This is a genomic window from Mesorhizobium loti CJ3sym (assembly GCF_000472785.1).
Classification (GTDB): Bacteria; Pseudomonadota; Alphaproteobacteria; order Rhizobiales; family Rhizobiaceae; genus Mesorhizobium; species Mesorhizobium loti_E.
This window is the reverse complement of sequence record NZ_AXAL01000012.1, coordinates 114,873-230,215: the sequence shown is the minus strand read 5'-3', so window position 1 is coordinate 230,215 and position 115,343 is coordinate 114,873. Positions and strand designations below refer to the sequence as shown.

Genomic DNA, 115,343 nt, shown 5'->3' with positions numbered 1-115,343 from the left:
GCACCGGCCATATCGTCACCGTCAAGGCGCAGATATGGCGCAACAGCCCGGAGAAGGTGATTGGCGCGCGCAAGGCCTGGGCTAACGAAAACCCAGAGGCACTGGCGGCACTGCTGCGCGCGCTGCATCATTCGGCGCGCTGGTGCCAGGATCCCGCCAACCGCGGCGAATTGGCAGCGGTGATGGCGCAGCCCGGCTTTCTCGGCCTGCCGCCGGCCGTGCAGATGCCGATCCTGACCGGCCATCTCCAGCTGGGCGGCGGGGCGGAACGGACCATCGACGACTTCTTCCTGCCCTTCGACAAGGCGGCCAACTTTCCGTGGAAGAGCCATGCGCTGTGGTTCTACACGCAGATGGTGCGCTGGGGGCATGTAGCGCACACACCAGAGAATCTCGCCGTCGCCCGGGATTGCTACCGTCCCGACCTCTACCGCTCAGCACTTAGGCCGCTCGGTGTGGCGCTTCCCGGCGCCAATTCGAAGGTCGAGGGCGCTCTCAAGACCGCAACTCCGGTCGGCGCGACGGGCGCCGGCCTCGTGCTCGGCCCAGATGGTTTCTTCGACGGCCAGATTTTCGACCCCGACGAGGTCGATACCTATATCGCAGGCCAGAAATCTGCCGAAATCCAGGGTTGATTATTTCCGCGCCATTCTTGTGCATTGCACAAAAATTATGCGCACGATTGCTTCCGTGAACAATCTTTGGCCTGCTCGCCCTATAGCCCGGCGCGGCCGTGACTGCCCCATACCGATGATTCCATTTATTTTTTTCGTCGTTCCCAAAACTGGCACGGTTCCTGCTTTGCAATAGGCAGGCCCTTCGTGGGTCACGGAACAGGCGTCCAATGGCGGGCGCCACAGGCAAAGCTGCCGCTCAGGTCGACACGCGATCCCGGATGTACGGACGCGCGACGACCTGGCCGGCGGCTTTTTTGTTTTGGCCAACAATCGACGGCGCGGATCGCGTTCAACCGGAGACGACGATGAAGAAGACGATGAAGAAATGGATCGGGACGGGAACATCGTTCGGAGATATGACGCGCCGCGATTTTCTGGTCAGCAGTGCTATGACAGCAGGCCTGTTCGTGGCGGCCCGCAAGCTCTTCCCCTCCGGCGCCTATGCTGCCACCGCCGCTCCTGAAGTCACCGGCGCCAAGCTCGGCTTCATCGCGCTGACCGATGCCGCGCCACTGATGATCGCCAAGGAGAAGGGGCTGTTCGCCAAGTTCGGCATGCCCGATGTCGAGGTGCTCAAGCAGGCATCCTGGGGCGCGACGCGCGACAATCTGATGCTCGGCGGCGCGGCCAACGGCATTGACGGCGCCCACATACTGACGCCACTGCCCTACCTCATGCACACTGGCAAGGTGACGCAGAACAACCAGCCGATGCCGATGGCGATCGTGGCGCGGCTCAACTACGACTGCCAGGGCATTTCGGTGGCGCAGGAATATGCCGGCACCGGTGTCGGCCTCGACGCCTCGAAGCTGAAGGACGTCTTCGCCGCCAAGAGGGCGGCGGGCAAGGACATCAAGGCCGCCATGACTTTCCCAGGCGGCACGCATGATCTCTGGCTGCGCTACTGGCTGGCCGCCGGCGGCATCGATCCCGATAAGGACGTCTCGACCATCGTCGTGCCGCCGCCGCAGATGGTGGCCAACATGAAGGTCGGCAACATGGATGTGTTCTGCGTCGGCGAGCCATGGAACGAGCAGCTCGTCCACCAGGGCGTCGGCTTCACCGCCGCCACGACAGGCGAATTGTGGAAGGGGCATCCAGAAAAAGCGCTCGGCCTGCGCGCCGAATTTATCGACAAATACCCTAACGCCACCAAGGCGATCCTGATGGCCGTCATGGAAGCCCAGCAATGGTGCGAGGCCAAGGAGAACAAGGACGAGATGGCCGCCATCATCGGCAAGCGGCAATGGATGAACGTGCCGGCCGCCGACATCATCGGTCGCCTCAAGGGCGACATCAACTACGGCAATGGCCGCGTCGCCACTGGCACCGATCTCTACATGAAGTTCTGGAAGGGCGGCGTCTCCTACCCGTTCAAGAGCCACGACAGTTGGTTCCTCGCCGAAAACATCCGCTGGGGCAAATTCGCGCCGACCACCGACATCAAGGCGCTGGTCGATCAGGTCAACCGCGAGGATCTGTGGCGCGAGGCGGCCAAGGATCTTGGTGTTGCGGCCGCCGATATACCGGCTTCTTCGTCGCGCGGCACGGAAACCTTCTTCGACGGCAAGGTCTTCGATCCGGCCAACCCATCCGCCTATCTCGACAGCCTGAAGATCAAGGCATCGGCGTAGCCCAGGCGCAAGCGGTGCCCTGTGCCGCTTGCCATCACTACCTGCCCTCACGGAGTTTTCCCCAGACATGTCGATCCAGACTATCGAGGACACAAAAGTGAAGGCGTTTCCTACGCCGGCCAAACCGGCTGAAGTGATCGCCTTCACCGCCAGGGCGCGGCGCCGCTTCGATCCGCTCGTGATCGCCGGCAGACTGGCGAGCGCACTGGTGCCGCCAGTTATCGTTATCACCCTGATGCTCATCGTCTGGCAGGTCGCCTGCTCGTCGCCCACATCAAGCCTGCCGCCGCCCAGCCAGGTGTGGAACGAGGCCTATGATTTGATCGCGCATCCGTTCTTCAACAATGGCCCGCAGGATATTGGCCTCGCCTGGCGGGTGCTGATCTCCCTGCAGCGCGTCGCCATCGGCTTTGGCCTCGCGGCGATCGCCGGCGTGGCGCTCGGCGCGCTGGTCGGCCAGTCGATCTGGGCGATGCGCGGCCTCGATCCGGTGTTCCAGATCCTGCGCACCGTGCCGCCGCTGGCATGGCTGCCGCTGTCGCTGGCGGCGTTCCGCGATTCCAGCCCTTCGGCACTGTTCGTTATCTTCATAACCTCGATCTGGCCTATTATCATCAACACCGCCGTCGGTGTCCGCAACATCCCGCAGGATTACCGCAACGTCGCGCGCATCCTGCGGCTCAACCAGTTCGAATTCTTCGTCAAGATCATGGTGCCGGCCGCCGCGCCCTACATCTTCACCGGCCTGAGGATCGGCATCGGCCTGTCCTGGCTCGCCATCGTCGCCGCCGAAATGCTGACCGGCGGGGTCGGCATCGGCTTCTTCATCTGGGACGCGTGGAACTCGTCGCGGCTGCCCGACATCATCGTCGCGCTCGCCTATATCGGCGTCACCGGCTTCTGCCTCGATCGCCTGGTCGCTGGCCTCGGCGCCTTCGTCACCCGCGGCGCAACGGCAAAGTGAGGAAAGCGCCATGACGGCCTATCTGAAACTCGACCATATCGACAAATCCTTTGCCCGTGGCAGCCAGGTCAGCGAGGTGTTGAAGGACATCAGGCTGACCATCGACAAGGGCGAATTCGTCTCCATCATCGGCCATTCCGGCTGCGGCAAGTCGACTTTGCTCAACCTGATCGCCGGACTGACCAAAGTGTCCGCCGGCGCCGTGCTGCTCGAGGACAAGGAAGTCGACAGCCCCGGCCCCGAACGCGCCGTGGTGTTCCAGAACCACAGCCTGCTGCCTTGGTTGACCGTCTACGAAAACATCAACCTGGCGGTGTCGAAAGTCTTCGGCCGCACGAAGAGCAAAGCCGAGCGGCATGACTGGATCATGCGCAATCTCGACCTCGTGCAGATGGCGCACGCCCGGGACAAGCGCCCGGCTGAGATATCCGGCGGCATGAAGCAGCGCGTCGGCATTGCCCGGGCGCTCGCCATGGAGCCGAAGATCCTGCTGCTCGATGAGCCGTTCGGCGCGCTCGATGCGCTGACGCGCGCTCATCTGCAGGACGCGGTTATGGATATCCATTCCAGGCTCGGCTCGACGACGATCATGATCACCCATGATGTCGACGAGGCGGTGCTGCTCTCCGACCGCATCGTCATGATGACCAACGGCCCGGCAGCGACCATCGGCGAGGTGCTTGCCGTGCCGCTGGCGCGGCCGCGCCGCCGCGTCGAGCTCTCTTCCGACCGGACCTTCCTGCGCTGCCGCGAGGCGGTGCTGAAGTTCCTCTACGAGCGCCACCGCTTCGTTGAAGCCGCGGAGTAACGCCATGAGCGAAAGACTTGTCATCATCGGCAACGGCATGGCGCCCGGGCGCATGCTGGAGCACCTTCTGGAGCAGGCGCCGGGCCGCTACGCCGTCACCATCTTCAACGCCGAACCGCGCGTCAATTACGACCGCATCATGCTGTCGCCGGTGTTGTCGGGCGAAAAGGCGTATGAGGAGATCATCATCCATGGCGATGGCTGGTACATCGCCAACAACATCACGCTCTACAAGGGCCACAAGATAACAGCCATCGACCGGACGGCCAGGACGGTCACCTCCGATCACGGCGTCACCGAGCCCTATGACAAGCTCGTCATCGCCACCGGCTCGGTGCCGTTCATCATTCCGGTGCCCGGCCATGATCTGCCGGGCGTGCTCACCTATCGCGATCTCGACGACGTACAGGCGATGATGCTCGCCGCGCAGTCCAGAGCCAAGGCAGTGGTCATCGGCGGCGGCCTGCTGGGTCTCGAGGCCGCGGCCGGCTTGAACCTGCAAGGCATGGAGGTCACCGTGCTGCACGTCAATCCAACCTTGATGGAGCGTCAGCTTGACCCGGCCGCTGGCTATCTCCTGCAGCGCGCCATCGAGGAGCGCGGCATCAAGGTCATCACCAAGGCCAACACAAAGGCGATATCAGGCAATGGCAAGGTCGAGCAGGTCGAGCTTGCCGACGGCACCATCATTCCAGCGACGCTCGTTGTCATGGCGGTTGGCATCCGGCCGAACGCCGCTCTGGCCAAGGAGGCCGGCATCGCCGTTAACAGAGGCATCGTCGTCGACGCCGGCATGCGCAGCAACGACCCCGGCATCTACGCGCTCGGCGAGTGCGCCGAGGTCAACGGCATGGTCTACGGGCTGGTGGCGCCGCTCTACGAAATGGCGCGCGTTGCCGCCAGCCAGCTGGCAGGCAACGAAGCAGCCGCGTTCGCCCATATGGACACACCGACCAAGCTCAAGGTCACCGGCATCGACCTGTTCTCGCTTGGCGACTTTGCCGAGGGCGAGGACCGCCAGGAGATCGTGCTGCGCGATGCCTCGGCCGGCGTCTACAAGCGCCTGGTTCTGAAGGACGACCGCATCATCGGCACCGTGCTCTATGGCGAGACGGCGGACGGCGCCTGGTTCAACGATCTGAAGAAGAAGCAGACCGACATATCGCAGATGCGCGATACGTTGATCTTCGGTCAGTCCTACCAGGGGGGTGCCCCGCTGGACCCTATGGCGGCCGTTGCAGCCTTGCCGGATGATGCGGAAATCTGCGGCTGCAACGGCGTCTGCAAGGGCAAGATCACGGGTGCGATCGCGGCCAAGGGACTTACCTCGCTCGACGATGTGCGCGCCCACACCAAGGCCTCGGCCTCCTGCGGTTCCTGCACCGGGCTGGTCGAGAAGCTAATGGTGATGTCCATCGGCGACAAATACAATCCGGCCGCCGTCCAGCCGATGTGCGGCTGCACGACGCTCGGCCATGACGAGGTGCGCCGGCTGATCATCGCCAAGCGGCTGAAGACCATTCCCTCCGTCATGCAGGAGCTGGAATGGACGACCTCCTGCGGCTGCGCCAAATGCCGGCCGGCGCTCAACTATTACCTCGTCTGCGACTGGCCGGATGGCTATGCCGACGACTACCAGTCGCGCTTCATCAATGAGCGTGTCCACGCCAACATCCAGAAGGACGGCACCTATTCGGTGGTGCCGCGCATGTGGGGCGGGGTGACCAATGCCGCCGAACTGCGCGCCATCGCCGACGTCGTCGACAAGTTCGAAATCCCGATGGTCAAGGTCACCGGCGGCCAGCGCATCGACATGCTCGGCATCCGCAAGGAGGACCTGCCGGCGGTGTGGGCCGATCTCGGCCAGGCCGGCTTCGTTTCCGGCCATGCCTATGCCAAGGGCCTGCGCACGGTGAAGACCTGCGTCGGCTCTGACTGGTGCCGCTTCGGCACGCAGGATTCGACGGGGTTTGGCGTCCGCATCGAGAAATTCATGTGGGGCTCGTGGACCCCGGCCAAGGTCAAGATGGCGGTATCGGGCTGCCCGAGGAACTGCGCCGAGGCGACCTGCAAGGATGTCGGCGTCATCTGCGTCGACAGCGGCTACGAGATCCATTTCGCCGGCGCCGCCGGCCTCGACATCAAGGGTACCGAAGTGCTCGGCCTGGTCAGGACCGAGGACGAGGCGCTGGAGCATATCGTGGCGCTGACGCAGATGTACCGCGAGCAGGGCCGCTACCTCGAACGCATCTACAAATGGGCCAAGCGCATCGGCATCCCCGAGATCAAGCGCCAGATCATGGAAGATGGCGAAAAGCGCAAGGCCTATTACGAGCGCTTTGTTTTCTCCCAGAAATTCGCCCAGGTCGATCCATGGTCGGAACGTGTCTCCGGCAAGGACAAGCACGAATTCCAGCCGATGGCTTCCGTCGGGTTTGCGCAGGCGGCGGAGTGATGGAAATGTCAGCGCGAGGCACCCCCCTCTCGCCTGCCGGCCATCTCCCCCGCAAGGAGGGAGATCGGATGTCATCCTGGCTTTCGCCAATCTCCAACCTGGCAAGATGGGCGCCGTCCGCGAAGCTGCCAATCTCCCCCCTTGCGGGGGAGATGTCCGGCAGGACAGAGGGGGGTGCCTGGGCGCATTTCTATCAAGCAGAAGCACGGGTGCCCACATGAACTGGATCGCCATCGGCGCCCTCTCCGACATCCCCCGCCGTGGCGCGCGCTGTGTCACCACGCCGCAAGGCAAGGTGGCCGTCTTCCGCACCCAGGACGATCAGGTCTATGCCATCGACGATCATTGCCCACACAAAGGCGGGCCGCTCAGCCAGGGCATCGTGCATGGCACGGCGGTGACCTGTCCCTTGCACAATTGGGTGATCTCGCTGGAGACAGGCAAGGCGCTCGGCGCCGACGAGGGCGTGGTGCGCACCATACCGGTCAAGGTCGAGGGCGAGCGCCTGTTCCTGGCGCTGGAAGCGCTGGCCAGCCGCGCCGCCTGAACAGATGGAGATTGACGAGGCACGCGAGGTGAGGACCACTTGCCCCTATTGTGGGGTGGGCTGCGGCGTGCTGGCGAAGGTCGCCGCGGACGGGCAAGTCACCGTCCGTGGCGACCCCGATCATCCGGCGAATTTCGGCCGGCTCTGCTCCAAGGGGTCGGCACTGGCCGAGACCATCGATCTCGACGGCAGGCTGCTCCATCCGGAGATCCACGGTCGTCGTACTGACTGGGACGAGGCGCTCGACCTCGTCGCCTCGACCTTTTCAAGAACCGTTGCCGAGCATGGCCCGGACGCGGTCGCCTTCTATGTCTCCGGCCAGTTGCTGACCGAGGATTATTACCTCGCCAACAAGCTGATGAAGGGCTTTGTCGGCTCGGCCAACATCGACACCAATTCGCGCCTCTGCATGGCCTCGTCGGTTGCCGGGCACCGCCGCGCCTTCGGCTCCGACACGGTGCCGGGCACTTACGACGACTTGGAACTCGCCGAACTCATCGTGCTGGTCGGCTCCAACCTCGCCTGGTGCCACCCAGTGCTCTACCAACGCATCGCGGCTGCCCGGGAAAAGCGCCCGGAGATGAAGATCGTGCTGGTCGATCCACGTCGCACCATGACCGCAGATATCGCCGACATGCATCTGGCGATCGCGCCGGATGGCGACGACGCCCTGTTCACCGGTCTGCTCGCCTGGCTTGGCCGGCACAACGCGCTCGACCGTGCCTATATCACCGCGCACACGACCGGTTTCGGGCAAGCGCTTTTCGCCGCCTCGGCCCTCGATCTTGCCGGCGTTGCCGCGGCCACGGGCCTCGGCGAAGACGAGCTTGTCCGTTTCTACAGCCTGTTTGCCGCGACCGCGAAGACGGTGACGGTCTACAGCCAGGGCGTGAACCAGTCGTCGTCCGGCACCGACAAGGTCAACGCCATCATCAACTGCCATCTCGCCACCGGCCGCATCGGCAAGCCAGGCGCAGGGCCATTCTCGGTGACCGGCCAGCCCAACGCCATGGGTGGCCGCGAGGTCGGCGGCATGGCCAACATGCTCGCCGCCCATATGGAGATCGAAAACCCCGTGCACCGTGACCGTGTGCGGCGCTTCTGGAATGCGTCTGCGGTCGCCGAAAAACCCGGTCTGAAGGCGGTCGAGATGTTTCAAGCCGTGGCCGACGGGCGCATCAAGGCGCTATGGATCATGGCCACCAACCCGGTCGATTCGATGCCGGATGCCGATGCCGTCGAAACGGCAATCAAATCTTGTCCGTTCGTCGTCGTGTCGGATGTGCTTGCCAGAACGGACACCGTGCGCCACGCCCATGTCCGCCTGCCCGCCGCCGCCTGGGGTGAGAAGGATGGCACCGTCACCAATTCCGAGCGCCGCATCTCGCGCCAGCGGTCGTTTTTGACGGCACCCGGCGAGGCGCGACCCGACTGGTGGATCATTGCCGAAGTAGCGCGGCGGATGGGTTTTGGCGAGGCGTTTGCGCATGAGACGCCAGCCGAGATTTTTGGCGAGCACGCGGCGCTGTCTGGGTTTGAGAATGATGGCGCGCGGGATTTCGATATTGGGTTTTATGCTGGGGTCGATGCCGAAAGCTACGCATCCCTTGAACCATTCCAATGGCCAGCGCCGAGGCCAGGAGGAGGCGCGACTGGGCGCCAACCTGTTCGCTTCTTCGCCGACGGCAATTTCTACACCCCCGACGGCAAAGCCCGCTTCATCGCCATCCGCGCCACCACGGAAACCCGCACCAGCCCCGATTTCCCGCTCATCCTCAACACCGGCCGGATCCGCGACCACTGGCACACCATGACGCGCACCGGCAAAAGCCCGCGCCTGTCCCAGCACATCGCCGAGCCCTTCGTCGAAATCCACCCGGTGGACGCGCGGCAGCACGGCATCGGCGACGCCGACATCGTGTGCATCTCCAGCCCGCGCGGCGACGTGCTGGTCCGCGCCCTGATCACGCCGCGTCAACGCCAAGGCAGTGTCTTCGCGCCAATGCACTGGACCGACCAGTTCGCGGCAAAAGGCCGGCTCGACGCGCTGACCACGCCGCTGACCGATCCAGTCTCCGGCCAGCCTGCATTGAAACATGTTGCGGCTCGCATCGAAAGATTCGCCGCAAAGGCCTTTGGTTTCGCCGTGATGCGAGAGAAGCCGGGACTGGTTGACACAAGCTACTGGGCGATTGCCAAATGCCGGGGCGGATGGCGGGTCGAGCTTGCCTTTGCCGACGACACTACCGACTGGACAGCCTTCGCCGGCTCGCTCTTCGATGCGCCCCTGGCCGAAATGCTCGCCTATCACGACGGCGACGCCGGCCAGCACCGCATCGCCGCCTTCGACGGCAACCAATTGTCTGGCGCCCTGTTCATCGCACCCGGCCCCGTCGCGGTGTCGCGCGGCTGGGCAGCACAACAGCTCGAAGAGATCCACGCCAGCCAGCGCGAGCGCTTCAGGATCGTCGCCGGCCGCGCCGGCGCCGAACGGCCCGATGCCGGTGCCACCGTCTGTTCCTGCTTCAACGTCGGGGTCAACCAGATCGTGGCCGCGGTGGCGGCCGGCTGCACGACCGTCGAAGCCATCGGCAACGCGCTGAAGGCCGGCACCAATTGCGGTTCCTGCCGGTCCGAGATCCGCGCGATCATCGAGGCAAACCGGGTTCAGGCCGCCGAGTAAGCGGCATCCGGGGCGATTAACCAGTCCGCGACACCGCGCCAAACCTGTCCAACTGTTAATTCGACTTCGTCAGGGTTCGGTCATATTGGTTGCGCCAGGGGTGAGAGATGCCGCCATGGACCAGCAACTGGAAATGCCCCTGCACACGACCGTCACGCCACGCCGTTCGCGTGGCTGGATCCCGTGGCTGATCTTCATTGCCATTGTCGCCGCCACTGGCGCCTATCTCTATCAGCGTCCGCATGTCGAGGCCAGGCAGCCCGGCGGCCGGCGCGGCGCGCAGCCGACGACGATCGGCGCCGCAGCCATCGAAAAGGGCACGATAGACGTCACCCTCAACGCTCTCGGCACGGTGACCTCGCTCTCCACCGTCACCGTCAAGTCGCAAGTCACCGGCCCGCTCATCCAGGTGAATTTCAAGGAGGGCCAGGACGTCAAGAAGGGCGACCTGCTGGCTGAGATCGATCCCCGCCCCTTCCAGGCAGCGCTGGCCCAGGCCCAGGGCCAGCTGGTGCGTGACCAGGCTATGCTCAAGGATGCTGGGCTCGACCTCGTTCGCGACCAGAAGCTGGTGGCCCAAGGTGCGGCGACGCCCCAGACCCTTGACGCGCAGGTCGCCCTTGTCGCGCAGGACCAGGGCTCGGTTCAGGTCGACCAGGCGATGATACAGACCGCCACTCTCAATCTCGACTATTGCCGCATCCTCTCTCCAGTCGACGGACGCGCCGGCCTGCGCCAGGTCGACCAGGGCAACTATGTCACCCCTGGCGACGCCAACGGCATCGTCATCATCACCCAGGTGCAGCCGATCAGCGTGCTGTTCACCGTGCCCGAAGATGAATTGCCGACAATCGCGCAACGCATGCAGCAGGGCGCCACGCTGCCCACATCCGCCTTCGACCGCGCTGGCGCCAAGAAGCTTGCCGACGGCAAGCTCGAGACCTTCGACAGTCAGATCGACCCAAGCACCGGCACGATCAAGCTGCGAGCGAGCTTTGCCAACGAAACACGCGTCCTCTATCCCAACCAGTTCGTCAACGTCGCGCTGCTGGTCGACGAGCACAAGGACGTGGCGATCGCCCCGATCGCCGCGATCCAGCGCGGCCTGCCCGGCACCTTCGTCTACCTGGTCAACCCAGACAGCACCGTCTCCGTGCGCAAGATCACGCTGGGCGTCACCAATGGCGAGCGTGTCGAGATCCTCGCCGGCCTGAACCCCGGCGACCGCGTCGTCGTCGACGGCGCCGACAAGCTCCGTGACGGTGCCCATATCAACCTTCAGCAGGACGGCCAGGCTCCGGCACAGCCTCAGGCGACGGCGCCAACCCCAGCGGCGAACCAGGCCACAGGGCCGGCACAGACATCAGCCCAGACCTCACCCCAGGCAGCAGCGCCATCGGATGGACAGACGCCAAATGGGCAGACGTCAAGTGGGGAGACGTCAGACGGACAGGCGCCGGATGGCACGGCACACAAGCATCAGGGCCACAAGCACCGTCACGCGGAGTCCGGGCAGCAGCAATGAGCCCGTCGCGAGCCTTCATCCTGCGACCGGTGGCGACATCGCTGTTCATGGTCGCCATCATGCTGTCTGGCCTGCTGGCCTACCGCTATTTGCCGGTCTCGGCGCTGCCCGAGGTCGACTATCCCACCATCCAGGTGCAGACCTTCTATCCCGGCGCCAGCCCTGATGTCATGACGTCCTCGGTCACCGCACCGCTGGAAGTCCAGCTCGGCCAGATCGCCAACCTCAACCAGATGAACTCGGTGAGTTCGGCCGGGTCCTCGGTCATCACGCTGCAGTTCAGCCTGGCGATCTCGCTCGATGTCGCCGAACAGGAGGTGCAGGCCGCCATCAACGCCGCCGGCAATCTTTTGCCGGCCGACCTGCCGGCGCCGCCGATCTACGCCAAGGTCAATCCGGCCGACGCGCCGGTGCTGACGCTGGGCCTGACCTCGGCGACGATGCCACTGCGCGATGTGCAGCAGCTTGCCGACACTAGGCTGGCGCAAAAGATATCGCAGTTGCCCGGCGTCGGCCTGGTCAGCCTCAGCGGCGGCCAGCGGCCTGCTGTTCGCGTCCAGGCCGATCCGCGCAAGCTCGCCGCCTACGGTCTCAACCTCGACGATCTGCGCACCACTTTGGGCAGCGCCAATGTCAACACGCCGAAGGGCAATTTCGACGGACCGTCACGCGCCTATACCATCAACGCCAACGACCAGTTGAAGAGCGCCGACGAGTACCGTTCGCTGATCGTCTCCTACAAGGACGGCGCGCCGGTGCGCTTAAGCGATGTGGCCGATGTGGTCGACGCCACCGAGAACAACCGGCTCGCCGCCTGGATGAACAGCACGCCGGCAATCATCCTCAACATCCAGCGCCAGCCCGGCGCCAACGTCATCGACGTCGTCGATCGCATCAAGGCACTGCTGCCGCAGCTCCAGGCCTCGCTGCCGAACGCCGTCGACGTGAAAGTTTTGACCGATCGCACCACGACCATCCGAGCCTCGGTGCGCGACGTCGAATATGAGCTGACGCTGTCGATCATCCTGGTCGTGCTTGTGATTTTCGTCTTCCTGCGCAGCGCGCGCGCCACGCTGATCCCTAGCCTTTCGGTTCCCCTGTCGCTGGTCGGCACGCTGGGCGTCATGTACCTGTTCGGCTTCAGCCTCGACAATCTGTCGCTGATGGCGCTGACCATCGCCACCGGCTTCGTCGTCGATGATGCCATCGTCGTCATCGAGAACGTCGCGCGCTATGTCGAGGAGGGTGCCACGCCACTGCAGGCGGCGCTGAAGGGCTCGCAACAGATCGGCTTCACCATCATCTCGCTGACCGTGTCGCTGATCGCGGTGCTGATCCCGCTTCTGTTCATGGGCGATGTCGTCGGCAGGCTGTTCCGCGAATTCTCCATCACGCTCGCCACCACCATCCTGATCTCGGCCGTGGTGTCGCTGACGCTGGTGCCGATGGCCTGCGCCAAGCTGCTCAAGCCGGTGGCGGCGGTGCGCGAAAACGCCTTGCAGCGCGCCAGCCGCGACTTCTTCGACTGGGTGATCCGGGGTTACGGCCGGGCGCTGACCTGGGTGCTAGACCGGCAGACGCTGATGCTGGTGGTGGCGGCGGCGACGCTGGTGCTGACGGCGGCGCTCTACGTGGTCATCCCCAAGGGGTTCTTCCCGGTGCAGGACACCGGCGTCATCCAGGCCATATCAGAGGCGCCGCAGTCGATCTCCTATGCCGCCATGGCTGAGCGCCAGCAGCAGCTGGCCGCCATCATCCTCAGGGATCCCGATGTCGACAGCCTGTCGTCCTTCATCGGCGTCGACGGCACCAACACCACGATGAATGTCGGCCGCATCCTGATCAACCTCAAGCCGCATGAACAGCGCACCGCCGATATCACGCAGGTCATCGCGCGCCTGAAACAGGAAGCCGCTTCGGTGGCCGGTGTCACGCTCTACCTGCAGCCGATTCAGGACCTGACCATCGACGGCCAGGTCAGCCGCACTCAGTACCAATTCGTGCTCCAGGACGCCAATGCCGACGAACTGGGAGAATGGACGCCGAAGCTGCTCGCAAAGCTGAACACGCTGCCGCAGCTCGCCGATGTCGCCAGCGACCTGTCGAACAGCGGCCTTGCCGTCTTCGTCGACATCGACCGCGACCAGGCCGCCCGCTTCGGCATCACACCGGCGACCGTCGACAACGCGCTCTACGATGCTTTCGGCCAGCGCATGGTCTCGACCATCTACACCACATCAAGCCAGTACCGCGTCATTCTCGAGGCCGCCCCGTCCGAGCAGGATTCGCTCAAGGCGCTCTCCTCGGTCTACCTGCCGTCATCGACGGGCGGTGCGCCGGTGCCGCTGTCGGTGGTGGCAACCACCCATATCGCCACCACGCCGCTGCAGATCACCCATATGGGTCAATTCCCGGCCACCACCGTCTCGTTCAACCTGGCGTCCGGCGCGTCGCTGGGCGAAGCGGTCACCGCGATCGACAAGGCGCAGGCCGACATCGGCATGCCGCTCAGCATCATCACCAGCTTCCAGGGTGCCGCGCGCGCCTTCCAGGCCTCGCTCGACAACACTCTGTTCCTAATCCTGGCGGCGGTGGTGACGGTCTATATCGTGCTCGGCGTGCTCTACGAAAGCTTCATTCACCCGATCACCATCCTGTCGACGCTGCCCTCGGCCGGCATCGGCGCGCTGTTGGCGCTGATGATCGCCGGCCAGGATCTGACCATCATCTCGATCATCGGCATCATCCTGTTGATCGGCGTGGTCAAGAAGAACGCCATCATGATGATCGACTTCGCGCTCGACGCGCAGCGCCATGAAGGCAAGACACCGCGCGAGGCGATCTACCAGGCCTGCCTGCTACGCTTCCGCCCGATCCTGATGACGACGCTGGCGGCGATGCTGGGCGCGCTGCCGCTGATGCTGGGCACCGGCGTCGGCTCGGAACTGCGCCATCCCCTGGGCGTCTCCATCGTCGGCGGCTTGCTGCTCAGCCAGTTGCTGACGCTGTTCACCACGCCGGTCATCTATCTCTGGTTCGACCGCATTGCCGCCCGCCTGCGAGGCGTTGAGCCCAACCTGCCCCGTGCCCCCGATCTTCCCCACGGACATGGCGCGGACGCCAGGCCATGAACCTGTCGGTTCCCTTCATCCGGCGGCCGGTGGCGACGACGCTGCTGACCATCGGTCTGCTGGCTGCCGGACTGGTGGCGTTTCCGCAATTGCCGGTGGCGCCGCTGCCGGCGGTCGACTACCCCGTCATCTCGGTGTCGGCCTCGCTTCCTGGTGCGAGCCCCCAGGTGGTGGCAAACACCGTCGCCAGCCCGCTCGAGCGGCATCTCGGCGAAATCGCCGATGTCAACGAGATGACCTCATCGAGCAGCGTCGGCAGCGCGCGCATCACCTTGCAGTTTGGCCTCGACCGCGACATCGACGGCGCCGCGCGTGATGTCCAGGCAGCGATCAACGCCGCGCGTGCCGATCTGCCGTCAAGCCTTCGCTCCAACCCGACCTATCGCAAGGTCAATCCCGCCGACGCCCCGATCCTCATCCTGTCGATGACATCGGACACTTTGTCCAAGGGCCAGCTCTTCGATGAAGCCAGCACTGTTCTGGCGCAGAAACTCTCGCAGGTCGACGGCATTGGCGAGGTGTCGGTGGGCGGCAGCTCGCTGCCGGCGGTGCGCGTCGAGCTCAACCCGCAGGTGCTCTATGATTACGGCATCGGCCTGGAGGATGTGCGTGCCGCCCTTGCCTCGGCCAACGCCCACAGCCCCAAGGGCGCCATCGACGTCGGCCAGCAGCGTTATCAGATCTACGCCAACGACCAGGCCAACCAGGCCGACGCCTACCGCTCGCTGATCGTTGCCTACCGCAACGGCGCGCCGGTCAGGCTTTCCGATGTCGGCCAGGTCAACGATTCCGTCGAGAACATCCGCAATGCCGGTCTCGCCAACGGCAAGCCGGGCGTGCTGATCATCCTCAACCGGTCGCCCAACGCCAACATCATCGCGACGGTGGACCGGGTGAAGGCGCTGTTGCCGACGTTGCGCGCCTCAATCTCGCCGGCCATCGACCTGTCGTTGGCGGTCGACCGCTCGACCACCATCCGCGCCTCGCTGAGCGAGGTCGCGCAGACGCTGATGATCGCCATCGGCCTGGTGATCCTCGTCGTCTTCGCCTTCCTGCGCGACGTGCGCTCGGCGCTGGTGCCGATCGTGGCGGTGCCCGTATCCCTGGTCGGCACGCTGGGCGCCATGTACCTGATGGGCTTCAGCATAGACAATCTGTCGCTGATGGCGATGACGGTGGCCACCGGCTTCGTCGTCGACGACGCCATCGTCGTGCTCGAAAACATCGCCCGTCACACCGCTTCCGGCATGGGCCGCATGGAGGCGGCGATCAAGGGCTCCCAGGAAGTCGGCTTCACCGTGCTGTCGATGAGCCTGTCGCTGATCGCCGTCTTCATCCCGATCCTGCTGATGGGCGGCATTGTCGGACGGTTGTTTCGCGAATTCGCCATAACACTCTCGGCGGCGATCCTGGTCTCGCTCGTCATATCGCTGACCACCACCCCGATGATGTGCTCGATCCTGCTGCGACCCGAGCGAGAACGTGAACACGGCCGGCTCTACCGCTTGAGCGAGAGTATCTTCGAGGGCATGCTGAGTGGTTATCGCCGGTCGCTGTCCTGGGCACTGGACAACCCGCTGCTGATCATGGCGGTGCTGGCGGCCACGCTTTGCCTCAATGGCTACCTCTATGTCACCATCCCAAAAGGCTTCTTCCCGCAGCAGGATACCGGACGGCTGACCGGCTCGATCCAGGCCGACCAGGCGACCTCCTTCCAATCGATGTCGCAGAAGCTCAGCCAGTTCGCCGACATCGTCAGCAAGGATCCGGCCGTCGACACCGCGGTCGGCTTCACCGGCGGCGGCCAGACCAATTCCGGCTTCATGTTCGTGTCGCTGAAGCCGCTGGCCGTGCGCAAGATCTCCGCCGACCAGGTCATCGCCAGGCTGCGGCCCGAGCTGGCAGTGGTGCCGGGCGCCACACTTTTCCTGCAGGCGGTGCAGGATATCCGCGTCGGCGGGCGGCAGTCGAACGCGCAGTACCAGTACACCTTGCAGGGCGACAGTTTCGACGAGCTTGCGGAATGGGCGCCAAAGCTCGCCGCCGCTCTGCAGACGGAACCCAGGCTCACCGACGTCAACTCAGACCAGCAGAACAAGGGCCTGGAAGCGGACGTCACCATCGACCGCGATACGGCAACGCGACTCGGCATAACCGCCAGCCAGATCGACAACACGCTCTACGACGCCTTCGGACAGCGCCAGGTCTCCACCATCTATGTCCAGCGCAACCAGTATCATGTCATCATGGAGGTGGCGCCGCAGTACTGGCAGAATCCGGACGCGCTGAACAAGGTCTATGTCAGCACATCGGGCGGCTCGGTGCATGGTTCGCAGGCGAGCAATGCGGTCGCCGGTACATTCGCTGTATCAGGCCAGTCCACCTCGGCTCAGTCGGTCGCCGCCGACGCCGCGCGCAACCAGGCCAACAATTCCATCACCAGCACCGGCAGGACGGCGGCTTCGACCGGTTCGGCGGTCAGCACCGGACAAGAGACGATGGTACCGCTGTCGGCCGTCGCGCATTACGGCCCCGGCAGCACGCCGCTTTCGGTCAACCACCAGGGCCTGTTCGTCGCCACCACGCTGTCGTTCAATCTGGCGCCGGGCGTAGCCCTCAGCGACGGCGTCGCGGCCATCAACGCGGCCGCCGACCGTATCGGCATGCCGGCCACCATCCATGGCAGTTTCCAGGGCACGGCGCGCGTCTTCCAGGACTCGCTCTCCGATCAGCCATTGCTGATCCTTGCCGCGCTGATTGCCGTCTATGTCGTGCTCGGCATTCTCTACGAAAGCTACGCGCACCCGCTGACCATACTCTCGACCTTGCCCTCGGCCGGCGTCGGCGCCTTGCTGGCGCTGACCCTGTTCAACATCGAGTTCTCGATCATGGCGCTGATCGGCATCATCCTCCTGATCGGCATCGTCAAGAAAAACGCGATCATGATGATCGACTTCGCGCTGGCTGCCGAACGCAACGAAGGCAAGCCGGCGCATGAGGCCATCTATCAGGCGTGCCTGCTGCGCTTCCGTCCGATCATGATGACGACCATGGCAGCACTGTTCGGCGCCGTGCCGTTGGCCATCGGCCTTGGCGAGGGTGCCGAACTGCGCCAGCCGCTCGGCATCGCCATCGTCGGCGGCCTGATCCTGAGCCAGATCCTGACCCTCTACACGACGCCGGTGATCTACATCTATGTCGACCGCCTCGGTCGCTGGGGCCGGCAGTTGCGCTCGCGGACCCGGTACCCCTGGCAGCCAGGTGTGCAGCCCGGCGAGTGAGGTGGGCATGGGAAGCCGGCTCACCGCTTCGATCACAAACTGTCAACTTTCCTGGGCTTCGCCCGCGCCGCCATGCGCCTGGCGTTGCGCCAGCAGCTGCGGCTGGCCGACCATATTCGCGGTGCCACGCTCAGCCAGGCCATGCCCGGCTGGCAAAGGTTCACGACCAGGATACCGAAGCCGACGCAAAGGACGATGACGCGCCGGGGCATTGACCGGCAACGCGCTCCTTACTGGATGGATGCAACACAGACCGACGCGGTCTGCGCCATATTCTGGCAGAAGGCGGGACCATCGAGGCGCGGATCCTCGACCAGCGCCCGGGCGTCGCCACTGGCGGGCTGCCCGGTGAAGAACACGGGACCCGGCTGGCCGCCACCATGGCCGGCCGCGCTGTAGGCGACGGTGCTGGCTGCATCCGGTGCCGGGACGGTGTTGGGCGGCGTGACGACCAGATCGGCGCCGATATAGGTCAGCTCATAATTGGCCGAAGCAGTGAGGCTTCCCTGTTCGATCGCGTAGTTGCCCGGGATGCCGGCAGGCGTAGCATCGGTCGAGAGCGCGCCGGTGAGCGTATCGCTGCCGACCAGTCCCAGTCCGCCGATCGTGTAGGTGAACGCGGGATTGGGCGTGCCTTGCGGCCGGCTTTGCGCATCCGCCACGACCGTGATGGCGCGCTTGCCGATGGTGAAATCCGAGCTGACATAGGTGATGTCGTAGTTCGAGTTTGCCATGTTCGTCAGCGTACCCTGGCCGATTTCATAGCTGCCTGCATTCTCACCGGCGGCCCTGTCCAGCGCGCCGACCAGGGCGACGCCATTGCCAAGATAGGAATAGCTGTAGCCATAGGACGACGGATCTGCATCGCCATAGGTCTTGCCCTGACCGGCATTCGCCGTGACCGTCACCGCTCGTTTGGCGATTCTGAAGTCGGCTCCTGCATAGCTGATGTCGTAGTTTGGATTGGCCTCGTTGGTGATACCGCCCTGGCCGATCGCATAGTTGCCGACCGTCTCTCCGGCAGTGCGGTCGAGAGCGCCAACCAGCGCCACGCCGGTGCCGAGGCTGGTGGACGTATAGCTGTACGAGGACGGATCGATATCGCCATAGGTCTTGCCTTGCCCGGCAGTCGCCGTCACCGTCACCGCCCGCTTGGCGATGCTGAAGTCGGCACCGACATAGGTGATGTCATAGTTCGAATTGTCAGCGTTGGTCAGTGTGCCCTGGCCGATTCCATAGGTGCCGGCATTCTCGCCCGAAGCACGGTCAAGCGCTCCGACCAGTGCCACGCCATTGCCGAGATCGGAGTAGCTGTAGCCGTAGGACGACGGATCCGCATCGCCATAAATCTTGCCCTGGCCGGCATTGGCCGTGACCGTAACGGCGCGTTTGCCGATGGTGAAGTCGGCGCCGACATAGGTGATGTCGTAGTCGGCATTCGAGCTCGCGAGAGTGCCTTGGCCTATGGCGTAGGTTCCCGCGCTTTCGCCCGCCACACGGTCGAGAGAACCAACCAGGTCAACACCATTGCCGAGATCCGAAACGGTGTAGCCATAGTATAGCGGATCGCTGTCGCCATAGGTCTTGCCCTGACCCGAATTGGCCGTCACCGTTATGGCGCGTTTGCCGATGGTAAAATCCGAACCGACATAGCTGATGTCGTAGTTGGAGTTGTTGGCGTCGGTCAGCGTACCCTGCCCGATCGCATAGGTCCCGACAGCTTCGCCTGCCGCGCGATCAAGCGTGCCGACGAGGGCCGCGCCGTTGCCAAGGTCGGAGACCGTATAGAAATAGGACGACGGATCGGCATTGCCGTAGGTCTTGCCTTGCCCGGAATTGGCCGTGACCGTCACTGACCGCTTGCCGATGCTGAAATCCGCCCCGACATAGGTGATGTCATAGTTGGAGTTGGCGGCGTTGGTGATCGTGCCCTGGCCGATCGCATAGGTGTCGACATCCTCGCCGGTTGCCCGATCGAGCGCACCGACAAGCGCCGCCCCGCTGCCAAGGTCGGAAACCGAATAGCCCAGGGACGGATCGGCATCGCCGTAAGTCTTCCCTTGCCCGGCAGTTGCCGTGACCGTCACCGACCGCTTGCCGATGGTGAAGTTCGAACCGACATAGCTGATGTTGTAGTTGGAGTTGGTCACATCCGTCAGGGTGCCGCGGCCGATGGCATAGGTGTTGGCATCCTCGCCCGCCACCCGATCGAGCGCGCCAACCAGTGCCGCACCGCTGCCGAGGTCGGAAACGCTGTAGCCGTAGGACGACGGATCGGCCTCGCCATAGGTCTTGCCCTGGCCGGAATTGGCCGTCACCGTAATGGCGCGCTTGCCGATGCTGAAACCGGCGCCGACATAGGTGATGTCGTAGTTCGAATTGTTGCCGTTGGTCAGCGAGCCTTGGCCGATGAGGTAAGTCCCGGCATCCTCCCCGTTCGCCCGATCAAGGGCGCCCACCAGCGCAGCACCATCGCCAAGGTCGGTGTAACTGTAGCCATAGGACGACGGGTCGGCATCACCGTAGGTCTTGCCTTGCCCGGCATTGGCCGTGACCGTGACCGCGCGCGGCGTCACGGAAAGGTTCGCGCCGACATAGTTGATCGCATAATTGCTGTTGGCGAGCGTGCCCTGTGTGATGCCGTAGCCGCCGACACCAGATGTGGTCGTCGCTGTTGTTGCGAGCGATCCCGTGAGGCTGTCGCCAGTGACGAAATTGCCCGAGGTCAGCTGATAGGTCAGTGCCGGATTGCTGTCGCCATAGGTCCGGCTCTTGGCATCGGCCGTCACCGTGATGGCACGCTGCGTCACCGCCAGATTGCCGCCGACATAGGTGATCGTATAGTTGCTGTTGGCGAGCGTGCCCTGCGTGATGCCGTAACTGCCGACACCGGATGTCACCGTCGCCGTTGTGGCCAGCGCACCCGTCAAGGTGTCGCTGTTAACCAGATTGCCTGAGGTCAGCTGGTAGGTCAGTGCAGGATTGGCGTCGCCATAGGCACGGCTCTTGGCATCGGCTGTCACTGTGATGGCGCGCTTCGTCACCGACAGGTTGGCGCCGACGTAGCTGATCGTATAGTTGCTGTTGGCAAGCGTGCCCTGGGTGATGCCGTAGCTGCCGACACCGGATGCCGTCGTCGCTGTTGTCGCCAACGAACCGCCAAGGCTGTCGCTGTTAACCAGGTTGCCCGAGGTCAGCTGATAGGTCAGCGCCGGATTGGCGTCGCCATAGGCATGGCTCTTGGCGTCGGCTGTCACCGTGATGGCACGCTTCGTGACCGACAGGTTGGCGCCGACATAGGTGATGGCATAGTTGCCGTTGGCGAGCGTGCCTTGCGTGATGCCGTAGCTGCCGACACCGGATGCCGTCGTCGCCGTTGTCGCCAGCGCACCGCTCAGGCTGTCGCCATTGACGTAGCTGCCTGAGGTCAGGTGATAAGTCAGCGCGGGGTTGGCATCGCCATAGATGCGGGTCTTGGCATCGGCTGTCACCGTGATGGCGCGGGGCGTCACCCCCAGGTTGGCGCCGACATAGGTGATCGCATAGTTGTTGTTGTTGAGGGTGCCTTGCGTGATGGCGTAGCTGCCAACGTCGGACGCTGTTGTCGCCGATGTCGTCAGGGCGCCGGTCAGGCTGTCGCTGCCGACAAGACTACCCGATGTGAGCTGATAGGTGAACGTCGGATTGCTGCTTCCGTAAGTGCGGCTTTTGCCGGCGGCAGTCACGGTGATCGCCCGCTGGCCTATGGTGAAATTGGCGCCGACATAGGTGATGTCGTAGTTCGAATTGTTGGCATTGGTAATGGTATTCTGGGTGATGGCGTAAGTCCCGGCATTGTTCCCGCCCGTGCGGCTAAGACTGCCGACCAGAGCCACACCGGCGCCCAGATCCGAAACGGTGTACGCATAGGACGACGGATTGGCATCGCCATAGGTCTTGCCCTGGCCCGGCGTCACCGTCACCGTCACCGCGCGCTTGCCGATGGTAAGCAGGCCCGCGCTGTTGTAGGCGAAGCCATAGCCGCTTAATGCCGCGAGGCTCCCGGCGCTGACTGTGATTGCATAGGACCCGGCGCCGGCCTGTGTGTTGCTCGGTGGATTGACGGACGTCACGCTTGGGCCGCCGCTGAAGGCCGTGGTGGCGGTATCGCCGAGATAAGCGCCGATCACGCCGGTCTGGTAGCCCGCCACCGAATAAGTCAGCGGCGGCAGGGCGGTGTCGCCATAGGTCTTCGTCGCATTGTTGGACGTGAAGGTCAGTGTCGGCTGATAGGCAAAGACGTAGCGGTTGCCGGCCGCGCTCACCGCTGCACCAGCCGTCGTGTTCCAGATCGCCGTGCTGCCGCTGTCCAGATTGCCGAATGTGTTGCCGGTCGGGCTCGCCGCATAGACCAGCCAGCGTCCGCTGGAAGCGGTGACGGCATCGCTGCCGCGGTTGTTGATGAATTGGCCGCCAGCGGCAAGCACGGGGTTCGCTCCGCTGACCGGCGCGTTCGCCGCGATGGTCAGGTCGCCCGTTGTCTGCAGCTTGACGGAACCCGTAGCGTTGACCCCGCTTGTGCCGACGCCGCGGGCATTGGAGGCGCTTGCGACCGTCAGGTTTGCGCCGTCGCGCAGATCGACGGAACCGATATTGCCGGCGACGCTGCTGATCTGGTTGCCGGCGCCATTGACCGCGAACGAGCCCGTGCCGCCGAGCCATAGGGAACCGGCGGTGATGGCGTTGCCGGTCGCCCCTTGCGTCAGCGTGCCATTTAATGACAGCGCGAGCGTACCGGTACCGACCGTGAGCGCCTGATTGAGGGCGAAGGTGGTGGCCGCGGTTTCGATCTGGCGATTGGCGAAGGACAGGCTGGCGACAGAGGTCGACCCGACGGCGGAAGCGTAGGCGCTGTTCAACGTCGAGAGCGAGGCGATCGAGCTATCCGCTTCATCGACGCGCCAGTCGCCATACACGTTCAGGTTGGCAGCATTTCCGGAAACGCCGGTTCGGAACGTGACGCCGTTCCTGGCGCCTGAGCTGTTGTCCGGATCGATGTCGGCAGTCGTAAAGGCGAGCACGCTGCCGGAAATCTGACCGGTCGGCACCACGATGTAATAATAGCCATTAACGCCGGTGGACACAGTGCCGAGGGAGACGCCGTTGGAGACGGCGCTAACGAGGCCGGGATTCTTTGTATAAAAGGGTTGGCCGGTGCCGGAAATCAGCGGTGTGTTGCCGGCGTCCCTGTAGGCAATGCCGGAGACCGCCTGTGCGCCGTTCGGGTAGAATGCCTTGAGATAGGGGTAGAGGCCACCCGCACCACCGCCATAGGCGGCGCTGAGGCCGCTCAGGCCGCCATTCTGGAAGCTGGCGGTCGACAATCCTACGATATTGACATTGGGACCCGTGGTGCCGCCGCCGATGGCAGGCTTGGCTGACGATGAGGTGTTGTAGGGACCGGATGTCGACGTGTCATAGGCGCCGGTGATCGTGCCGTCATAGAGATTGTTGCCTATGAATGCTCCGACATTCCACCCGCCACTGACTGCACCGGTCGAGTAGCTGTCGGTGATCCTGCCACCCTGGCCGACGAACGAGTAGCCATAGTTCACCCCGACGAGACCGCCGGCATTGGCGCCCGCGCTGCCGCCATCGACGGCGCCCATGGCATAGACGCGATCGATGGTTCCGAAATTGTTGAAGCCCACCGCTCCGCCAGCGCTGTTACTGTCACGCGCATTGACAACAACGGTGGAGAAGCTGTCCGAAAGTGCGCCATCATTTTCGCCGATGAGGCCGCCGGATGTGCTGCCATATTGCGTTACGTATATCTGGCCGCTCGAATAACTCTGGGTCAACGTGCCCGCATTATAGCCCACGATCCCGCCGAGCGTCCTGAACCCGCGGACCGTTGCATTGGTGACGCCGATATTCTGGACAAGCCCGCCGGCGCCGACAAAGCCGAACAGGCCGACATATTGGGCGGTTGGCTGCGTCACCGACAGTTTGTCGACGGCATGGCCAAGCCCGTCGAAGGTTCCGGTGAAGCCATTGGTGTTCAGAATATTGCTGTTGCCGTCGGTGCCCAACGATATGAAGCCGAGACCGCTGTTCCAGCCCGACGTGGCGCTGGCATCGATGTTCTTCGCCAGCGCATAGCTTCCAGTGAGGCCGCTGTTGATCGCCTGCAGCTGGTTGACGTCGTAGATCAGCGTGTAGCCCAGGCCGTTAATCGACAGCGCCTGGGCCCCTTGCGTGCCCGTGAAAGTGATCTCCGCGCCGAGCGCATAGGAGATCGTGCCGCCGCTACCGCCATTGTTGGTGACCAGCGAAAGTCCGCCGACACCGCCGATCATGGCGTTCACATTGAAGACGATCGAATGATAGGCGTTGAGCGTCAGCGTGTTGGTGTTCCAGCTGATCGGCGCGGCGATGGTGATGTCGCCGGCCTGCGAACCGCCGCTGCCCGTCGAGATGGTGACATTGGCCAGCGCCAGCTGGTTCTGCAACGTGGTGACGTTGATGACGCTGTCATTGGTGTTGGCCGAGAAACTGCCGCCAGTGTTGCCGACAGCGTTCGAGATGGTGACGTTGTAGGGATCGAGCAGAAGATCGCCGGTGTCGCCGAAGCGGGCGCGCAGGTCGACCTCACCGGTGTAATCGAGGTGCTGCTTGCCCGACACTTCCGTGAAGCCGCCATTGCCGCCATCCTCGCCACCGCGAGCCGAAATCTTGCCGGCGAAATTCGTCTGCTCGTCGGACCAGACGATCACGATGCCGCCATCGCCGGTGCCGGTGGCGTCGGCGTTGATTGTCGTGGCTGCATCGACCTCGGTCGTTGCCGCGCGCTGCAAGCTGCCGGAACCTTGCTTGTCGCCGCCGATCTTGACGGTGCCGCCGCCGTGCTTGCCCGAGGCATCGATGACGGCATGCTTGAGTTTCAGCTTGCGGCCGGTGACCGTGATCTTGCCGCCCTTGCCGCCGCTCTTCGCTGAGGCATCGAGCGTGCCTGTGATTTCGACAGGCCCTTCATCGCCGCCGAGCACAATGGCGCCCGATTGACCCGACACGGTGCGGGCTTCGATGACACCAGACATCTTGACCGCCTGGCGTGCGGCATCGCGCACCGCCGCGGCCTTGAGTTCGACCGTCCCGCCATCGGCGCTGATCAAGCCGGAATTGCCAACCAGCGCGCTGCTGCCATCGGCCTTGGTCGGCACAGAAACCTGCAAAAAGCCGTCGCCGGAGAGATCGAGCGTCGCCTTCTCGCCGGAGCCCAGTCCGACCTTGCCGAGCGGCACGCTGATCGATCCCGCATTGTCGACGCTGCCGCCGATCAGCGCCGCATAGCCGCCGCGGCCGATCGAAATGGAGCCTTCGTTGGAGACGGCCGCCGAAGCGCCCTTGCCCTGGAACTGCAGCTTGCCCGCCTTGAAGTCATCATCGCTGATGTCGAGCGAGGAGCCGACAAAGCCGGCGGCGCTGACCTTGCCGGTCTTGGAGATGGCAATGCCATTGGGATTGACCAGGAACACTTGGCCATTGGCGTTGAGTTGGCCAGCGATGGTCGACCTGGTGCCACCAGTGACGCGGTTGAGCATAGTCGAGGTCGACGTCGGCTGGTCGATGTTGACGGTCGCGCCGGCGCCGATCGAAAAACTCTGCCAGTTGACGATGGCCGAGCTGGTCGACTGCTTGATGCTGAGCTGCGATGACGACGGATTGGAGATGGTGACGCCGCCGGACGCAACACTGCCGCCGGTCGGCAGTTCCTGCGCCCGCGCCGACGTGAACCCGACAAGCGCCGTCGACGCCAGCAGCAGCGCCATCAGCGGTGCGCTGGTGCGGTTGAGATTGCGCGGTGAGAGAGGCTGGCGTTGCATGCTCATACCTAGAACTGGATAGCGCCGGAGAGCGAAAAGCGGTCGCTGATCGGGACATGGTCATCGCGATGCTGGCGGCCCCATTCCAGCGTCAGGCTGGCATTGGTGGCATCGGCGGCCAGTGCGGTGCCGATCTTGAGACCAAGGCCATAGGACGCACCGACAATGCTGGCGCTTTCCAGCGCGGTCGGCATTTCGAGATGGACCTGGCCAACGGCGCCGAAGACATAGGGCGACAGCCAGACGATGCCGCCGGTGAACGGCACGTACCATGGCGAGGACACCTCGCCGCGCACCACATAGCCGGAATCACCTTGCAGGGCGCCGGCGTCGAAGCTCGACAGGCCGTTGGCGCCGACCAGGCCGATCTGCTCCGACTGCAGCAGCGGCTTGCCGAACGAGGTCTGCGCGCGGGCATAGAGATCGAGACCGAGATGGGCGGCCAGCGGCTGGCTGTAGCTGGCCTGGACCTCCAGCTTCTGGAAGGCGGCGTCCGCCCCCTGCCGCGACAGCGGCAGCAACGGTGTGGCGTCGGCGGCGGAGCGCGCACCGAGCCCGTCAATACCGAACGAGGCCACGACATTGCCGGTGAAGACCCCGCCGAGCGGCGTGAACCAGGTCGCGTCCGTGCCGAACCTGACGATCCTGAGCCGATCCTCGGCGATCGGCAGCGAGATCGGCGTCACCGCATTAAGAAAATCGTTCTGCGCGTCGAAAGAGAGCTCGCTGCTGATGGTCAGTTCGCGGCTGCGGATCCAGGGATAGCGAAGCCTGGCCGAATAACGCTCGAATTCACTGCCGAAGCCGAGCGTGCCGGGTTCGGCGGTCGGGTTGGCGCGTGTGCGGGTCGCTTCCAGATTGAGGGTCAGCCCGTCATAGCCGATCGGCAGGACGATGCCGGCGGCATAGTTGCGGTTGCGTGGACCGTCGGTGAAGACGCCATTTTCGCCACCATTGGGATAGCCCCCAGCGCGCACATAGATGAGTTCGCCCAGGCCAAGCAGTGAGTTGAAGTCGACGCCGACACCTGTCGACCAGCGCTGCAGCGACGGCGACAGCGAGTTATCCACGGTCACCTGGCCACCTATCGGACGGTATTTTCCGTCGATGACCAGCACGCTGGCGCCCTTCACGGTGCCGGCCTGCAAGGTCGAGCGCAACCTGGCGCCTGGTGTGTCGCCGGCCAAAAGCAGCTTGCGCTCGATCGCCGACAGCTTGATGCTTTTTTGCCCGACCAGCGGCGAAAGCGTTGCCTCGACCCGTCCGCGTATGCGCACGGGCAGGTTGCTGGTGTCGATCCGCTCCAGATAACCGTCGATGACGACGAGCCTGAGCCGTGCGCCATCGTTGAGCTTCTGCGCTGGCAGCACGACCCGAACCAGCGCGTAGCCGGCGCGGCCATATGCGGTCTCCAGCGCCCGCGCCGCGGCAAATATCTCCGCCGCCGTCACCGTGCGATGGGCAAGGCCAGCGACGATCTTGCGCGTCGCCTCGGCCATCTCGGGCAGGCCACCTTCGACACTGACATCCCTGAGCTTGACCTTGAGCTTTTCGGCACCCGCCGGCGCCTCGAGGCCCGAACCCTCTGGGATGGAGACGCCTGCCGTGCTGGCTTGCGACGGCGGCCGGAAGCTTGGCGGCGTGATCTGGCTGGCGGTCTGGGCGAATGCACCCGACTGAACCGACAGGCATGCCGAGGCGGCCAACACGGCCAGCCATGTTCGACGCGCCGACGACCCGCCGAAAACAGGCGGACCGTCGGCATTTTTGCCAATCGCGATCTTCTTTCGATAGTTCACTCAATCACTCGCATTTCGAAGTAGAACGCGGCAAAGCTTCGCCGCCGCGCGATGTCTCATCGCTCGTCAAAACCACGGTTGGTCTGCACTCTTGTCCGAAAGGCGTGCCCCCGCCGGTCGGATGAGGCGGAAACTATGCCTGGCCCTTATGAAGGTCAATTCAACGGGCGGCGGTTCGGCTGACTATTATTGGGAGGGGTTTTCCAAGCTATAGCAATCAGTTAGCAAGTTGCGCCGCCAACCTGTCGCACTTTGACCGGTCCTGTCCTCGGCATTTGGTACCTCTGGACACAGGTGTTGAAGGTTGAAAAATGGGCAACGAAACTCTGCTGTCGGAGTTGACTCGGAAGAGCAGGAGGATGGCGCTGAATTTGGAAGATATTGCCGGCCATCCGGCGTTGCATCGCTTCGTTCAGGAGCAGTCGCTGGCGTTGATCCGGATCTATGAGGAGAGCCCGCGTCTGGCTTCCATTTTTGCCACACAGCAGCGCTGGCTGATGGGTCACGTCGGCCTTGCCATGCACTTCAGGCGCGACCCGAACGACCGCCGCAAGGAATTGACCGTATCGCGTTTCATCGAGGTCGTGCACAAGAACGCGGTCGCCAGCCGCAACACAGCGGACGCCTTCATCAAGGAGATGCTGCACTACAACATCGCCGAGTATGTCGCGGGCGGGGATGGTCGCACGCATCCCCTGCAGCCAACGGCGGCCACCATTGAGAGATTCACCGGCTGGGTGGTTGCCCATCTGCGCACGCTCGACCATATCGATGGCGGCGACCGGCTGGCCAGATATCTGGGCCGGCCTGACATGCTGGCCACGCTGCAGCCCCTGGTGGCCGACGGCCTGCTTGCCTCAAAGCCGGTGCGCGAACCCAACCAGACCTTTTCGCTTTTCATCTGGCTCAACAATGGCGGTATCGTCATGGACTGGCTGATGTCGGGCATCGATCCCGACCATGCCGGCCTGGAGCGGATTCCGACCAGCGTGGTTTCGATCGGCGACTTCGCCAAATGGCTCAAGCTGTCGCGGACCCATCTTGGCCGCAAACTGCGCACCGCAGAGGAACTCGGCAGCATTGGCTGGCTTGGCCAGCGCGGCCATTCGGTGATGTGGGTGTCGCACGGGTTCTACGAGGAATACATGACCGTCCAGGCCGCCAAGCTGGCCGTTGTCGACAGCGCCTTCGAAGCCTGTTTTCCGCCATTGCCGGGCGGCTGCTGAGCAGCGCCACTTCGGCAACTTACGCTCACTGTACACATTCAACCACTATTCGCAGCCAGCGTCTGGACACAGGCAGCGAAGGCTGAAAATGTATTTTTGCGTCTTCGCGGCAAGGGGGCTTATCGCAGCGGGGGAGAATGGCGCTGACGTTGGAGGAAATTGCCGGCCATCCGGCACTGCATCGCTGTGTCCGCGTCCAGGCGCAGGCGATGAACCAGACCTATGAGACGAACCCGCGGCTTTCCTCGGTGTTCGCCACGCAGCAACGCTGGCTGATGGCGCATATCGGTCTCGCTTTGTATTTCAGGCGCGAGCCCGACGACTATCGCAAGGAACTGACGGCGGCACGTTTCATCGACGTCATCCGCCAGAATGATGTGGCCAGCCGCAACACCGCCGACGCTTTCATCAAGGAAATGCTGCACTACGGTTTCATCGAATATGCGCCCGCGACACAGGACGGCCGCATCCGCCCTCTGCACCCGTCGGTGGCCTCGCTGGAGCCGGTTACCCGCTGGCTGATGGCACATCTGCATACGCTGGACAGTCTCGACGGTGCGAACCGCCTGGCCATGTTCCTGGCACGGCCGGACGCGCTGGCCATGGTGCAGCCGGGGATTGCCGATGGCTTGCTCTCGTCCAATCCGGTGCGTGAGCCCAAGCAGACGTTTTCCCTGTTCACCTGGCTCAACAATGGCGGCGTCGTCATGGACTGGCTGATAGCGGGCGTCGATCCGGACCATGCCGGCCTCGACCGTATCCAGACGGGTATCCTGTCGATCGGCGACTTCGCCAAATGGCTCAAGCTGTCGCGAACCCATCTGGCGCGCAAGCTGCGCGATGCCGAAGACCTCGGCAGCATCGGCTGGCTCGGCCAACGAGGCAATTCGGTGATGTGGGTGTCACGCGATTTCTACGGGGAATACATGACCGCCCAGGCCGTGAAACTGGCCATCATCGATGCCGCCTTCTTCGAAGCCTTTGGTTCGACGGCAGGCCGCTAGACGGTACGACGTCCCCCGTGGGGGGGATGCACGAATCCGTTATGCCCGCTAGCACTCCAATTGCCGCCATGCACGGCGCTATGATTGGAGAGGGACCTGAATGAAAAAACGTTACGAAAAGCCTACGCTGGACAAGCGTCAGAAGCTGTCCAGCGTCACAGCCGTCTGCGGCCCGTCATGTACATAGACTGATCGCCGGTAACACGCGCACCTGCGAGAAACAGGCCCCGGCGTTCTCAATCGATGTCGAATGAGACGCCCTGGGCAAGCGGCAGCGCCTTGGAATAGTTCACCGTGTTGGTGGCGCGGCGCATATAGGCCTTCCACGCATCGGAGCCGCTCTCGCGGCCACCGCCGGTTTCCTTCTCGCCGCCAAAGGCACCGCCGATCTCGGCTCCGGATGTGCCGATATTGACGTTGGCGATGCCGCAGTCTGAACCATCGACACCGAGGAACCGCTCGGATTCCTGCAGGTCGCGGGTGAAGATCGACGACGACAGGCCGGCACCCACCGCATTGTGCTCGTCGAGCACGGCGTCGAAATCAGAATATTTCATCACATAGAGGATCGGCGCGAAGGTCTCTTCCGTCACCGGCGAGACCTGCTTCGGCATTTCGACCAACGCCGGATGCACATAGTAGGCATCGGGATGGCCGTTCTCGACCCGCGTGCCGCCGGTCACCTTGCCGCCATGGGCGGTGGCCTCCTTCAATGCCTTCTGCATGGCATCGAAGGCGACCTTGTCGATCAGCGGCCCGACCAGCGAGGAAGTCTCCAGCGGGTTGCCGACCGAGACGCTTTCGTAAGCCTTCTTGAGACGGGGAACCAAGGCGTCATAGACGCCGTCATGCACGAACAGGCGGCGTAGTGTCGTGCAGCGCTGGCCTGCCGTGCCCATGGCGCCAAAAGCGATGGCGCGCAAAGCCATATCAAGGTCGGCGGTCGGGCAGACGATGCCGGCATTGTTGCCGCCGAGCTCCAGTACGGCGCGGGCAAAGCGCTTGGCCAGGCGCGGCCCGACATCCCTGCCCATGCGGGTCGAGCCGGTGGCCGAGACCAGCGGCACCTTGGGATGGTCGACCAGGATCTCGCCGACGGCGCGGTCGCCGATCAGCACGGGCGCGAGGCCCTGCGGCGCGTCGGCACCGAAACGCTTCACTGCGCGGGCAAAAATCGCCTCGCAGGCAAGCGCCGTCAGCGGCGTCTTTTCCGACGGCTTCCACACCACGGCGTCGCCGCAGACCAGCGCCAACGCCGCGTTCCACGACCACACCGCGACCGGGAAGTTGAAGGCCGAGATGACGCCGACCACGCCCAGCGGATGCCAGGTTTCCATCATGCGATGGCCCGGACGCTCGGTGGCAATGGTCAAGCCGTACAATTGCCGGGAGAGACCGACGGCAAAGTCGCAGATGTCGATCATTTCCTGCACTTCGCCCAGTCCCTCGGACGGGATCTTGCCGACCTCGATCGATACCAGCCGGCCAAGCTCGGCCTTGTGGAGGCGCAGTTCCTCGCCGAGCAGGCGCACCAGCTCGCCGCGCCGTGGACCCGGCACCATCCGCCAGGACTGGAACGCCTTATGGGCGGCATCGATGGTCTTGGCCGCATCGGCCGGCGAGATTGTCTTCAGCGCCGCGATCTGCTCGCCCGTCACCGGGCTGCGCACGATCAGATCGCCGCCGGTCAGCCCGTCCTTGGCTACGCCCAGTTTCGCAAGCAGCTCGGCCGTTTCCTTCGCTATGGTCATGTTTGTCCCTTTCAGATCCGATCATATGGCGTCGGGTCAAAGCCCCGCGCCATGCCGCCCGCGTGCCGAATGGCACTTCAGGCACAGTCATGGCGTGGCATTACTCGTTTCAAGGGAAAATCGCCACCCCGGCATGGTCCAAGGCCAAGTTACACGATTGAGCCAGAAGACGCTCAGTTCGCCTTTTTCGCCGGCGCGCGTACGGCGCCGTCCTTCATCAGCCGGTCGATATGCATGCGGATATGAGCTGCCTCAGCCGCCGTATTGGCCAGCGCGATGGCGCGGTCGAAGGCGATACGCGCCTCCTCGCCCCGGTCGAGCTGCATCAGCAGCCCGCCCTTGAGGCCGAAGAAGTGGAAATAGCCGGCAAGCCTTTCTTCCAACGGCTCGATCATGGCGAGCGCCTCTGCCGGTCCGCGCACCTTGGAGACCGCAACCGCCCGGTTGAGCGTGATGACCGGCGAGGGCTGCATCTGCTCGAGCAAGCGGTAGAGCAGGTCGATCTCCACCCAGTCGGTATCCTCGGCCCTTTCGGCCCGCGCATGCAGCGCGGCAATCGCCGCCTGCACCTGATAGGGGCCGGGCTTGCGATGACGCAAGGCCTTGTCGACCAGTGCCAGTCCCTCGTCGATCATCTTGCGGCTCCACAGGCCACGGTCCTGGTCCTCGAGCAGCACGATCTCGCCGTCTTCGTCAAAACGCGCCGGGGCGCGCGCGTGCTGCAGCAAAAGCAACGCCGTCAGCCCCATGATTTCCGGTTCGGTCTGGAACAGCCGCAGCAGCAGGCGGGCAAGCCGGATCGCCTCCTCGCATAGCGGCGCGCGAGCCGGCGCCTCGCCGCTGTTGGTCGAATAGCCTTCGTTGAAGATCAGGTAGACCATGGCCGCAACCGCCGCGAGCCGCTCCGAGCGCTCGACAGAGCCTGGCGTTTCGAATGGCACACCGGCGTCAGCAATGCGCGCCTTGGCGCGGGTGATGCGCTGTTCCATGGCGCTCTCGCCAACCAGGAAGGCACGCGCGATCTGCTTGACGGTAAGACCGGAGACGATGCGCAGCGCGACAGCGATCTGCTGCGTTGCCGGCAGATCCGGATGGCAGCAGATGAACAACAGCCGCAAGATGTCGTCGCGGTAATGCGCGCCATCCAGCCGTTCGGCGATGTCGCTCTCGGCATCTTCCAGATCGGAGATCTGGTCTTCTTCCGGCATCGGTGCCTGCTTGGCGCGCTTGCGCACCGCATCGATGCCGCTGTTGCGGCCGACAAAGATCAGCCAGGCCGCCGGATCGCGCGGCGGCCCGTTCTGCGGCCAGTTCTTCAGCGCCCTCAGGCACGCGTCCTGGAAAGCTTCCTCCGCCGTATCGAGATTGCGGAAATAGCGCAGCAGCGCACCCATCGCCTGCGGACGGGCAGCACTGATCGCCGAGCTGATCCAGGCAAGTTCGGTCATACCGCTACCTTGGTGGGATTGAAGATCGAGACCGGCCGGATTTCGTAGGAACCGCCGCTCGGGTTGACCTCGGAGAGCTCACGGGCGAATTCGACGGCCTCGTCGAGATCGGCACATTCGAGCGTGTAGAAGCCGAGGAACTGCTCCTTGGTCTCGGCGAACGGCCCATCGATGACGACCGATTCGCCCTTGACCTTCCTAAGCGTCGTCGCCGCCGTGGTCGGCAAAAGCCGTGCCACGGGGCCAAGCCGGCCGGCTTTGGCGTACTTGTCCTGGACATTGAGGAGATTGGCCATGACTTCGTCGTCCTGCGCCTTGCTCCACGAGCTGACGACGTCTTCGGAGGCATAGCAGAGGATGGCGTAGAGCATGTCAGGTCCTTTTCCGTATCAAAGGACGAAACAGTAGGACCGATCCCGACACGACGTCGATAAAAAAATCTGACCGCTGTGGCTTTGACAGTCGTCAGTCGCCGCGAGTCAGCTTTCGTGCGTTTTCAGCCACCGAAGCACTAGCGCCTCTTCCTCGTCGAGACCGTCTATCGAGCGTTTTCGTTTGTTGGCCTCGCTCATCTCGCCGAGCAGCCGCCCTTGCGACCAGGCCTCGAAAACCTGTGGGTGGATGTAGCATTTACGGCAGACGGCGCGTGTGTTGCCCAGCCGCTCGGCCACCTTGTCGATGACGCTGTTCATCACCCGCTTCTGCTGTGCCTGGCTTTCCGGCAGTTCCGTCTGCGCAAACAGCGACGCGGCATGGATGGTGCCGCCCCAGGTGCGGAAATGCTTCGAACTGAACTTGTCGCCAACCGCCTCGCGGATATAGCGGTTGACGTCGTCAGAGCGGACCGGGCGCCTGTTGCCATCCTCGTCGAGATACTGGAACAGTTTCTGCCCCGGCAGGTCCTGCGCGCCCCGAACGATCCCGGCGATGCGGCGATCGACCAGCTTCAGTTTCCATTCCTTGCCTGACTTGCCCTTGAAGGCAAAGCGCAGGCTCGATCCCTTGATGTCGACATGGCGGTCGCGCAGTGTCGTCAGGCCAAAACTCTTGTTGTCCCTGGCGTAGGCCGCATTGCCGACACGGATCATCGTGTTGTCCAGCAGCCAGACGACCGCGGCGACAACCCGCTCGAACGGCAGGCCGTGACGGCGCAAATCGCTGTCTATCGTGTGCCGCAGCTCGGCCAGGCTTTCGGCAAAAGCCACGAGGCTCGAATATTTGACGCCGTCGCATTGTTCGGCCCATTGCGGATGATAGCGATACTGCTTGCGCCCCCGTTGATCCCTTCCGGTCGCCTGGATGTGGCCATCCGCGTCAGGCGAGATCCAGACATCCGTCCATGCCGGTGGGATGACGATCGCGTCGATACGCGCCTTGACAGCAACCGAGACCGGTCGCCCGTCCGGCTTCTTGTAGGAAAATCCCTTGCTTGCCTTCAGCCGGCGTATGCCTGGCTCGGCGTCGCTGACATAGGTCAGGGAAGCGTCCCTGGCGGAAATCTGCGCCCGTCCCTGTATGGTGTTTTCCTGCCCGGTCGATCGACCAACGTGCGGCTGTGATTTGTCCAGCATGTGTACTCCACCGGATTTATCGGAAGATAAGCAACGGATGGGCTGCTGGTTCCGGGGCGGGGCCGAAAAAGCTATCCTTGGGACTCGGCCGTTATATCGCCATCCACATCCCGCCATCATCGATATGCGGTGGCTGATAGTCGCGACCAGGCGCGATTGTCTCCAAGCGAGCATGCCTCTCGTCTGTCAAATAGTCGTATCCAATGTCCTGCATCTCATGTTCGGGATCGAAATACCGGTAGAGGCTTGTCGGCCTGAGCGTCGCCTGGGCTCAATGCGCATCGTAGCGGTAGCTGAACGCCGCTAGCGTTCTCGTGCGCGTCCAGAAAAACCTGTCGCGCCGCCACCGCCTCGGCTTGCTATGGCAGTTAATCATCCTGTCTTTTTCAGGTCATTTTTCAAGCGATCGCGAGCGCCCAAATAGATGCCAAGAGACTTCGCAAACAAGGCCAACACGACAATCGGCATCGAACGCATGGCGAAGCTCAACTCCGGTCCAGACAGCCCGATCCTCGCCAGTTTTCGAATCTGCCGCCGATCCCTGAAATTGTTGCGGGCAAGTCGAAAGGGCTTGGCCCCGGTCGTCCCGATGTAACAGGCGCCACTGCGATAGCCGCGCCTGTACTGGTCGAAGAGCAAACCACGCAATCGCGTTTCGTTGCGATGGATCGTTCTTATCTCCGGTCCCCAGGCCGGCTCAAGCTCCGGGGGCAGCCGTGCGAGAAACTCGGTGTCCTCGGCAACCCGCATCGATTCGTCGAACAGGCCGTATTCCTCGAACAGCCGCCGGTCGAAGGAGACGCCGTAGCGCAGCGCCAGTTCCGCGGGAAGGCCTGGAAGACGGCGCGCGAACAGCGCGAGATATGCGGCGCAGGCATAGGGATTGCGAGGATGGCTGTTAGAAATCGCGCTCGAAACCGTGGCAGTCCCCGCAAGGTGCCGGCGAAGCCGTGCCGCCGCCCAACCCGGGCAAGCCAGGCAATCGTCGGCAAGGAATGCAACGAAGGGCGCCTGCGTGGCAACAATCCCGACATTGCGCGCGGTCCCAACGAATACCCGCTTTGCGATTTCAATCACCGGCACATCGATGCCGGCATCGTGCAGAAGCGATTTCGCATCCCCTCCACCAGAGTTGACTACAAGGATCTCGAGGGGCATGCCCTGATCGATAAGAGATTTGACTGAACCGACGATACTTGCCGGGGCTCGACACCCGATTACAACAACCGCCAATTCTGGCTCGGCTGTCATAAAGCACTTTGCAAGTGAATTCCTGACCGCGAAAACCAGCGTCGGGACCCGATCTTCACCTTGTAGCGCACACAGCGCCAGGCATCCGACCGTCGCTTCGGCGCGGCCACGGCCACCGCTAGGAAACGCGCGGCCGTGTCCAGGTCACCGCGCGCATAGTGGACGCGGGCGATCTTGAGGGCGACCAGCCCCTCCCTTGTCTTCAGCGCCGAGACGGGGATGTTGCAATCGGTGAGTGTGCGCAGCTCCCGGCGCCAATCCAGGAAGCGCTTCACCGGCTTGATCGTAAAACGATCGTCGGAGCGCATCGGCGAGACCTCATAGACCATAACAGGCCGCTCGATCATGGCCAGCGACGCCGTGCTCATCAGCCGCGCCCAAAACAACGTGTCCTCATCATAGGCCAGCCCGACAGGAAACCGCGTTTGGCCGATCAGGTGCCGCGATGCAAGCACACTGCCCACCGCGACCGACCTGATATCACCTTTCACATAGGCCGCGGCGTTTGCCAGACAGCCGGTCTGATATCCGTTCGGCACCTTGATCTGCCGGTCCTGGCCATTCACCCGACGCCGGTAAGCGCCAACGATCATGTCGGCTTTTGGCCGGCGTTCGGCCTGCTGGAGCAGCGCCCGCAAGCCGTTCTCAAGATGCAAATCGTCAGCATCGATCAGGTACACCCAGGGATGCAGCACCTGCGCCAGTGCAACGTTGCGCGCGCCACCAGCATCGCGACAATTGGCCGGCAGCACGCGCAGCGGCAGGGACAATTTCGCAGCGGCCTGCATCGCCACGGCAGCTGTACCGTCTGAAGATGCATCATCGACGAGAAGTATCTCGCCGATAACCCCGACCTCGCTGGCGAGCGACGCCAGCGTCGAAGCGATGGTCTTCGCCGCATTGTGGGCAGGAATGACGACGCTGACCGCTTTCAATACCAAACCCCGCGCCCGCGCATCAATACTGCAACTATTGGTCGCCTCGAAACCAACCTAAGGTAGCTGCCACTTCACCATTTGAGAAGTCACCTTTGTTGGTGCTGAATTGTACCCAAGGGTCACCTGGTGCGGACCCGTCCGCTTTCACGCCTTTTCGAGCGCGACCGGAATGACGTCGACAGCCTGCTCACCGACCTGTCCGCCGGTGGTTTTCAGCACGCCGACGATCGGCGCGACATCGGAATAGTCGCGGCCAAAGCCGACGGTGATGTGGTCGTTGCTGGCCCGCATGCCGTTGGTCGGGTCGAACTCCTGCCAGCCGGCATCGCGCCCACACCATACCTTAACCCAGGCATGCATGGCATCGGCGCCCTCCAGCCGGGGTTTGCCCTTCGGTGGAATGGTGCGCAGGAAGCCGCTGACATAGCCTGCGGGAATGCCGAGACCGCGCAGGCCGGCGATCATGATGTGCGAAAAGTCCTGGCAGACACCACGCTTCAATTTGAAGGCATCGCTGGCCCGGGTCCGCACCGTGGTCGCCTCGCCGTCATAGGTGAAATCGCGATGGATGCGGTTGCAGAAATTCATCGCAGTGCCGATGGCCGAGTTGCCGACGCTGTCTCGCGCATAGGCGGTGATCGCCGCATCGATGCTCACATGGCCGCTGGCGACCAGAAAATGATGCGGCGAGGCCGGCCCCAAAGACCGCGTCGCAGCCAGCTCCTGCTTGAGCCGCCCGATATCGGGCGACACGTCGAGCCCCGGCTCGGGCCGTGACACCGATATGCGTGCGCTCATCCTTATGTCGAGCGCATCATGGGCGTCGCGAAAAGCGATCGAGGTGACGTTGTTGCCGAAAAAGTCCGAGAAATCAGAACGTTCATTGGGCGCAGGCGAAAAGGAGAGCGAGGCGGCGATAACACGCTGCACCCCTGATATCGTCGATGGCAGCACGCGTATCTGATGGCGGCCGCCACCGGCAGCGGCCGCGTAGTCGTAATGAAGATGAAGCCTGATGTCGTAGAGCATGTTCTGCTTTTCTTGTCCTGCCACAGGTTGTTTTGGCACGGGTCCTTGTCGCAAAACCGTGCCGAAGCTGCTTATCCGAAATAGGCCTTGGCGAGGATGTTGTAGAGACCGCCTATTTCATACGCGAGATCGTCCAGCGCCTTTGCCGTCATGTCCGAAGGCTCCTTGATGGCGATGGCGGTGTTGAGCTGCAGGATCTCTTTCGCCGCCGGCGACATGTGCCCCTCGCCGCCAACCGATGGCAACAGGCCGATCTCGGCCTTCAGCCTTTCGAGCTGGAAAAGGATGGAGCGCGGGTTGAGCGGGTCGAGCGCCAGGAGATCGATCACCGTGCGCCGGCCAGACTGCACCGGATATTGCCGGCGATGGGTCATCACGCTGTCGCCGATCTCCAGCATCATGTCGAGCGCTCCATCCGGCGCTTTGGCGCGGGTCAGCCGGGACAGCGTGCGGGCAATCTGGATGCCGCGCTCCAGCCGCCGGCCGATTTCGAGGAACCGCCAGCCAGCGAAGCGGTACATGTTCTCGTGCAGCAGGCCGGAGAAGCCGGCGAGCTTTCGCAGGATCACGGTCATGGCCCGTGTCGCATCGTCGCCGGGCGCCACTGTCGTGGCGAACTGATGGATGGTCTTCGACAGGTCCTTGAGCGCCAGCCAGCCATCGGGCGAGAAACGGTCTCGGATCTGCCCGGCACTGTAGACCGCGCTGTCCAGCGTGCCGATCAGTCCAGACGGGATCGCCGTTTCGACGTCGATGCCGAACGGTGCGAGATAGTCCCTGATGTCGGCCAGCAGCGGCATGTCCGGGTCGGAGGTCTCGGCCAGCCGCACATGATAGGCGCGCAAGATGCGCACCGTGTCTTCCGAGCGTTCGATATAACGGCCAAGCCAGGTCAGGTTCTCCGCCGCGCGGCTGGGCAGGCTGCCCGGCCTGGTGCGGCTGAAACTGTCGCCCTCCTGTGGCAGCAGCGTTTCGCGCTCCACCGGCCGATCGCTGACCACCCATACATCGGCCGCCTGGCCGCCGCGCTGCATGGCGATCGCGGTTGGGTCAAGCGACAGGCCAACCCGAGCAAACCCGCCCGGCATGACTGTCCAGCCCTCCGGGGTTCGCGCCAGATAGACGCGCAGGCTGGCCGGCCGCGGCTCCAGCCAGCCACCGACAAAGACGGGCGTCGTCGACAGCGTCACCGCTTCCTGGCCGACAAAGGCACCGCCGTCGCGTTCGATGCGCGCCAGCAGCTCGGCCCGCTCCCCGGCCGACAACGCCGAGCCGAGCGTGGTCTGGCCATCATCCTCGAAGGCAAGCCGCGTCGACAGCGCCGGCCCGATCACCATGCGGTCGATATTGGCAAGCACATGGGCCCGTTCGGCCTCCTGCCCGCACCACCACGTCGCGACGCTTGGCAACAGCAACTCCTCGCCGCGCAATTCGCGTACGATTTTGGGCAGGAAGGCGAGCAGCGCCCGCGTTTCCATAAGGCCCGAGCCCAGCGCATTGACGGTCGCGACCGCACCCTGGCGGATCGCCTCGACCAGGCCCGGCGTGCCGATCTGCGAATCCGAGCGCAGTTCAAGCGGGTCGGCGAAAGCGGCATCGAGCCGCCGCCACAAAACGCTGATCGGCATCAGGCCGGAGACGGTGCGCACCATCAGCCTGCCGCCGGAAACGGTCAAATCCTCGCCTTCGAGCAGCATGATGCCGAGATAGCGGGCGATGTAGGCGTGTTCGTAATAGGTCTCGTTGAGCGGCCCCGGCGTCAGTATGGCGACCCGGCCGTCGGTGGCCATGCCGATCAGCGCATCGCGAAAGCGGCGGAAGAAGCCGGCAAGCCGGTGCACATGCATCTCCCCATAGATGTCGGACAGCGCGCGGGTGGTGGCGACGCGGTTTTCCAGCGCAAAGCCGGCGCCGGACGGCGCCTGCGTGCGGTCGCCAAGCACCCACCACTGGCCGTCAGGCCCGCGGCCGAGTTCGAAGGCGCAGAAATGCAGGAAATGGCCATTAGCCGGGATGGTGCCCACGACAGGCCGTAAATACTCGGGACTGGCGGCGATCAGCCCCGCCGGCAGGATGCCTTTCTCGACCAGCCGGTTACGCCCATAGATGTCGGCGACGGTTTCCTCGAACAACTCGGCCCGCTGTACGAGCCCGGCGCTGATCGCGGCCCATTCGGCGTCTTCGATGAGCAGGGGTACATGCGCCAGCGGCCATTCGCGCTCATTGGCGCCCGCCTTGTCGTAGACACGGTAGTAGACGCCGGCATCGCGCAGATACTGGTCTGCGCGGGCAAATCGCTGGCCGAGCTTTTCGGCACCGAGATCATCGAGCGCCTCGATGAAACGCTTCCAGACCGGACGCGGATTGCCCGACGCATCGACCATCTCGTCGACGACGCCGTCAATCGGCTGGTAGTGCTCCAGCAGGCTGTGGATCTGCGGCTTGCCGCGTACCCGCTTGTGATTCCCCTTTGCCATGTCCGATCACAGTCTGGGTGGACGCCGAAGGTCAAGGGTCATGGGGAAATCTTCCGTGGGTTGTTCTTCGCGCAGCATATAGCCTGACGGCGTATGGCCGCGCGGCTCGAAGCGCGCGAGCCGTCGCGCTTCCGCCTCGTTGCCGTTGACCGGGAAGGTGTCATAACTGCGGCCGCCGGGATGGGCGACATGGTAGACACAGCCGCCGACCGCCCGTCCCGACCACCGGTCATAGATGTCGAACACCAGCGGTGTGTTGACCGGCAGCGCGGGATGCAGGCCCGAAGCCGGCTGCCAGGCCTTGAAGCGCACACCCGCCACCGCGACCTCGCGGTTGTCCGTCACCTTCATCGGCACGACGCGGCCGTTGCAGACGATCGCGTGGCGCTCCGGGTTGAGGCCTTCGGTCCTGACCTGCAGCCGCTCGACCGAGGAATCGACGAAGCGCACTGTGCCGCCAATCGCGCCCTGCTCGCCCATCACATGCCAGGGCTCCAGCGCCTGCCGCAATTCCAGCTTGATGCCGGCATGCTGGACCTCGCCGCAGAACGGGAAGCGGAATTCGAGCTGAGCGTCGAACCATTCGGGGCGGAATTCGAAGCCATTTAGCTTGAGGTCGTCGAGCACGTCGAGGAAGTCAGCCCAGACATAGTGCGGCAGCATGAAACGATCATGCAACGAGGTGCCCCACCGCACGAAGCGACCATCGAGCGGGTTTTTCCACGCACGGGCAATGATCGCCCTGACAAGCAATTGCTGCGCCAGCGACATGCGCGCATTGGGCGGCATCTCGAAACCGCGGAACTCGACCAGTCCGAGCCGGCCGGTCGGGCCGTCCGGCGAGAACAGCTTGTCGATGCAGATTTCCGAGCGGTGCGTGTTGCCTGTGACGTCGGTCAACAGATTGCGGAACAGCCGGTCGACCAGCCACGGCAAGGGCGCCGCGCCCTGGTCCGGATGCGGCACCTGCGCCATGGCGATTTCGAGCTCGTAGAGCGAATCGTGACGCGCCTCGTCGAAGCGCGGCGCCTGGCTGGTCGGACCTATGAACAGGCCGGAGAACAGATAGGACAGCGAGGGACGCCGTTGCCATTGCAGCACCAGGCTCTTCAACAGGTCGGGCCTGCGCAGGAACGGGCTGTCATTGGGTGTCGCGCCACCGACGACGACATGGTTGCCGCCGCCAGTGCCGGTATGACGGCCGTCGATCATGAACTTGTCGGCGCCCAGCCGCGTCTGCCGCGCCTCGTCATAGATCGCCGTGGTTGTCGCCACGCAATCCTGCCAGTTGGAAGCCGGATGGATGTTGACCTCGATGACGCCGGGATCGGGCGCCACGCGGATGACGTTGAGGCGCGGATCGTGCGGCGGGCCATAGCCCTCGATATGCACGGGAAGGCCAATCGCCTTGGCGGCGTTCTCGGCGGCGGCGACCAGTTCGAGATAATCCTCCAGTGCCTCGACCGGCGGCATGAAAACGCAGAGCCTTCCGTCGCGCGGCTCGACGGAGAGCGCCGTGCGCACAGCGCCACCGATCTCGGTGATCTCCTGTTCGACTCGGTCCTGCTGGCCAGTCGCTGCGGTGAAGGACGCCGCCTGCTGGCGCCGCGCCATTTCGTCGGCGCCTTCGAGTTCGGCCGGAGCGGCGGGGGGCAGGATGGCCTCACGTGCCGGCAGCGCCCCGCGCGGCAGCGATGGATCGACCGGCACGATGTAGGGGAATTGTGCCGGCGGCACATAGGGCAGCGTGCCGAGCGGCAAGCGGTAGCCGACCGGCGAATCGCCAGGCACCAGGAACAGCCGGCCACGCCGCGTCTTCCATTTTTCCGAGCGCCAGCGCGGTCCAGACGCCTGGCTGTTCCAGCGCTGCACCGGCAGCACATAGCCGGACGGCTTGGTCAGGCCGCGCTCAAACACTTTCGCCATGCGGCTGCGTTCTTCCGGGTCCTCCAGCTTGGAGTTGGATGGGTCGACATTCTCCGGCAGCTTGCCTTCCTTGAGCAGCCACTCGGCCGGATCCTCATAGGCTTCGCTGACCATGGTTTTTTCGATGCCAAGCTCGCCGGCGATCGCCGTGAGCAGGCTTTCGGCCTGTTTCGGGCCGATATCGGCCGAGCTCTTTTCCCGCGCGATCAGCGACGGGTCGCTCCACACCGGCTGGCCATCAGCACGCCAGTAGAGCGAGAAGGTCCAGCGCGGCAGGCTCTCGCCCGGGTACCATTTGCCCTGGCCGTAGTGGAGAAAGCCGCCCGGCGCGAAGCGCTCGCGCAGCTTGCGGATCAGCGCATCGGCCTTTTCACGCTTGGTCGGGCCAACGGCGGCAGTGTTCCATTCGGCGGATTCGAAGTCGTCGATCGACACGAAAGTCGGTTCGCCGCCCATCGTCAGCCGCACATCCCCGGCCGACAGTGCGGCGTCGACCTTGTTGCCCAGCGCGTCGAGCGCCCGCCAGCTTTCATCGGAGAACGGCTTGGTGATGCGCGGATGTTCGGCGATGCGGTCAACGCGCATCTCGAAGCCGAATTCGACGTTGGCAAAGCTCGCCATGCCCGAAATCGGGGCTGCGTTGCGGAAATGCGGTGTCGCGGCAAGCGGCACATGGCTTTCGCCGGTCAGCAGGCCGGAAGTCGGATCGAAGCCGATCCAGCCGGCGCCGGGAAGATACACCTCGCACCAGGCATGCAGATCGGTAAAATCGACTGATGTCCCAGCCGGCCCGTCGAGCGCGACAAGGTCGGGCTTGAGCTGGATCAGGTAGCCGGATACGAAGCGCGCGGCGATGCCGAGATTGCGCAGGATCTGCACCAGCAGCCAGCTCGAATCCCGGCAGGAGCCCTTGCCGGCGGCCAGCGTTTCCTCCGGCGAGAACACGCCGGTCTCCATGCGCACGATATAGGCGATCTCGCGCTGCAGCCTGGCATTGAGATCGACGAGGAAATTAACGGTGTTGGGGGCGCTGCGGTCGACAGTCCTGAGGAAGGCCTGGAGCAGCGGGCCTGCTGGCTCAGGTGTCCGGTAGATGGCGAGATCGTCGCGTATCTCTTCCGGGTATTCGAACGGAAACGCCTCGGCCGACGGTTCGACGAAGAAGTCGAACGGATTGTAGACCGTCATGTCGGCGACTAGATCGACCTCGATCTTCAGTTCCGTCACCGGCTCCGGGAAGACGAAGCGGGCGAGGAAGTTGCCGTAAGGGTCCTGCTGCAAATTGACGAAATGGTTTGCCGGCTCGACCTTGAGCGAATGGCTCAACACCTTGGTGCGGGAATGCGGCGCCGGCTGCAGCCTGATGATCTGAGGCCCGAGAACCACCGGCCGGTCGTATTTGTAGTGGGTCAGGTGGTAGACGGCTGCCAGAATTGCCATGGGGCCCCGGATTTCAGCGTTTCAAACGAAGTCGCTGAACCCTGACACATCTGCTGGCCATTCTCCAAGCAGAGATGTTGCGGTGCACCTAATTTAAGCAGGCGCTGCCGGTTGAGCACAGCTTTAGAAAAACGCCTGAATGCCCGTCTGCGCCCTGCCGAGGATCAGCGCGTGCACGTCATGCGTGCCTTCATAGGTGTTGACGGTTTCCAGGTTCTGCGCGTGGCGCATGACGTGGTAGCCGATCTGGATGCCGTTGCCGCCATGCATGTCGCGCGCCTGACGGGCGATGTCGAGCGCCTTGCCGCAATTGTTGCGCTTGACGATCGAGATCATCTCCGGCGCCATCTTGCCTTCATCGAGCAGGCGCCCGACGCGCAACGAAGCCTGCAGGGCCAGCGCGATCTCGGTCTGCATGTCGGCGAGCTTCTTCTGGTAAAGCTGCGTGCCGGCCAGCGGCTTGCCGAACTGCTTGCGGTCGAGACCATACTGGCGGGCGCGGTGCCAACAATCTTCCGCCGCACCCATCGAGCCCCAGGAAATGCCATAACGGGCCCGGTTGAGGCAGCCGAACGGGCCGCCAAGGCCCTTGGCGTTAGGCAGCAGCGCGTCTTCGCCGACCTCGACACCTTCCATCACCACTTCGCCGGTGATCGACGCACGGAGGCTGAGCTTTCCCCCGATCTTCGGTGCCGAAAGGCCCTTCATGCCCTTTTCCAGCACGAAGCCGCGTATCTCGTCCTTGCCGTTCTCGCCCTTCAGCTTCGCCCAGACGACGAACACGTCGGCGACCGGCGCGTTGGAAATCCACATCTTGGAGCCGGAGAGCTTGTAGCCGTTGGCGGTCTTTTCGGCGCGTGTCTTCATGCCGCCCGGGTCGGAACCGGCATCCGGCTCGGTCAGGCCAAAGCAGCCGATCCATTCGCCGCTGGCGAGCTTGGGCAGATATTTCTTGCGCTGTTCGTCCGAGCCATAGGCATAGATCGGATACATCACCAGCGACGACTGCACCGACATCATCGAGCGATAACCGGAATCGACACGTTCGACTTCCCGCGCCACCAGCCCGTAGGTGACGTAGTTGGCGCCGAGCCCGCCGAATTCTTCCGGGATGTTGATGCCGAGCAAGCCGGCATCGCCCATCTCGCGAAAAATCGCCGTGTCGAAGGTCTCGTTGAGGTAGGCGTCCTCGATGCGTGGCGCGAGCTTGTCGGCGGCAAAGGCCGCCGCGCCGTCGCGCACCATGCGCTCCTCTTCCGAAAGCTGGTCCTCGATCAGGAATGGATCTTCCCAGACGAATGCATTCTTGTCGGCGGCCATGGCTTCTCGGTCCTTGAAACGGGTGAAGCCCGGCTTATCGGCCCGTGGCCCTAAAAAATCAAACGAAATTGCTTCACCGATCAATGAGCGTTAGGAATGGATCATGAGTGTCCAGCGCCGCCTCCTGCCCAACATCAGCGCCCTCGCCGCCTTCGAGGCGGTCGCCCGTCTTGGCAGTTTCACCGCCGCCGCCCAGGAGCTGGATTTGACTCAAGGGGCGGTTAGTCGGCAGATCAGGCTGCTGGAGGATCAGTTCGGGCGCCGTCTGTTCGAGCGCGACAGCCGCAATGTCCGGCTGTCGACAGCAGGCGAAATCTACGCCGAAGCCGTGCGTTCAGCGCTTGGCCAGTTGCGCGATGCAGCCTTGGGATTGATGAGCAATCGGCATAGTGGCATCCTGAACCTGGCCATATTGCCGACCTTCGGCACGCGCTGGCTGATGCCGATGATCCCCGACTTTGTCGAAAACAACCCTGATATCACCATCAACTTCGTTACCCGCGTCGGCCGCTTCGATTTTGCCAGGGAGAGGCTGGATGCGGCCATCCACTACGGCCTGCCGGACTGGCCGGAAGCGGACTCCACGCTGCTGGTGCGCGAAACCGTGGCGCCGGTGGTATCACCCGAATTCCTCGCCGGCCGCGCCGTCGCCACGCCGTCCGACATCGGCCGCCTGCCGCTGCTGCACATGGCAACGCGGCCTGGCGCCTGGACCGAGTGGTTCGAACATCAGGGCCTGAGCGCGCCGACCGGACCCGGCATGCAGTTCGAACAGTTCGGCACCGCCGCCCAGGCCTGCATGGCGGGGCTCGGCGTGGCGCTGTTGCCCCTGCTTCTCATCGCGGGCGAATTGCAACGCGGCCAGCTTGTACCTGCGCCCGGTGAGCCCATGCAAAGCCGCAGCGCGTACTATCTCGTCGTCCCCCACGACAAGCGCGGCCATCCGCCCGTCGCCAGTTTTCGCGATTGGCTGCTAACACGTGTCCACCGGCAGATTTGATTTGGCCGATTTATCAAAATTTGATAATTTTGGATAAAATGAAAGGATAACCCATGCCTGCAAGTTACAGTATCGGCCCCCGCTATGAGACATTGGTCCGCGAATTGGTAGAGAGCGGCCGATATGCCAGTGCCAGCGAAGTCGTGCGCGATAGCTTGCGCCTGCTGGAAGAGCGCGAAGAACAGCGCGAGGCAAAGCTTGCGTCGCTGCGGGAGGCCATTCGCAAGGGCGTGGAAAGCGGTCCGGGCATCCCAGCCGACCAAGTGTTCAAGCGGCTGGAAGCAAAATACAGCGGCGGAAAGCCGTGACCGATGGCGGTCATATTTGCGCCAGCCGCCGCGCAGGATGTCCAAGAGATCGGCGACTACATCCATGCTGAAAACCCAGCCGCGGCTCACCGCTTCATAGCTGCGCTCAGGGAACGTTGTGGCCGTATTGCAGACGTGCCGGGTGGCGGTGTTCTCCGCCCCACACTTTGGCCCGGCCTGCGCTCCATCGCATTTCAGCGCTATGTGATATTCTACACCGCCGACGGCGACGACGTCCGTATCGAGCGCATTTTGCATGGCACCCGTGACATCCCGACAATTCTTGAGGGCGGGGAGCCGAGCAATGAGCCCTGAACATATCCCAGCTTGTCGCTTCGACCGGAAAACCCAATGTGCGTCGTATGAATCTCATCTGACGCAGGCGTGCTGGGCGCCGTCGTAAGCAGCTACTTCCGCTTCAGCGCATCGGCCAGCGCCGCACCGAACGCGCCTTGCTGTGCCGGTCGCTCCGGCTGGCGTTGTGGCGCCGGTGAACGTGGCGCCGACCTGCCGCCACCATTGTCGCGCGGCCCGCCTTTGGATGCACCGCCCTCGCCGCCATCCTTGCGCATGGACAGCGCGATGCGCTTGCGCTTGATGTCGACGTCGACGACGCGCACCTTGACCACGTCGCCGGCCTTGACCACCTCATGCGCATCCTTGATGAAACGGTCGGCCAGTTGCGAGACATGCACCAGCCCGTCCTGGTGGACGCCAATGTCGACGAAAGCGCCGAAGGCCGCGACATTGGTGACCGTGCCTTCCAAGAGCATGCCGGGCTTCAGATCCTTGATGTCGTCGACGCCGTCGGCAAAGGTCGCCGTCTTAAAGCCGGGGCGCGGGTCGCGGCCGGGCTTTTCCAACTCGGCAAGAATGTCGCGCACCGTCGGCAGCCCGAAACGCTCGTCAACGAAGACGCGTGGGTCGAGCGCCTTGAGCGCGGCGCTGTCGCCCATCAGCGAACGCACATCGCGGCCGCAGGCGGCGACGATCTTCTTGGCCACGCCATAGGCTTCCGGATGCACCGACGAGGCATCGAGCGGCTCGCTGCCATTGGCGATGCGCAGAAAACCGGCGGATTGTTCGAACGCGCGTGGCCCAAGCCGTGGCACCTTGAGTAAATCCTTGCGGCTGGCGAAAGGCCCGGTCGCATCGCGATGCGCGACAATGGCGTCGGCGAGCGACGCGCCCAGCCCTGAAACACGGGCCAGCAATGGCGCCGAAGCGGTGTTGAGGTCGACACCGACAGCGTTGACCGCATCCTCGACCACCGCTTCCAGCGAGCGGCCGAGCCGATACTGGTCGACATCGTGCTGGTACTGGCCGACGCCGATCGACTTGGGTTCGATCTTGACCAGTTCGGCCAGCGGATCCTGCAGCCGCCGCGCGATCGACACCGCACCGCGCAGCGACACGTCGAGGCCGGGGAATTCCGCCGCCGCCGTTGCCGATGCCGAATAGACCGAGGCGCCCGCCTCGCTGACGATCACCTTCAGCGGCTTCGGCCCGCCATCGGAAGGCATATCGGACAGCATGTCCGCCACCAGCTTCTCGGTTTCGCGGCTGCCGGTGCCGTTGCCGATCGAGATCAGTTCGACCTTGTGCAGGCGGATGAGCTTAGCGAGTTCCGCCTGCGTGCCGCGCACATCGTTCCTGGGTGGAAACGGATAGACCGTCGTCGTCGTCAGCACCTTGCCGGTGCCGTCGACCACCGCCACCTTGACCCCGGTGCGGATGCCGGGGTCGAGCCCCATCGTGGCCCGCGAGCCGGCGGGCGCTGCAAGCAGCAAATCCTTGAGGTTGCGGGCAAAGACGTGGATCGCCTCTTCCTCGGCGCGCTCACGCAGGTCGCGCATGAGGTCGAGCGTCAGGTGCAGCGACAGTTTTATGCGCCAGGTCCAGCCGGCGACATCCATCAGCCAGCGGTCGCCCGGCAGAGTGCCGCCAATGGCATAGGCATTGGCGATCATCCGCTCGACCGGCTTCACCGCCGACGTGTCGTCGGCATCGACCTCGATGTCGAGCGACAGCACCTCTTCGTTGCGGCCGCGCAGCATGGCCAGAGCGCGATGGCTCGGCACATTGGCCCAGCGCTCGACATGGTCGAAATAGTCGGAGAATTTCGCGCCGGCCTCCTGCTTGCCGTCGACCACCCGGGCACGCATGAAGGCGCGATCCTTCATATAGGTGCGCAATTTGCCGACCAGATCGGCATTCTCGGCGAACTGTTCCGACAGGATGTCGCGCGCGCCGTCCAGTGCCGCTTTGGCATCGGCCACCTCTTCGGTGACATAGGCGAGAGCCAAATCGGCGGGCACCAGCGAACGGTTGGCAAGAATGGCTTCCGCCAAGGGTCCCAGCCCGCGCTCGCGGGCGATCTCGGCCTTGGTGCGGCGCTTCGGCTTGTAAGGCAGATAGATGTCTTCCAGCTCCGCCTTGGTGGCGGCGGCGACGATCTTGCCCTCGAGCTCCTGCGTCAGCTTGCCCTGCTCGCGGATCGAGCCAAGGATGGTGTCACGGCGGGCGTCGAGCTCACGCAAATAGGCGAGCCGTTCCGCAAGGTCGCGCAGCTGCGTGTCATCCAACCCGCCGGTCACTTCCTTGCGGTAACGCGCAACGAACGGCACCGTCGCGCCTTCGTCGAGCAGTTCGATCGCCGCCGCCGCCTGTTCTGGCCGCGCCTTGATCTCCGCCGCGATGATGGCTGCGATGCGCTTTATGTCGGAGGCCATGTCATTCCCACTCCAAGCAATTCCAGGAAAAGTGTGAAACGGTTTTCCGTCCGGAATTGCGTCAAACCACTCTGATCGAAAAGAGCGGCGACCATAGGCGTAGATACCCGCCTCGCCAACCGCGACGTTTTCAACCGTCGCAGGCGGTCCACAGGAAAGCACGCGGCAACAAAACCGCGCCAGATGGTTCAGATCATCCGGCTCAGCGCCTCGAAGAACGCGACAAGCTCAAGATCCAGCGGATCGTCGACCGGCTCCGGCTGTGACGACATCTTGGCAATGACGACTTCGGCCCTGGGATCGACATAGAGCCACTGGCCATGGATGCCGATGCCGCAATAGGCGCCATTCTCGTGCCCAGTCTGGTACCATTTGTTGCGGTACCGGCCTTTGGGAAACAGCGGCAGCATCGCGCCGCGCTGCCAGGCGTCGGCGCTGCCGCCGGTGCTGACCGTGTCGCGCACCCAGGCTTCCGAAACGATGCGGCGGCCATTGGCGGTTCCACCTTGCCGCATCATCTCGCCGATGCGCGCCAGGTCGCGCGGCGTTACCGAAATGCCGCCAGCGGTGCGCGCCGTGCCTTCCATGTCGACGCCGATCGAGGCTTCACTGACGGCGCCAAGCGGCAGCCACAGCTTCTCGCGCATCAGGTCGGTGAAACGCTGGCTGGAAGCGCGTTCGAGCAGCAGGCCGAGCAGGTCGGAATTGGGCGAGCGGTAGCGGAAGGTCTGGCCATGCGGCTCCGCAAGCCGCTGCAAGGTCAGGATGAATTGGCGCAGGCTTTCGGAGCCACCGCCCGGGTTCCACAGCGTGGCGCGGCGGTAGCGGGCAAAGGCGCTTTCGGGATCGAGATAGGCCTCCTCGAAATCGAGGCTGACGCTCATGTCGAGCACATGCCGCGCGGTGGCATCGCCATAGGCCGAGCCAACGGCTTCGGGAATGTACTGCGTTACCGGCGCTTCCGGATTGAACACCCCCTCGCCTTCCAATATGCCGGCGATGATTGATGTCACCGACTTGCTGATCGAGAAGATGATGTGGCGGGCGCCGAAATCCATATGCGGCGCGAACCAGTCGCCAATGATCTTGCCGCCCTTCATCACCGCCAGCGCATCGGTGCTGGAGCGCGCGAGGAACTCGGCCACCGTCTCCGGCGCGCCGGCGACCGAAACCTTTTCGCCAAGCAGGCCACCCATGTCTTGTATGGGGGAGTCGGTCCCACCCGGGGTTGCCGTCACGCGCGCCGTCGGCACCAGTTCGCCGAGGTTCTGGAACGACCATCGGTTGAACGGGTTTTCCCGCCAATTGGCGAGCAGCACTTCGTTGCGGCGGAAGCCGTAGCGGGTCTCGAACGCGGTCTTGCCAGTCATGGCGTTTCCTTCAGGGTCTTTTCGTCTTGAGATTCAGGCGAGCGCGGCGGCGATGGCGTGCACCGCCTTCAGCGTCGCCATGCCGTAGGCGAGATTGCTGAAATCCGGCCAGGTCGAAAGCTTCACCACGACCATTCCCGTGTTCCAATCGATATGGATCATCTGTCCGAATACGCCCCGGCACATCAGCGCGCGCGAGCAGGGATTCTCGATCCAGAACTGGTTCCGGTAGCTGCCTTCAGGCAGGCTGGGGCCGAAGTCCGCCCCATGCTTACCGTTACGCGTCGCCTCGATCCAGTCGGCCGGCACGATGCCGCCGCCATTGTCGAGGATCACCTGGCCGAAGCGGCCATAGTCGCGCAGCGTGGCGTTGAAGCCGCCATCGGCCACGGCATAGCCGGCGCTGTCGACGGTGAAGCAGGCGCTTTCATCGACGCCGAGCTTTTGCCAGAGCTCTTCGGAAACCAGCTGCGGCAGACGCTTGCCCGTCACTCGCTCCATGATGAAGGCGAGCACGTCCGTCTCGATCGAGCGATACTCGAACTGGGCGCCATGCGGACGGACCGTGTCCTTCAAGCCCAGGATCAGCTCATACATATGCGAGGGCCAGCGAAACTCCGGATCGCTGTCCGGCGGCACCGGCTTCCAGCCGGTGGCGACATCGACCTGGCCGATATCGGAATAGCGGTCAGTGTATTCCTCGGAGAACCGCACGCCCGTGGTCATGTCGAGCACATGCTGGACACTGGCGCCGGCCCAACCCGTGGCGGTGAGTTCCGGCAGATAGTCGGTCACCGGCTTCGCCGGATCGATCAGGCCGCGTCCGGCCAGTATGCCGAACACCGAACCGGTGATCGACTTGGCCATTGATTGCGACAGATGCAGCGTGCGCTCATCCATGCCGTTGAAATAGCGCTCATAGGCGACCTTGCCGTGCTTGAGCACCAGGAAGCCGTCCGTGTAGGTCTCGTCGAGCAGCCCGGCGAGCGTTGTCGGCTTGCCCTCGCTGTCCTCGACCGCCAGCCCGTCGAGATCGACCTCGGCGCGTTCGAGACGGTGTCGATGGCCGTTGCCGCGCCAGACTTCGGCGGTTGGCAGGATTTCGCGGATGTGCTGGAACGCCCAGCGGTTCCATGGCGGCCGGTCCCAGTTGAGCTTCGGCGGCACCATCTGGGGCGGAGAGCCCTGCATGATCGGCGGCCGCGGATCGCTGTTGCGGTAAGATGTCATGGAACCCTCCCACGATGCATGCCACCCAAAAGTGCGTAGCGGTTTTGGGACAACGACATGCATGAAAACAAGAATTTGCAGCGTCGCGTGAGCCCTCCACATGCGACGCGTCGCAAAGAAGGGAGGCCGAAGCCTCCCTTCCGCTGGACTTTAGACCGAACCTATTTGCGCAAATTGGTCCAGATTTTGTTGTAGATTTCCACCACATCCGGCGGACAGGGCGGGACGAATTCCGGCGTCGGCGCGCCTGCCGGCGGATTGATCTCCGGCGAATTGGCGAAATCCGCCTGCAGGAACTTATGGCTGCCGGCAATGCCATTATCGTAGCCGGCGAATTCAGAAATCAGCGCCGCATTTTCCGGGGCCATGATGAAGTCCTGGAACAGCTTGGCGTTGTCGAGGTTCTTGGCGCCTTTCAGCACCGCCACATTGTCCATCCAACCTTCGATGCCTTCCTTCGGATAGGCATATTTGATGGCCGGAATTTTCTGCCGCGAGCGATAGGTCGCGCCGTTCCACTGCTCCGTCACGATCACATCGCCGGAAGTGATCTTGGTGATGGTGTCGTAGCTGAAGGTTTTCCATGACGGCTTGGCGGCCGTCAGGATGTCGTTGACCTTTTTCAGATTGGCCTTGTCGGCGCCGCAGCGCGGCACGCCGGCGTAACGCTCGGCCGCATGCATGACGGTGTTGACGTCGTCGAGGATGTTGATCTGGCCCTTCAGCTCAGCCGGCGGGTCGAAAAGGATCGCCAGCGTGTCGATGTCGCCCTTGAACTTGTCCGTGTTGACCGCGAACGCGGTGGTGCCGAACTGCCACGGCACGGTATAATGGCGGCCGCTGTCCCAATAGATGTTGAGGAAGCGCGGGTCGATGTTCTTGCCGTTCGGCATCGCGTTGGGCTCGGTCTTTTCGAGCAGGCCCTCGTCGACCATGATCTTCACCGTGTAGTCGGACGGCACCACGATGTCGTAGCCGGAATTGCCGGCGCGCACCTTCGACAGCATGGTTTCGTTGGAATCATAATCGTCCAGCGTGACCTTGATGTTGTACTGTTTCTCGAACTTTTCGATCAGCTTGGGATTGGTGTAGTCACCCCAATTGTAGATATGCAGCTCGCCGTCGGCGAGTGCGGGCACCGCCCACAACAGCACTGCCGTCGAAACGGCAGCCATCAGTTTCCTAGACATTTTTTGTTCTCCTTTGCCTTCCCATTGATTCACTTGGCGCGCCGGCGCGCGATCAGGAACGATACCGAGACGAAGAGGATCGAGACCAGGAGCAGGATGGTGGAGATGGCATTGATCTCCGGCGTCATCGGCCGCCTGATCTGGTTCCAGATGTAGAGAGGCAGGGTCGTCTGGCCGGGGCCGGCGACGAGCTGCGTGATGGTGAAATCGTCGAAGGAGACGATGAAGGCGAGTGCCGCACCCGACATGATGCCGGGGACAAGCAACGGCAGCGTTATGCGCCGGAACGCGTGCCACGGCGTGGCGTAGAGATCGGCTGCGGCGGATTCGAGCGTCAGATCCATGTCCTCGAGACGCGCCCGGATCGGCATGTAGGCAAAGGGAATGCAGAACACGGTATGGGCGAGGATCAGATTGCCGATACCGAAATTCAGACCGAAAGCCCCGGCGATCAAGGCGAAGAAGGACAAGGTCGCCACTGCCGTGATGATCTCGGGAACCATCAGCGGCAGGTTGATGACCATGAAGGCGGCCGGCAGGCCACGCCACGGCTTCACCCGGGTCATACCGATCGCCGCCAGCGTGGCGCAGATCGTCGAAACGATCGTCGCGCTCACCGAGATGATCAGCGTGTTCTCGGCGGCGTTGTGGAATTCCTCATTGAGCAGTGCGGTGCCGTACCAGGTCAGGCCGACGCCCTCCCAATGGGTGACGAGCGAACCCGTATTGAACGAAAAGATCATCAGGATCAGGATCGGGACGTAAAGCACGGCAACGCAGATGATGGCGATCGTGCGGAACCCGGGCTGGTCCTTGATATCGACGTTGCGGGGATCAGCCATGCTGGATCTTCCCCGACGTGGTGCGAACATAGAAGTAGAGGGCGACCAGCACCGCGGCCATCAGGATCAGCGCTTGAGCGCAGCCGAGCGGCCAGTTGCGCCCGGAACCGAATTGCTGGGCGATGAGATCGCCGATCATCAGATGGATGCCGCCGCCAAGGATCAGCGGCGTCACATAAGCGCCGAGCGCTGGGATGAAGACGAGCAGACAGCCGGCGATGATGCCGGGCAGCGACAGCGGAATGATTATCCGCCAAAGAACTTGCCGGCGTGTCGCGTAAAGGTCGTTGGCCGCCTCGACCAGCCGGAAATCCAGTTTTTCCAGGCTGGCATAGAGCGGCAGGATCATGAACGGCAGGAACGAGTAGAGCAGGCCGAGCTGGATAGCAAAGTTGGTGTAAAGCATGGTGATCGGCTTATCGATCACGCCAAGCCCGATCAGTAGGTTGTTGATGAGACCTTCGTCGCGGATGATGAACATGATGGCCAGCGTGCGCACCAGAAGGTTCGACCAGAACGGGATGGTGATCAGCAGCACCCACCAGTTGCGCTGCGCCGGCGTGCGCGTGGCCATGAAGTAGGCGGTCGGGAAACCCAGCAACAGGCAGATGACCGTCGTCACCACGGCGAACAGAAACGAGCGCAGATAGATGATCAGGAAATCCGGCGTGAACTGCAGCGTGTCGTCAAAAATATCCTGCTGAAACAGGAAGTTCAGATAGGCGTCCGTCGAAAACTTCCATTGCACGCCGCCGTAGGGCGCGGCCTGGAGAAACGAATAGACCAGGATGATCAGCAGCGGCAGCACGCCGAAAACGCCGATGACGATCAGCGCCGGCAAGGAAAGCAGGCGGTTGCGCCTGGCGCTTGCTTTCTCGGCCTTGGCTTCGAACAACGCGGCTTGGGAAAGCGCCATTGTCATCAGTCCTTCAGTATCCGCGCGCCGTCGTCCTCGAAGACGATGCCCACCTTGGCGCCCGTCTCGAATGTCACTGCGCCGGACCGGCTGTTCTGGTAACGCACGATGAAGTTGTCACCGCCATCGAGCTTGACGTGGTAGTGCGTGTCGGTGCCGAAATAGACGACATTCGCCAGGGTTCCTGAGACCGTGCCCTTGGACACATCGGCGATCAGATCCGCATGCTCCGGCCGCACCACGACCGTGACTGCGCCAGAGGGATCGAAGTTCTCCGGGAACCCTGCCGCCACGGTTGCGCCGGAGGCGAGCTTTACGGTGGCGACGCCGGATTTCTTCGACACCACGGTACCCTTGAGGAAATTGGTCTCGCCGATGAAGTCGGCGACGAAGCGTTCGGCCGGCCGGTCGTAGATGTCGCGCGGCGCGCCTACCTGCAGGATCTTGCCCGCCGACATGACAGCGATGCGGTCCGACATGGTCAGCGCTTCTTCCTGGTCGTGGGTGACGAAGATGAAGGTGATCCCGGTCTCGTGCTGCAGCCTCTTCAGCTCGATCTGCATTTCCTTGCGCAGCTTGTAATCGAGCGCGGAGAGCGGCTCGTCGAGCAAGAGCACCTTCGGCTGTGGTGCGAGCGCCCGCGCCAGCGCCACGCGCTGTTGCTGGCCGCCGGAGATCTGGCTGGTGCGGCGATTGCTCAGCGCTTCCATCTTGACCAGTTTCAGCATCTGGGCGACGCGCGCCGCAATCTCCGCCTTCGGCTTGCCCAGCATTTCCAGGCCGAAGCCGATATTGTCGGCCACCGTCATGTGGGGAAACAGCGCATAGGATTGGAAGACGGTGTTGACTGGCCGCTTGAACGGCGGCAGCGGCGCGATGTCCTGTCCGTAGAGCAGGATTTCGCCGGCACTCGGAAAATCAAAGCCGGCTATTAGCCGCAACAAAGTCGTTTTTCCGCAGCCGGATGGTCCCAGCAGTGTGAAGAACTCATTCTCGCGGATCGATACCGAGACCGTGTCGAGGGCAGCGACCTGCCCCTCACCCGATCCGAAAATTTTGCTGACGTTTACTACTTCAATCGCATTCCGATCCGGTTTGTCCGGCACGATTACGCCTCATCGTTGACCCCGCTCTTGCTGGCGGAGCTGTTCCCCTGTTGGATGTGATCATACGCCCGGTATGTTGGCAAGCCCGGCATTGAATCACAGTTCAGTTAGTGGTCTTGGCTTAGCAAGCCCCATGCCACAGTCAGGCTTGGTAGGTGATTTTGCCGCCACAGATGGTCGTCACCGGCCGCACCGTATGCAACGCTTCCGGGGCAGTCCTCTCGATATCGGCCGACAAAACGACGAGATCCGCCAGATAACCCAGCTTCAGCACGCCCTTGCGGTCTTCCATGAATTCGCTGTAGGCGCCCTCGACCGTATAGCCGGCAAGCGCTTCATGCAGCGAGAAACTCTGGTCCGGCAGGCCTTCTGCCCAAGGTTTGCGCATGACCGCTGCTTGGATGCCCAGGATCGGATCAACCGGCGAGACTGGCCAGTCGGAGGCGAACACGACCCGGGCGCCAGCGTCCTTCAGCGTGCGCCAGGCATAGCTCAGCGGCCACCTGTCGCGGCCGATGCGCGAAATCGTCGGCTCCAGCGGAAAGTTCATGGCGCCGGGCGGATGCGGCGGTTGCATCGAAGCGATGACGCCAAGTTCGGCGAACCGCGGCACATCCGTCGGGGTGGTGACCTCGATATGCTCGACGCGGTGACGTCTGTCCCGCTTGCCATTTGCCTTTTGGGCCGCCTGATAACCGTCGAGCACTGCGCGGACCGCGCCGTCACCGATCGAGTGAACGGCGATCTGCAGACCTCTGCGGTCGGCCTCCACCGCCACCTCCGCGAAGTGCTCGGGCGTGAACAATGGCTCGCCGCGCCAGCCGGGACGGTCGGCATAGTCGTCGACCATCACGGCGGTCCAGGAATCGAGCACGCCGTCATAAAACACCTTGACCATGCCCGAGGACAGCCATTCGGACTTGTAGGTCGCGGCCATGGCAGACGCTTTTTCAAGCATCCCCAGCTCCATGAAGTTCTTGAAATGGAACGGGATTTTTGTACGGCATAAGAGCCGCCCCTCTTGCTCCAGGCCGGCAAGCAGCTCGAGCTGGTAGAGGTTGCCATCCATGTTCTGGATCGATGTGATGCCGTGGCGGGCGCACCATTCCAGGCCGCGATGCATCAGATCCCGATCGGCGGCAAGCTCTTCGGCGGACGGATAGGGTTCCGGCTCACCGCCCGTAAGACCGAGCCGTGTGCGGTTCTGCCCGAAGTGCTCCAGGATCGGACCGAAAGCCTCGCCCTCGCGCAATTCGCCCGCCGCGAGGCCATCGGCACCCATCACGATCTCATTGCCCGGTCCCAATTCCCTGCCATGCAGTAGGCCCGCCTCTTCCAGCGCCTTGGTGTTCGCCCACATCGTATGATGGTCGGAGGCCGACATGGCGAACGGGCGATCGGGGATGATTTGGTCGAGATGGTGGCGCGTGACCGGCTCGGGCAGGATCGCATAATCGACGCCAGCGCCGATCAGAAGCCTGGCGTTGGGCCGCGCCGCGGCAAAAGACTGGATAGCATCGCGCAAGGCGTCGAAGCCATGCACGCCAGCCAGATGCAGATTGTCGAGTTCAGCCGCGCCGCCGAACAGATGCATATGGGCTTCGATGAAACCGGGCAGGACTGAACCGCCCCTGGCATCGATTACCTGTGTGGCCGTTCCCTTGAGCTCTTCGATTGCAGCGCGGCTGCCGATGGCGATGATGGTGCCGTCCTTGACGGCAACGGCCTCGGCGGTGGGATTGTCACCGTCCATGGTCAACACACGACCGTTGATGACGATCAGATCCGCACTACGACCAGCACCCGTGACAGACATCGCGACTCCGCGCTTTTGATGACCGATTGAGACCGACAGTCCTGCGCTCAACGACCTGCACTCCACCGGAGCAGCGCCACGGAACAAAAACGATGCCAGTCCGCTGCCTTCGAAATTCCCCTTGTGATCCCAAGAGACAGCGTGGATAAAGAATGCGACTGATTATTCGCGTTTGTCAACATGCGGAATTTAGAATGTATTGTGGACAGCACCCTTCGCCTGTGGTGAGACCGGGCGGGGAACGAGGACATCAAGCAGTGAAGCGCAGTCTCGATCGCAAAACCAAAATAGCGCTCGAACCGCGCAAGCAGCCGCGCCAGCAACGGTCGAGCAAGGTGGTCGACCGGATTCTCGACGCGGCGCTGATCTTGACGCGCGAGCAAGGAACCAGGACGCCGACGACGCTCGCCATTGCGCAGCGCGCGGGCCTGTCGGTCGGTTCGATCTACCAATACTTTCCAAACAAGGAAGCCATTCTTCTAGACCTCGCCCGGCGCTGGCTGTCCTCCTTTCCCGAGGTGATCGCGAAGCGCATCAAGGTCGCCCGGCCCACCAACCGCGAAGAGTTCCGGCAGGAAGTGCGCAAGCTCTTCATCGATACCTCCAGGATATATCTCGAGAACGCCACCCTGATGCCGGTGATCGAGGCCATTTCAGGCAATGCCGACCTCAGGCCTATCCAGGACGAATATGACGAGCAGATCATCGCGCTTTACGCCGCCTGGCTGCGACACGTGAACCCTGCGCTGGAAGACAAGATCGCCAAACGGCTCGGCCTGGTGATGATGGAGGTCGGGCACGCCTGCCGGCTTGTCGGCATGAAAAGAGATCGCAAGACATTCGACCTCATCGAGGACGATGTCGAATCCATGTGGCTGGCTCTGGTGAGCCCCTATCTCAACCTTGACTGATTTCGCACCTTGAGAGGACCCTTATGAAGACTGTCTATTCGCCGCTTCATGCTGGCCATGCCGGCCAGATGGAATTGGTCACATCAGCCATCGTGCCGGGTTTTGAAAAGCCTTCGCGGGCCGAATTCATCAAGGCGCGGGTCGAAAGCGAGAAGCTCGGTCCGATCGTTCTGCCGCTCGAGCATGACCTTGCCGCCGCCAAGCGTATCCACAAATCAGACTACATCGACTTCCTGCCGACGGTCTGGCCGCAATGGGTGGACGCGGGCCTCAGCGGCACGGCCATGCCGTTCACCTGGCCGACGCGCGGCCTGCGCGGCGACGTGCCGCCCAAGCGCATCGACGCCTTGCTCGGATACTATTCCTTCGACGGCGGCGCCACCTTCGTCGAAGGCACCTGGGCCGCGATCAAGTCCTCTTATGACGTCGCGCTGACCGCCGCCGGCCTGGTCAAGGGCGGCGAAAGATCGGCCTTCGCGCTCTGCCGTCCGCCGGGACACCATGCCGGGGCCGGCTTCATGGGCGGCTATTGCTATATCAACAACGCCGCAGTGGCCGCGCAGTGGTTCCTCGACCAGGGTGCCAACAAAGTCTCGATCCTCGATGTCGACTACCACCATGGCAACGGCACGCAGGAGATCTTCTACGACCGCGCCGACGTGCAGGTCCTCAACCTGCATGGCGATCCCATGGTCGAATATCCGTTCTTCCTCGGCCATGCCGATGAACGCGGCGCAGGTGCCGGCGAAGGTTTCAACATCAATTATCCCATGCCGTTCGGCACCGGCTGGGACGCCTGGAATGCCTCGCTTGAGGACGCCTGCGGCAAGCTCGCCGCCTACGCACCCGACATCGTCGTTATCTCGCTCGGCGTCGACACGTTCGAGAAGGACCCGATCAGCCAGTTCAAGCTGAAGAGCGCGGACTACCCCAAGATCGGCCGTCGCATCGCCAGGCTCGGCCTACCGACGCTGTTCGTCATGGAAGGCGGCTATGCCGTCGAGGAGATCGGCGTCAACGCCGTCGGCGTGCTGACCGGTTTCGAGGATCGGTAAGCCTGCCCGCGAGTACAGGCTGGCACGACAGGTATGAACGAAAAAGGGCGGCACATGGCCGCCCTTTTTTGCAAGCTACGTTGCAGCGCCGGGGCTCGGCGCGGCCATTGGTGCGGCCGCCTTGCGTGACCGGCCGAGATAATAGACCGCCGCCGCGGCGATGACACCGGCGGCCAGGATGCCTGCCGCCAGAACCGGCCTATACCAAAACCAGGCAATCGCGATCGTCGTCATGCCGACCAGGATCGCCATGATGAAGGCGATGATGCCGGTTCCCATCCGCGCCATGCTGCCGAGGAACGGAATGACGTCGAGGATCACGCCAATCGGGCTGAGGAACAGGGCAAAGCCAATGGTCAGCAGTAACAGGCCGGCGGCGCGCAGCAGCCAGGTGATCAGCGTGTTGGCGCTGACCGCCTCGGCGAACATCTTGTCGGCCGGCACCTGGCCGGTATCGGCCATAAGCAGCGCATCGCCGGCTTGCGTCTGGTAGGGCTCGAACCGACTGCCGGCCTGGCGCGCGACAATGCTGACCACGCCGAGCGGCGCCAATTCATAGCCGATGCGATAGTCACCCAATGCGGGTGTTGTGTTGTCGCTGCCGAGATAGATTTTGCCATCGACGATGCTGAGCGGCTTCGTCCCGGTATAGGCGGCCTTGATCGCCGCCGATTGATTGGCCGACAGCGAGTAGTCCTTGTCGCCTTCGATGCGATCGAGCACCGGCGTGTCGAGATCGAAGGCAACGAGCTTGCCTTGCGGGATCTGGAAGGCGCGGCTGTGGATCGCCATTGGCGGATTCTGATGACCGTCCGGCTTCTTGAAATCCGACGAGTCGATCTGCTTGTCGTCCCACACCCTGGAATAGCTGTAGGTGGTTTCCGTCTCCTCGCCGCCGCCAAGCTTCTTGGTGGTCTCGGATTTGGATTCTTCCTTCCACTGGTACATCTCGACGCTGCGCGACAGCCGCAGCCCCTGCGCCGCGATGCCGAAATCCGGATCCGACAGGCCGCTATCCGCCGTCACCGGCCCGCTGACATGCACCAGCTTGCCGTCATTGGCTGCATCGACGCTGTCGGCGCCGGCCGAAATGACCGCGCCCGACCCTTCGGCCAGCGAACGCGCTGTCTGCACCGCGCGGCCCTCGTTCCAGAACAGCCCAATCACCATCAGCACGATCAACAGCAAGCCGAAGATGACCCCACCGACCGCGCGCTTGATCCGCCCGAACCACGAGACAGATGTAACTTCCCGAAATGAATCGCTCATCGTTTCCCCCGAAACCAAAGATAACAAAAATAAAGCACGGCCGGCGGCCGCGCCTAGGGCCGTCAATCGGCGTGGATCTGTGCGCCGCAGTCCTTGGCGCCGGCGCAAGAGTGCACCGCCCGCGTCGTGCCGCCATCGCCGACCCGCCATGGTGAAGCAGACAACGGCGCCTGGCTGTTGGCGCCGAGAAGGTCGAGCGCCCGCATGGCCGTCTGCTCGCCTTCATCGTCACGCTTGACGATCTCGACCTGCTTGAGGCCGATCGCGGCAAGCTGCGGCATCACCACGTCGGGATCACCCGCAACCACGATCAGCGACGGCTCCAGCGACGACAATGCCAGCCCCTGTTTCTGCACGGCATCGAGCGTCAGCTGGGTGCGCGCCGTCATGCGGCTTTGCTGATCCTCCAGCGTCGAACCGCTGCCGACCGCTGAAATCAGCGAGCCGAACAGGCCGGCCGATGTTTCCGCCGATCCGGCCAGCGCCCGGCGATAGACCGTCACCGTGCGATCGACCTCATCTTGCGCCACCGGCAAGGTGGTCAGTCCGGCAAAGCCTTTCAGGATTTCGGTGATCGCAGGACCGGTGTTGGCGCGCTCAACGGTCGTTGCCACGACAAGGCCCGAACCGGCCTTCATCGGGCTGAGCAAATAGCTCGACACGCCGTAGGAATAGCCCTTCTCCTCGCGGATCACCGAATTCAACCGGCTGGAGAAATCATCGCCGAGCAGATTGGCGACAGCGGTCGATTCCGCGCGCTCGCCTTCGTCGGTGCCGGGCGCCGGTCGCGCCACGAACAGAGCCGACTGGCTGGCGCCGGGTTCGGGCACCAGCAGCACCTTCTGGCCATCGCCGAAATGCGCTGCCGGCGACGGCTCGGCGGCATAGCCGGCGGCGTCGCTTTTCCATGTGCCGAATGCTTTTTCGAGGCCGGCAGCGACGGTCGCGACCGGCAGCGGGCCGACGCTGTAGAAGGTCACCGTCTTCGGCGTGAACTCCGCCTTGAATGCGACTTTCGCCTCGTCGAGCGAGATCGAGGCCAGCGCCTTTGCCGACCAGTCGACCGCGGCCTTGCCCGGCACTTGCGGAATAAGTGCTGCCTTCGCGACGCGGCCGGCAACGCCCGGCAGGTCCGCCTCGCGCCCATTCAGCCAGTCGACCGTCTGCGCCATCAGCACGGCCCATTCGGTCTTGTCGAAACGCGGCTTCAGCACCGCGTCGGCAAGCAGGCCCAGACCTTGATCCAGTTTTTCGGGCGGCACGCCAAGCGTCATCGTCGTGGTCAGCGCACCGGCCTGGTAGCCGATCCCGGCGCCGATATCGCTGGTCGCCTTGGCGAAGTCAGCCGAGCCACGCTCACCAGCGCCGCGGGTCGCCATGCTGGCGGCAAGCTCCAGCAGCCCCTCCTTGCCTTCCGGCACGCTGTTCCAGCCGCCTTCGGCACTCGCCGCGATATAGGCCATCGGCGCTTGCGGCATTGTGTAGTGGACGAGCTTGATGCCGTTGGAGAGCGTCGCCGTTTCCATGACCGGCAACACCGCCGAAGGCGCTTGCCCGGCCGGATGCTTCGGAATGTCGATTGCCACCCGCTCCGGCGCTGTGAACGGCCGCGGCGTGCCGGACGATCCGATCAGCGCGTCGGGATAGCCGCCACGCGGGCCTGGCTTCAGCACCAGCACGCTGGCGTCTTCGGGTTTAAGCAGCCTCTTCATCGTCGCTTCGATATCGGCGGCACTGGCATTCTTGACGCGCGGATCGTCGACGAGCGCGCTCTGCGCATCGCCAAGAATATCGGCATTGTAGGAGACGGTGCCGGCGCGATCCTTCAGCGCCTCGTTGCCCAGCCGCGCCGCCTGCAAGATGCCGTTGCGCGCGCGTTCGACATCAGCCGGATCAAGCGGCGTCTTCTGGAAATCCGCGAACGCCGATTTCATCGCGCTTTCCAGCGCTTCCGGCGTAACACCAGCCGCCGCACCCGCCTCGAACGTGAAGCGACCGCCGAGCAGGCCGCCCGTCCAGCTCGCGCTGGCGTAGGTGGCGATGCCCTGTTGCGAGACCAGCCGGTTGCGCAGAAATCCATAGTCGCCATTGCCGAGCAGTTCGGCGGCGATGCTAAGCGCGCCATTGTCAGGCGACTGCGCCGCCGGGCCGCTGAAGCCGACCACGACGACGGGGCTCGGCACGCGGTCTTCCAGCACCAGCTTCAGCTTGGCCTGCGTCGGCTCCGGCACTTTAGGCCGCGCCACGTCAGCGCCGCGCGGTACCCGGCCGAACGTGTCGGCAATCAACGCCTTGGTGTCATCGACCTTGAGGTCGCCGACCAGCACCAGCACGGCATTGTTGGGCAGATAGTAGGTGTTGAAGAAACCCCTGACATCGTCGAGCGTTGCCGCATCGAGGTCGGCGACCGAACCGATGACCATGCGGCTATAGGGATGCGGCTTCGGGAACAGCCCGGACCAGAAGGCCTCCCAGCCCGACGCGCCGGCCTTGTCGAGCACGTTCTGGCGCATCTCGTTCTTGACCACCGAACGCTGCAGGTCGAGCTTGGCCTGCGTCACCGAACGGCCGAGATTAGCCATGCGGTCGGCTTCCAGCGACAGGATCATCGGCAGCGACGACGACAGGCCGTCGACATAGAACACGGTGCCGTCCTCGGTGGTCCAGGCATTGATCTCGTTGCCGAGTGCGGCATGCGCGCCGAACACGTTCGGCCAGGCCGGCGTGCCGGAAAACATCAGATGCTCGAACAGATGGGCGAAGCCGGAGCGGCCAGCCGGTTCATTCATCGACCCGACGCGGTAGCGCAGGTTCATCACCACCTTCGGCGCACGATGGTCCGGCACCAGCACCACCTGCAGCCCGTTGTCGAGCGCATAGCTAACGATCGGCTCGGCCTTGGCGGGCGCTGCCGCGCCGGCAAAAACCGCAAGCACCACCGTGAACGCCAGGAAAACCTGCTTCATGATCACCCCCCAATCGATATGGCCGCAAACAAGCGCGACCAACCTAGCCCAGCCCGATCGAAGGGAAGCCCACCCTCCTGCCGATCGCCGAGAACCTATCGGAATCGATCGGTCCTCGATACGGCAGCTTCGCAACAACCTCTGGCTTTTTCGTGTCAACGTTTCAGGCGACCCACGATGCAGCGAAAGGGTCTTTGGCGTTACTCTGAGTCGCACGCGAGTCCATCGGATTCAATTTTGTCAAATCGCGTTTGATGTCGGATTCATCTGCGGGTAGATTAGAACCGAATCAGCCGGTCCTGGGGGGCGCGGCGACCACCCAAAGTCTCACGTTCCGGAATTTTCCGGCGCCAGACGCGGACGGCTTCGCGTTCCCTGAATGGATTCCGTCTGGTTGGCGCGGCCCCGCGCCTCGTGTGCGTCTCGTGAAAGTAACGCGTTTTCGGTTTCGGCGGCTGGCTCCCAGCATCCGGACAGCAGAAACGATTCCGGCCAAAAGCAAAAAATGAGCAGTCCCGCCGCGCTTCTTCAATCCGACACATTAGGCTCGCGCCTGACGTCGCGCGGTGATCTGACGAGTTTCTTCATGGAGTTGATCGCCGAGATTGGCGCCGACAGCTACATGCTGGTCGCCATCGTCCACGACCAGGATCGCAACGACGCGCGCATCGTTTCCTCGAACTGGATCTTCGACGCCATCGAACTGACCGGCAAGCGGCTGATCGCCAGCCTTGCCCAGGGTGCGCTCACCGTCGCGCCCGGCATCCGCCCGCGACCGCTGGTGGCGGCAGACGCGCCCGATAGCGACGGGCTGGTTTCCGGCGAAGAGGCCCGCCTCCTCGACGTGCTCGGCCATGCCGAGGTCTATTCGCTGCGGCTGAATGTCGGCCGCCAGCGTCTGTTCGCCCTGTTCTCGGCGACGACATCAGGCCAGATCGACCAGCCGGCGCTGATGAAGGCGCAGCTGAAATGCTGCTACGCGCTCTCGCATATGCCGCAGCTGATCGCAGCGGCGGCGATGCAGGATCCACTGTCGGACCGCGAGCGCGAATGCCTGTTCTGGGTCTCCGAGGGCAAGACCACCGATGAGGTGGCCGTCATCCTTGGTGTCTCCTCCAACACCGTCAACAGCTACATCACCCACGCCATCCAGAAATTCGCGGCCTCGAACCGCGCGATGGCCATCGCCACGGCGATCAGGAGTGGCATCATTTGAAACACGCCGATATCAAGGACGCCGCCGAAGCCCTTTTCAACGAGCAGCGCAACCCGTTCGGCGCCTTCTCGCTCGGCTCCGAAACGCATCATGCCGTCACCATTCCCGATGCTGTGCGCCGCTGCCGCTGGATATCGGTCGACATCAACGCCTCGGCCTTCGGCCTGTACTTCGTCAGCCCGTCGCCGGAACGGGCGCGGCTGGTCCCGTGCTTCGATTCCGACTATCCCGGCATTGCGGTGGCGACGAAGTTCATCTCGGGCGCCAATGGCGAGGAGATCGTGCGCCACACCCACTCGTCGACGGAGCCGCGCTGGTGGACGGATGACGGCATCGCCGCGATGGCCGAGACGTTCGGCAGCCTCGCCTGGACCGAGCAGATGGCACCGCTGGCACCCGGCACCAGCGGCATTGCCTTTCCCGTCCATGCCGATCGCGGCCAGTGCGGCCTCGTCGTCTTCCTGGGATCGGAGATCGCGCTGCCGCAGGATGCGCTCTACGAAATCCACGCCCGCTGCTTTTCCCTGTTCGCCGCCGTCGCGCGTATCCGTCCCGGCGATGCCGGCAGGATGCGCGCGATTTCCAAGCGCGAACTCGAATGCCTAAAGCTGACCGCCAATGGCAACACCAGCGAGGAAATCGCACGGCTCCTGAAGCTGTCGGTGCACACCGCCAACCAGTATCTCACCCAGTCGACCCAGAAGCTCAACGCCGTCAACCGCAACCAGGCGGTCGCCAAGGCGCTGCGGCTTGGTTTGATCGAATAGTTCTTGTCGCCTGATGAGCGGGCTTTAGAACGCCAGCGGCTCGACCCTGCGGATACGGGCCTGTTCGATCACCGCCTCCAGCAGCGTCGTATTGTGCTCGGGGTCTTCTCCCGGCTTTTCGAATGACACGTAGTTGACCGCGACCGAGTTGCCGGCATCGCTCAGCGTCAGCTGGAAATAGACGGTCACGCCTGGCGGCCGCAGCTCCAGGTCGAGTACGATGCGCGGGCTGCCGCTCCAGTCGACATGCGCCTCGCCGCCATGGCCGAGCCTGAGCGTGCCCGGCATGAAAAACAGTTCCACCGCCGAATCGACCAGGTCCGACAGGCAGGCGAAGTGCTCCAGCCGGATGAAGGCGATATAGTCGGCGACATCGATCAGCCTCAGTTCGCCAACCACTTGCTCGATGGCGCTGGCGACGATGATCTCGCGGGATTTTGCGTGCGGTTGGCGGTTCATGAAATCTGTCTGCGCTCAGCCTTTTTCGAGTAGACGATCCGCACCAGTTCGGCGACGGCCTGGTAGAATTGTGACGGGATCACATTATCGACCGAAACTTGCTTGTACATGGAGCGGGCGAGCGCCACGTCCTCGAAGATCGGGATGTTGTGCTCCTTGGCGATCTCACGGATTTTCAGCGCCACCAGATCCTGCCCCTTGGCCACCACGAGCGGTGCAGAATCTTCGTCGCGCACATATTTCAGCGCGATCGAGAAGTGGGTCGGGTTGGCGATGATCAGCGTCGCGCGCGGCACCGCCGTCATCATCCGCTTGCGCGCCCGGTCGCGCGCCAGCGAGCGCAGCCGCGACTTGACGATCGGGTCGCCCTCGGACTGCTTGAACTCGTCCTTGACCTCCTGCTTGCTCATGCGCAGGTCCTGCTTCCAGTGGAAGCGCGACCAGACGATGTCGACCGCCGCGATCAGTCCCATGACGAAAACGATCGCCACCAATATGTCGACCGCGATGCCGCGGATGACGAGACCGAAGGCCATTGGATTGGTGATCATGCCGGAGAGCAGCTTGCGGTGATCCTCCGACAGCGTGAAAGTGAGCACGGCGATGGCAAAGCCGACCTTTGCCAGGGATTTCAGAAATTCGACCCAGCCCTGAGCACCGAACATCCGGCTCCAGCCCTTGGTAATCGAGATGCGCGACATCTGCGGCCTGATCCGCTCGCCGACGAATTGCGGCATGTTCTGGAGCACCGAGGCGCCAATGCCGGCGACGCTCAGTAGCACCAGCAGGCTGAGCACGGCGCGGCCGATCTCGAACATGACGATCTTGTAGAGCGCGATGACGTCGGTTTCGGTGTCCATCGGCCAGGCTTCCGGCTTCTCCAGAAACATCGACAGGAACGTGCCGAGGTCGATGACGGCATCCTTGGCATAGAAGACGGTGAACACCAGTATGGCGACGAAGGAGGCGAGGATCGCGGTTTCCCTCGAATGGGGCAGCTTGCCCTGTTCGACGGTGTCGCGGATTTTCTTTTCCGTCGCGTCTTCGGTTTTCGAGTCCTTGTCGGTGGCGTCGGACATGCCTAGAGCATGATGCCGAAAAGTGTGAAGCGGTTTTCGGATGACATCATGCTCTAATCCTTTGATTTAGAGCCGATGACTTCAGGCCAATTCGACCTGAAGTCATCCGGCTCTAGGCGGCGTTCTGCGTCGAAGGCAGTTCGAACGCGCCTTCGCGCGACAGCCGGATCGTCGTCGTCACAATCGTCTTGCGCGCCGCCACGATATCAGCGGCAGGAACGCCTTCGGACCCCTGGCCGAGTTCGGCTTCGATCATGCGCCGCGACCTCGCGCCGATCGCCGACAGCACCGCTTCGGCGAGTGCCGCCGACGTGCCGCGCAGCGCCAGCGTGACAAGCTCGGTCGACAGTCCGTCGAACAGCAGCACGCGCGCCTTCTGGGTGAGCAGCGGCAGGTCGTCGAAAGCGAAAAGCCTTGCCCGCACACCGTCGAGGTCGGGCGTGCCAGCGGCCTCCAGATCCTGCATCACCTCATCGAGCAGCGGCTTGTCCAGCTCGTTGAGCACGCTGGCGACGCGCGCCTGCCCTGCCGACGTGTCCTTGATCGAGGTTTCCGACAGCACGCTGGTGCGCAACCGGTTCTCGACGATCCTGGTGGCGGCGGCCGGCACATTGGCCATCGTCACCATGCGCTTGATGATTTCGCCGCGCATCGGCTTGGTCAAAGTCAAAAGCACGCTCGCCGCCGCCTGCGGCGCCAGCTTCGACAGCACCATGGCCGCCGTCTGTGGATGTTCGCCGGCCAGGAAGGCGCCAAGCCGTGCCGGTTCGAGCTTCTCGAGCTCCGGCCAGATGGGTGGCGGTCCTTCCGGCGCGACTTCGAATTTCTTGTCGCCCATGATCGCGCTCATCTCTTCGGGCGAGAGCGATTCATTGAGGATGGTGTCCATCCTGTCGGCGGAATCGAGCAGGCCCGCACCCTCGGTGAACTCGGCCTCGAATTCAGCGACGATGCGCTCGAGATCGCTCTGCGGAATGGTCCTGAGCAGCCGCGCACCCTCGATCAGCGCCTTCAGTTCTTCCTGCTTGAAGAATTTCAAGAGGCGGCTGGCGGACGGCTTGCCCATTGCCACCAATATGGCGGCTGCCTTCTGCGCACGGGTCAGGGTCGCCAGCGGCGTCGTCATGCCTTTCGCCTCCGCTGCCACCGGCAAGCCCCGTGCCTCATGTCTAGGCGCCCTTCGTGCCGGCGATGATTTCGGTCAGCCTGATGCCGAAGCGCGAAGGGTCGCTTTCGAGCACCGTGATCTCGCCGCGCGCGATCTTGCGGCCGTTGACCACGACGTCGACCGGCTCGCCGATACGGCGGTTGAGCGCCACCGTCGAGCCCTTCTGCAGCGCCATCAGGTCGGACACCGCCATCTCGGTGCTGCCGAGGATGATCTGGACATCGACGGGGATGTTCATGATGACGCTTGAATTGGCGCCCGCAGCGGCCCTGAACGCCGCGTCGGGGCGTTGCTCCTCTTCATGCAGGACGCCGCGCAATTCCTCGATGGCGCGATCGAGCTGCTCGTCCGGCTGGTCGAGCTCTGCTTCCACTTTGGTCTTGGCCATTCGTCGTCTCCAAAAGCTCAGGCGCGCCCGGCACCGGCCGGCATGAGCCCATCGATGAAATCCTGCCCGGCATCGAAAGGATGCCTGATTCGGACGGTGTAATTCTGCCCCAGTTTGCCGAACTCGCATACGAACAGCGTCCGGCCGCGCGCGCTGAGGCGTGCCCGGGATTGCGCCGTCTCGTCGAAGTCGATGACCTGGCCCACTTCGAGATTGGCGAGGTCGCCAAGCGTCAGCCGCGCCAATGGCATGGCGGCTTCGAGCGCCACCGTCGAGCGCATCACCTCTTCCGAGAAGCGTGCGCGCCAGCTCGTGCCCTGATCGTCCTCGCTGACACTCGCGGTGCCGTCGCGACCGGTCAGCACGACACGCTGCGGCATCGTCACCGTGATCGAACCGCTGTCGACCGGCGTCGAGATGCCAAGGACGATGCGGATGGCAGCACCATCGCGCAGCAGATGGTGCCTGGCCTCGATGCCGGACATGGCCCGCGGCACGGGCAGCCGCAGCTCGAGCGAGCGCCGCCCTGATCCGTTCAGCGCCTGCGCCACCTCCTGGAACACCATGGTCGAGACATCGGCCTCGATCGGCGACAGGTCGCGCTCGATCGGCGACACCGGCATATCCGGGTCACCGCCGAACAGCGTGGAAATCATGATGGCGATCGCGGCAGCATCGATGACAAGTGTCATCGCGTCCGACGACGCCGTCGAACCGATGACGGTCATGGCGAAATTGTCGCCAGCGCGCGAGCGCGCCTCGGGCACGCGGCTGACCTCGACCGCCTTGAGGTCGACGATCACGGGAACCCCAAGCTCGCCCGACAGCCCCTTCTGCAGCAGCGGCACGGCGCGTTCGGCCATGGCGCGGCCGGCGTCGATGACCTGATCGGCCTCGCCGCTGTCGCCGACCAGGCGCTCGATGATCAGCGAGCGCGCTTGCGCGGGGCTGCCTGGACTGGTCATGACCGTGTCGGCACCGATCTGTCGTGCATCGCTCAAGCGGCCTTCTTTTCGGCGCTGCTGGTGTTCATCGTGCTCTGCTCGACAGCGTCGATGGTCGGCCGCTCATAGGATGAGATGGTCTTGCGGCCGAACTCGATCGCCACCTGCGGCAGCGCACCGTTCATGTAGGCGAGCAGCGTCTGCTTGACGATGATGTAGAGGCGGTTCTTCTTCTCGCGCACCGTCTTGATCTTGGTGGCGACAGGCCCGACCACGGCATAGGACAGGAAGATGCCGAGGAAGGTGCCGACCAGTGCGGCGCCGATCAGGCCGCCGAGGATTTCCGGTGATTGATCAAGAGCACCCATCGCCTTGACCACGCCGAGCACGGCGGCGACGATGCCGAGCGCCGGCAGGCCGTCGCCGACGGCGACCAGCGCGTGATAGGCCTTCATCTTGTCCGTCTTGATGGTCTGGATTTCTTCATCCATCAGCGCCTCGATCTCATGCGAGCGGGCATTGCCGATGATGATGATGCGGCAGTAGTCGCAGATGAAGGCCATCAGATCGTGATTCTTGAGCACCGTCGGAAAGGCCTGGAAGATGGCCGATTCTTCCGGATTGTCGATATGTGCCTCGACCTCGCTGCGCGACTTCGAGCGCAGCTCGCGCATCAGGCTGTGCAGCACGCCCAGCGTTTCCAGATAGTCCTGCTCCTTCGGCACCGCTTGCTTGAAGGCCTCAAGAATGCCCCTGCCGGTATCCTTGACCGTCTTCATCGGGTTGGCGACCAGGAAGGTGCCAAGTGCGGCGCCGCAGATGACCACGGCTTCCCATGGCTGGACCAGCACGTGCAGATGCCCGCCCATGGCCATGAAGCCGCCAAGGACGCAGCCAAGCGTCACCACAAGTCCAATCAGAATGCCCACGAGAGGTCCTTCCGCATTTCAAGTCAGAAGCAAGGGATAGTCCCCGTGCCTTGTGTGAGGCTTGAATCGGAGCCGCCATGGAGCCGAATGTCGGCGATTCAGTTTCGCGCAAGGAAGTGAGGCTATTGTGCTGGCATTGCTCCGGCCGGAGGCACGTCCTTGCTCAATACCTTTACCAGCTACCAATTGATCGCCAAAGACATCAACAAATCGATCGATCGGATCGAAAAACAGCCGGTTGTTGATCGAGATACACAATATTATCTCGCCAACATCACCAAGGTGAAATCGATCGACGATTTCGTCAAAAATGATCGCCTGTTCAAATATGCCATGAAGGCCTTCGGGCTGGAGGACATGGACTATGCCAAGGCCTTCATGGTCAAGGCGCTCAAGGAAGGTGTCACCGACCCAAACAGCTTTGCCAACAAGCTGACCGACAAGCGCTATGCCGCGTTTGTCACCGCCTTCAATTTCGCCGCCAACGGCCCCGATGCGACCATCTATAACAGCGCCCAGCAACTGGTGACGAAAAATTACGCCACGCAGGCGCAGATCGCTGGCCTCGATCCGAACTCGGACTACGTGAAGGGCGAGACGACCTACTACCTCGCCAACATCACCAAGGTGAAGTCCGTCGACGACCTGATGTCGAACAGCCGACTCTACACCTATGCGCTCGCCGCATACGGTCTCGACTCGGCGACCGAGGACAAGGACCTGATCAAGTCGGTCCTGCAAAGTAAGGTGAGCGACCCCGACAGCATCGCCAACAAGCAGACGAACCCAGCTTACGCGGGACTGGCCTTGGCCTTCAATTTCGAAGCCAATGGCGAGAACGCCACCACCATCAATGCCGCTCAGCAGCCGACTGTCGACATGTATCTGCGCCAGTCGCTTGAAGAGGATGCTGGCAAGACCAATGAAGGCGTACGGCTGGCGCTTTACTTCCAGCGCAAGGCGCCCGACATCAGCAACTGGTACGACGTACTGGCCGACACCGCCCTTGCCAGCGTCGTGCGCACCGCGCTCGGATTGCCCGATTCCTTCGCCACCGCCGACATCGACAAGCAGGCGCAGCTGTTCGAGCAGAAGCTCGACATCTCGGATTTCACCGACCCCGCGAAGCTCAGCAAGTTTCTGACCCGCTTCACCAGCATGTACGAGATCAACAACCCGACCTCGACCGCTGTGTCTTCGATCAGCGTGCTTTTCGCCAAGCCGGTCACGTCGGGCATCTCCACCGACCTGATGATGGCCATGCAAAAGATGAAGTTCTGACCATGCGAGACAGTCTCTACGTTGCCCTTTCCGCGCAGATGGCGCTCGAGCGCCGGCTCGACACGATCGCCGACAATGTCGCCAACGCCAACACGGTCGGCTTTCGCGCTACCGGCGTGAAATTCGAGGACGTGGTGACGGGCGCCGGGCAGAAGTCGGTGTCCTTCGCCTCGACCGGCAAGACCTATCTTTCCGGCGCTCACGGCTCGCTGACCGAGACCGGCAATCCGTTCGATTTCGCCATCCAGGGCGACGCCTGGTTCGCCATCGACACGCCGGCCGGCACGGTCATGACCCGCGACGGCCGCTTCTCGATGAACGAGAATGGCGAGCTGATGTCGCTTGAAGGCCATCCGGTGCTCGACGCCGGCGGCGCGCCGATCCAGCTCGACCCCCGCAACGGCCCGCCAAAGGCCGGCGCCGATGGCTCGCTGCGCCAGAACGACCAGCTTGTCGGCTCGATCGGCCTTTATGATTTCGATCCGGGCGAGAATTTCGTGCGCTACGGTAATTCCGGCATCGTGCCCGCCCGCACCCCCGAACCGGTCACCGATCGCTCCGATGTCGGCATCGCCCAGGGGTTCGTCGAGGAATCCAACGTCAATCCGGTGATGGAGATGACGCGGCTGATCATGGTCCAGCGCGCCTTCGAGAACACCGCCGCGCTGATGCGGCAGACGGATTCCTCCACCGACGAGGCGATCAAGACGCTCGGCTCGAAGTCGTAGCATGTCATCAGGCCAGACATTGCTCCGCGCACCCGAAAGGCAGGGCCAGCCGGCGCCGGAAGACCGGCTGGCCGCCTTGGAACGGATATGGCGGCGTTTCAACGGAGCCGATGGACTGGTCAAGCGTGGCGGTCTCGTCACCGAAGTCACACCGACGCACTACAAGGTGCGTGGCCTTTCCGATTTCGCCAGGCTGGGCGACATTGTTGAGCAGCGTGGCCAAGCCGGAACGCGCCGCGGTGAAATCGTCAAGATCAGCCGCGACGAGATTGTCGTCGCGCCCTTCGAGCGCAGCGCCGATGCCGGCATCGGCGATGCTGTGTTTCGCCGCGGCCCGCTCGCCGTGGCGCCGCACGCCTCGTGGCGCGGCCGCACCATCGACGCGCTGACCCGGGCGATCGATGGCGGCTCGCCACTAGTCAGGGGCGACGACATGTCGGCCCACGCCACGACGCCCAGCGCCATGGCGCGGCAGCGCGTCGGCACCGCCTTCATGACCGGCGTCAAGGTCATCGACATCTTCACGCCGCTCTGCTTCGGCCAGCGCATGGGCGTCTTTGCCGGTTCCGGCGTCGGCAAGTCGACGCTGCTCGCCATGCTCGCCGGCGCCGACGCCTTCGATACAGTCGTCGTGGCGCTGATCGGCGAACGCGGCCGCGAGGTCCGCGAATTCCTCGAGGACACGATCGGCGACAGCATGGCAAAGACTGTGGCCATCGTCGCCACCAGCGACGAAAGCGCCATGATGCGGCGGCGCGCTCCCGACACCGCCATGCGCGTCGCCGAGCACTTTCGCGACCAGGGCCACCGCGTGCTGCTGGTGCTGGACTCGATTACCCGCTTCGCCCACGCACTGCGTGAGGTGGCGACGGGAACCGGCGAGCCGCCGGTCGCCCGCGGCTATCCCGCCTCGGTCTTCACCGAACTGCCCAAGCTGCTCGAGCGCGCCGGACCCGGAGCCGAAGGCAAGGGCTCGATCACTGCCATCATTTCCGTGCTGGTCGACGGCGACGACCACAACGATCCGGTCGCCGATTCCGTGCGCGGCATCCTCGACGGCCATGTCGTGCTCGACCGCGCGATCGCCGAACAGGGCCGCTATCCGCCGGTCAATCCGTTGTCGTCCATATCGCGTCTCGCCGGCAAGGCCTGGAGTGTCGAACAGCGCGCTTTGGTGACGCGGCTGAAGTCGATGATCTCACGCTTCGAGGACACGCGCGACATTCGCCTGCTCGGTGCCTATCAGGGCGGCGCCGATGCCGAGCTGGATATCGCCGTGCGCCAGGTGCCGCTGATCTACGAGGCGCTGACGCAATCGCCGAGGGACCGTCCATCATCCGATCCGTTCTCCGATCTCGCCCGCCATCTCAAGGGAAAGCTGAATGCCGAATCAGGAGACTGAACGCCAGTATACCGAGCGCATCCTGAAAGAGATGATCGCGGAGGCGAACGCGGCTGAGGAAGCTCGGGCGCAGGAGGCCAGGATTGCAAAGGCAAGGGCCGCCAACGCCATAGCAGCCAAGACCGCGGCTGTTCTGACCAGAGCCGCCAAGCCGGCGCTGCCCAGGTCCGAGCCTGTTCTGGCTCGGCCCACCGCCATGCATGAGGTTCCCCGCGTAGAGCCTGCCGAAATGACGCAAGCCAGCCGCGAATCGCTGATCGATGGCCTGTTTGCGGTTACCGAATGGCCCCAGCCGCCAAAGGCGCAATTTCCCAAATTGCGCAAGAAGGCAGACCGGCGCAGCGACTTCGTCTTCGCCGCGCTCGGCATCACGCTCGGCCTGACCTGCGCCCTGTTTCCCTGGTACATCTTCTTCAACCAGGAACAGTTCGGCGTGCAGGCAATCAAGTTCGGCGGCACCGGCACCAATTCGGGGCGCGCGGGCGGCGGCGTGGTCGCCGAACGCAGCGCGCCGCTGACGGCGAAGGATGTCCCGAGCACGGATCTTGATCTGTTGGCCACAGGAACGGTGCGGGATGATGCCCATCAAACGCCTCCTGGCGACCAGCCCTTCCCGGCCGACGTCGGAAAATTCCGCATGGTCCACGTCGCCAATGGCCGCGCCATGATCGAGGACGACACCGGCCTGTGGATGGTCCAGCGCGGCTCGACGCTGCCGGATTCAAGCAAGGTCTCGTCGATCGAACAGCGCAACGGCAAATGGGTCATGCTGACCAGCTCCGACCAGGTGATCCCTCTAGAGAAGTAAGACCTTGCAATCGCGCTTTGCGGCCCTGCGCAAGGTCCACGCAAGACTGGCGGCCTAGTCTCCTCGGCACATGCCCGGAGATTCTCATGGAGCCCGTTTCCCTTTTCGATCTCGCCGCCAAGCAAGCGCAGTGGCTTTCCGTGCGCCAGTCGGCAATCGCCGGCAACATCGCCAACGCCAACACGCCGGGCTACACGGCCAATGATGTCGAGCCTTTCGAAAAGGTGCTCGACCGCACGGCGGTGTCGCTGCAGACCACCGAGGCCGGCCATCTCGGCAGCGCGGCGACCAATGCCGGCTTCACCATCAAGCCGCAGGAAGACGATGGCGTGGTCTTGCCGTCCAAGAACTCGGTCGTGCTTGAAGACCAGCTTCTCAAGGCCGGCGAGGTACGCCGTTCCTTCGAACTCAACACAGCCATCGTCAAGGCATTCCACTCGATGATGATGATGGCGGTGAAGAGCTGACCATGGACGCACTGACAGCAGCCCTGAAAGTCGCAGCATCCGGCCTCGGCGCCCAGTCCGAGCGCCTGCGCGTGGTTTCGGAAAACCTCGCCAACGCCCAGTCGACCGGCACCACCCCCGGCGCCGACCCCTATCGCCGCAAGACCATCAGCTTCGTCTCCGAGCTCGACCGGGCCTCCGGCAGTTCGACGGTTGAAGTGAACTCGATCGATCGCGATCCGAGCGACTTTCCGGTGGAGTTCCAGCCCGGCAACGAAGCCGCCGACGAAAAGGGCTACGTCAAGATGCCCAACGTCAACGTGCTGATCGAAATGGCCGACATGACCGAGGCCAACCGCTCCTACGAGGCCAACCTGCAAGTCGTGAAGCAGGCGCGCGACCTCATTTCCATGACCATCGACCTGATGAGGAACCAATGATCGTCAACGGCATCGGCGCGCTTAACCTGAAGCCAGGGCTGGGCGATACGGCGACCGACCTGCTTCAGGGCGGTGTCGCGCCCGCGACTGCAGGCAATCTTGGCACCTCCTTCGCCGAAGCGGTGAGCCAGGCGGCCGCCAAGACCGTCAACACGATGCAGAATGCCGAACAGGTATCGCTCCAGGCGCTCAAGGGCGATGCCGATACCCGTCAGGTCGTCGACGCGGTGATGAGCGCGCAGCAGGCGCTGCAGACCGCCGTCGCCATCCGCGACAAAGTTGTTTCCGCCTATCTCGAAGTCAGTCGAATGGGCATTTGAGGAGTTAGGGCATGAAAGCACTCGCCATCGCCGCCACCGGCATGAATGCCCAGCAGACAAATCTGGAAGTCATCGCCAACAACATCGCCAACATCAACACCACCGGCTACAAGCGGGCGCGAGCCGAATTCTCCGACCTGCTCTATCAGGTCGACCGCACGCAAGGCGTACCCAACCGCTCCAACGCCTCGCTGGTGCCGGAAGGCGTCTCGATCGGCCTCGGCGTCAAGACGACGGCCGTGCGCAACGTCCACACCCAGGGTGAGCTGACCAGCACCGGCAACAGTTTCGACATGGCGCTGACCGGCCGGGGCTGGTTCCAGATCGAGGGGGCTGACGGCGGCACGCTCTACAGCCGCGCCGGTGCCTTCAACACCAACGCTACCGGCCAGTTGGTGACGGTGGACGGCGCCAGCGTCATTCCAGCCATCACCGTGCCGACCGATGCGGTCGAGGTCATCGTCAACAAGACCGGCCAGGTCTTTGCCCGCATCGACGGCCAGACCGCTCTTCAGAGCCTCGGCCAGCTCCAGATCGCCAACTTCGCCAACGAGGCGGGTCTCGCACCGCTCGGCGACAATCTGTTCCAGGAAACGGCGGCCTCCGGCCCGGCCAATGTCGGCGTGCCCGGCGACCCCGGCTTTGCCACCATCCAGCAAGGCTATCTCGAGGCTTCCAATGTCGATCCGGTCAAGGAAATCACCGAGCTGATCTCGGCGCAGCGTGCCTATGAGATGAATTCCAAGGTGATCCAGGCCGCCGACGACATGGCCTCGGTCGTCTCGAAGAACCTGAGGTAACGGATGATGGCCATGCCGATCTCCTGCTCCGCATTCCGCCGCACCGCGCTCGCCCTTGCGCTGGTGGCCAGCGGTATGCCGGCTTTTGCCCAGGAATCGGCGACGCAATCGACAAACCAATCGACAGGCCAATCTGCAACGCAGATCGCCAGCAACCAGCCTGCCGGCGAAGTCGTGCTGATCCCCAACCGGGTCATCTATCCCGGCGAAACCATCGAGCTTGCCGCCCTGAAACAGGTGACGCTCATTCCTGGCAAGCACAAGCCCGATGCGATGGCGACGCTGGCCGAGGAACTCCAGGGAAAGGTCGCCAAGCGCACGCTGCTGCCTGGCCGCTACATTCCTACCGCCGCTATCCGCGAGGCCTGGCTGGTCGACCAGGGCGCTGCCGTGCAGGTCTTCTTCATCGCCGGCGGTCTGACGATATCCGCCACCGCGGTGACATTGCAGCCGGGTTCGGCCGGCGACCTGATCAAAGTTCGCAACAGCGACAGCGGCAAGATCCTTTCCGGCACCGTGATGGCCGATGGAACCATCCAGGTCAGCTCTTCATGATGCGCCCGCTTGCCCTTTTGCTCGCGGCCGCGCTCGGCCTGCAGCCGGCGCTGGCCGACGGCCTGACGCCCAAGGCCAAGCGCGACCTCGCCGCCAAGAATGGCGGCGTCTACGACGACCCCGAATATGATCCGGCCACCACCACCCGCATGTTCCGCGTTTCACCGGGGCCAAGCTCGCTGCCGCCTGGCCAGGTCGCCTCGCGCATCAAGGATATTGCCCAGCTGCAGAGTTCGCGCGACAACCAGCTCGTCGGCTACGGCCTTGTCATCGGCCTCGCCGGCTCGGGCGACAGCCTGCGCAATTCGCCTTTCACCGAACAGTCGATCCGCGCCATGCTCGAAAATCTCGGTATCGCCACCGAAGGCGGCAGCGCGCGCGCCAAGAACGTCGCCGCCGTCATCGTCACCGCCAACATGCCGCCCTACGTGCAGTCGGGAGCCCGCATCGACATCGACGTATCCTCGATGGGCGACGCCACCTCGCTTGCCGGCGGCACGCTGATCATGACGCCGCTGAAGGCGGCGGACGGCGAGATCTATGCCGTCGGCCAGGGCGCGGTCATCGTTTCCGGCTTCGTTGCCACGGGTCAGGCCCAGCAATTGACGCAAGGCGTGCCGACCGCCGGCCGGGTGCCGAACGGCGCCATCGTCGAGCGTTCGGTGAAAGCCGAGTTCGACGACCAGTCGACGCTGACGCTGCAATTGCGCAATCCCGATTTTTCGACCGCAATCCGCATCGCTGATGCCATCAACGACTACACCAGCCAGCGTTTCGGCATGCGCGTGGCGGGCGAGCGCGATTCCCGCACCGTCCAGATCAGGCGGCCGAAGAACGTTTCGGCGGCCCGCTTCTATGCCGAGATCGAGAATCTGGTGGTCGAATCCGACACCCCGGCCCGCGTCGTCATCGACGAGCGCACCGGAACGATCGTCATCGGCAACGACGTCAAGATCTCGCGCGTCGCCATCAGCCACGGCACGCTGACGGTACGCATCACCGAAGCGCCGCGCGTCGTGCAGCCCGAACCCTTCTCCAAGGGCGAAACTGCCGTCGAACCGTTCACCGCCATTGACGCCAGCCGGCCCAATGGCCGCGTCGCGGTGCTTGACGGGCCTGACCTGCAAACCCTCGTTTCCGGCCTCAACCGTCTCGGCGTCAAGCCGGACGGCATCATTGCCATCCTGCAAGGCATCAAGTCGGCCGGCGCCCTGCAAGCCGATCTGGTTCTCCAATAGGCCATGCCGATGATCCCTTCCCTCTCCCCCAATCAAAGACGCCCCTCCCGCGCAATCCTGTTTGCGGTCACGGCTCTCGCTGCCGTATCCGCTGCCGGCGGCGGCGCGCATGGCGAGGATGTCGTTCGCCAGGTTCTGCCCGGAGCGCAGCCTGCGGTGGCGCCGCAGCAATTGGCGCGGGAAAAGGCGCCGGACCAGAGCGAGATCGAGCGCTTCTGCTCCAACATCGCCGACGCGGCCCGCGACCGCCGCTATCAGTTGCAGGCTGAAGAACTGAAGCAGCTCCAGGCCGGCATCGACGAACGCATGAAGGCTCTGGACGCAAAGAAGGCCGAATACGAAACCTGGCTGAAGCGGCGCGAGGTCTTCCTGGCCCGGGCCGAGGACGGTGTCGTCAAGATCTATGCCGGCATGAAGCCGGATGCCGCGGCCGAACGCCTGGCAATCGTCAATGCGGACCTCGCCGCAGCCATCCTGATGAAGCTCGATTCACGCAAGGCCAGCGTCATTCTCAACGAAATGGACCAGAAGGCGGCGGCGACGCTCACCGGCATCATGGCCAGCGCAGCCCGAAGGGTAGACCCGTCATGATCCGCAGAATGCTCATCCTGTGCGCGGTAGCGGCGCTGTCCGGCTGCGGCACCAACCTCAAGGAGGTCGGCAGGGATCCGGCGATGTCTCCGGTGGGTTCCGGCATCGACGGCGGCAACACCTCTTCCCTCTACAAATACCCCCAGCCACCTCGGGGCCCTGTGAAGAAGTTCTCGCTGTGGGACGACCGCCAGAGCCGACTGTTCACCGATCCTCGCGCGCTGTCGCAGGGCGACATTCTCACGGTCAAGATTTCCATCAACGACAGGGCCAACTTCAAGAACCAGAACGACCGAAGCCGAACCGCCAACCGCAAACTTGGTTACGACATCAGCGCGCAATGGGACAAGCTGAGCACCGCTGGCAAAGGCTCAGGCGCTCTCTCGTCCGGCACGGACACAACTGCCGACGGCGAGATCAAGCGATCCGAAACGCTTGAGCTCAATGTCGCCGCCATCGTCACCGACGTGCTGCCCAACGGCAACCTGATGATCAGCGGCTCGCAGGAAGTGCGCGTCAACGCCGAACTCAGGGTGCTGACCATCGCTGGCATCGTGCGGCCGGCCGATATCGGTGCGGAAAACACGATCCCCTATGAACGCATCGCCGAGGCGCGCATCTCCTACGGCGGACGTGGACGCATCACCGAGATCCAGCAGCCCGCTTACGGCCAGCAGGTTCTCGATCAGGTTCTTCCGTTCTAGGGATTGGAGAACAACACCGTGGCCAATGTCGAACAGGTGCAGCCGCGCAAGGGTTCTTCCCTTGTCGTCCAGCTGGCCATGCTGCTCGTGGTGACGGCCGCCGCCATCGGCATGGGCTGGATGTCGGGCGGCTATCTCAAGGGCGTCGGCGCACCGTCATCGGTACCGGTTGCGCCTGAAAATGAGGGCAAGGTCGATCAGCCCCCCACCGCACACGAGCCGGGCACGGGACCGACGCTCGTCGCGCTGGCGCCGATCACCACCAACATCGCCTCCCCCGCCGACACCTGGATCAGGATGGAAGTCTCGGTGGTCTATGACGCGCCGCAGCTGCCAGCGATGGCTGAAGACATCCAACAGGACCTTCTGGCATACGTGCGCACCCTGAAGATGCATCAGATCGAGGGCGCCAGCGGTTACCAACACCTGAAGGCAGATCTCGAGGAACGCGCCTCGATCCGCAGCCAGGGCCACGCCAAACAGGTTCTCATCAGGACATTGCTGCTCGAATGAGAAAATTCCTTCTCACTATCGCACTGATTGGCGCCGCCACCTCCGTCGCGGCGGCGCAGCAGCTGGACCTCGGTGGTATCGGCAAGGCCGACGGCACCACCGTCGGCTACATCATTCAGATGTTCGGCCTGCTGACCGTGCTGTCGGTGGCGCCCGGGCTGCTGATCATGGTGACGAGCTTCACCCGTTTCGTCATCGCCTTCTCGATCCTGCGTGCCGGCATCGGCCTGCAGTCGACGCCGGCAAACCTGATCCTGATTTCGCTGTCGCTGTTCATGACCTTCTATGTCATGGCGCCGACCTTCGATCAGGCCTGGAACACCGGCGTCAAGCCGCTGATGGACAACCAGATCAGCCAGACCGAGGCCTTCGAGAAGATCTCGGATCCGTTCCGCACCTTCATGCTCCACAATGTGCGCGACAAGGACTTCGACCTCTTCGCGGACCTTGCCCGCGAGCGCGGCCAGGTCGTGGCCAAGGAGACGGTTGACCTGCGCATCCTGGTGCCAGCCTTCATGATCTCCGAGATCCGGCGCGGTTTCGAGATCGGCTTCCTGATCGTGCTGCCATTCCTGGTCATCGACCTGATCGTCGCCACTATCACCATGGCGATGGGCATGATGATGCTGCCGCCCACAGTGGTGTCGCTGCCGTTCAAGATCCTGTTCTTTGTCCTGATCGACGGCTGGAACCTGCTCGTCGGCAGCCTGGTGCGTTCCTTCAACTGATCCCGCGCTCCCAGCTTGCAGCCGGGACTGCCCGGAAGAACCGTGCGGTGGCCTGGACGGTGTCGAATTTTTCTCAAATTATTTTCGATTAACCGTCCGATTTAGCCCTTTGGTAGGGACTCGCCGCCATAGTCGCTCGCAGATGGCGGGTGACCCAAACGCAACGGTCATTGGCATGATGCCGCTCCGTCATACCGGACAATCCGGTATGCCAAAAACACCTGTAAAAACAAGGTACGAGTAGCCATGGCCAGTATCATGACCAACGCTTCGGCGTTGACCGCTCTGCAGAGCTTGAGCGCCACCCAGAAGAACCTCGACATTACCCAGGCCCGCATCTCGACGGGCTATCGCGTTTCCCAGGCATCGGACAACGCTGCTTACTGGTCGATCGCCACCACGATGCGCTCCGACAACCAGGCCATGTCCACCGTTTCGGACGCGCTCGGCCTCGGCGCCTCGAAGGTCGACACCGCCTACACCGGCATGAACAGCTCGATCGACACCCTCAACCAGATCAAGACCAAGCTGGTCGCTTCCTACGGCCAGACGGATGCCGACAAGGAAAAGACCCAGACCGAAATCGCTGCCCTTCAGAAGCAGTTGAAGGCCTACGCCGATGGCGCCACCTTCTCCGGCACCAACATGCTGTCCGTCAACAGCGGCACGGCTACGGCTGCAGCCGACGTCAAGATCGTTTCGGCCTTCAATCGCGACGCTTCCGGCAGCTCTTCGATCAGCACGATCGACGTCAATGTGGAAAGCACAAAGCTTTATGAAGCCGGCACCACCGCAGGCACGGCCAAGGGCATCCTCGACGCCGACCGCCTCGGCAGCACCGGTGCCATTACCACCACCGCACAGAACCCGACGGCGGGTGCCGCTTCAGTGGCCCTCGATACCTATTCGGTCGCCACGCTGAAGGTCTACGACTCGACCAGCGGCAAGGGCTTCAGCGACTCGCAGATCGCCGACCAGATGAAGGTCGTCGACGCCGCGCTGAAGGACATGACCAACGCCGCAACCACGCTCGGCGCCGCCAAGAGCTCCATTGACCTGCAGAAGACCTTCACCTCGAGCCTGATGGACTCCATCGATCGCGGCGTCGGCCAGCTCGTCGATGCCGACATGAACAAGGAATCGACCCGCCTCCAGGCGCTGCAGGTCCAGCAGCAGCTCGGCGTCCAGGCGCTGTCGATCGCCAACGGTTCGTCGCAGTCGATCCTGTCGCTCTTCCGCGGCTGATCTCTCGCTTTCAAACGACTACGCCAACTGAACGGGCCGCGCCAAAAGCGCGGCCCGTTTCGCGTTTGCTCCAGCCCCGCGCAACGCTCGTTCCTTAATTCTCGAAAGCTGGTCTTTAACAGACCATTAACCATAGCGCGTTAGATATGGTTAACCAAAAGCTTACATCGGATTGGCGAATCGGCCTTTTTGGCACGGTCGCAATCCATAGGCGGGCCGATCCGGTCCGTGAGGGTTATGCCGGTGAGGGCCGGCCTTGGAAAAGGAACGAGTTTCTTGGCGAGCATCATGACTAACACGGCGGCGTTGACCGCACTTCAAAGCCTGAACGCCACCAACAAATCGCTTGAGCAGACGCAGGCCCGAATCTCGACGGGCTACAGGGTCTCCGAGGCCTCCGACAACGCCGCCTACTGGTCGATCGCCACGACGATGCGCTCGGACAACCAAGCGCTCTCGACGGTGCAGGATGCACTCGGCCTCGGCGCCTCGAAGGTCGACACCGCCTATACCGGCATGAACAATGTCCTGACGACGATCGGCAACCTCAAGACCAAGCTGCTTTCGACTATCGGCCAGACGGATGCCAACAAGGCAAAAACGCAGACCGAAATCACCTCGCTTCAGGCGCAGATGAAGTCATTTGCCGACGCGGCCACTTTCTCCGGCTCGAACTATCTGTCGGTGGCGTCCAAGCAAGTCGCCGCCGCCAATGACGGCGTCCAACCTAACTCCCAGATCGTCTCCTCATTCAATCGCTCTTCGTCGGGCGCGATCTCGCTCGGCACGATCGATATCGATGTCGAGAGCACCAAGCTTTTCGACAGCGGGCTTACCACCGCCGTCAAGAACCAGGGCATTATCGACCGTACAACCTCGGTCTACGCCACGGCCGCGGCCCAGAACCTTTACGATACCGCCTATGCCGCCTCGATCGCCAGCGGCAGCACCGACATCGCGGCCAATACCGCCGGCCAGACCGCCGCGGGAACGACGGTTGCCAAGATCGACAATGTCTCGGCCTTCAATCTTGACATCACTGCCCCGGGCGTCACCGACGACATCATCACGCAGATGGTCAATAAGATCGACAATGTCATGAGCCAGTTGACCGACTCCGCCACCATCCTCGGTTCGGCCAAGAGCTCGATCGACCTGCAGAAGACCTTCACCCAGAGCCTGATGGATTCCATCGACCGCGGCGTCGGCCAGCTCGTCGATGCCGACATGAACAAGGAATCGACCCGCCTTCAGGCGCTGCAGGTCCAGCAGCAGCTCGGCATCCAGTCGCTGTCGATCGCCAACAGTTCCTCGCAGTCGATCCTGTCGCTGTTCAAGAACGGCTAATCTCCACTTAGCTGAGGGATCTCCTCCTCAAATCGATGGGCCGCGCCGCAAGCGCGGCCCATTTCATTTTCGCACAAGCTTCGAGGGCTAGTGTTCCGGCGGACAGTCATGCTGGGAGTCGCTCAATCGTGCCGGAACAGATCCAGAGCATCATTTCGAATCTCCGTGGCTTTGGCGTCAGGCGCCTTGCCATGCTGGCCGGCATCGCCGTGCTGGTGATGGGTGTCATCGGCATCGCTTCGGTCTATCTCAACCGCCCGGCCTACGACACGCTCTATGTCGGGCTCGACCGCGCCGACGTGAACCAGATCGGCCTGGTGCTGGGCGAGGCCGGCATCGGCTTCGACGTCGGCGCCGACGGGACCTCCGTGCTGGTGCCGGCCGGCACCACGGCGCAAGCGCGCATGCTGCTTGCCGAAAAGGGCCTGCCGACCAGCGCCAATGCCGGCTATGAGCTGTTCGACAATGTCGGCGCGATGGGCCTCACCTCCTTCATGCAGCAGATCACCCGCGTGCGCGCGCTTGAAGGCGAGATCGCCCGCACCATCCAGTCGATCTCAGGCATCAAGGCCGCGCGCGTCCACATCGTCATGTCGGAACGCGCCAATTTCCGTCGCGACGAGCAGCAGCCGTCCGCATCGGTTGTCATCCGCTACGCCGGCACCGACGCTGAGAAAAGCGCCATGTCGATCCGCCATCTCGTCGCCGCCGCCGTTCCCGGCCTGTCGGCCGACAAGGTGACGGTGCTGGATTCCAACGGCAATCTGCTGGCCGCTGGCGATGATCCCTCCAACACCAGTGCCGCCCGCACCCTCGGCGTCGAGCAGACCGTGGAAGCCCAGATCGGCGACAACATCCGCCGGGCGCTCAGCCCCTATCTCGGGCCCGATAATTTCCGCGCCAGCGTCAAGGCCGACGTCAACACCGACACTCGCCAGACCGAGGAGACGATCTTCGATCCGAATTCTCGCGTCGAGCGCTCGGTGCAGTCGGTGCGTGCCAATGAGAACAGCAACCAGAAACAGGCCTCCACCCCGGCCAGTGTCGAGCAAAACCTGCCGGAGACCCAGGCAACCAGCACCGATGGCCCGCAGACCACTTCGGCGAACGACCGCAAGGAAGAGATCACCAATTACGAGATCAACTCCAAGAAGGTCGCCACCGTCTCCAACGGCTACACTGTCACCAAGATGTCGATTGCCGTCGTCGTCAACCAGGAGCGGCTGAAGGCGATCCTGGGCAAGGACGCGACGCCCGAACAGATCGCCAAGCGCGTCGCCGAAATCCAGAAGATGGTGAGCTCCGCCACCGGTTTCGACGACAAGCGCGGCGACGTCATCGACGTCTCGGCGGTCGAGTTCATCGACGGGCTGGATGGCGAGGCCATCCCGCAGGCTGGAATGCTTGATTCCATCGGCCAGCATGCCGGCACGATGATCAATGCCGGCGCCTTCATCATCGTCGTGTTCCTGGTCGCCTTCTTTGGCTTGCGGCCGATGGCGGCGGCACTGACGGCAAAGGCGACACCCGCCTTAGCGGGGCCAAATTTCGATGAGGTCCAGCGTTCGCTGCCGACACCGGAGGCAGCCGCTTCCGCCGACGCGGCGACCAATAGCGGCGCCTTGCCCGGTTCGCGGTCCGGCCCCACGCCGCTCGACGACCTTCGCCAGAAGATCAGACCGGCACCACAGGAGCGGCTCGCCCGCATGGTCGACCTCAACGAGGAGCGCACCGCGCAGATCCTGCGCAAATGGGCAGCCCAGGAAGTCGCGGCATAAATCATGGCCTCCGCAGCCCTCTTCGATCTTCTCCCTGACTTCGGCACGCGCGCGCAGCGCGTCAGCCAGCCTCAGGCAGCAACCGATCCTCAGCACAAGTCGGAGCCGGCGGCTCCACGGGCCGATATCGGCACACTGATCGCCGAGGCGGTTGCCCAGGCGGAGGCAACACTCGGGGAACGACTGGTCGCTGCCCATGACGCAGCGCTGGAAGCCGAACGCCAGGCGAATGCCGAGGAAGCAAGGGTCTTTCTCGACAGCTTCGGCGGCGATGTCGGCGCGGCGGTCGCGTCGCGCATCGACGCCATGGAGGCGCGCGTGACGGACCTTGTCGCGGCCACGGTCGCCCGCATCATCGGCGGCGTTGTCAGTGACGATCTGCAGAAGCGCTCGCTTGAAGCGCTCGCTGGCGCGGTTCGCGAAGCCGCCGGCGATGCCGAAGCGGTGCGCATCGCCGTGCGCGGGCCGCTCTCGCTGTTCGAAACGCTGAAGGCATCGCTTGGGCCACGCGCTGCAAATCTCGACTTCGTCGAGGCGCCCGGCTTCGACCTGACCGTGACCATTGACGAGGCCGTCTTCGAGACACGCATGGCCGAATGGTCGGCAACCCTTTCGGAGGTCTTGTCGTGAGTGTTGCCGATGCCGATCATGGCAGGCACGAGATCATCATCGTGCGGCGCGCCCATGGCGACCACGATGAAGGCCATCATGGTGGTGTCTGGAAGATCGCCTTCGCCGACTTCATGACCGCGATGATGTGCTTCTTCCTGGTCATGTGGCTGATCAATGCCGCCAACGAACAGACCAAGGCCGCCGTCGCCAGCTACTTCAATCCTGTGAAGCTGGTCGACCGCAATTCGAGCCGCAAGGGCCTGGAAGACCTGGGCGACGGCCCAAGCGCGATCGGCACGACGGCCCCAAACCCGCAACAGGCGACAGCCAAGGCAGGCCAGGGCGGCAATGGTGAGGCCGGTTCATCCGACCGCAAGCAGGACAAGCAGGAGCCACAGCAGCCGCAACAATCCGACGATCATCTCTTCGCCGACCCTTACGCGGTGCTTTCGGAAATCGCCACCGATACCGGCACCATGCAGAATGTCAGCCAGAAGGGTGATGGCGGCGCGCAGAGCGCCGGTCCAGCGACGGGCGCCTCCGGCGGCGCGTCCTACCGTGATCCCTTCGAGCCGGACTTCTGGTCCCAGCAGGTCGCCACGCCCATCGCCGAGGCAAGTGCGCAGCGCCCCAAGATCGAGGGCGATCCGCTGAAGCCCGGCGACAAGGCCGCGGAGGCGCAGGTCGCCAAGGTCAAGGCCGTGCCGCCGGCACCGCCCATCGAGGACGCGCCTCTCGAGCCGCTGGCGAAGGATGGCAAGGTTGCGATGGCCTCGGCCAAGTCTGGCGATGCCAAGTCTGGCGATGCCACGGCCAACGACACCAAACGCGCGGACACCAAGGCCACGACCAAGGCGGAAGCTGCCGCAGCACAGGAAGCCGCAAAGGCCGAAGCCACGGAAAAGGCGCCGACCGCCGCAGCGCTGAAGGCGGCGGCCGACGTCAAGCAGCAGCTGGCCGATGCCTTCAAGCCCGGCGACAAGCTGCACGACGGCGTCTCGGTCGAAGCCACAGACAAGGGTGTCGTCATTTCGATCACCGATCAGCTCGACTTCGGCATGTTCGAAGTCGGCTCGGCGGTTCCCAGCCGCGAGCTGGTGCTGGCGATGGAAAAGATCGGCCGCATCGTCAACAGCCAGAAGGGCACCATCAGCATCAACGGCCATACCGATGCCCGGCCTTTCCGCAGCGCCACCTACGACAATTGGCGGCTGTCGACGGCGCGCGCGCATTCCGCCTACTACATGCTCGTGCGCGGCGGCGTTGACGAACGCCGCATCACCGAGGTCGCCGGCTTCGCCGACCGCCAGCCGAAGGACGCAGCCGATCCGATGTCGGCGGCCAACCGCCGCATCGAAATACTGATGACGAGCGGCGGATGAAGCGGGCGGCCATCACCAGCCGGCTGATGGGCCTGTTGCTGCTGGCCGCCGGATATCCGTCGGCCGGCTTTGCCCAGGACACGCTGCAGCCGTATCAGCTGGTGCGCTCGCTGCAGCTCATCCAGGACCGTATCGCCGCCGGCGATCACGCCGCGATGCCGATGCAGGCCAAGCTGCTCGAAATGACCGATGCGCGGCTGCGCCAAGCAGATGCCGAGGACTTCAAGGACCCCAGGAATTTTCGCGCGCTGCTGGTCTACGGCATGAGCGGCGGCAACCCGGCGACCGTCGAAGGGGCAGTGTCTCGCGCCACGTCGATAGATGCCCAGGACCTTGCGATCGCGAAGGGCATTATAAATTATCTGGTCGGCCGGCCTGCCGGCGCCATCGACGTTCTGAAGCCGATCGACCCGATGGCGCTGCCTAGCGATCTCGGCGCCTTCCTTGCCTTGGTCAAAGGGTCGCTGCTGGCGACGGATGAGCCGGCTACCGCGCTCACGCTGCTCGACGAGGCCAGGTTGCTCAGCCCCGGCACCCTCGTCGAGGAAGCGGCCTTGCGGCGCTCGGTCGGCATTGCCGTGGCGCAAGGCGATGCGGCGCGGTTCGCGCTTGCCTCCACCCAGTATGTCGAGCGCTATCTCTATTCCCCCTATGCCAGCCAGTTCGCCGACTCCTTCGTCTCCGGCGTCATCGCGCTGCACATGTCGATCAGCCAGGACAAGCTGGCCGATATCACCTCGATGATGGATCCCGAGCGCGAAACGGTGATTTATCTGCGCATCGCCCGCCGTGCCGCGATCGACGGGCTGAGCGACTTGTCGGCCTTCGCCTCGGCACGCGCCGTTAAGGGTCGCGACGGCAACACCAATCAGGGCGATCCGCGCGCGCTGCTCTACTCCAGCCTGTCCACCGTGACCTCCGGCACGATCGAGGATGTGCGCACCAAGCTCGGCAAGATCGACCGCAGCAAGCTGTCGGACGGTGACCGTGCCTTGCTCGACGCGGCCCAGGCGATCGCCGGTGAAGTCGTGGCGCCGCCAGCTTCCCTTCCAGCCCCGTCGCCCGCGGCCGTTACACCGCAGCCCGAACCTGAGGCCGCACAGGCCGCCGACGAGGCCGGATTGCCACCTGTCGAGGGTGCTGCCTCCGAACAGCCTGCTGTTGCGCCATCCGGAGCCAAAGCGGTCGCTGCGCCGAGCGCGCCTTCGCCTTCAGCCGATGCGGCGACCGTCCTGCCGGCATCAGCGCCGACGGCTTCAGCCACCGCCGACACGACTGACCCGACCGACGCCGCCATGATGAAAACCCGTCGACAGCTCGACCTGATCGACCAGATGCTTGGAGCCGCCCCCAAATGACCCCCAGCCTCGGCCCAGCCTTGCCAGGATATACCGCCGCACGCACAACGGCGGAACAGCCGGCCGCGCCCGGAAAGAATGATGCTGGTTTCGGCAAGATGGTGGATGGCGGTGCAAGCCCTGCCCATTCGGAAAAACAGTCGGCGACAGAAGCCGGGCCGCGCGATCCGCGCTGGAGCAAGCTTGCTGCTGGCCTTGCGGCTCAAGGCGGCGAGGATGAGCCGATGCCGGCCGGCAAGGCAAGGACCACGCCGAGCGGATTGACGGCTGCGAAATCCATGAAGGACGACAAGGACCTTGGGACGGACAAGGACGCCGACACCGAAAAATCGGCGACAGACGCCGGCGCAACGCCACTTGAAGACCATCTGCCGCTGCTGATGGCGTTCCATGATTTGCGCCATTTCTCGACATCGGCCAAGTCGGCAGCTGCGGGCGAAGCCGGACAGGACCCGGCACCCGACGGGAAGGTCCTGCCCAAGGCCTATCAGCCGAAATCCGTCACCGGGCACGACGACCTCGAACCCATGTCGAAGCCTGAGCTGGCGTCGCTCGTCGATGGCCCGTTGACGAAGCTCGACGGCCAGTCCCTCCGTGATGCCGCCGCCGGCGCGCCGCGGCGTGACAATGCAATCGCTGCTGGCCCCCTGCCCGAGACGCCGCCAGCCGAGGTGCCGGGCGTGGAAGATAAGCAGGCGGCAACGCAGCTGAAGTCCATCGCCGACGTCCAATTCTCCTTGCGTTCGGAGCCAGGAAAACAGCTCTCGGCGAAGGCGCGCATCGACGTGATTTCCGAGCGCAGCTTCCCGGCCCCGCCACAGGCGCCGATGAGCCAGGCAGCGCTTAACGTAATCAATGCCGTAGCGGCCGATGTTGGCACAAAGCAAGCGGTTTCGACGGCCTCCGCGACCACCCAGCTGGCCAACTCTGTTGCCGTTCCGACACATGTGTTGAAGATCGAACTTCATCCGGCCGAATTGGGCGTGGTCACGGCCCATCTTCGCCTCTCCGGAGAACAACTCTCGATTGAACTGAAGCCCGAAACGCACGACGCCTACCGCCGCCTTTCCAGCGACAGCGAGGCGATCGTCAAGTCGCTGCGCGGGCTGGGCTTCGAGGTTGACAAGGTCACCATCCTGCAACCGTCAGTGGCCGTTCCGTCTACAACCCGGACGGATGCAACCGCTTCGCTGACCGCCGCGCCTGGCCGCGACCAGTCATCCTTTCAACCCGGAAACTCCAGCGGCGGCAACAGTGGAGCCGGCGGCCAGCAACCGGGCCAGCAGTCCGCAAGGGGTAACCATGATGACGCGCAAGCACACGGCCGCGCCGCTTCGCCTTCTCGCGAGCGCACTGGCGGCGATATCTTTATCTAGCCTCGCGAGCAACGCCGCTGCCGCCACCAATCCCTGCGAGCCCGAGATCCTGCGCGCCGCCGACCGCTATGGCGTGCCCGCCGGCATCCTCTATGCCGTCGGCTTGACCGAAACCGGAAAGAAAGGCAGCCTTCAGCCTAACGCCTTGAATATAGAAGGGAAAGCGGTCTTCCCAAGCAGCCGGGCCGAAGCCCTTGCCATCTTCGCCAATGCGCAGCGCGAGGGCAAGACGCTGATCGATCTCGGCTGCATGCAGATCAACCACCACTATCATTCCACGCATTTCCGCAGCGTCGAGGACATGCTTGACCCGCGCCAGAACGTTGACTACGCGGCGCGTTTCCTGGCCGATCTGCATGCCCGCCACGAAACCTGGTCGATGGCTGTCGCGCGCTATCATGCGGGTCCTGACAACGACCCGGCACAGAAGGTCTATGTCTGCAGGGTGATCGCCAACATGGTTGCCACCGGTTTTGGCAAGTGGACCACCAACGCTCGCGCCTTCTGCAACCCGTAAGCGTATCTTCTGCTTCTAATACACCGATTCAGGCACTTTGCGATTGTCTGTTTTGACTTGATCAAGACTTGCCACCCCAAGCATATCTGGCTGCACGCTAATGCAACCGGTGCGATTCCAGACTCCCAAGAAACTAGTTACAAGAAATGACGCTTGTTCAGGTTTCCCGCCAGCGGTTACGCCTCTTCCCACGGGGCAGATGTGCTGATTCGGAAGGTGGGGCCGATGATTGTTATCGTGGACGAGCGAGAGCTCGTGACAGACGGATACAATTCACTTTTTGATCGAGAGGGCGTCGCCTGCGCGGGCTTCGCGCCTGGCGAATTCGGCGAGTGGGTGAACTCGGCTGCCGATACCGATCTGCGCTCGGTCCGCGCCTTCCTCATCGGTGACTGCCGCGAAGGCTCGATCTCTCCACGCCAGATCCGCGATCGCACCGGAGCTCCGGTCATTGCGCTGAGCGAGCAGCATTCACTGGAGAACACGCTGCGGTTGTTCGAGAGCGGCGTCGACGACGTCATCCGCAAGCCCGTTCATATCCGCGAGATCCTGGCCCGCATCACCGCCATCCGCCGCCGTGCCCAGGAGGACGTCGCCTACACCGAGATCGGCGCCATGCGCATCTTCATGGACGGCCGCGATCCCGAGATCGACGGCCAGCCGCTGCCCTTGCCGCGCCGCGAACGCCGCATCCTCGAATATCTGGCGAGCAACCGCGGCCGCCGGGTCACCAAGACCCAAGTCTTCAACGCCATCTACGGCATCTTCGACGAAGAGGTCGAGGAGAACGTGGTGGAAAGCCACATCAGCAAATTGCGCAAGAAACTGCGCGAGAAGCTGGGTAGCGACCCGATCGATTCCAAACGCTTCCTCGGCTACCGGCTGGTGTTCTGATGCGCTGCCGCGCCAGCTTCGCGCAAGACAGGACGCGTAGCCTCGAAGCCAGTGGCATGGATATAGCGGAGACACTTCGATGAGCCTCTACGGAATGATGCGGACCGGCGTTTCCGGCATGAACGCACAGGCCAATCGCCTGTCGACGACAGCCGACAACATCGCCAATTCCGACACCACCGGCTACAAGCGATCCTCCGCTGAATTCTCGACGCTGGTCATGCCGACCACCGGCGGCGCCTACAATTCCGGCGGCGTCACCACCACGATCCGGCAGGCGGTCAGCGATCCGGGCGTGCTCCAATACACGACCTCTGTCTCCGACCTTGCCGTCAGCGGCGATGGCTTCTTCGTCGTCCAGGACCCGAGCGGCACACCTTTCCTGACCCGCGCCGGCGCATTCGTTCCCGACGCACAGGGCAGGCTGGTCAACGCGGCCGGCTTCCAGCTGATGGCCTACAGCTACGCCAATGGCACGCCGGCAGCGACGGTGAATGGCTTTGAAGGTCTGGAGCCGGTCGTCATCTCTGATCAGGGATTGACCGCAACGCCGAGCACTACGGGAACCTACAGCGGAAATCTGCCGGCGGGCGCGACACCGGTGGCGAGCGGCAGTCTGCCCTCCACCAACTCGGCAGGCGCGCAATACACCTCGAAGTCCTCCATGGTCGCCTATGACAACCTCGGCAACAAGAAGCTGCTCGATGTCTATTTCACCAACACCGGTGCCGGCACCTGGGAAGTGGCGGTCTTCGATCAGTCGAAGGCGACGGCTGGAACCGGGTTCCCCTACGCCGCCGGCGGCGCGCTCGGCTCGGCCAACCTGACCTTCGACACCACGAACGGCAAGCTGACCGGCACGCCCACAGGCATCACGTTCACCGTGCCGGGCGGCGCCAGCCTCAATCTCGACCTGTCGACACTGACCCAGCTCGGGACCGGCTTCACGGTCTCCGATGCCCAGGTCAATGGCAACGCGCCGAGCACCATCGACAAGATCCAGATCAGCAAGGACGGTACCATCTACGCCCAGTACAAGGACGGCACCTCAAAGCCGCTCTACAAGATTCCGCTGGCCGATGTGCAGAGCCCCGACCAGCTCAAGGCGCTTCCCGGCAATGTCTACGCGCAGGGCACCGACTCCGGCGCGATCCGTGTCGGCTTTGCCAATGAAGGCAAGGCCGGCTCGATCATCTCCGGCGCGCTCGAAAATTCCAACGTCGATATCGCCGAAGAGCTGACCGACATGATCGCGGCGCAGCGCAGCTACACCGCCAACTCCAAAGTCTTTCAGACCGGTTCCGACCTGATGGACGTCCTTGTCAACCTGAAGAGATAAACCGGGCTTCGCCCGTGAAAGACCAGCATGTCGCTTTCTTCCGCACTGAGCATCGCCCAATCGGCGCTTCTGGCCACCTCACGGCAGACCAGCGTTGTCACCCGCAACGTGGCAGACGCCAACAATCCGGACTATTCGCGCCGCATCGCGCTGGTCACCAGCACGACACCCGGCGCGCGTTCGGTTGATATTCAGCGCGCAACCAACGACCTGCTGTTTCGCCAGAACCTCGGCGCTCTGTCCGCCTACGCCGGCCAGAGCGCGCTCTACAGCGGCATGGATCAGCTCGACGTTTCGGTGAATGGCGTCGACAATGCGTCCTCGCCCTCGACCGCAATCGGTAATCTGCAGCAGGCGCTGCAGCTTTACGCCACCTCGCCGTCCAACCAGAATCTCGGCTCGAGCGTCATCGATGCAGCCAAACAGGTCGTGCGCTCCCTGAATGATGGCTCCAAGGCCATTCAGGATTTTCGCACCCAGACCGACGGCCAGATCGATACGGCCGTCAAAGACCTCAACTCGCTGCTCAACCAGTTCCAGGATGCCAACACGGCGGTCATGTCCGGAACACGTTCCGGCACCGACGTTTCCGATGCGCTCGACCAGCGCGACGCCTTGCTGAAGAAGATCGGCAACTACATTCCGGTCTCGACCTTTACGCGTGGCGACAATGACATGGTCATCACCACGGGTGACGGCACGACATTGTTCGAGACCATCCCGCGCGCCGTCAGCTTCGCCCCATCGTCGGGCTATACCGCGGGCGCGCCCGGCAACACTGTTTATATCGACAATGTACCGGTCTCGGCTGGCACCGGCGGCAACACCACCGCCAGCGGCACGATTGCCGGCCTGCTGCAATTGCGCGACGGCGTGGCCTCGACCGTGCAGAGCCAGCTCGACGAAACCGCGCGCGGCCTGATCACCGCCTTTGCCGAAACCGCACCTTCACTGCCAAACGCCGCCGGCCTGTTCACCTGGTCGGGCGCGCCGGCAGTTCCGGCCGCGGGCACGCTCGTCAACGGGCTTGCTGGTACGATCAAGATCAATGCGGCCATGGATCCCAGCACTGGCGGCAACCCGACATTGCTGCGTGACGGTGGCGCCAACGGCGCGGCCTATGTCGCCAACACCACTGGCGGAGCTTCATACTCCAATCTTCTGGTTGCCTATGGCGACCAGCTCGACAAGCCGATGGCTTTCGATCCGGCGGCCGGAATTTCGGCAACGTCCAGCGTCTCCGACTACGCCGCCAATTCGATCGGCTGGCTGCAGGGCGTGCGTCAGCAGGCTTCGACGGCCGCCGATGCCAAGGAAGCCCTGGCGCAGCGCAGCGCCGATGCCTTGTCCAACGCAACCGGCGTCAATGTCGACCAGGAAATGTCGCTGATGCTGGACCTCGAGCACACTTACCAGGCATCAGCCCGGATGATGAAAACCGTTGACGACATGATGACGGCGCTGTTCAGCGCGGTGGGATAAGCCATGACTTCAGTCTCTACTGCTGCCCTTACCAATGCCATGCGTTATCAGCAGATGCGCATGCAGTCCGACCTGGTCAAAGCCACGAAGGAATCTTCGACCGGCAAGGTCGCCGACGTTGGACTGGCGCTTGGCGGCCGCACCGCCCAGTCCGTCACCTTCTCGCGCGATCTCGACCGGCTCAACGTCATCGTCGATTCCAACGGACTGGTCGCCGCCCGGTTGTCATCGACGCAGACCTCGCTCAGCCAACTCTCGGGAGTGGCGCAGAACTTCCTGTCCAGCCTGACATCGGCGACATCTGGAGATTCCTCGCAGAGCCTGACCCAATCTGCCGGCAAGACCGCCATCCAGCAGCTCGGCTCGATCCTCAATACCAGCATCAACGGCGAATATCTGTTCGCCGGCACCAACACCGACGTCAAGCCGATCAACGATTTCACGGCCGCTGGGTCTCCCGCCAAGGCGGCCTTCGACGCCTCCTTCGTCACCAAGTTCGGCTTCACCCCCGATGATCCGGCCGCCGCCAACATCACCGCGGCCCAGATGGACGATTTCATCACCAACGATGTCACACCGCAGTTCATGGGCGCGGGCTGGCAGGCCAACATGTCGAATGCCACCGACCAGCAGATCGTCAGCCGCATCGCGCTCAACGAAACCACCGAGACCTCCACTGGCGCCAACAGCGACGGTATCAAGAAGCTCGCCATGGCGGCGGCCATCGTCACCAGCCTGATGTCCACCAACATCAGCCAGGCGGCGAAGGACACCATCGTCAGCCGCACGCAGAACATGGTTGGCGAAGCCCTGAGCGGCATCGCCCAGGTCCAGTCGCAGACCGGCATCGTGCAGAAGCGGGTGTCCGATGCCAGCGACCGCATGAAGACGCAGACCGACCTGTTCGAGCGCCACATACTCGATCTCGAATCGGTCGATCCGGCGGAAGCCGCCACCCGCGTCGCCAATCTGACGCAGCAGATTGAAAACTCCTTTGCGCTGACGGCACGCCTCCAGCAGCTTAGCCTGCTGAATTACCTGACCTGAGAACACTCTGAACCGGATCGGTAGAGCTAACGATGTACCAATACTCCTACGCCGACATCCAGAGCACTTCGGTCTCCGACGCTAAGGATCGTGAGCGTGAACTCCTGACCCGTTCCATCGACATGCTGTCGGCTGCAGCAGCGGCCGGTCATAGTTCGATGGAGGCGGTGGAAGCGCTGCATTTCACCATGCGGGTCTGGACAGCCTTCGTCGAGGATCTCGGCTCGAGCGACAATGCGCTTCCCAAGGAACTGCGCGCCAATTTGATTTCCATCGGCCTGTGGCTGCTGCGCGAGACAGAGGATATCCGCCAGGGTCGCACCAACAATTTCGAAGGGCTGATCGAAGTGTCCCAGATCATCCGCGACGGCATTCAATGACCAACACGCTGAAGATATCGCTGAAGCCCAACGAGAAGATCTACATCAACGGCGCCGTCATCCGCGTCGACCGCAAGGTCACCGTTGAACTGATGAACGACGTGCAGTTCCTGCTCGAGAGCCATGTGATCCAGGCCGACGACGCCTCGACACCGCTCAGGCAGCTGTATTTCATCCTGCAGGTCATGCTGGTCAACCCGGCCGGTGCTGGCGAGGCGCGCGAGATGTTCCGCCGCTCGCTGCCGCTGCTTATTGCAAGTTTCGAGGACCCTAATATCTGCAGCGCACTGAAGCAGATCGACCGCATGGTCGGCGAGGATCATATCTACGAGGCATTGAAGGCGATCCGTTCGCTCTATCCTCTCGAACGCCGCGCGCTTGGCGGCAATGACGATGTTCCGGGCGCCGCGCGCTCGCTGGCCGTGGGAGCACGCTACTAATGACCGTGGACATGACGACGACGATACCGGTTGGCGCCAATTCGACGACCACGTCGACCTCCAAGACCGCCGTGGACTACCAGTCCTTCCTGAAGCTTCTGATCGCCGAGATGAAGAACCAGGATCCGACCAAGCCGATGGATTCGACGGCCTATGTGGCCCAGCTCGCCACCTTCTCGCAGGTCGAGCAATCGGTGCAGACCAACACCAAGCTCGACCAGATCATGTCGTCGTCGGCGCTGTCGCAGGCCGACGCGATTATCGGCCGCAACATCACGTCGGCTGACGGCAAGACCAGCGGAACAGTGGCTTCGGTGACGCTCGCCAGCAGCGGGCTGATCGCCGTGCTGCAGGATGGCACCCAGGTCCCCGTCGGCGCAGGCGTGTCTATCAAGCCGGCAAGCTAGGCCAATCTCTGACATGAACGAGGCCGACGCACTCGACATCGTCCAGTACGCGGTGTGGACGGTGCTGACCGCGTCCGCTCCGGTGGTGCTGGTCGCCATGGCGGTCGGCATCGGCATCGCCCTCATCCAGGCGCTGACCCAGGTCCAGGAAATCACCTTGACCTTCGTGCCGAAGATTGTCGCCATCATGTTGGTGGTGGCGCTCACCGGCCCGTTCATCGGTGGCCAGATATCGGCCTTCACCAACGTCATCTTCGAGCGCATCCAGAACGGCTTCTGAACCCTTCGAGGGGAAAGGTCCGGGGCTCCGCAATTGCCTGAAAGCAGCCATCCGCTTGCGGCTTGCCCGGTTCCGGCTACATTGCCGTATCAGCCACTCCGGCCCGGTGATCATTCAGTCCCAATGGCTTCCCGCAAACCCCTGAACCATCCCGGATCGACCGGCGCGCCATGTGCGGCATAGCCGGCGTCTGGCGCAAGCGGAACCCGATCGCGGGCGGTGATCTCGCCGACGTCGACCGCATGATGCAGGCACTGGCGCATCGTGGCCCCGATGATCATGCGACATGGAACGACAACCGGCTGGCGCTCGGTCACCGGCGGCTCTCGATCATCGATCTCTCGACGCAGGCGCGCGAGCCGATGCTCACCGCCTGTGGCCAGGGCGTGCTGGTCTACAATGGCGAGGTCTATAACTACCGGGCACTGCGCGTGACACTTGAGGCCGAGGGCCGGCGGTTCCGAACGGTCTCGGATGCCGAAGTGGTCCTCGAAGCCTTGCACCATTGGGGGCCGGACAAGGCCATCCCGCTGTTCGACGGCATGTTTTCCCTGGCCTATTTCGATGCACGGGCCGGCGCGCTCTGGCTCGCGCGCGATCGCCTCGGCATCAAGCCGATGTCGGTGGCCGAGACAGCTGAGCGGATCCTCTTCGCCTCCGAGGATAAGGCGATCCTGGCCTGCGACGGTTCGGCGCGCACCATCGATGCGCGCGAGATCACCTTGCGTCTTGCCTGGCAGAGCCGCGACTCCAGTTCCAGCCTGTTCCAGGGCATGGAGCGGCTGCCGCCGGCGGGTCTGTGGAAGATCTCCGACGCCGGCATCGAGAAGCGCTGCTTCTGGCATGTACTCGATGTGCTCGACGCGTCCCGCATTGCCGGCGACACCGCCACCGACGCCGAGCACATGGCGACACTGGAGGCGTTGATCCAGGACAGCGTCGCGCTGCATTGCATTGCCGATACAAGGCTGGCGGCGGCTTGCAGCGGCGGCGTCGATTCCGGTCTCGTCACAACGCTGGCGAAACGGTTCAGGCCGGAGATATCAGCCTATGTCGTTGATCCGCGCATCGGCCACAGCGAGGCCGAAGACGCCGAACGCACCGCGCGCCATGCCGGCGTGCCGCTGAACAGAGTGCACATAGACAAGGACCGGTTCCTGGAATTGTGGCCAAGAACCATCTGGCATCTGGAAAGCGACGGCTGGCATGCAAGCCATGTCTGCCTGCTGGCGCTTGCCGAGCAGTGCCGCGCCGATGGCATTAAGGTGCTGTTGACCGGTGAAGGCGCCGACGAGCTCTTTGGCGGCTACAACTGGCAGGCAGCCAGCATGCGGCCATGGCGGCCCTGGTCATGGCCGGAACGCCTGTTTCGCTCGAGGGCTCGGCTTGCCCGCAGGTTCGAGCGCCAGCGCCATGCCCCCTTCCGGACATCGGTCGCGGGTGCCCACGACTGGGACCGCAACATCGTTCTCAGGGCGTTGTCGCCGGAACTGAATTTCCTTCAGACGAAAATCTTCGACCGGCTCGAGCCGGTCGCGTCACTCAGCGACCGCGCCTTCCTGGGATGCTGCCTTCATGACATGTACGGGCACCTGCAGGATCTGTTGAACAGGCATGACCGGCTCAGTATGGCGGCATCGGTGGAACTCAGGGTGCCATTCCTCGAAAACCGGTTGATCGACTTCGCCATTCATCTGCCGAGACGTCACAAATACCGCCAGAAGCAAGGAAAATGGCTGCTGAAGAGAGTCGCCGAAAAGCACATTCCGCTTCAGAACGTGAACGCTCGCAAGAACGGCTTCCAGGTATCCGCTAATTTCACCACGGGTACCGAGGGCCTGCTGCGCGGTGGCTTGCTGCGCGACGTCATGAAATGGCCGGCAGCTTCGGTCGAAGACCTGGTCGATCTGGCAAGGCGGGACCAGCCGTCGCGGCTGCGGCTGGTCGGCATGGAGCTTTTCCTTCGCCTGCATGCCGGCGGCCAAACAACGGGCCACCTCACCGAAGCGCTGCATGCCGCCGCCCGGGACGCGGGTTAAACCATCCCCTGAGGGGTCAGCACAGCGTGGCCCTCCGCTATCCCCTTGTTGGACCATGATCTTTCGCGCATGAGGTTCGCCCTTTGCGGCGCAATGCCATAGTTTCGGCAAATGATGCGGCGAAACCGCAAGGATCAGCACGCTGTTGCAGGAACCCACCCATGATTGACGAGAAGCCGGAAAGCGAGGGCGCCTCTGCGCTGGCGCCGTTCCGGCATGGCATTTTCCGCGCCGTCTGGGCCGCAAGTCTCGTCTCCAATTTTGGCGGCCTGATCCAGGGCGTCGGCGCCGCCTGGATGATGACGACGATCGCCACCTCGCCCTATCAGGTCGCGCTGGTCCAGGCCTCCACCACTCTGCCGATCATGCTGTTTGCGCTTGTCGCCGGCGCCATCGCCGACAGCTTCGACCGGCGCAAGGTGATGCTGGTCGCGCAGACCTTCATGCTGGTCGTTTCGGTGCTTCTGACCGTGTTCACCTATTACAATCTGCTCACGCCCTGGACGCTGCTGGCCTTCACCTTCCTGATCGACAGCGGCACGGCGCTCAACAGCCCTTCATGGCAGGCTTCGGTCGGCGACATGGTGCCCCGCAACAAGGTGCCGGCCGCCGTGGCGCTGAACTCCATGGGCTTCAACCTGACGCGCAGCGTCGGCCCGGCGATCGGCGGCATCATCGTCGCGGCCGCCGGTGCCGCGGCCGCCTTCGCGGCGAACGCGGTAAGCTATATCGGCCTCATCATCGTGATGGCGCGCTGGAAGCGTGACGTGCCGGTGTCGACCTTGCCGCGCGAGTCGCTTGGTGCCGCGATGGGAGCCGGCCTGCGCTACGTCGCCATGTCGCCCAACATCGGCAAGGTGCTGGTCAGGGGCGCCGCCTTCGGCTTCAGCGCCGGCGCCGTGCTGGCGCTCTTGCCGCTGGTGGCGCGCGACGTCGTCAAGGGCGACGCCCTGACCTACGGCATCATGCTTGGCGCCTTCGGCATAGGTGCCGTTGGCGGCGCGCTGATCAGCGTGCGGTTGCGGCAATTGCTGTCCAGCGAGACGATGGTGCGCTGCGCCTTCGCCGGCTTCGCGCTTTGCGCCTTCAATGCCGCGATCAGCCATCACGCCTGGCAGACGTCGCTCGGCTTGCTGGTCGGCGGTGCCTGCTGGGTGATCGCGCTCTCGCACTTCAACGTCACCGTGCAGATGGCGACACCGCGCTGGGTGGTCGGCCGGGTGCTGTCGGTCTACCAGACGGCGACCTTCGGCGGCATCGCGCTCGGCAGCTGGATCTGGGGTGTCGTCGCCGATGCGCATGGCGCCGAGACAGCGCTGATCGCCGCCAGCATCACCATGCTGGCGGGCGGCGCCATCGGCCTTCTACTGCCGCTGCCGCAGCAGCAGGTGCTGAACCTCGACCCGCTAAACCGCTTCAAGGAACCGCATCTGGCGCTCGACCTGAAGCCGCGCAGCGGTCCCATCGCCATCATGATCGAATATGTGATCCGCCACGAGGACGAGGCGGAATTCCTCGCCACCATGGCTGAACGCGGCCGCATCCGCCGTCGCGACGGCGCCCGCAACTGGACGCTGGCACGCGATCTCGAAAATCCCACAATATGGATCGAGCACTACCACACGCCGACCTGGCTCGAATACATCAGGCACAATGGCCGCATTACCCATGCCGACGCCATGGTCGGCGACCGCCTGCGGGCGCTGCACAGCGGCGAGGAACCGCCACGCGTGCGCCGCGTCATCGAGCGCCCGACAACCGCCGGCACGACGCTGATACCGGCCAAGGGGCCGATCGAACATTGATGCGTGTCGCACGGCGATCAGTGGAAAGTCCGCTGTTCTACTTTGCCAACAACGCGAGAAAATTATCGAGGCTTTGCCGCATCAGCAACTCGGCCTTCTCGGCGCCGCCCCATTGCGCAAACTGGCCGTCGATCCACATGCGGGCAAGCCCGTAGACCAGGGCTCGCGCCTGTAGGGGGACACCTTCCATATCCATTGTTCGCAGTTGGCCGGCGGCGCGCGCGTCCTCGAGGATACGCACCATCAGACCGCGGATTTCTTCGTTGAGTTGAACAAGCGTCTCGGAGGCGTCGAAATCGATCGTCCGACGCATCGAGATGATCTCGAAATGCGTCGGATTGTCGATGACCCAGCGCAGATAGGCGATGCCGAGCGCCCGAAAGCGCGCCAGCGGATCGAGCTTCCCCGTTCTGTCCAGCTCAACCGTTATCTCGGCGCGAAACCGGCGCATCGCCTCCTCGGCCACGGCCGTCATCAGCGCGGTCTTGGTCGGAAAATGCCGGAACGGCGCTCCTGACGACACGCCGGCGCGTTTGCCGGCTTCGCGCACCGTCACCTGGTCGACGCCATCCTCTTTGGCGATGGCCAGGGCGGCGTCGATCAGCGCCTGCCGCAGGCTGCCGTGATGGTAGGTCTTGCGCTGCGTCGCCATGCCCTTTGTCTCCTGCCGATCATCACAATCCTGCGATCGATGCAAGCACGACTTACTTCCCGATTGCAATGGATACGCCATCGATGTAAGCATTGATTACATATTACACTGGAGGGCTCATGGACATTATCGCACCACCCCTTGCAACCCGGGCAACGAGCCGCTGGCGGCTGTTCTGGCTTTTGGCCGCGATCATTCTCGCCCTGTCCGTGCTTGTCGCTTTTCGCGGCGATTTTTCCGTCGAAGCCGTCCGCGAGGTGGTGCGGCTCACTGCGCAAATGTCGCTCCTGCTGTTCTGCACGGCCTTTTCGGCATCGGCGCTCTCGCAGCGCTGGCCAAGCGCGTCGACGCTGTTCCTGCGCCGCCATCGACGCCAGATCGGGCTGGCCTTCGCATTTTCGCACGGCGTGCATGCGGTCGCTCTCGTCATCTTCTCCCGCATCGATCCGGGCGAATTCAGCAACGCCACCGATACGCCGATGTTCGTCTTCGGCGGCCTCGCCTATCTGTTCATCATAGCCATGGTCGCAACGTCCTTCGACCGCACGGCTGCATGGCTTGGCCCACGCGCATGGCGCATCCTTCATAGCGTCGGCAGCTACGACATATGGCTGACCTTCCTGATTGCCGAGGGCAAACGTGCGCCGCACGACGTCTACTATTGGCCCTATGTCGCGCTTCTCGTCGCCGTCATGGTCATCCGCTGGCGGAGCAGAAAAACGCGGGCGGCTGCCGGCTAGCCCTCGCCAGACAGGTCCCGGCGCGCCTTTTCGAGCTCCTCGGCATAGCGCCGCATCAGATGGCCCTCGGTCAAAAGCCCGAGCACGATGTGGTCGGTGAAATCCTCGACCACGGCCAGTTCCTCGGCGCCGGCGCGCTGGAACGTCTCGGCGGCGGTCTGCACGTTCATGCTGGGCACCAGGACGGCATTCTTGTACTGGGCAAGATCGCGCACCGGCACCTCGCCGTCGGCGGGATCGCTGTGCAGTTCGGCGACGATCAGCACGCCGACATACTGATCCCCCGGATCGACGGCGATGACGCGCTGGGCGGATCCGAGCGGAATTTCCTTGCGGAAAGCGGCCAGCGTCGTCGAGGCATCGATGGTCCTGATGTCCTCACGCATCATCGAGCCTACGGTCAGGCTGCGCATCCACCCGACATCGTGGGCGCTGCGGATGGTCTCGCCGCGCAGATGGAAGCGCCAGGTCGAGAACGAGTAGCCGAAGGTTTCGCGCACCAGGATCGCCGCCATGATGGAGGCCGCCAGAACCACGCCGGTGAGCGTCAGGTCGCGCGTCGATTCCAGCGCCAGGAAAGTCATCGTCAGCGGACCGCCGACGACGCCGACGGCCAGCGACGTCATGCCGACGACGGCGGCGACGGAAGGGTCGATGCCGGTCGCCGGCGAGACGAGCGCCATCACGCCAGCGAATGCCTTGCCAAGCAGCGCGCCAAGGAACAATGAGGCGAAGAACAAGCCGCCGCGAAAGCCCGAGCCCAGCGAGATGGCCGACGCGGCCAGCTTGAGCACGAAGATGCTGGCGACCACGGTCAGCCCATAGTTCATGGCGAATTCGCGGTGCAGCGCGCCATGGCCGCTGGACAGGACCTGCGGCGTGATCAGTCCCAGCAAGCCGACGATCACGCCGCCGATGACGGGGCGCAGCGAGGCATCGACCGACAATCTGTTAAAGCCGCGTTCGATCAGCGTCACCAGTTGCATGATGGCGATCGAAGCCGCGCCGCCAAGCAGCCCGAGCAGCAGGAACGGCACATACTGGCTGGGGGTGAGTTGCGGCAGCCCTGAAAGCTCCAAGGGAAACGGCACGCCGCCGAACATTTCCGCTGTCAGCGAGGCTGAGATCGCGGCCGTCATGACAGGCGCCACATTGGCGACCGAGTAGATACCGATGACCAGTTCGAAACCATAGAAGGCGCCGGTCAGCGGCGCGTCGAAGGCGGCGGCGATGGCGCCGGCCGCCCCACAGCCGACCAGGAGGCGGACATCGTTGCGGCGCAACTTGAAGATCCGCGCCAGCCGCGATGCCAGGCCGGATCCGACCTGCGTGTAGCCGGCTTCCAGGCCGACCGAAGCCCCGAAACCGCTGGAGATCATCGTCTGGCAGACGATGACGAAAGTATCGGTCAGCGACATGCGCCCGCCATAGAGCGCATTGGCTTCGATCGGGTCGACCGGCGTGCGGAATTTCCGAATTCTGAGCCAGATCACGCTCAGCCCAAGCAGGGCGCCGCCGATCGCTGGTATCAGCGCCTGCAGTGGATTGGCGAGCGAGAACATGCCGGAAAGCCGGCCGCCGGGCTGGACGCCAAACAACAGCCCGTGCAAATCCTGCACGATCTGGCTCATCGCGGTGACCAATATACCCGCCATGACGCCGACAAAGCCTGCAAGAATGACCACGGCGATGCCGCGCGCCTCGAGCAGAGGAATTGACCTCAACAGCACGGCGCGGAGCCGGCGGGCGTAGACTTGTGGCTGGTTTCTGGAAAGCACCGGGGCGGCTCGCCGATATCAAAAGGGACGTGGAAGGCTGATACGCTCAGCGATACCGCATGGCAACCGCGATGCCCGCGCCCCGATGCGAGGATCGGTTTCGAACGGTTCAGAGGCTTCTTCCAATCAATCCCTGAACCCAAGCGGCATAAGGCAGTCGGTCATCCGAAATCGGACAACGGATTCGCAGCGATGCCCCCTCCCCAGTTCGCTTGCGCAATCGACGCACCACCAGAAAAGTGGTATTTTAGCTTGTCCTTATTTTCCTCAAGGAGGAGAACATGAGTGCGCGGGGTTTTTTTTCACTGGCTGCTTGCACGATTTTTCTGAGTTCGTCTGCAATGAGCAGCTCAAGCGTCGATATGCCGGTTAAGCAGAATATTTCACACTCCATGTCTCTTCTGCTCGGCGGCAATACGGAAAGGCAGAGCCGGCCGACAGAAGAGTTTCTCCAGCTTGCGCAGCAGGATGTCTGCTGTCCTGGCGGCTATCCCTGGTACCGTAATTCAACAAACACATGTTACGGCAGCTATGAAGATTGCCACGATACCGATGGCGGAGGGTGGTCCTGCAGACAGGTCAACGCCTGCTAGGCTTTCCGATGCCGCCTAACGGCCGGCTTGAGCGATAGGCCAACCGTCAGTCGGGTATGGTCAGCGGCCCGCAATCGTCGTCGGCGATGAAGGTCGCCAGGAGTTCGGCGGGCTCCGTGGTGCTGGCATTCTCGGCGAACAGATGAACCGTGCCGGGCGGCTCGAACCATGTCTGTCCTTGCGTGTACGTGCCGGCAGGGCCGCCTTCGAGCTGCGAGCGTAGCGTGCCCTTCACGACGAAGGCGCTGACCGAGCCTGGATGGCGATGACGAGGCGTGTAGCCATTGGGCGGAAATGCCACGATCGCGGTGGTGATGGACTTGCCCGGCACGTTGGGCAGCTTTTCGCAGGAGATCGGCGTGACGACCGTCTTCGGCCGCGCTCCGGCAGCGCCGTCCGCATCGGCATTCGCCATCTGCATGTGCATTTCCATGCCATCAGGCACGGTGCGAATAAAACCTGGGCCGGCCCACTTGGCGGCCAGCGCGAACAGAACCCCGACAGCGCTGACGGCGATAAGAGCTTGGCCGGTATGCAAACGTGCTTGATTGCCGTTCATGACGATATCTCCAGACGGATTGTCTCAGGCGGACAGCCGGAAATCGGCGCGCCAGCCCAGTTCCCCGACCGCCTTTTGCGTTGAGACAGCCTGGTTGGATTCGGCCACGTTGAAGATGCCGGGCGCACCCTTGTCGAGCGCGAGCAGCGCGGCATAGGCGGCCGCATCGACATGCACCGGCGACGCGCCGGCAGGCGCGTGGGTTCTCGTTCCCGGGCCATAGAGCTGGCCATAGCGCAACACGATGCCGGCCAATGGCGCGTTGAGAACAGAATTTTCGAGCGCGATGACACCCCCGACGCTGATGCCGCGATTGCCGCTCGCGCCACCATCCAGCGGGTCACCTTCGCCATGCGGCTCGGGGCCTGGCGCATAGGCCCAGGCGATGCTTTGCGCGACCATGCGCCGGACACTGGACGCGACGGCGGCCGCGACCAGATTGCATGTGCCCTCGTTGCGGATGCGGGCATTGCGCACGATTGCCTCACCCATCCGGCTCGGATCGAGGCCTGCCGGCAGGTCGGTCAGCTGGTGGACGACAATATCGGGCCGGACGGCAACCATCGCCCGCGACAGCGCGTCGGCATTAAAGACATCCACCACAAACGGTTCGACGCCCAGGGCGAGGAGTTTCTCGGCCTTCTCCACACTGCGCGTGGTTCCCATGACTTCATGGCCAGCAGCCAGAAGCTGTGGGATCAGCCGCTGGCCGATAGCGCCCGAAGCGCCGGCGAGAAAAATTCGATGACCCATCGTCACGGACTCCACATCGTCGTAGTATCAGTGCACGAACAACATATAAGAGCTCTTACATCATGCGCAAGCCCAATCCACATCCATCGATTCCCGCTCCCGGCGAAGGCAAGCGCGGCGAGGGAGGCTATCTCGGCTATCTCCTGCGGCAGGCCGCCGGCGCGCATCGGCTCAGAATGGACAGGGCACTGGGTGATCTCGGTGTGACGCAACCGCAATTTGTCACGCTGACCATGCTTGCGGCCTATCCCGGCCTCTCCAATGCCGATCTTGCCCGGCTGGCGCTGCTCACACCGCAAACGCTCAGCGTCATCGTCGCCAATCTGGAGCGCGCCGGTTCGCTGGTGCGCAAGCCGCATGCCATCCATGGCCGCATCCAGCACATCGATCTCAGCGACAGTGGTCGCACACTGCTGCGCGCCTGCCGCGAGCGCGTGCAAGCAATCGAGAGCGAGCTGACGGCGGGGCTGTCGGATGCGGAAGAACGCGCTGTCCGGCGCTGGCTGGTCGGCGTCGCCACGGCCGCCACGGTCGAGTCCTGATTGTTTGCCGATTGCTGGCCAGTCGGACAGCGGCCGCTCAGGTCGGCTTGGGCTCGCCGGCCTCATAGAGCACAAGATTGCGCTCGCCGATGCCAAGCGCCGGCCAGCTCGAGCGCCACTCGGCAATGTGCGGCGAGCGGAAATGCGCATCGAGCGCCGCCCTGTCGCGCCACACCTCGGTGACCCGGATCAGCCCGGCATCAAGCACATCCTGCGCATATGAATATTCCAGGCAACCGGGTTCCGCGCGGCTGCCGGAAATCATGCGCTGCATCGCCGGCCTTGCCTCCTCCAACTTTCCGACAGGCAGACGGATGGTGCCAACGATCAGGAGCATGGATTTTCCTTCTTGCGAAGATTCGGAACGGCCACTCTCCCACCCTCGCGCAAGCTTGGCCAGCTACCCTCGCCGGGCTGTCCTATGCGCGCGGCAGTCTATGGTTCGAGGACTTGAATGGCGATCAGCGAAAGCATCCAGCCCGGCGCGGTGGCCAAGAACGGCCGCGACGTCTTCTTCGCGCTCGGCATCATCATCATCCTGGCCGTACTGTTCCTGCCGATCCCGGCCTTCCTCATCGACATCGGCCTCGCCTTCTCGATCGCGCTTTCGGTGCTGATCCTGATGGTGGCGCTGTGGATCCAGCGGCCGCTCGACTTCTCGTCGTTCCCGACGGTGCTGCTCATCGCCACCATGCTGCGGCTGTCGCTCAACATCGCCACCACGCGCATGATCCTGTCGCATGGCAATGAGGGCACGCATGCCGCCGGCTATGTCATTGCCGGCTTCTCCAAGCTGGTGATGGCCAGCGACTTCGTCATCGGCCTGATCGTCTTCATGATCCTGATCGTGGTGAACTTCATCGTCATCACCAAGGGCGCCACCCGTATCGCCGAAGTCGGCGCGCGTTTCACCCTCGACGCCATCCCCGGCAAGCAGATGTCCATCGACGCCGATCTCTCCGCCGGCATGATCGACGACAAGACCGCGCAGTTGCGCCGCCGCGAACTCGAAGAAGAATCCTCCTTCTTCGGCTCGATGGACGGTGCCTCGAAATTCGTGCGCGGCGACGCCATCGCCGGCCTCATCATCACCGCCATCAACATCGTCGGTGGCATTGCCATCGGCTATATCAGGCACGGCATGGGCATGGGCGAAGCCGCCGATGTGTTCATCAAGCTGTCGGTCGGCGACGGTCTCGTCACCCAGATCCCGGCGCTCATTGTTTCACTCGCCGCCGGCCTGCTGGTTTCCAAGGGTGGCACCCGCGGCTCGACCAACCAGGCCGTGTTCGGCCAGCTCGGCGCCCATCCACGCGCGCTTTATGTCGCTGCCTCGTTGCTGGTGCTGCTCGGCCTGATGCCCGGCCTGCCCCTCTTCCCGTTCTTCGCGCTCGCCGCCGGCATGGCCGGCCTCGGTTACATCATTCCGCTGCGTGCCAACCGCGTGATCGCCGAGGCGGAAGCGCTCAAGAACCAGGAGAAGGCAACCAAGGTCGAAGAGGAAAAAAACTCTGTCAAGGCCTCGCTCGCCACCGCCGAGATCGAACTGCTGATCGGCAAGCAGCTTTCGACCCGGCTCCTGGTGTCGCATCAGGAGCTGGTCTTCCGCATGGGCAAGATGCGCAAGAAATTCGCCCAGCAATACGGCTTCGTCGTACCGGAAGTGCGCGTCGCCGACGATTTCGCCATCCCGCCCAAGAGCTACCAGATCAAGGTGCACGGCACCGTGGTAGCCGAGTACCAGATGCGTGTCGGCGAGATCATGGTGCTGCTCGGCAGCCGCGACATCCCTCAGATACCCGGCGAGGAAATCCGCGAGCCGGCCTTCGGCATGCGCGCCTATTCCGTCATTGAAACCTTCGCCGAGGATCTGAAGCGCGAGAACTACACCTTCGCCGACAACATGTCGGTGCTGCTCACCCATCTTTCCGAGGTGATCCGCAACAACCTGCCACAGCTTCTGTCCTACAAGGACATGAAGGCGCTGCTCGAACGCCAGGACCAGGAATACCGCAAGCTCGCCGACGAGATCTGCACCACGCACATCTCCTACCCCGGCCTGCAGGCGGTGCTAAAGCTGCTGCTCGCGGAGCGCGTCTCGATCCGCAATCTGCATCTGATCATCGAAGCGATCGCCGAGATCGCGCCGCATGTGCGCCGCACCGAGCAGATCGTCGAGCATGTCCGCATCCGCATGGCCCAGCAGATCTGCGGCGACCTCTCGGAAGGCGGCGTGCTGAAAGTGCTGCGCCTCGGCAACCGCTGGGACCTCGCCTTCCACCAGAGCCTCAAGCGCGACGCCAAGGGCGAGGTACGCGAGTTCGACATCGATCCGCGCCAGTTGGAGGAATTCGGCCAGGACGCCACCAAGGCGATCAAGAAACATCTCGAGGCCGGCGAGCGCTTCGTTCTCGTCACAGCACCCGACGCCCGCCCCTATGTGCGCATGATCATCGAGCGCCTGTTCACCACGCTGCCGGTGCTCTCCCATGTCGAAATCGCCAAGGGCGTCGAGATCCGGGTGCTCGGGACCATATCGTGAGCGTTCTCTCGCAGAGCGTCGTCATCGCGGCGTTCCTCGCCTTCTGCCGCATCGGCGCCTGCTTCATGCTGATGCCGGGCCTGTCCAGCGCCCGCGTGCCGGCGCAGGTCAGGCTGTTCGTGGCACTCGCCGCCACCGGCGGCCTGCTCGCTTTCCTGTGGGACAAGATCATTCCCTTCGTCGATCCGCGCCCGCAGATCCTGGTGCCGATGATCATTTCGGAACTTCTGATCGGCGGACTGATCGGCGCCATGACCAGGCTCTACATGGAAGCGCTGCGCTTCATGGGCTCGGCCATCGCCATGCTGATCGGCTATGGCGGATCGGGCGGACCGGCAATCGAAGAGCCGGAGCCGCAGGCAGCCCTTGCCGCCATCATCTCGTTTTCGGCGCTGTTGATGCTGTTCGTCTTCGATTTCGACCACGAGATCATCCGCGCTTTGGTGGCGTCCTATACGGTCGCGCCGGTCAACGTCTTCTTCAACCCGCAGGCCGCACTCGTCGACATCACCGACACCGTGTCGGACACGTTCTTCCTGGTCATTCGCCTCGGCAGCCCGTTTGTCGCCTATGCCATTCTGGTCAATCTGACGATCGGCTTCGTCAACAAGCTGACCCCGCAGATCCCGATCTACTTCATCTCCCAGCCCTTCGTCATCGCCGGCGGCATGATCATCTTCTATTTCGCCATCGGCACCATGCTGTCGCTGTTCGTCGACGGGTTCGTCGACCTGACATTGGCGAGGTGACATGAGCACGCGCAAGCACCGTCTGAAGAAACTGATCAAGGTGCAGGAACAGTTGAAGGCGCTGCACGAAACCCGCCACGCCACCTTCCTGGCAGCCGCAAACGCGGCCGAGGCGGAGGCCAGGGAACTGATCGGCCATTTCGACCTGGACAATTCCCTCTCCGGCCTTTTCCCCGATCTCTATCATCGCCGCATCGCCCAGGCGGTGGTGCGCCAGGAAGAAAACTTGGCAAGCGCCAGGCAGGAGGTCGGCCTCATCGCCACCGCGAACGCGCGCACCAACATGGTCGAACGCGCCTACAAGGATTTGCGCAACCGCGACGAACGCGCGAGTTCAGACCGCGAGCGGCTCGACCTGATCGCGCAGAAGCGGAACGAAGAGTAGCTGCGACGGGCTCACTTTCGAACGGCATCCGGCGGCAGGCTGTATTGGGTACGACCTTGAACCTTCGGGCTCGCATGGAAGCGTGCGCCTTTGAGCCAGAGTTTCAGCGCTTCCCAGTGAATGCCGGCGACGATCTTCAACGTCAGAAACGGAAACTTGACCAGGCACGCTCCAAGCTCCGGCGTGGCAAGCGGGCGTGCACTCCCGGCAAAGGTTGCCGCCAGCAGCGGCTCGCCATTTTCCGTCTCGTGGATGCGAAGCCTGACGGTCTTGCCCGGTGGCAGAATACGAAATTGGTAGCGTGCTTCCATGCCGATAAAGGGCGAGACGTGGAAAAGCTTTGGCTGTGTCTGCCGTACCCCGGCGGGGCCGAGTTCGCCTGGCCGGATCGGCGACACGTAAATATGCTGGCCACCGAACGTATTGCGCACAGCATAGATCAAGGCGATGAGCGCGCCGGCGTCGTCGTAGCAGAAATAGACCGAGATCGGATTGAAGACATAACCGAAGATGCGGGGGTAGGCGAGCAGCAGCACGCGCGCCGCCGGCTTCTCGAGGCCGGCATCGGCAAGCAGCCTGTCGGCGAAGGCCCGCAGGGTTTCGGCCGGGGTGCCGACATGGTCGCTCTCATGGAAGGATGCCAGGCCGGGCCGATTGACCCCCAACAGCCATGTCATGCGGCCGAGCTCGGCAAGCCTGTCTATGTCGACGAGCAGCGAGAAAACGCGATAGACAAAGCGATGGCCGAACGGCTTCAGCCGCGCATGCATGACCTCACCTGGATAGAGCACGCCCGCCGCCGATGATGGCGGGCCGTTTTGCTCGAGTGTGGTGACACGTTCCTCCATAGCCCGCAGGGCCCTTATTCCGCAGCCAGGAGCGCATTGGGCAAAGCTTCCGCCGCCCGCCGCCAAGGCACTGCAGCACCCAGCGCAATCGCCGCGTTCAGGCCCGAGCGCAAGCCATCCTCATGAAAACCGTGGCCGGTCCACGCGCCGGCGAAATAGGTGCCGCGCACGCCCTGTATGTCGTCGAGGCGGGCTTGCGCCGACAAGGCGCGCGCATCGTACTGGGGATGGTCGAACATCCATTCACCGAAGACCAGTTCCGGGCGCGGCTCGACGACCGGATTGAGCGACACAAACAGCGGCTTTGCGGCATCGATCCCTTGCAGGCGGTTCATCCAGTAGGTCACCGACACCTCCGGTTCGTCGCGATCACAGGAGCAGCGCAGATAATTCCACGCCGCCCAGGCGGCCCGCCGCTTCGGCATCAGGTGGGGATCCCGGTGCAGGACAACCCGATTGGGGCGATACGGTATGGCTGACAGGATCGCTTCCTCGACGCTCGATGCGTCGCCAAGCATGGCCAGCGCCTGGTCGCTATGGCCAGCGATGATGACATTGTCGAAGCGCTCCGGCGCATCATCGCCGGCCCACACGGTAATGCCGAAGGCATCGCGCACCATTGTCTTGACCGGCGACGACAAGCGTAGCGCCGATCCAAGCGGCGCCAAGAGCTTCTGCAGATAGTTGCGCGAACCGCCGCTCACCGTGCGCCACACCGGCCGCGTATCATTGTCGATCAGCCGATGGTTCTCGAAGAAGCTGATGAAGCTTGCGGCCGGATAGTCCAGCATTTTGGCGCGCGGCGTCGACCAGATCGCAGCCGCCATAGGGATGAGATAATTGTCGCGAAAGCCTACGGAGAAACCGCGGGTTCGAAGATAATCTCCGATCGAGACATTGCCCAGCGTGCCGCTGTCGCGCTCGGCGATACACGCCTTGTTGAAGCGCAGGATTTCCCGCAGCATCCACAGGAAGCCTGGCGAAAAGACATTGCGCTTCTGGGCGAATATGGTGCGCAGCGTCGAGCCGCACCATTCGAGCTTGCCGCCGTCGAGCGAAAGCGAAAAGCCCATGTCGCTCTCATGCGTGGCCACGCCAAGATGCGAGAACAAAGCGGTCAGATCCGGATAGGCCAGCTCGTTGTAGACGATGAAGCCGGTGTCGACCGAAATCGGCGTGCCGTCATAGTCGATGTCGACGGTTGCGGTATGGCCGCCCGCACGGTGCGACGCCTCATAAAGGGTCACATCGGCATCCGGACGCAAAGCCCATGCGGCGGCAGCGCCGGAAATGCCTGAACCGATGACAGCGACTTTCTTCCTGCCGTCCGAGCGGCCACGGCTGATGGGCACGAGGTTCATCAAGAATCCTTGTTGGAAATCAAGTCGGTAAGGCGCTGAAAGCGCTTGGGAGCATTTGTAGATACGGGAGGATGCGGTGTGAGTTTCACGGTGCCGCCAGGGTATTTCGTCGCGACAGGAAAAGGCGTTGGATCGAACCCCTCGCTCGCACCGTCAGCGGGCGCGGGACCAGTTGACTGACTTGCAAACCAGCCCGCCAACGACGCACCCGCGCGTGACCAGACTCTGGCCGGCCACCTTGAGCTGGATCGCATAGGTCATCGAACGCTTCGCATCGAAGGCTTTGCCGCTCAGCGTGTCGGCCGACTTCGGCTTCAGCGTCATCACAAGCTTGTCGCCGACGGCTTCACCGCCGCTGGTGTCCTTGATCCAGACATTTGTGGCGCAGATGTGCGAACCGCATGGGGCGATCCGGACCTTCGCATTGCCGTCACCACGGTTCCATGTGCCGCTCGGGTCAGGTGCCGATGCGGCAAACGCCGATCCGCAGAACGAGACAAAAAATACGAGGCCTGTCGCCACTGCCAGTCGGTTCATCAGTCGCCCTATCATCCGTTTTTAGAAGCTACGGACGATGGGGAGAGCGAGTTTCGACCGGCCGAAACTATCGCCGATAAAAACCGTTTCTGGGAACAACAGCCAATGGGAGTTTGGGACCGGACATGATCAAGAGCTACGGCATCGCCTATCTGACGACGGCGGTTGTGTTCCTGTGCATCGATGCCGTCTGGCTGACGGTGATGAGCAGCCGGCTCTACAAGCCGCTGCTGGGGCCGATCCTCCTCGACAGTTTCAACGTCAAGGCGGCAGTGCTGTTCTACGCGATCTATATCGCCGGTGCCGTCTATTTCGCGGTGCAGCCCGCTTTCCAGAGTGGATCGTGGACAACAGCGGCGGTGAACGGTGCTGTGTTCGGCTTCTGCGCCTACGCCACCTACGATCTGACCAACCAGGCGACGCTGAAGAACTGGCCTGTCACGGTGACCATCGCCGATATCTGCTGGGGAACCGTGCTAACCGCGATCGCGGCCACAGCGGGTTTTCTCGTCTCCAGCGCCCTGTCTCGAACTGCGTAGTGGCCGTCAGCGTTTGGCCGGGGGGCCAATCAGGTTCATCACGAGAAGACCGATGAAGGCCGTGAGCGTGCCGGCGCTTAGTGCGTTCATCTTCAGGAACCCTGCATACTCCTCGGCCGAATAGAGGTGGACGGGGGCGCCGTAGCACCCATGCAGGACCGTGAAGGCCAGCATGCCGACAATTGCTATGGCGATCGCAATGATGCGTTCGCTCGGTCGGAACAGCACGAAGCCGAGCAGCACGCAGGGCAACAGAAAGATCTCGACGCCGGAGGCGACGCCGAACACTTTGGCGCTGAGCACCGTGTTGCCGATTCCGACCAGCGGCAGCAAAGCACGCCCGGCACGGCCATTGATACGGCCAACCGCCGGAACCACGAGGAAGAACGGCGTCGAGAGGAATGTGTAGAAGGACGGCGCGATATCTTGGCCCACGTACCAGTAGACATAGAGCGGATAGAAGGGCTGGTTCCACAAAACGACAAGAGCCACCAGATTGGCGGTGGCCACGAGGGGATCGTCATGCGCGAAGTAGGCCTTCGCCGCACTCCAGGACGCTGCCAACAGTCCCGATCGGGTCGGCGTTTCCAATCTATGCGGCCGCACGCAGGCGATAGTGGCTGACACCCCATTCCTCGCCATTGGCATGTCCGAACAGCCCGGCGGTAGCGAGGAAAAACAGGCGCCAGCGCCGGCGCCAGATCAGGGCGTCCTTGCCGCAGACCTCAGCGAGGATGCGGTCGACCTCGGGCAGGTTGGCGTCCATGTTGGCCAGCCACTGGTTTGCGGTGCGCTGGTAGTTGCGGCCATTCCATCGCCATTCCTGCTCGACATCGAACAGGGCCGGGAACTGCCGGATCAGACCGTGGCTCGGCATGATGCCGCCGGTGAAGAAGTGCTGGGCGATCCAGTCGGACTTGTCGCGATGGTCGAAACGGTAGGACCGGCTCTTGTGGGCGAAGACATGGATGAAAAGCCGGCCTTCCGGCGTCAGCCATGAGTGCACGCGTTCGAGCAGCTTTTGCCAGTTCGACATATGCTCGAACATCTCGACCGACACGATCCGGTCGAACATGCCGTTCGGATGAAAACTGTTCATGTCGGCGGTGATGACGCGGATGTTTGCGAGGCCCTTCTCCCGCGCCTGTGCTTCGATGTATGCCCTTTGAGGCGCCGAGTTGGAGACCGCGGTAATCCCAGCGGCGGGAAAACGCTCAGCCATAAACAGCGTCAGCGAACCCCAGCCGCAGCCGAGTTCGAGGATGTCCTGGCCATCACTGAGATCGGCGTGCGCAACGGTTTCCTCCAACGCAAGCACCTCGGCCTGCGCCAGGGTTTCATCGCCGCGCCGGTAAAGGCAAGAGGAGTATTTGCGCCGCGGCCCGAGCACCAGCCCGAAGAAAGCCGGCGGCAATTCATAGTGCTGTTCGTTGGCGGCCTGCGTGTGCTCGGCAATCGGATGATCGGCCATCGCGTGGACGAAGGCCTGTTCCTGGACGGCGGGGCTTTCGAGCAGATTTCGGCGGGTGCGTCCGACAAGGAAGTCGATCCCTGTCCGGGTTACTGGATCGGGAAACGGGCTGCGTTCGACGGTGCGTATGGCGGATGCGATGAGGCTCATGATGCCCGACCTTTCGAGGTTTGTGCAGGGGTATGGCGGGGCGCCCCCGGCCAGAACGCATTGACGCGCGCCTGGTAGGCCCGGAACGTTTCGCCACGCGATTTCAGCATGTACGCTTCGAGCGGCGGAATGCCGGACACATGAACCAGAAGCCAGTACATGAAGAGCGGACCGGACACCGCGACCCAGCCCCATGCATAGGCGCCGGTAAGATCCAGCGCGATCGCCACATAGGCCAGCCAGCCGAACCACTCGAAGAAGTAGTTGGGATGACGCGAAAGTCCCCAAAGCCCGACGTCGCAGACTTTTCCTTTGTTGGCCGGATTTTCGCGAAACCGCGCAAGCTGGCGGTCGGCCAGGCCTTCGCCAAGGATGGCAATCACCAGAATGGCGATGCCCAGCCAGTCGCCGATTTGCAGTTGTGGGACCGGATTGCGGGCTGCCGCGAAGA

The 115,343-nt window shown here is 63.4% G+C and carries 97 protein-coding genes (2 of these 97 cut by a window edge); 58 read left to right on the top strand and 39 right to left on the bottom strand.

Annotated elements, in window-relative coordinates:
* The 10 genes from A3A9_RS0118650 to A3A9_RS0118605 all read left to right on the top strand — a co-directional run.
* Positions 1 to 635, top strand: the 3' portion of a protein-coding gene (locus A3A9_RS0118650) for a CmpA/NrtA family ABC transporter substrate-binding protein (protein WP_027060132.1). 604 nt of this gene lie to the left of the window's left edge; 635 of the gene's 1,239 nt are visible here — the last part of the coding sequence; the start codon falls outside the window, past its left edge; it ends in the stop codon at positions 633 to 635.
* A gap of 359 nt (positions 636 to 994) precedes the next feature.
* Positions 995 to 2,311, top strand: a complete 1,317-nt coding sequence (locus tag A3A9_RS0118645; RefSeq protein WP_027060131.1) for a CmpA/NrtA family ABC transporter substrate-binding protein — start codon at positions 995 to 997, stop codon at positions 2,309 to 2,311.
* A 67-nt stretch (positions 2,312 to 2,378) separates the two neighbouring features.
* Positions 2,379 to 3,275: a nitrate ABC transporter permease gene (gene ntrB / locus A3A9_RS0118640; protein WP_027060130.1), complete on the top strand. Its 897-nt coding sequence runs from the start codon at positions 2,379 to 2,381 to the stop codon at positions 3,273 to 3,275.
* A 10-nt stretch (positions 3,276 to 3,285) separates the two neighbouring features.
* Positions 3,286 to 4,083: an ABC transporter ATP-binding protein gene (locus A3A9_RS0118635; RefSeq protein WP_027060129.1), complete on the top strand. Its 798-nt coding sequence runs from the start codon at positions 3,286 to 3,288 to the stop codon at positions 4,081 to 4,083.
* Between the two features lie 4 nt (positions 4,084 to 4,087).
* Complete coding sequence (gene nirB / locus A3A9_RS0118630) at positions 4,088 to 6,538, top strand: nitrite reductase large subunit NirB (RefSeq protein ID WP_027060128.1); 2,451 nt, start codon at positions 4,088 to 4,090, stop codon at positions 6,536 to 6,538.
* 217 nt (positions 6,539 to 6,755) lie between these two features.
* Positions 6,756 to 7,085 (top strand): nitrite reductase small subunit NirD, encoded by a 330-nt coding sequence (nirD, locus tag A3A9_RS0118625; RefSeq protein ID WP_027060127.1) that lies wholly within the window; start codon positions 6,756 to 6,758, stop codon positions 7,083 to 7,085.
* A gap of 4 nt (positions 7,086 to 7,089) precedes the next feature.
* Positions 7,090 to 9,768, top strand: coding sequence for a nitrate reductase (locus A3A9_RS0118620; protein ID WP_027060126.1), 2,679 nt, complete (start codon positions 7,090 to 7,092; stop codon positions 9,766 to 9,768).
* Between the two features lie 115 nt (positions 9,769 to 9,883).
* Positions 9,884 to 11,293, top strand: coding sequence for an MdtA/MuxA family multidrug efflux RND transporter periplasmic adaptor subunit (locus A3A9_RS0118615; RefSeq protein WP_027060125.1), 1,410 nt, complete (start codon positions 9,884 to 9,886; stop codon positions 11,291 to 11,293).
* Positions 11,290 to 14,424: an MdtB/MuxB family multidrug efflux RND transporter permease subunit gene (locus tag A3A9_RS0118610; RefSeq protein WP_027060124.1), complete on the top strand. Its 3,135-nt coding sequence runs from the start codon at positions 11,290 to 11,292 to the stop codon at positions 14,422 to 14,424. The genes A3A9_RS0118615 and A3A9_RS0118610 overlap by 4 nt, the downstream gene beginning before the upstream one ends.
* On the top strand, positions 14,421 to 17,705 hold the full coding sequence (locus A3A9_RS0118605) for an efflux RND transporter permease subunit (protein WP_027060123.1): 3,285 nt from the start codon (positions 14,421 to 14,423) through the stop codon (positions 17,703 to 17,705). The genes A3A9_RS0118610 and A3A9_RS0118605 overlap by 4 nt, the downstream gene beginning before the upstream one ends.
* A gap of 230 nt (positions 17,706 to 17,935) precedes the next feature.
* Here the strand turns inward: A3A9_RS0118605 and A3A9_RS0118595 are convergent, their stop codons facing one another.
* Both A3A9_RS0118595 and A3A9_RS0118590 read right to left on the bottom strand, forming a co-directional pair.
* Positions 17,936 to 25,570 (bottom strand): MBG domain-containing protein, encoded by a 7,635-nt coding sequence (locus tag A3A9_RS0118595; protein ID WP_161634515.1) that lies wholly within the window; start codon positions 25,568 to 25,570, stop codon positions 17,936 to 17,938.
* A gap of 8 nt (positions 25,571 to 25,578) precedes the next feature.
* A complete protein-coding gene (locus A3A9_RS0118590; protein ID WP_245279070.1) occupies positions 25,579 to 27,369 on the bottom strand; it encodes a ShlB/FhaC/HecB family hemolysin secretion/activation protein in 1,791 nt (596 codons plus the stop codon).
* A 359-nt stretch (positions 27,370 to 27,728) separates the two neighbouring features.
* On the opposite strand from A3A9_RS0118590, the gene A3A9_RS0118585 reads away from it, so the two are divergent.
* Together A3A9_RS0118585 and A3A9_RS0118580 are read left to right on the top strand one after the other, a co-directional pair.
* Positions 27,729 to 28,595, top strand: coding sequence for a hypothetical protein (locus tag A3A9_RS0118585; RefSeq protein ID WP_033838666.1), 867 nt, complete (start codon positions 27,729 to 27,731; stop codon positions 28,593 to 28,595).
* A 137-nt stretch (positions 28,596 to 28,732) separates the two neighbouring features.
* A complete protein-coding gene (locus tag A3A9_RS0118580) occupies positions 28,733 to 29,599 on the top strand; it encodes a hypothetical protein (protein ID WP_027060119.1) in 867 nt (288 codons plus the stop codon).
* A gap of 236 nt (positions 29,600 to 29,835) precedes the next feature.
* Here the strand turns inward: A3A9_RS0118580 and amaB are convergent, their stop codons facing one another.
* The 10 genes from amaB to A3A9_RS0118525 form a co-directional block, all read right to left on the bottom strand.
* On the bottom strand, positions 29,836 to 31,350 hold the full coding sequence (amaB, locus tag A3A9_RS0118575) for an L-piperidine-6-carboxylate dehydrogenase (protein ID WP_027060118.1): 1,515 nt from the start codon (positions 31,348 to 31,350) through the stop codon (positions 29,836 to 29,838).
* Between the two features lie 173 nt (positions 31,351 to 31,523).
* Positions 31,524 to 32,798, bottom strand: a complete 1,275-nt coding sequence (locus A3A9_RS0118570) for an RNA polymerase sigma factor (protein ID WP_027060117.1) — start codon at positions 32,796 to 32,798, stop codon at positions 31,524 to 31,526.
* The gene (locus A3A9_RS0118565; protein WP_027030781.1) at positions 32,795 to 33,169 is read right to left on the bottom strand and encodes a YciI family protein; all 375 of its coding nucleotides are present in this window, start codon (positions 33,167 to 33,169) and stop codon (positions 32,795 to 32,797) included. The genes A3A9_RS0118570 and A3A9_RS0118565 overlap by 4 nt, the downstream gene beginning before the upstream one ends.
* A gap of 108 nt (positions 33,170 to 33,277) precedes the next feature.
* A complete protein-coding gene (locus A3A9_RS0118560) occupies positions 33,278 to 34,369 on the bottom strand; it encodes a DNA topoisomerase IB (protein ID WP_027060116.1) in 1,092 nt (363 codons plus the stop codon).
* A 372-nt stretch (positions 34,370 to 34,741) separates the two neighbouring features.
* Positions 34,742 to 35,620: a glycosyltransferase family 2 protein gene (locus tag A3A9_RS0118550; protein ID WP_152536130.1), complete on the bottom strand. Its 879-nt coding sequence runs from the start codon at positions 35,618 to 35,620 to the stop codon at positions 34,742 to 34,744.
* Positions 35,617 to 36,555, bottom strand: coding sequence for a glycosyltransferase family 2 protein (locus A3A9_RS0118545; RefSeq protein ID WP_027060114.1), 939 nt, complete (start codon positions 36,553 to 36,555; stop codon positions 35,617 to 35,619). The genes A3A9_RS0118550 and A3A9_RS0118545 overlap by 4 nt, the downstream gene beginning before the upstream one ends.
* Positions 36,556 to 36,702: 147 nt before the next feature.
* Positions 36,703 to 37,587 (bottom strand): transglutaminase family protein, encoded by an 885-nt coding sequence (locus A3A9_RS0118540; RefSeq protein ID WP_027060113.1) that lies wholly within the window; start codon positions 37,585 to 37,587, stop codon positions 36,703 to 36,705.
* A gap of 71 nt (positions 37,588 to 37,658) precedes the next feature.
* The gene (locus tag A3A9_RS0118535) at positions 37,659 to 40,064 is read right to left on the bottom strand and encodes a circularly permuted type 2 ATP-grasp protein (protein ID WP_027060112.1); all 2,406 of its coding nucleotides are present in this window, start codon (positions 40,062 to 40,064) and stop codon (positions 37,659 to 37,661) included.
* A 6-nt stretch (positions 40,065 to 40,070) separates the two neighbouring features.
* On the bottom strand, positions 40,071 to 43,430 hold the full coding sequence (locus A3A9_RS0118530) for a DUF2126 domain-containing protein (RefSeq protein WP_027060111.1): 3,360 nt from the start codon (positions 43,428 to 43,430) through the stop codon (positions 40,071 to 40,073).
* 123 nt (positions 43,431 to 43,553) lie between these two features.
* Positions 43,554 to 44,750 (bottom strand): acyl-CoA dehydrogenase, encoded by a 1,197-nt coding sequence (locus tag A3A9_RS0118525; protein ID WP_027060110.1) that lies wholly within the window; start codon positions 44,748 to 44,750, stop codon positions 43,554 to 43,556.
* A gap of 103 nt (positions 44,751 to 44,853) precedes the next feature.
* On the opposite strand from A3A9_RS0118525, the gene A3A9_RS0118520 reads away from it, so the two are divergent.
* Genes A3A9_RS0118520 through A3A9_RS0118510 form a run of 3 tightly spaced genes read left to right on the top strand, consistent with a single transcriptional unit; the run spans position 44,854 to position 46,373 of the window.
* Positions 44,854 to 45,750: a LysR family transcriptional regulator gene (locus tag A3A9_RS0118520; protein WP_027060109.1), complete on the top strand. Its 897-nt coding sequence runs from the start codon at positions 44,854 to 44,856 to the stop codon at positions 45,748 to 45,750.
* 53 nt (positions 45,751 to 45,803) lie between these two features.
* Entirely contained in the window at positions 45,804 to 46,058 is a 255-nt protein-coding gene (locus A3A9_RS0118515; protein WP_027060108.1) for a type II toxin-antitoxin system ParD family antitoxin, read from the top strand.
* Between the two features lie 3 nt (positions 46,059 to 46,061).
* A complete protein-coding gene (locus tag A3A9_RS0118510; protein ID WP_027060107.1) occupies positions 46,062 to 46,373 on the top strand; it encodes a type II toxin-antitoxin system RelE/ParE family toxin in 312 nt (103 codons plus the stop codon).
* 92 nt (positions 46,374 to 46,465) lie between these two features.
* On the opposite strand, the gene A3A9_RS0118505 is transcribed toward A3A9_RS0118510, so the two are convergent.
* The 8 genes from A3A9_RS0118505 to A3A9_RS0118470 all read right to left on the bottom strand — a co-directional run bounded on the left by A3A9_RS0118505 (position 46,466) and on the right by A3A9_RS0118470 (position 57,260).
* The gene (locus A3A9_RS0118505) at positions 46,466 to 48,790 is read right to left on the bottom strand and encodes a Tex family protein (protein WP_027060106.1); all 2,325 of its coding nucleotides are present in this window, start codon (positions 48,788 to 48,790) and stop codon (positions 46,466 to 46,468) included.
* A 188-nt stretch (positions 48,791 to 48,978) separates the two neighbouring features.
* Complete coding sequence (locus tag A3A9_RS0118500; protein ID WP_027060105.1) at positions 48,979 to 50,160, bottom strand: serine hydrolase domain-containing protein; 1,182 nt, start codon at positions 50,158 to 50,160, stop codon at positions 48,979 to 48,981.
* 33 nt (positions 50,161 to 50,193) lie between these two features.
* The gene (locus A3A9_RS0118495; RefSeq protein ID WP_027060104.1) at positions 50,194 to 51,390 is read right to left on the bottom strand and encodes a serine hydrolase domain-containing protein; all 1,197 of its coding nucleotides are present in this window, start codon (positions 51,388 to 51,390) and stop codon (positions 50,194 to 50,196) included.
* A 161-nt stretch (positions 51,391 to 51,551) separates the two neighbouring features.
* Entirely contained in the window at positions 51,552 to 52,580 is a 1,029-nt protein-coding gene (locus tag A3A9_RS0118490; protein ID WP_027030792.1) for an extracellular solute-binding protein, read from the bottom strand.
* Between the two features lie 29 nt (positions 52,581 to 52,609).
* Positions 52,610 to 53,422 (bottom strand): ABC transporter permease, encoded by an 813-nt coding sequence (locus A3A9_RS0118485; RefSeq protein ID WP_027060103.1) that lies wholly within the window; start codon positions 53,420 to 53,422, stop codon positions 52,610 to 52,612.
* Positions 53,415 to 54,344 (bottom strand): ABC transporter permease, encoded by a 930-nt coding sequence (locus A3A9_RS0118480; protein WP_082222136.1) that lies wholly within the window; start codon positions 54,342 to 54,344, stop codon positions 53,415 to 53,417. Before A3A9_RS0118480 ends, A3A9_RS0118485 begins: the two co-directional genes overlap by 8 nt.
* Entirely contained in the window at positions 54,344 to 55,444 is a 1,101-nt protein-coding gene (locus tag A3A9_RS0118475) for an ABC transporter ATP-binding protein (RefSeq protein WP_027060101.1), read from the bottom strand. The genes A3A9_RS0118480 and A3A9_RS0118475 overlap by 1 nt, the downstream gene beginning before the upstream one ends.
* Before the next feature lie 142 nt (positions 55,445 to 55,586).
* A complete protein-coding gene (locus A3A9_RS0118470) occupies positions 55,587 to 57,260 on the bottom strand; it encodes an amidohydrolase (RefSeq protein ID WP_027060100.1) in 1,674 nt (557 codons plus the stop codon).
* 257 nt (positions 57,261 to 57,517) lie between these two features.
* Between A3A9_RS0118470 and A3A9_RS0118465 the strand changes: the two genes are divergently transcribed.
* Together A3A9_RS0118465 and A3A9_RS0118460 are read left to right on the top strand one after the other, a co-directional pair.
* Entirely contained in the window at positions 57,518 to 58,171 is a 654-nt protein-coding gene (locus A3A9_RS0118465; protein WP_027060099.1) for a TetR/AcrR family transcriptional regulator, read from the top strand.
* A 23-nt stretch (positions 58,172 to 58,194) separates the two neighbouring features.
* Positions 58,195 to 59,226 (top strand): histone deacetylase family protein, encoded by a 1,032-nt coding sequence (locus A3A9_RS0118460; RefSeq protein WP_027060098.1) that lies wholly within the window; start codon positions 58,195 to 58,197, stop codon positions 59,224 to 59,226.
* Positions 59,227 to 59,301: 75 nt separating this feature from the next.
* Here A3A9_RS0118460 and A3A9_RS0118455 read toward each other — a convergent pair whose 3' ends face one another.
* Complete coding sequence (locus tag A3A9_RS0118455; protein ID WP_027060097.1) at positions 59,302 to 60,495, bottom strand: TMEM43 family protein; 1,194 nt, start codon at positions 60,493 to 60,495, stop codon at positions 59,302 to 59,304.
* Positions 60,496 to 60,557: 62 nt separating this feature from the next.
* Positions 60,558 to 63,461 (bottom strand): M16 family metallopeptidase, encoded by a 2,904-nt coding sequence (locus tag A3A9_RS0118450; RefSeq protein WP_033838662.1) that lies wholly within the window; start codon positions 63,459 to 63,461, stop codon positions 60,558 to 60,560.
* Between the two features lie 505 nt (positions 63,462 to 63,966).
* Here A3A9_RS0118450 and A3A9_RS0118445 point away from each other — a divergent pair.
* Positions 63,967 to 64,677: a helix-turn-helix transcriptional regulator gene (locus tag A3A9_RS0118445; protein ID WP_027060095.1), complete on the top strand. Its 711-nt coding sequence runs from the start codon at positions 63,967 to 63,969 to the stop codon at positions 64,675 to 64,677.
* A complete protein-coding gene (locus tag A3A9_RS0118440; RefSeq protein ID WP_027060094.1) occupies positions 64,674 to 65,444 on the top strand; it encodes a helix-turn-helix transcriptional regulator in 771 nt (256 codons plus the stop codon). The genes A3A9_RS0118445 and A3A9_RS0118440 overlap by 4 nt, the downstream gene beginning before the upstream one ends.
* A 24-nt stretch (positions 65,445 to 65,468) precedes the next feature.
* Here A3A9_RS0118440 and A3A9_RS0118435 read toward each other — a convergent pair whose 3' ends face one another.
* From A3A9_RS0118435 to motA, 6 genes are all read right to left on the bottom strand, one after another.
* Positions 65,469 to 65,903: a hypothetical protein gene (locus A3A9_RS0118435; RefSeq protein WP_027060093.1), complete on the bottom strand. Its 435-nt coding sequence runs from the start codon at positions 65,901 to 65,903 to the stop codon at positions 65,469 to 65,471.
* Entirely contained in the window at positions 65,900 to 66,982 is a 1,083-nt protein-coding gene (gene flhB / locus A3A9_RS0118430; protein ID WP_027060092.1) for a flagellar biosynthesis protein FlhB, read from the bottom strand. Before flhB ends, A3A9_RS0118435 begins: the two co-directional genes overlap by 4 nt.
* A 112-nt stretch (positions 66,983 to 67,094) precedes the next feature.
* The gene (locus A3A9_RS0118425; protein WP_027060091.1) at positions 67,095 to 68,108 is read right to left on the bottom strand and encodes a flagellar motor switch protein FliG; all 1,014 of its coding nucleotides are present in this window, start codon (positions 68,106 to 68,108) and stop codon (positions 67,095 to 67,097) included.
* A gap of 43 nt (positions 68,109 to 68,151) precedes the next feature.
* Complete coding sequence (gene fliN, locus A3A9_RS0118420) at positions 68,152 to 68,538, bottom strand: flagellar motor switch protein FliN (RefSeq protein ID WP_027030806.1); 387 nt, start codon at positions 68,536 to 68,538, stop codon at positions 68,152 to 68,154.
* A gap of 17 nt (positions 68,539 to 68,555) precedes the next feature.
* Entirely contained in the window at positions 68,556 to 69,503 is a 948-nt protein-coding gene (locus A3A9_RS0118415) for a FliM/FliN family flagellar motor switch protein (RefSeq protein WP_027060090.1), read from the bottom strand.
* Between the two features lie 32 nt (positions 69,504 to 69,535).
* Entirely contained in the window at positions 69,536 to 70,411 is an 876-nt protein-coding gene (gene motA, locus A3A9_RS0118410; RefSeq protein ID WP_027060089.1) for a flagellar motor stator protein MotA, read from the bottom strand.
* Between the two features lie 159 nt (positions 70,412 to 70,570).
* Here motA and A3A9_RS0118405 point away from each other — a divergent pair, with 159 nt between their 5' ends.
* From A3A9_RS0118405 to A3A9_RS0118250, 32 genes are all read left to right on the top strand, one after another.
* Positions 70,571 to 71,692 (top strand): DUF1217 domain-containing protein, encoded by a 1,122-nt coding sequence (locus tag A3A9_RS0118405; protein WP_027060088.1) that lies wholly within the window; start codon positions 70,571 to 70,573, stop codon positions 71,690 to 71,692.
* A gap of 2 nt (positions 71,693 to 71,694) precedes the next feature.
* Positions 71,695 to 72,420 (top strand): flagellar basal-body rod protein FlgF, encoded by a 726-nt coding sequence (gene flgF / locus A3A9_RS0118400; protein ID WP_027060087.1) that lies wholly within the window; start codon positions 71,695 to 71,697, stop codon positions 72,418 to 72,420.
* 1 nt (position 72,421) lies between these two features.
* The gene (fliI, locus tag A3A9_RS0118395) at positions 72,422 to 73,822 is read left to right on the top strand and encodes a flagellar protein export ATPase FliI (protein ID WP_027060086.1); all 1,401 of its coding nucleotides are present in this window, start codon (positions 72,422 to 72,424) and stop codon (positions 73,820 to 73,822) included.
* Positions 73,803 to 74,630, top strand: coding sequence for a hypothetical protein (locus A3A9_RS0118390; protein ID WP_027060085.1), 828 nt, complete (start codon positions 73,803 to 73,805; stop codon positions 74,628 to 74,630). The genes fliI and A3A9_RS0118390 overlap by 20 nt, the downstream gene beginning before the upstream one ends.
* Positions 74,631 to 74,716: 86 nt before the next feature.
* Complete coding sequence (gene flgB / locus A3A9_RS0118385; protein WP_027030813.1) at positions 74,717 to 75,097, top strand: flagellar basal body rod protein FlgB; 381 nt, start codon at positions 74,717 to 74,719, stop codon at positions 75,095 to 75,097.
* 2 nt (positions 75,098 to 75,099) lie between these two features.
* Positions 75,100 to 75,516: a flagellar basal body rod protein FlgC gene (gene flgC / locus A3A9_RS0118380; protein WP_027060084.1), complete on the top strand. Its 417-nt coding sequence runs from the start codon at positions 75,100 to 75,102 to the stop codon at positions 75,514 to 75,516.
* The gene (locus A3A9_RS0118375; protein WP_027030815.1) at positions 75,513 to 75,836 is read left to right on the top strand and encodes a flagellar hook-basal body complex protein FliE; all 324 of its coding nucleotides are present in this window, start codon (positions 75,513 to 75,515) and stop codon (positions 75,834 to 75,836) included. The genes flgC and A3A9_RS0118375 overlap by 4 nt, the downstream gene beginning before the upstream one ends.
* Before the next feature lie 11 nt (positions 75,837 to 75,847).
* A complete protein-coding gene (gene flgG / locus A3A9_RS0118370; RefSeq protein WP_027060083.1) occupies positions 75,848 to 76,636 on the top strand; it encodes a flagellar basal-body rod protein FlgG in 789 nt (262 codons plus the stop codon).
* Positions 76,637 to 76,642: 6 nt separating this feature from the next.
* On the top strand, positions 76,643 to 77,191 hold the full coding sequence (flgA, locus tag A3A9_RS0118365; protein WP_161634514.1) for a flagellar basal body P-ring formation chaperone FlgA: 549 nt from the start codon (positions 76,643 to 76,645) through the stop codon (positions 77,189 to 77,191).
* Positions 77,188 to 78,429, top strand: a complete 1,242-nt coding sequence (locus A3A9_RS0118360; protein WP_027060081.1) for a flagellar basal body P-ring protein FlgI — start codon at positions 77,188 to 77,190, stop codon at positions 78,427 to 78,429. Before flgA ends, A3A9_RS0118360 begins: the two co-directional genes overlap by 4 nt.
* Before the next feature lie 3 nt (positions 78,430 to 78,432).
* Positions 78,433 to 79,020: a MotE family protein gene (locus tag A3A9_RS0118355; protein ID WP_033838661.1), complete on the top strand. Its 588-nt coding sequence runs from the start codon at positions 78,433 to 78,435 to the stop codon at positions 79,018 to 79,020.
* Positions 79,017 to 79,724, top strand: coding sequence for a flagellar basal body L-ring protein FlgH (gene flgH, locus A3A9_RS0118350; protein ID WP_027030820.1), 708 nt, complete (start codon positions 79,017 to 79,019; stop codon positions 79,722 to 79,724). Before A3A9_RS0118355 ends, flgH begins: the two co-directional genes overlap by 4 nt.
* 18 nt (positions 79,725 to 79,742) lie before the next feature.
* Positions 79,743 to 80,237: a flagellar basal body-associated FliL family protein gene (locus A3A9_RS0118345; RefSeq protein ID WP_027060079.1), complete on the top strand. Its 495-nt coding sequence runs from the start codon at positions 79,743 to 79,745 to the stop codon at positions 80,235 to 80,237.
* Positions 80,234 to 80,965: a flagellar type III secretion system pore protein FliP gene (fliP, locus tag A3A9_RS0118340; protein ID WP_027060078.1), complete on the top strand. Its 732-nt coding sequence runs from the start codon at positions 80,234 to 80,236 to the stop codon at positions 80,963 to 80,965. Before A3A9_RS0118345 ends, fliP begins: the two co-directional genes overlap by 4 nt.
* Before the next feature lie 246 nt (positions 80,966 to 81,211).
* Positions 81,212 to 82,210, top strand: coding sequence for a flagellin (locus A3A9_RS0118335; protein WP_027060077.1), 999 nt, complete (start codon positions 81,212 to 81,214; stop codon positions 82,208 to 82,210).
* A gap of 276 nt (positions 82,211 to 82,486) precedes the next feature.
* Positions 82,487 to 83,557 carry a flagellin gene (locus tag A3A9_RS0118330; RefSeq protein WP_027060076.1) on the top strand — a complete coding sequence of 357 codons (1,071 nt, stop codon included), beginning with the start codon at positions 82,487 to 82,489 and terminating at the stop codon, positions 83,555 to 83,557.
* Between the two features lie 128 nt (positions 83,558 to 83,685).
* Positions 83,686 to 85,335 carry a flagellar basal-body MS-ring/collar protein FliF gene (gene fliF, locus A3A9_RS0118325; RefSeq protein ID WP_027060075.1) on the top strand — a complete coding sequence of 550 codons (1,650 nt, stop codon included), beginning with the start codon at positions 83,686 to 83,688 and terminating at the stop codon, positions 85,333 to 85,335.
* A gap of 3 nt (positions 85,336 to 85,338) precedes the next feature.
* Entirely contained in the window at positions 85,339 to 85,965 is a 627-nt protein-coding gene (locus A3A9_RS0118320) for a hypothetical protein (protein ID WP_027060074.1), read from the top strand.
* Positions 85,932 to 87,329: a MotB family protein gene (locus A3A9_RS0118315; protein ID WP_051371007.1), complete on the top strand. Its 1,398-nt coding sequence runs from the start codon at positions 85,932 to 85,934 to the stop codon at positions 87,327 to 87,329. Before A3A9_RS0118320 ends, A3A9_RS0118315 begins: the two co-directional genes overlap by 34 nt.
* Positions 87,326 to 88,687 (top strand): chemotaxis protein MotC, encoded by a 1,362-nt coding sequence (locus A3A9_RS0118310; RefSeq protein ID WP_027060072.1) that lies wholly within the window; start codon positions 87,326 to 87,328, stop codon positions 88,685 to 88,687. The genes A3A9_RS0118315 and A3A9_RS0118310 overlap by 4 nt, the downstream gene beginning before the upstream one ends.
* Positions 88,688 to 88,911: 224 nt before the next feature.
* Positions 88,912 to 90,063, top strand: coding sequence for a flagellar hook-length control protein FliK (locus A3A9_RS0118305; RefSeq protein WP_245279068.1), 1,152 nt, complete (start codon positions 88,912 to 88,914; stop codon positions 90,061 to 90,063).
* Positions 89,993 to 90,580, top strand: coding sequence for a transglycosylase SLT domain-containing protein (locus tag A3A9_RS0118300; protein ID WP_051371005.1), 588 nt, complete (start codon positions 89,993 to 89,995; stop codon positions 90,578 to 90,580). Before A3A9_RS0118305 ends, A3A9_RS0118300 begins: the two co-directional genes overlap by 71 nt.
* Before the next feature lie 225 nt (positions 90,581 to 90,805).
* Entirely contained in the window at positions 90,806 to 91,474 is a 669-nt protein-coding gene (locus A3A9_RS0118295; RefSeq protein ID WP_027060069.1) for a response regulator transcription factor, read from the top strand.
* Positions 91,475 to 91,553: 79 nt separating this feature from the next.
* Positions 91,554 to 92,813: a flagellar hook protein FlgE gene (locus tag A3A9_RS0118290; RefSeq protein WP_027060068.1), complete on the top strand. Its 1,260-nt coding sequence runs from the start codon at positions 91,554 to 91,556 to the stop codon at positions 92,811 to 92,813.
* Positions 92,814 to 92,840: 27 nt separating this feature from the next.
* Positions 92,841 to 94,295, top strand: coding sequence for a flagellar hook-associated protein FlgK (gene flgK, locus A3A9_RS0118285; protein ID WP_027060067.1), 1,455 nt, complete (start codon positions 92,841 to 92,843; stop codon positions 94,293 to 94,295).
* A 3-nt stretch (positions 94,296 to 94,298) separates the two neighbouring features.
* Positions 94,299 to 95,342, top strand: coding sequence for a flagellar hook-associated family protein (locus A3A9_RS0118280; RefSeq protein WP_027060066.1), 1,044 nt, complete (start codon positions 94,299 to 94,301; stop codon positions 95,340 to 95,342).
* A gap of 32 nt (positions 95,343 to 95,374) precedes the next feature.
* Positions 95,375 to 95,722, top strand: coding sequence for a flagellar biosynthesis regulator FlaF (gene flaF, locus A3A9_RS0118275; RefSeq protein WP_027030835.1), 348 nt, complete (start codon positions 95,375 to 95,377; stop codon positions 95,720 to 95,722).
* Positions 95,719 to 96,162 carry a flagellar biosynthesis repressor FlbT gene (flbT, locus tag A3A9_RS0118270; RefSeq protein WP_027060065.1) on the top strand — a complete coding sequence of 148 codons (444 nt, stop codon included), beginning with the start codon at positions 95,719 to 95,721 and terminating at the stop codon, positions 96,160 to 96,162. The genes flaF and flbT overlap by 4 nt, the downstream gene beginning before the upstream one ends.
* A complete protein-coding gene (gene flgD / locus A3A9_RS0118265; protein ID WP_027060064.1) occupies positions 96,162 to 96,569 on the top strand; it encodes a flagellar hook assembly protein FlgD in 408 nt (135 codons plus the stop codon). Before flbT ends, flgD begins: the two co-directional genes overlap by 1 nt.
* A 13-nt stretch (positions 96,570 to 96,582) precedes the next feature.
* A complete protein-coding gene (fliQ, locus tag A3A9_RS0118260; RefSeq protein ID WP_013893193.1) occupies positions 96,583 to 96,849 on the top strand; it encodes a flagellar biosynthesis protein FliQ in 267 nt (88 codons plus the stop codon).
* A gap of 170 nt (positions 96,850 to 97,019) precedes the next feature.
* Positions 97,020 to 98,888, top strand: coding sequence for an asparagine synthase (glutamine-hydrolyzing) (gene asnB, locus A3A9_RS0118255; protein ID WP_027060063.1), 1,869 nt, complete (start codon positions 97,020 to 97,022; stop codon positions 98,886 to 98,888).
* 161 nt (positions 98,889 to 99,049) lie between these two features.
* Entirely contained in the window at positions 99,050 to 100,693 is a 1,644-nt protein-coding gene (locus tag A3A9_RS0118250) for an MFS transporter (RefSeq protein ID WP_027060062.1), read from the top strand.
* 37 nt (positions 100,694 to 100,730) lie between these two features.
* Here A3A9_RS0118250 and A3A9_RS0118245 read toward each other — a convergent pair whose 3' ends face one another.
* Positions 100,731 to 101,345 carry a TetR/AcrR family transcriptional regulator gene (locus A3A9_RS0118245; protein ID WP_027060061.1) on the bottom strand — a complete coding sequence of 205 codons (615 nt, stop codon included), beginning with the start codon at positions 101,343 to 101,345 and terminating at the stop codon, positions 100,731 to 100,733.
* Between the two features lie 119 nt (positions 101,346 to 101,464).
* Here A3A9_RS0118245 and A3A9_RS39070 point away from each other — a divergent pair, with 119 nt between their 5' ends.
* Positions 101,465 to 102,085: a ferric reductase-like transmembrane domain-containing protein gene (locus A3A9_RS39070; RefSeq protein ID WP_033838660.1), complete on the top strand. Its 621-nt coding sequence runs from the start codon at positions 101,465 to 101,467 to the stop codon at positions 102,083 to 102,085.
* On the opposite strand, the gene A3A9_RS0118235 is transcribed toward A3A9_RS39070, so the two are convergent.
* Positions 102,082 to 103,863, bottom strand: a complete 1,782-nt coding sequence (locus A3A9_RS0118235) for a chloride channel protein (protein ID WP_027060060.1) — start codon at positions 103,861 to 103,863, stop codon at positions 102,082 to 102,084. The genes A3A9_RS39070 and A3A9_RS0118235 overlap by 4 nt on opposite strands.
* A gap of 281 nt (positions 103,864 to 104,144) precedes the next feature.
* On the opposite strand from A3A9_RS0118235, the gene A3A9_RS44080 reads away from it, so the two are divergent.
* Positions 104,145 to 104,456, top strand: coding sequence for a hypothetical protein (locus tag A3A9_RS44080; protein ID WP_152536129.1), 312 nt, complete (start codon positions 104,145 to 104,147; stop codon positions 104,454 to 104,456).
* A 46-nt stretch (positions 104,457 to 104,502) separates the two neighbouring features.
* Here A3A9_RS44080 and A3A9_RS0118230 read toward each other — a convergent pair whose 3' ends face one another.
* Positions 104,503 to 105,015: a cupin domain-containing protein gene (locus A3A9_RS0118230; protein WP_027060059.1), complete on the bottom strand. Its 513-nt coding sequence runs from the start codon at positions 105,013 to 105,015 to the stop codon at positions 104,503 to 104,505.
* Positions 105,016 to 105,039: 24 nt separating this feature from the next.
* Positions 105,040 to 105,768, bottom strand: a complete 729-nt coding sequence (locus A3A9_RS0118225; RefSeq protein WP_027060058.1) for an NAD-dependent epimerase/dehydratase family protein — start codon at positions 105,766 to 105,768, stop codon at positions 105,040 to 105,042.
* Between the two features lie 62 nt (positions 105,769 to 105,830).
* Here A3A9_RS0118225 and A3A9_RS0118220 point away from each other — a divergent pair, with 62 nt between their 5' ends.
* Positions 105,831 to 106,310, top strand: a complete 480-nt coding sequence (locus A3A9_RS0118220; RefSeq protein WP_027060057.1) for a MarR family winged helix-turn-helix transcriptional regulator — start codon at positions 105,831 to 105,833, stop codon at positions 106,308 to 106,310.
* A gap of 37 nt (positions 106,311 to 106,347) precedes the next feature.
* Here the strand turns inward: A3A9_RS0118220 and A3A9_RS0118215 are convergent, their stop codons facing one another.
* Entirely contained in the window at positions 106,348 to 106,647 is a 300-nt protein-coding gene (locus A3A9_RS0118215; RefSeq protein WP_027060056.1) for a putative quinol monooxygenase, read from the bottom strand.
* 117 nt (positions 106,648 to 106,764) lie between these two features.
* Here A3A9_RS0118215 and flhA point away from each other — a divergent pair, with 117 nt between their 5' ends.
* Genes flhA through A3A9_RS0118200 form a run of 3 tightly spaced genes read left to right on the top strand, consistent with a single transcriptional unit; the run spans position 106,765 to position 109,986 of the window.
* A complete protein-coding gene (flhA, locus tag A3A9_RS0118210; RefSeq protein ID WP_027030844.1) occupies positions 106,765 to 108,852 on the top strand; it encodes a flagellar biosynthesis protein FlhA in 2,088 nt (695 codons plus the stop codon).
* Positions 108,849 to 109,601, top strand: coding sequence for a flagellar biosynthetic protein FliR (gene fliR, locus A3A9_RS0118205; protein ID WP_027060055.1), 753 nt, complete (start codon positions 108,849 to 108,851; stop codon positions 109,599 to 109,601). Before flhA ends, fliR begins: the two co-directional genes overlap by 4 nt.
* Position 109,602: 1 nt before the next feature.
* Complete coding sequence (locus A3A9_RS0118200) at positions 109,603 to 109,986, top strand: hypothetical protein (protein ID WP_027060054.1); 384 nt, start codon at positions 109,603 to 109,605, stop codon at positions 109,984 to 109,986.
* Positions 109,987 to 109,997: 11 nt separating this feature from the next.
* Here A3A9_RS0118200 and A3A9_RS39065 read toward each other — a convergent pair whose 3' ends face one another.
* The 3 genes from A3A9_RS39065 to A3A9_RS0118185 all read right to left on the bottom strand — a co-directional run bounded on the left by A3A9_RS39065 (position 109,998) and on the right by A3A9_RS0118185 (position 112,732).
* Entirely contained in the window at positions 109,998 to 110,834 is an 837-nt protein-coding gene (locus tag A3A9_RS39065; protein WP_033838659.1) for a DUF1365 domain-containing protein, read from the bottom strand.
* A 14-nt stretch (positions 110,835 to 110,848) separates the two neighbouring features.
* Positions 110,849 to 112,195: an NAD(P)/FAD-dependent oxidoreductase gene (locus tag A3A9_RS0118190; protein ID WP_033838658.1), complete on the bottom strand. Its 1,347-nt coding sequence runs from the start codon at positions 112,193 to 112,195 to the stop codon at positions 110,849 to 110,851.
* Positions 112,196 to 112,348: 153 nt separating this feature from the next.
* A complete protein-coding gene (locus A3A9_RS0118185) occupies positions 112,349 to 112,732 on the bottom strand; it encodes a DUF2147 domain-containing protein (protein ID WP_033838657.1) in 384 nt (127 codons plus the stop codon).
* A gap of 128 nt (positions 112,733 to 112,860) precedes the next feature.
* On the opposite strand from A3A9_RS0118185, the gene A3A9_RS0118180 reads away from it, so the two are divergent.
* On the top strand, positions 112,861 to 113,271 hold the full coding sequence (locus A3A9_RS0118180) for a DUF2177 family protein (RefSeq protein ID WP_027060051.1): 411 nt from the start codon (positions 112,861 to 112,863) through the stop codon (positions 113,269 to 113,271).
* 6 nt (positions 113,272 to 113,277) lie between these two features.
* Here the strand turns inward: A3A9_RS0118180 and A3A9_RS0118175 are convergent, their stop codons facing one another.
* The 3 genes in view from A3A9_RS0118175 to A3A9_RS0118165 are tightly spaced (at most 28 nt apart) and all read right to left on the bottom strand, a layout consistent with a single transcriptional unit that may run on beyond the window.
* Positions 113,278 to 113,835: a hypothetical protein gene (locus tag A3A9_RS0118175; protein WP_245279067.1), complete on the bottom strand. Its 558-nt coding sequence runs from the start codon at positions 113,833 to 113,835 to the stop codon at positions 113,278 to 113,280.
* Between the two features lie 28 nt (positions 113,836 to 113,863).
* Entirely contained in the window at positions 113,864 to 114,892 is a 1,029-nt protein-coding gene (locus A3A9_RS0118170; RefSeq protein WP_027060049.1) for an SAM-dependent methyltransferase, read from the bottom strand.
* Positions 114,889 to 115,343, bottom strand: partial view of a DUF1295 domain-containing protein gene (locus A3A9_RS0118165; RefSeq protein WP_027060048.1) — the 3' portion only. It continues 382 nt past the right edge of the window; the window shows 455 of its 837 coding nt (coding positions 383-837); its start codon lies beyond the right edge, outside the window; it ends in the stop codon at positions 114,889 to 114,891. Before A3A9_RS0118165 ends, A3A9_RS0118170 begins: the two co-directional genes overlap by 4 nt.

Excerpts from the sequence above, each read along its gene's own strand:
- A3A9_RS0118530 (WP_027060111.1), bottom strand. The coding sequence starts at position 43,430 with ATGGCAATTCTGGCAGCCGTCTACCACCTGACCCACTACAAATACGAC.
- fliI (WP_027060086.1), top strand. The coding sequence starts at position 72,422 with ATGTCATCAGGCCAGACATTGCTCCGCGCACCCGAAAGGCAGGGCCAG.
- flgH (WP_027030820.1), top strand. The coding sequence starts at position 79,017 with ATGATCCGCAGAATGCTCATCCTGTGCGCGGTAGCGGCGCTGTCCGGC.
- A3A9_RS0118610 (WP_027060124.1), top strand. The coding sequence starts at position 11,290 with ATGAGCCCGTCGCGAGCCTTCATCCTGCGACCGGTGGCGACATCGCTG.
- A3A9_RS0118620 (WP_027060126.1), top strand. The coding sequence starts at position 7,090 with ATGGAGATTGACGAGGCACGCGAGGTGAGGACCACTTGCCCCTATTGT.
- A3A9_RS0118595 (WP_161634515.1), bottom strand. The coding sequence starts at position 25,570 with ATGCAACGCCAGCCTCTCTCACCGCGCAATCTCAACCGCACCAGCGCA.
- A3A9_RS0118290 (WP_027060068.1), top strand. The coding sequence starts at position 91,554 with ATGAGCCTCTACGGAATGATGCGGACCGGCGTTTCCGGCATGAACGCA.
- A3A9_RS0118215 (WP_027060056.1), bottom strand. The coding sequence starts at position 106,647 with ATGCTCCTGATCGTTGGCACCATCCGTCTGCCTGTCGGAAAGTTGGAG.
- A3A9_RS0118335 (WP_027060077.1), top strand. The coding sequence starts at position 81,212 with ATGGCCAGTATCATGACCAACGCTTCGGCGTTGACCGCTCTGCAGAGC.
- fliQ (WP_013893193.1), top strand. The coding sequence starts at position 96,583 with ATGAACGAGGCCGACGCACTCGACATCGTCCAGTACGCGGTGTGGACG.
- A3A9_RS0118445 (WP_027060095.1), top strand. The coding sequence starts at position 63,967 with ATGAGCAGTCCCGCCGCGCTTCTTCAATCCGACACATTAGGCTCGCGC.
- ntrB (WP_027060130.1), top strand. The coding sequence starts at position 2,379 with ATGTCGATCCAGACTATCGAGGACACAAAAGTGAAGGCGTTTCCTACG.
- A3A9_RS0118320 (WP_027060074.1), top strand. The coding sequence starts at position 85,339 with ATGGCCTCCGCAGCCCTCTTCGATCTTCTCCCTGACTTCGGCACGCGC.
- A3A9_RS0118520 (WP_027060109.1), top strand. The coding sequence starts at position 44,854 with ATGAGTGTCCAGCGCCGCCTCCTGCCCAACATCAGCGCCCTCGCCGCC.
- A3A9_RS0118310 (WP_027060072.1), top strand. The coding sequence starts at position 87,326 with ATGAAGCGGGCGGCCATCACCAGCCGGCTGATGGGCCTGTTGCTGCTG.
- fliP (WP_027060078.1), top strand. The coding sequence starts at position 80,234 with ATGAGAAAATTCCTTCTCACTATCGCACTGATTGGCGCCGCCACCTCC.
- flgG (WP_027060083.1), top strand. The coding sequence starts at position 75,848 with ATGAAAGCACTCGCCATCGCCGCCACCGGCATGAATGCCCAGCAGACA.
- A3A9_RS0118540 (WP_027060113.1), bottom strand. The coding sequence starts at position 37,587 with ATGCTCTACGACATCAGGCTTCATCTTCATTACGACTACGCGGCCGCT.
- flgD (WP_027060064.1), top strand. The coding sequence starts at position 96,162 with ATGACCGTGGACATGACGACGACGATACCGGTTGGCGCCAATTCGACG.
- A3A9_RS0118580 (WP_027060119.1), top strand. The coding sequence starts at position 28,733 with ATGGCGCTGACGTTGGAGGAAATTGCCGGCCATCCGGCACTGCATCGC.
- A3A9_RS0118460 (WP_027060098.1), top strand. The coding sequence starts at position 58,195 with ATGAAGACTGTCTATTCGCCGCTTCATGCTGGCCATGCCGGCCAGATG.
- A3A9_RS0118280 (WP_027060066.1), top strand. The coding sequence starts at position 94,299 with ATGACTTCAGTCTCTACTGCTGCCCTTACCAATGCCATGCGTTATCAG.
- A3A9_RS0118355 (WP_033838661.1), top strand. The coding sequence starts at position 78,433 with ATGCCGATGATCCCTTCCCTCTCCCCCAATCAAAGACGCCCCTCCCGC.
- asnB (WP_027060063.1), top strand. The coding sequence starts at position 97,020 with ATGTGCGGCATAGCCGGCGTCTGGCGCAAGCGGAACCCGATCGCGGGC.
- A3A9_RS0118605 (WP_027060123.1), top strand. The coding sequence starts at position 14,421 with ATGAACCTGTCGGTTCCCTTCATCCGGCGGCCGGTGGCGACGACGCTG.
- A3A9_RS0118570 (WP_027060117.1), bottom strand. The coding sequence starts at position 32,798 with ATGACCGAACTTGCCTGGATCAGCTCGGCGATCAGTGCTGCCCGTCCG.
- A3A9_RS0118495 (WP_027060104.1), bottom strand. The coding sequence starts at position 51,390 with ATGACATCTTACCGCAACAGCGATCCGCGGCCGCCGATCATGCAGGGC.
- A3A9_RS0118585 (WP_033838666.1), top strand. The coding sequence starts at position 27,729 with ATGGCGCTGAATTTGGAAGATATTGCCGGCCATCCGGCGTTGCATCGC.
- A3A9_RS0118480 (WP_082222136.1), bottom strand. The coding sequence starts at position 54,344 with ATGACAATGGCGCTTTCCCAAGCCGCGTTGTTCGAAGCCAAGGCCGAG.
- A3A9_RS0118415 (WP_027060090.1), bottom strand. The coding sequence starts at position 69,503 with ATGACCAGTCCAGGCAGCCCCGCGCAAGCGCGCTCGCTGATCATCGAG.
- A3A9_RS0118635 (WP_027060129.1), top strand. The coding sequence starts at position 3,286 with ATGACGGCCTATCTGAAACTCGACCATATCGACAAATCCTTTGCCCGT.
- A3A9_RS0118250 (WP_027060062.1), top strand. The coding sequence starts at position 99,050 with ATGATTGACGAGAAGCCGGAAAGCGAGGGCGCCTCTGCGCTGGCGCCG.
- A3A9_RS0118185 (WP_033838657.1), bottom strand. The coding sequence starts at position 112,732 with ATGAACCGACTGGCAGTGGCGACAGGCCTCGTATTTTTTGTCTCGTTC.
- A3A9_RS0118560 (WP_027060116.1), bottom strand. The coding sequence starts at position 34,369 with ATGCTGGACAAATCACAGCCGCACGTTGGTCGATCGACCGGGCAGGAA.
- A3A9_RS0118565 (WP_027030781.1), bottom strand. The coding sequence starts at position 33,169 with ATGCTCTACGCCATCCTCTGCTATGCCTCCGAAGACGTCGTCAGCTCG.
- A3A9_RS0118390 (WP_027060085.1), top strand. The coding sequence starts at position 73,803 with ATGCCGAATCAGGAGACTGAACGCCAGTATACCGAGCGCATCCTGAAA.
- flgB (WP_027030813.1), top strand. The coding sequence starts at position 74,717 with ATGGAGCCCGTTTCCCTTTTCGATCTCGCCGCCAAGCAAGCGCAGTGG.
- A3A9_RS0118550 (WP_152536130.1), bottom strand. The coding sequence starts at position 35,620 with ATGACAGCCGAGCCAGAATTGGCGGTTGTTGTAATCGGGTGTCGAGCC.
- A3A9_RS39070 (WP_033838660.1), top strand. The coding sequence starts at position 101,465 with ATGGACATTATCGCACCACCCCTTGCAACCCGGGCAACGAGCCGCTGG.
- flhB (WP_027060092.1), bottom strand. The coding sequence starts at position 66,982 with ATGTCCGACGCCACCGACAAGGACTCGAAAACCGAAGACGCGACGGAA.
- A3A9_RS0118615 (WP_027060125.1), top strand. The coding sequence starts at position 9,884 with ATGGACCAGCAACTGGAAATGCCCCTGCACACGACCGTCACGCCACGC.
- A3A9_RS0118505 (WP_027060106.1), bottom strand. The coding sequence starts at position 48,790 with ATGGCCTCCGACATAAAGCGCATCGCAGCCATCATCGCGGCGGAGATC.
- flaF (WP_027030835.1), top strand. The coding sequence starts at position 95,375 with ATGTACCAATACTCCTACGCCGACATCCAGAGCACTTCGGTCTCCGAC.
- A3A9_RS0118455 (WP_027060097.1), bottom strand. The coding sequence starts at position 60,495 with ATGAGCGATTCATTTCGGGAAGTTACATCTGTCTCGTGGTTCGGGCGG.
- flbT (WP_027060065.1), top strand. The coding sequence starts at position 95,719 with ATGACCAACACGCTGAAGATATCGCTGAAGCCCAACGAGAAGATCTAC.
- nirB (WP_027060128.1), top strand. The coding sequence starts at position 4,088 with ATGAGCGAAAGACTTGTCATCATCGGCAACGGCATGGCGCCCGGGCGC.
- A3A9_RS0118305 (WP_245279068.1), top strand. The coding sequence starts at position 88,912 with ATGCCGGCCGGCAAGGCAAGGACCACGCCGAGCGGATTGACGGCTGCG.
- A3A9_RS0118315 (WP_051371007.1), top strand. The coding sequence starts at position 85,932 with ATGGTCGGCAACCCTTTCGGAGGTCTTGTCGTGAGTGTTGCCGATGCC.
- A3A9_RS0118225 (WP_027060058.1), bottom strand. The coding sequence starts at position 105,768 with ATGGGTCATCGAATTTTTCTCGCCGGCGCTTCGGGCGCTATCGGCCAG.
- fliN (WP_027030806.1), bottom strand. The coding sequence starts at position 68,538 with ATGGCCAAGACCAAAGTGGAAGCAGAGCTCGACCAGCCGGACGAGCAG.
- A3A9_RS0118360 (WP_027060081.1), top strand. The coding sequence starts at position 77,188 with ATGATGCGCCCGCTTGCCCTTTTGCTCGCGGCCGCGCTCGGCCTGCAG.
- A3A9_RS0118230 (WP_027060059.1), bottom strand. The coding sequence starts at position 105,015 with ATGAACGGCAATCAAGCACGTTTGCATACCGGCCAAGCTCTTATCGCC.
- A3A9_RS0118515 (WP_027060108.1), top strand. The coding sequence starts at position 45,804 with ATGCCTGCAAGTTACAGTATCGGCCCCCGCTATGAGACATTGGTCCGC.
- A3A9_RS0118645 (WP_027060131.1), top strand. The coding sequence starts at position 995 with ATGAAGAAATGGATCGGGACGGGAACATCGTTCGGAGATATGACGCGC.
- flgC (WP_027060084.1), top strand. The coding sequence starts at position 75,100 with ATGGACGCACTGACAGCAGCCCTGAAAGTCGCAGCATCCGGCCTCGGC.
- flhA (WP_027030844.1), top strand. The coding sequence starts at position 106,765 with ATGGCGATCAGCGAAAGCATCCAGCCCGGCGCGGTGGCCAAGAACGGC.
- A3A9_RS0118245 (WP_027060061.1), bottom strand. The coding sequence starts at position 101,345 with ATGGCGACGCAGCGCAAGACCTACCATCACGGCAGCCTGCGGCAGGCG.
- A3A9_RS0118200 (WP_027060054.1), top strand. The coding sequence starts at position 109,603 with ATGAGCACGCGCAAGCACCGTCTGAAGAAACTGATCAAGGTGCAGGAA.
- A3A9_RS44080 (WP_152536129.1), top strand. The coding sequence starts at position 104,145 with ATGAGTGCGCGGGGTTTTTTTTCACTGGCTGCTTGCACGATTTTTCTG.
- A3A9_RS0118220 (WP_027060057.1), top strand. The coding sequence starts at position 105,831 with ATGCGCAAGCCCAATCCACATCCATCGATTCCCGCTCCCGGCGAAGGC.
- A3A9_RS0118535 (WP_027060112.1), bottom strand. The coding sequence starts at position 40,064 with ATGGCAAAGGGGAATCACAAGCGGGTACGCGGCAAGCCGCAGATCCAC.
- flgF (WP_027060087.1), top strand. The coding sequence starts at position 71,695 with ATGCGAGACAGTCTCTACGTTGCCCTTTCCGCGCAGATGGCGCTCGAG.
- A3A9_RS0118525 (WP_027060110.1), bottom strand. The coding sequence starts at position 44,750 with ATGGCCGCCGACAAGAATGCATTCGTCTGGGAAGATCCATTCCTGATC.
- amaB (WP_027060118.1), bottom strand. The coding sequence starts at position 31,350 with ATGACCATAGCGAAGGAAACGGCCGAGCTGCTTGCGAAACTGGGCGTA.
- A3A9_RS0118490 (WP_027030792.1), bottom strand. The coding sequence starts at position 52,580 with ATGTCTAGGAAACTGATGGCTGCCGTTTCGACGGCAGTGCTGTTGTGG.
- A3A9_RS0118295 (WP_027060069.1), top strand. The coding sequence starts at position 90,806 with ATGATTGTTATCGTGGACGAGCGAGAGCTCGTGACAGACGGATACAAT.
- A3A9_RS0118425 (WP_027060091.1), bottom strand. The coding sequence starts at position 68,108 with ATGACGACGCCGCTGGCGACCCTGACCCGTGCGCAGAAGGCAGCCGCC.
- A3A9_RS0118375 (WP_027030815.1), top strand. The coding sequence starts at position 75,513 with ATGATCGTCAACGGCATCGGCGCGCTTAACCTGAAGCCAGGGCTGGGC.
- A3A9_RS0118190 (WP_033838658.1), bottom strand. The coding sequence starts at position 112,195 with ATGAACCTCGTGCCCATCAGCCGTGGCCGCTCGGACGGCAGGAAGAAA.
- flgA (WP_161634514.1), top strand. The coding sequence starts at position 76,643 with ATGGCCATGCCGATCTCCTGCTCCGCATTCCGCCGCACCGCGCTCGCC.
- nirD (WP_027060127.1), top strand. The coding sequence starts at position 6,756 with ATGAACTGGATCGCCATCGGCGCCCTCTCCGACATCCCCCGCCGTGGC.
- A3A9_RS0118300 (WP_051371005.1), top strand. The coding sequence starts at position 89,993 with ATGACGCGCAAGCACACGGCCGCGCCGCTTCGCCTTCTCGCGAGCGCA.
- A3A9_RS0118510 (WP_027060107.1), top strand. The coding sequence starts at position 46,062 with ATGGCGGTCATATTTGCGCCAGCCGCCGCGCAGGATGTCCAAGAGATC.
- A3A9_RS0118470 (WP_027060100.1), bottom strand. The coding sequence starts at position 57,260 with ATGTCTGTCACGGGTGCTGGTCGTAGTGCGGATCTGATCGTCATCAAC.
- A3A9_RS39065 (WP_033838659.1), bottom strand. The coding sequence starts at position 110,834 with ATGGAGGAACGTGTCACCACACTCGAGCAAAACGGCCCGCCATCATCG.
- A3A9_RS0118450 (WP_033838662.1), bottom strand. The coding sequence starts at position 63,461 with ATGAAGCAGGTTTTCCTGGCGTTCACGGTGGTGCTTGCGGTTTTTGCC.
- A3A9_RS0118485 (WP_027060103.1), bottom strand. The coding sequence starts at position 53,422 with ATGGCTGATCCCCGCAACGTCGATATCAAGGACCAGCCCGGGTTCCGC.
- flgK (WP_027060067.1), top strand. The coding sequence starts at position 92,841 with ATGTCGCTTTCTTCCGCACTGAGCATCGCCCAATCGGCGCTTCTGGCC.
- A3A9_RS0118435 (WP_027060093.1), bottom strand. The coding sequence starts at position 65,903 with ATGAACCGCCAACCGCACGCAAAATCCCGCGAGATCATCGTCGCCAGC.
- A3A9_RS0118500 (WP_027060105.1), bottom strand. The coding sequence starts at position 50,160 with ATGACTGGCAAGACCGCGTTCGAGACCCGCTACGGCTTCCGCCGCAAC.
- A3A9_RS0118170 (WP_027060049.1), bottom strand. The coding sequence starts at position 114,892 with ATGAGCCTCATCGCATCCGCCATACGCACCGTCGAACGCAGCCCGTTT.